We start from the raw sequence: 115,343 nt of genomic DNA, 5'->3' as shown, positions 1-115,343 counted from the left end.
CCTTAGAAAAAATAAATCGTGTTCCAGAAACTTATCAAGATCAATACACGGTGCTTAGTCAATTAGTATATTGGCCTGATTCACCGAAAGAAAAAGCACTGGGAACCCTAGGCAGCTCCGGTTCAAACAACGGCCCAACATCTAGTGATACCTCGCAAACACAACCACTCACACGCGCTTATATCCAGCTGAATCAAGCATTGTTAGATATTGAGCAAACTCGCTATGAACAAGCAGAAGCTTTACTCACCCCTTTAAAAACCAACCGTTGGCAAGCTATCGCACCAAGCTTTTGGCAAACGCTTTTTAATCCATTCAATAACTCTGGGATTGAGCTTGCCCCTAATCAAGCTGACTTCGACCAGTATCAAGCAGTACAAGATTACGCTCGCTTGTTACTTGCGCAGATGTACGTTAAGCAAAATGACTACACCGCGGCATACCATGAGCTGAAAGATTTCCCCAAAGCCAGTCCATACAGTGAGGCCGCACTGTTTCTCTTTGCCTACGCTGCGCAAAAATCAAAACAATTCGACACGTCACTAAAGCTGCTTGAAGTTGTGAAAAACACATACCCGCAATCTCATCTGGGATGGCAAGCCGCTTTACTCAAAGCGATGCAAATCGAAGATCAAATATCTTTTCAGCAAGCAATGTCCAGTTACCTGCAAGCCGAACTATTTTTTACCGAACAAGAACAGAGCTTGAAACACTTCCATGCCGAATTTAAAGCAGTTTCAAATCCTCTTGAATTTGCACCGCAGCCATCAATCGCAAAACCAAACGTACAAAGCCAATTTGCAGCATATGAACAGGAGCAAACGACAAGAGCATGGTCGGCAAATAACACTCCCCTAGTACTCGGTGAGCAAACTCGTTATCAAACCCAGTCACAGTGGTTGCGTAAAGCGCTCAATGATGCCAGTTTGCAAGAAAACTATAAAAATCTAGCCGAATTAGACGCCTTAGCGAAGCACCTTCAAACCCTGAAACAACAAAGTCAGTGGCTTAATCATACCATTGCGCTAAACCAACAAAGGCAAGCCCAAGTGCTTACTCGGCGCACACAAGTCGATTACCAACAGCAGTATATTCGCCTTCATAGCGATACCCAGGAATTAGCGAAGAAAATCGAAGAAGCAAAAAGGAATCAAAACGGACAAGCTTTTGCTACGTTGGATGAATTGCGTCAATTACAAAAAATTCAAATCAATGAACAGCGTCTCGAAAACCTCAAAAAACACAGAAATATAGAAGAGTATCAACATCGTTTATCCCGCTTAAAGTCGGTATTGCAGTGGAAAATGCAAACCGAGTTACCTCAGCGACTTTGGCAACATCAAAAGCAATTGAAGCAACTCAACGCCGTACTCAGTCAACTACAAGCCCAGAATTTACGCTTAGATGATATTGCAACTTCTCCAGAACGGCTTACACAATTTCAAGTGCGTCAGCAACATTCTGAGCAATCGATTGACGACACGCTCATGCGGATTGCAAAGCTAAGAGTTCAAACGGCTCAACAAATACACCAACAAGTCGCCAAATTTGTGCAAACAGAGCAAAGTACCCTCGCCCAGCTGTTACTCACAACCCGCCACAAGATGGCTTCTGCTTTAGAGCAAATGTCACTATCGCAAACCCAACCCGTTGGCCGCCTTGATGGAGGAACCTTGTAATGCTCTTTCATCGTGCAAGTCATTCATACTCTTCCTTACATAGCTTACTGCTTGCGCTTTGTATCGTATTAACCGGTTGTTTAAGCACCGGTAATCGCTCTGACACACCAAGTAAAAGGGCCACGTTGGCAGATTTTGCAGCGGAGCAGCAAGCTGTATCTGTTGCACAAGTAGAGCTATCAGAGTCACAACGGGCAGCGAAGCTTAAAGCCATTTATTTACAACTGTTATCACTTGAGCCTGATCCAGAAGTTCGAACAAAACTTGAATATAGATTGGTACAAATCAATTCTGAAGCCTATGAAGCGCAAGCGTTTGGCACAGATATCCCAGATAGCAATTCGGCACATAGTGAGCGCCTGGCGTTGGTAAAAATTAAAAATGATGAACAAGCACTTCAACAGCTTATTGACGATTATCACGCTCTTTTACAACGTTTTCCCAATCGCGCTGAAAATGAACATATTCGATATCAGCTAGCAAAAGCACTTGACTTGCAAGGCCAATTACAACCCAGCTTAAATCAGATGGAGCTATTGCTAAGTCGCTATCCTCAAACCAAATACTTTGTTGAATTAAACTTTAGGCGAGGAGAAATATACTACAACTTAGAAGACTACTCGGCAGCAATTCAAGCTTACCATCAAGTACTAAACGCTAGAAATAATGAAAAATACCGCGTCAATAGTCTTTATATGCAGGGATGGTCTCATTTTAAGCTTGGACGTTTTTATCATGCAGATCAGAGCTTTTTAAAGGTTTTTGATGCCATGTTAACTCTTGAAAATCTAGAACAATCCCGAGATAACTTCTCTTTTGAGCAACTCAGCAATCGTCACCAAAATTTAGCAATCGATACTCAGCGCGTCCTCAGTATATCTTTAAGTCAACAACAGCAATCTCTATCACTAGTTGAGCTGGTTAATCACAGTCAAACACAATACTTGCCACTTTATCAGCACCTACTATTTAAACACTTAGCGACATTCTTACTTCAAAAAGACCTTATATTCGATGCACAACAAACTTACCAAGCTTACATTGAACTCGCCAAAGACAACATCTGGGCTGCACGGTTTACGCTCCCACTACTCGACTTGTTAAAACAGCAAGGTAAATTTAACGAGGCGCAAACACTCAAAGGCGATTACATTCAGCAATTTGGCTTAACAAGTCGTTTTTGGCAGCAAGCGCCCCTGGCACAACAGCAGGAACTTTTGCCGAAACTCCTTGAATTTAGTGAAGAACATAGTCGGCGTTTATACGCTCATGCCCAATCACAATCTAATGGGACAGTGCGTATTCAGGCCTTCACTTCTGCAGCGAGTGCTTTAAAAGCGTATCTAGAAATTGCTCGATATGCATCTGTACACAGCCAAGCCTTGCTAAGTGGCAACTTACTCCCTGAAGAGTCCTTATATGCTGACGCCAACTTCGAAGCGCAAGATTATCCAAAGGCCTTGCAGCTATACAAATCGATTGCCTACGGCGACAAGCCTATAGCCCTGCAAACAAGCTCCGAGGCACAAGCACACCAACCTTCTCGTTCGGTTGCAGCGCAAGATAAAGAAATTAAACAAAATGCAGCTTATGCCGCAACAGTCACCATTAGGAAGATGACGCCATCCAATATCACCGCAAATTCAGTGCATACGGATGATTGGCGTTTGGAAAGAAATCAGCTCGACAAGCTTTTTATAGAACACTACCCGCAGGATAAACGTGCATTAGAATTAGCAACCCATGCCGCAAAATATGCTTTTGATGACAATGACCTGACTGCCTTAACTCAATTCAAAAATTTTGTTTTACAATCCCATGGGTTAGACACTCAACATTTAAGCACCAACCAAGCCTCCCTACAGGCAAGACAGCTTTCTCCAGTGGCCCTGCAACAAGCACAAGTTGTCAGCCAGCTTTTTGCACACAAGCAATACCAAGATAAACAATTTAAGCTAGCAGAAAACGCTTATGGGGTTGCGCTGGGGTTTGTCGATAAAAATATTGAGTCCAGAGCAAAAACACAAGATCGTCTAACAATCCGTAAAACTCGAAAAGAAATGCGGGAGCGTCTTGCATCCAGTATCTACTTGCAAGCCCAAGCCTACAAAAATTCTCAGCCACAATTGGCAGTTCAAACCTTGTTGAGAGTTGGACAAGTTGTTCCTGAATCTGAATATCGCAGTACCGCAGAATTTGATGCCGCAAACTTATTGTTAGAACAAAAAAATTGGCAACAAGCAGTCACAGTGCTCTTAGCTTTTGAACAAAATTATCCCAATCACAAATATAGTGCCTCAATTCCTGCGAAGCTAACCCAAAGCTATGAAGCCTTAGGGCAATGGCAACTTGCTGCAGCACAATTGTTAGTGATGGCGGAGCGGGCAGACACTCCAGAGTTGAAACGAGAAGCTCAATATACCGCGGCAGATTATTATGACAAGTCCGGCAACCATCAAAAGGCTTTACAAGCTTTTAGAACCTATGCAAACAGCTACCCTGAACCCTTCAACATCGCCCAAGAAGTTCGTTACAAAATGAGTGAGTTTTATCGAATCAGTCAGGAAACGGATAAACAATATTTTTGGTTCCGGAAAATCTTAAACTTCCATAGCAAAAAAAATAAAGTCGCGCCTCAACAGATAGGAGCCAGAGAGATTGAGCTCGCTTCTACGGCAGCTTTTGGACTCGCAACTGCACATCAAACAACATTTAATCAAGTACGCTTAAAAGCGCCTCTACAAACCAGCTTGAAACGTAAGCAAAAAGCAATGAAGCAGGCGATTCATTATTTTCAGCAGGTTCTGACGATGGAGTTAGCTCAATATGTCCCCCAGTCTACCTATCAATTGGCTGAAATGTACCGTCAATTGGCGGCAGATGTCATGCAGTCAGAACGTCCGAAGAATTTGGATGAGCTCGCGCTTGAAGAATACGAAATATTGCTAGAAGAATTAGCCTACCCATTTGAAGAAAAAGCGATTGAGATCCACGAAACCAATAGCCAGAGAGCATGGCAAGATATTTATGACCGCTGGATTGCCCAAAGCTTTAACAAGCTTGCCGAAATGTCTCCGGCACTCTATGACAAGAAGGAGCGTAGTCATGACGTTATTGATACCATGTACTAAACTCGCTCATCACAGCGGAAGAAACCTCAAACGACACCATAGAACTGTTGCGATAAGCTCGCAAAAGAAAGGTGTTGGACAGTACCAGTTAGGCATTTGCAATTCTGTGATGATAAAGCTGCTGTTAATCATAGCGCTATTGATACTGCTAGCAGGTTGTAGCAACTTGCCAAACTCTCAAACCAGCACCCAAGAAACAAACCAAGAAAGCATCGAGAGCATGGGTGAGCATATTGTTGCTATGATGGATACGGCCAACACAGCGTCAGAAGCAAGCGACCAATTGAATCGTTCAGATGCGAAAGACAGGGACAAAATCAATGGTAATGGGACTTCGACCGATACACCTAGCGTGCGCATGCCTTTCCTCGACAAAGCGAAACAAATGGATGCACAACTGCCACCTGTAATCATTGAAACGTTTAAAATTGCGAAACAACAAATGAACCAGCAACAATGGACTCAGGCAGAGGCTTCATTTGATCAAATAATTCAATCTCACCCACACCTCTCCGGAACTTATGTAAACAAGGCTATTATTGCGTTACAGCGAGCCAAACAAAAAAGCGGGCTTGCTTCATGGTCGCAGCTTTCTCCCGATGACCCTGCGTTTCATGTTGCTGAGCAACTACTCAAGCAAGCGATTACGTACAACTCGAGCAATGCTTACGCGCACCAAATTCGCGGGCAAGTCGCGCGACTCGCAGGGCAACTAACTTTGGCAGAACAAAGCTACCGCAAAGCACTTGTAATTTGGCCTGATTACCCTGAGGCACAACTCAATTTAGCCATCTTTTTAGAACTGTTTCGCGGGCAACTGATTGAGGCAAGAGGACTTTATCAAGCCTATTTGTCACAAAAACCCGATGATAGTCAGGCTCAGCGTTGGTTAGCCGCTATTGAGCTCAAAATTGACCGCGCCGGTTTAACACCATCGGCTGCAATACAAGGCGAATCTGCTCACAGCCTTCCAGCTCAGCCTAGAACAAGCCAAAACTTAATCCATGGGGGGGCATAAAATGATGCAAGCATGTAAGAGTTTCAATCCCTTTGACCGGTTAAGTGCTCGCAAGCAGCATAAAGCATGCACATCGGCTACTCCCCGCTGCAGCTCAAAAAACACAATTGCAACAGCGAAAATCCTAGCCATGACTTTAATGACGATGTCGTCGTTGACGCTCACGATATACGCACAAGCAAAAACGGACTCCAGTGGTCAATCAAAGAAACCCGTTGTCATTGAAAGCCAAGTAAAAGGTTCACAGGAGCAACCTAAAGTGCTGTACATCATGCCTTGGCAAGGCATCACGAACCCGATTGCACTGAGCGACAAAGAAATGCAGGTTCAATTACCTGATTTTCGCCCGATCCACCCAAAAAGCTTTCAACAACAAGTCTCAGAATTTAATGAACAACAAGCACAAGTAAAAGAGTAATTTTTTATCATCAACAATTTAAAGGTGTTGTTGTGGCAAAGCGGTAACACTAAAAAAACATAAGCGTATTGATCACCGGTTAAATCTCATAATGATTTGACAGGTAACAAATTTAAAAAGGAATACACCATGAGCTTCACCGACCATATCATTGCTTTTTTACAAAATGGCGGACCTTTCATTTACCCGATAGCACTGGTATTGGTCGTAGGTCTCGCGATTACTATTGAACGTTGGCTCTATCTTAGTGCTGCCCATAGAACCAACCTAAAGGCTTTTGATCTCATCAAGGATGCCTTAAAAACTGGTGATCTTGAGACGATTCTCAAGCATGCACAAACTCACAAAGCGCCGGTATTTGATGTCTTAAAATCTGGCATTGCCCGCACCCAACATGCCAACCGTCGCGAAGATATTGAATACGCAATGGAAGAAACCATTATGGAGTACATGTTGCGACTCGAGAAGAGAACGCCTTTTATTGCCACATTGGCAAACATAGCAACTTTACTCGGCCTACTCGGAACCATTATGGGACTTATCGCGGCATTCTCCGCAGTTGCTAGCGCAGATCCAGCAGAAAAAGCGAACCTGCTTTCCTCTAGTATCTCAGTGGCGATGAATACAACAGCATTTGGTTTGATTACCGCAATACCGCTCATTTTGTTTCACTCTGGGCTACAAACCAAAACAGCAACCATTGTAGACTCCATTGAAATGGTAGGTATTAAGCTGCTGAACTCCTTATCATTTAAGAAGAATTCGGACGTTAGCCGAGGCGAATAACTATGAGACGTCGTCGCTTATCTCCAAAACAAGACGCAGAGCTCGACATTACATCATTCATGAATTTGATGATCGTTTTGGTACCTGTGCTACTGCTTAGTTTGGTCTTCTCTCAAGTGCGAATTTTAAACTTGCAATTGCCAGTGCAAGCCGAAACTGAAAATGCCGAAACTGACGAAGAACCCAAAATTCTTGAACTTTTAATCACTAAAGATCGTTTTGAGCTCAATTATCCAGCAGGCATTCTCCTGAAACGTTTTGACATTGACGCACAGGGCTATGACTTTGCAGCCCTCTCTGTCTACTTGCAAGATCTGAAATTCACGTTTCAGCAGCAGTCTATAGAAAAGAATGACATCCTGTTATTGCTCGACGCTTCGGTCAATTACCAAACAATTGTGACAGCAATGGACACCGTTCGATCCTATAAAGCTGTGGTTGCAGCCAACCTTGTGGATGCAGAACTATTTCCGATCATCTCTTTGGGCGATGCGCCTGAAGATACACCACAAATAGACGACACGAAGCAAGCGGCTCCGCGACAAAAAGGCCAAGGAGCGCGGCAATGAAGCAATCATCTAGAGCAAAGCGCAGAGTTAAACATCATCAGCGGCTCAATGCTGGCGGCAAACTCAACTTAGTCGCATTAATGGATATTTTTACCATTTTGGTTTTCTTTTTAATTGTGAACCAATCGGAAGTTCGTGTTTTACAAAATATTGAGAAAATAAAACTTCCGGTATCTGTTGCCGATGAGCTGCCAGTGGAAAACCTTGTCATCACCGTTCTTGAACAAACGATTTTGGTTCAAGAAAGAGCCATATGGCAACAAAGTAAATCGGTAATGCTAGACGATGCTGCGCCATCCAAAAAAGTAGACGTAACAAACCGCAACGCCCCCGAGAGCGCACTTTTGTCCGCAGACTTCTTTCAAGCGCTCACGGCTGAACTGAACTATCAAGCCGGCAAACGCCCACAACTCACGGCAGCTGAACAGCTCAAAGGCCGAGGTGTGACGATTATTGGTGATGCATCGGTGCCCTACGCAGTGCTAAAGCAAATCATGGCCGCTTGCGCACAAACTGGATACCGAGATATGTCACTCGCAGTTGAAAAGCAAGCCTTGCCAAGCGATTCGGAGGGATAACAGATGAGCACTGTGACCCTTCCCAATACGAGGCAACACCATGGCTTTAGCCACATGGGAGAATTATTTAGGCCAAGTAAACAAGATAAACTGTTTAAGCGCATATTAATGCTTCTACTACTGATCTACCTTGGTTTTGCCATTCTCATTCCCTTACTTGAACAAGCTGTTATTCCTCGCGAGATAAAAGAACAAGTCCCACCTCAGCTTGCTAAAGTCATGCTGCAAGAAAAGCGGCTGCCTCCGCCAGAAAAGCCAAAAGAAGAACCGGTTCCTGAGCCTGAATTGAAAAAGGAACCAGAAATCGTCGAAGAGGTGAAACAAGAGCAACCAATCACGCCACCAAAAATGACGCGAGAAACTGCAAGAGAAGTAGCAAAAACATCAGGACTTGCTGCGATGAAAGACGAGTTGTTTTCAATGCGAGAAGCATTTGATATCAAACCGGCAGCCCAATCACAACTTAAACAAACACAGGCAAAGGAAGTAAAAGTAAAACGTAAATTAATCGCTGCTGCGGCCAATAAACAAAGTGACGGCATATCTCAGGCAAACGTGACACAAACCGTCACCTCAGACGCTCTTAGTACCAATAATACACAACAGGTACGTCTAGCCAAAGAGGAAGTCATTGCGAGCCAAGGTGCTATTGCAGAAAAGCGTAGTCTTGCCTCGTCTGCTGGTCAACGCTCTGAAGCCGCGATTCGCAGAACTTTAGAAGCCAACAAAGCACGTCTCTACGCACTCTATAATCGCGCTTTACGTAAAGACCCATTCTTGAAAGGAAAAGTTCTATTTGAAATTGAAATTCAGCCCAATGGCACAACAAGCCGAGTAAAAATTAAGTCCAGTGAACTCAATCACAAGAAATTGGAGCGACAACTGACACTGGTCTTAAGATCAATTCGCTTTCCCAAAGAAAAAGTGGCCACAATGACCACGATCTGGGCAATCGACTTCTTACCCAGCTAGATTGACCTGCGAAAGATAGCTCATGTGCTCCCAACCATCATAATATTGTTCAAGTGGGGGCACTGGGTTTCCATAGGTGCACGAGCCAAGATCCAACATCAACTCAACATCTTTGAGCAATCATCAATGTAGCAATGATTGCCTAGAAATGTCGTTGGACAACAAAGCCTTAAGCTATGACATTAAAGTCTTAAACGATGACATTAAAGATCGAAATTTATCGATGTCTTTTGTAGTGGCTTTTCGCACTGACAAATTTTTGTCCCAAAATGAGTTTGAAAACGCCACTTCAAAAGATATTTTTACTAATGAAAAGGTGCCAAGAAAATTAATGGCGATTCAACCTCAAGTGAACTTGTTCTTTGTAGCTTAATCACTTGTTACACCAGATAATTCCACCTATAATCCGATTACTCTTTAGCGTTTGGGTAGAATACCAATTCAACCTTGTCGGGCGATTCGCTAGACACTAACTTATTGAGTGTATTTAGGGTTGCGTTAGAACTTTTCTGACGATCCTTCGTACCTCAGGAGCGTCAGAGAAAGTTCTAACGCTAGCCTCTGAGTAAAGAGTAAACCGTGTATAGACGGGCACACTGTGCCCGTCTATAGCTTTTTTGAGGGAACAAACCGCAGTGAGCAAGAAGTTTGAAAATGCAGTTATTGAAGTATTCGAAGCTTTTGATGCCACAAAGTTCAAGGTCAATTACCCCGACCATCGAATTTTTGTATGCGGTGGACGAATCGACGTAAAGGAAGTCGTTCCCCCGAGCTTTCGTCAACGATTAATAGATAAATTAGCCTCTGAGCACCCAGACGTTGAAAGTGAAATTGTATTAGCTGAAAACTTTAAAGATTATTTTAGGGAGCATGCTTACAATGATTTACTTACATTCGAGGACGATATCGCTCAACTAGCTTCAGTTGTTGTTATATTCTTGGAAAGCCCTGGTTCACTAGTTGAGCTTGGCATGTTCTGCACTAAACCTAATTTTTACAAAAAACTTCTAGTCGTAGCACCAAGAGAAGAAACCGAACAGGAGGACTCGTTCATCTATCTTGGTCCTTTAGATCACATTCGGAGTAGAGAGCCATCTTCAGTAGCAATATACCCATGGCCAAATGATCAAACTCCAATTTACCCTGACATCCACTTGCAAGACTTATGCGGTACTTTGTTGGAAAAGCGAAATACACTTCCTAAACACCCGACATTTAGCAGAAAAAATTCAGGCCATGTTGCTTTATTACTATTAGAAATCGTCCGCCTCTCATATCCCGTATTGTTGACGGAAATTGAGCTTGCATTAGCATCACTTGAACTTGATGAAGACAAGGCTAAAATAACCAGACTATTGTACCTTCTTAACCGATTAAATTATTTAAATACATATGAATACGGCGGATACAAGTTTTACTACCCTTTAGATAGGAAAAATCCAAGGGTTAAGTTTGGAGTAACTAAACATTCAACTGCATTTGATGAAAAAAAATTGGTGATGGCTTTGAAAATGTCATACGTGAATGATGTACATGATGGATCTTCTCGAAAAAGAATAGCAGCAGCGGCTGAAATACAGAAGATTCTTAAGGGTGAAGAAAAATGAATCTATCTGAATTACTTGCAAGCCTAATTTTCATGGATGATGAAGAAATAATTTCTTTTGCAGCCAGCTCTCCTTATCGCTACAAGGTTTATTCCATTCCTAAACGTAATTCCGAAGAGCGTAGAATAATTGCACATCCATCAAAAGAGCTAAAATTCTTCCAAAGAGTTATTGTTAAACAACTATCTGAAAGATTACCTATCCATAGTGCAGCCAAAGCATACACTAAAGGTCTAAGCATAAAAGACAATGCTCTACCACATGCTAACTCTAAATACTTGCTCAAAATGGATTTGAAGGACTTTTTTCCTAGCATAAATCCTTCATTATTTTTCAAAGAATGCCGTCGACATGGTATTGATTTTTCGGATCTTGATATCGAATTGCTCGAAGGATTCCTTTTCTGGAAACGCCGAAGAGCAACAAAATTAGTTCTAAGTATAGGGGCACCGAGCTCACCACTTGTGTCGAATTTTATTCTCTACAAGTTTGATGAGGACATTAGCCGTTACTGTAATTCTATAGGTATCAACTATACCCGATATGCAGATGATCTTACTTTTTCGACCAATAAGAAAGATGTACTTTTGAAGTTCCCTACAAAAGTTAGGAATACACTCAATTCGCTATATGATGGCCAAATTAAAGTAAACCTTAGAAAGACCGTACTATCCTCTAAAGCGCACAATAGACATGTAACCGGGGTAACATTAACAAACGAAGGAAAATTAAGTGTAGGCAGAGAAGCAAAGCGTAATCTATCAGCTTCTATACATAGTTTTACCCTACAAAAGCTTTCCAATGAAGAGATATTTAAGCTCAAAGGCCATCTGGCTCATGCTGAGTTTATTGAGCCAGATTTTCTAGAGAGGATGGTTAAAAAATATGGTCAAGAGGCCATCTGGGAGTTGAAACATTACACTCATTCCAAAAACTAAAACCTCAAATCGCAGGATCGGTCATTTTTTATATGTACTATAGGATTGACTGAGGCAATCTACTTATTCAGATCACCCAACAGCACTATGAACTACCCATTTCTCAGTGATTTCTAAATCAGCCTTATAAGGATATTTATTGCGAATGATAATATGAATTGTGGCTGTAGATTCTTCATTCTAAAACGTTAATATCCAGCAGTGGGTTTCGAGCTTTGTTGTCACACTTTCTTTGGAAAGCCACGTTGATCTAGTCTAAGTTTCAATCTCTATTGTCATATGCGACCTCAAGTAGCCATGATAGAAACGAGCTTAGGAAGTAGAAAACTTTCAAACTTTAATGTCCGTCGACAGGAAATAGCACAACAATCGCTTTTCATCGCCCATCAAATAGCTTTTCAACAATCTCCGCACCACAACCCAAATCGGCATCAAGAGGTTCGTTTCCTGTTAGCGTTTTTCATCAAAAGTTGTACTTTTTCACTACAATTGTAACAGCCCCTCAACTTCATTTCGCACAAGACTGCATAAGCTGTTGTATTTAAACAATATGCGTGATTGGCATGTTTACTGCAAATACCGCTGCAATGAGAAAACAAAAAATAGGTACCAATCACATGGATTCCCTGCAAAAAGTAAAATTTATACTTCCTGTTCTGTTCGTTGCCGCTTTAACCGCCTGCGAGAATGAAGAAATAGCAAAAGAAGAAGAGAAATATGCAGTTCCCGTCGAAACCACACGCGTCATTCAGGGGGACGTATCTTCTTTTTATAGCACTACTGCAACCTTAGAGGCTCCGCAAGAAGCAAACGTTGTCTCTCGAATTTCAGGGCTCATCGAATCCATCCAAGTAGAAGAAGGCGATCGTGTAAAGCAAGGCCAACTTCTGGCAATTATTGATTCAAAGCGACAGCGCTATGATTTAGACCGCTCTCAAGCCGAAGTAAAAATAATTCAACAAGAACTTGAAAGACTGCAAAAGATGAATAACCGCGAGTTTATTAGTGCCGATGCAATGGCCAAGCTCGAGTTTAACTTGCAAGCTGCGACGGCAAAACGAGATTTAGCAGCGCTGCAAGTGCAAGAGAGCATGGTGCGCTCACCAATCGAAGGTATCGTTGCCATGCGTCACATCAAAACTGGCAATATGGCAAAAGAGTTTGAAGAACTGTTTTACATCGTCAACCAAGACCAATTGCATGGCATTGTTCACTTACCCGAGCAACAACTCAATAGCCTTAAACTTGGCCAGCAAGCGCATATATTCACCAACAGTCAATCGACACAAGACGCACCAGTTCAAGCGCACGTTGCTCGAATTAGCCCAATAGTCGATGCCCAAAGCGGCACATTTAAAGTTACGCTTGCGGTTCCCAATCAGCAAGCCAAGCTCAAAGCCGGTATGTTTACTCGAGTAGAGCTCAAATATGATACTCATAAAAATGTCATCACAGTGCCGTACAACGCAATTGTCAATCAAGACAACCATCATGCACTTTATGTCATCAACGGGAAAAATGCTGATCGTCGAGAAGTTCAGCTGGGATATCGTGAAGCGGATACCGTAGAAATTATTAGTGGCATCAGCTCCGGTGAGCAAATCGTTATCCGCGGTCACCAGAATCTTAAAGATCAATCACTTGTTGAAGTGATTGATGCCCTAGACGTTGCTTCTACAGTAAAGCAGTAGGAGCCAGATATGTCGATAATTCAGACTTCGGTCAAGCGACCGGTCACTGTATGGATGTTTATGTTTGCCATTATGTTATTTGGCATGGTTGGCTTCTCGCGTTTAGCAGTAAAACTACTGCCAGACCTAAGCTACCCAACAATGACGATCCGTACCCAATACATAGGCGCAGCACCGATAGAAGTAGAGCAATTGGTATCCAAACCCATTGAAGAAGCAGCGGGCATCGTCAAAGGTTTACGTCAAATCAGTTCGATTTCTCGTTCAGGGATGTCAGATGTCGTGCTTGAGTTTGAATGGGGCACAGACATGGATATGGCCAGCCTCGATGTCAGGGAAAAACTCGATACAATTGAGTTACCACTTGATGTGAAAAAGCCATTATTACTTCGATTTAACCCCAATCTTGATCCCATTGTCCGTATGGCACTTTCCATGCCCGAAGCAAGCAATGCAGATCTGAAACAGATGCGGACCTATGCAGAAGAAGAACTAAAGCGCCAGCTAGAATCATTGTCCGGAGTCGCTGCGGTTCGATTATCAGGTGGTCTTGAGCAAGAAGTTCACATTCAATTAGATCAAGAGAAGCTCGCCCAGCTAAATCTCAATGCGGAATTAATCAAAAATCGCATTGCAGCAGAAAACATTAATTTATCCGCGGGTAAAGTCATTCAAGGTGACAAAGAGTACCTCGTTAGAACCTTAAACCAATTCAATACATTAGAAGAGCTTGGCCAGCTGGTCGTCTACCGGGATGAACAAACCTTAGTACGCTTGTTTGAAGTCGCAGAAATCATTGACGCGCACAAAGAACGAAGTGATATCACCCGAATTGCCGGTCAGGAGTCGATTGAGCTCGCAATCTATAAAGAAGGCGATGCAAATACTGTAGCAGTCGCACGTAAGGTCAATGCTGAACTAGAGAAAATTTCGACACATCAAAAAGCGACAGCGCTCGCGGTCATCTATGACCAATCGGAATTTATTGAAAGTGCAGTTCATGAAGTAACCATAGCAGCGCTCATTGGTAGCTTACTTTCAATGCTAGTTATCTATTTGTTCCTGAAAGATATTATTCCCACTCTAATTATTTCTATTTCCATTCCTTTTTCAGTTATTGCAACGTTCAATATGATGTACTTTGCAAATATTAGCCTCAATATTATGTCGCTTGGTGGTATTGCCCTTGCGGTCGGACTATTGGTGGATAATGCCATTGTTGTGCTTGAGAATATTGACCGTTGTAAAGCGCTTGGAATGAGTAAAATGGAAGCGGCGGTTCAAGGCACCAAAGAAGTCTCTGGGGCAATATTTGCTTCAACACTAACGACCCTCGCGGTGTTTGTGCCTTTAGTTTTTGTTGATGGTATTGCTGGCGCATTGTTTTCAGATCAAGCGTTAACGGTCACTTTTGCCCTCATCGCATCCTTACTCGTTGCATTAACGAGCATCCCCATGCTCGCTTCTCGACAAGGGTTCCAATCTCTGCCTGAGATGGTCGACAAAATCAGTAAACCGAAGCCTGAAACTAAACTGCAAAAAATAAAGCATTATAGTGCCACTGTCTTTAGCTTTCCGTTTTTGCTGGTCTTCAATTATTTACCGAGTGCATTGCTCACTCTAACGATTACCCTCACCCGCTTTTTTTCTTGGTTGATTGGTCTCGTAATGCGTCCTGTCAGTAATGCTTTCAACTGGTGCTACCGCTTATTGGAGCGACTTTACCGTCGATTATTACATGTTGCCCTACAAGCAAAATTTGTCACGTTAGCGATTGCGCTGATAGTCACCACCGCCTCAGCAAGCCTCATTCCTCGCCTCGGTATGGAGTTAATTCCTCCAATGAACCAAGGAGAGTTTTATATGGAAGTGCTTTTGCCACCTGGAACTGAAGTTGCAACAACAGATAACACCTTACAGACACTTGCGCAGTCAATCGTTGGTCGTGAAGACGTCAAGCATGCGTACAGCCAAGCTGGTAGCGGAGGTCTGATGACGTCAGATACAGCTCGAGGCGGAGAAAACTGGGGGCGACTGCAAGTTGTACTTGCCGATCATCAAGCGTTTGAAGAGGTCACTCAAGTATTAAGGCAAACCGCTCGAAAAATTCCTGCCCTAGAAGCAAAAATACAACACCCTGAGTTATTTAGCTTTAAAACACCACTGGAAATAGAGCTTTCTGGTTATGAACTTGATCAACTGAAAACAACCGCAGATCGCTTTGTTACCGCACTTGGTACCTCAAGCCGCTTTGCAGATATTAATACGAGTCTACGTGACGGCCAGCCAGAGCTCAGCATTCGATTTGATCATGCTCGCCTTGCCGCACTAGGTATGGACGCGCCGACTGTTGCAAATCGCATTGCACAAAGAGTAGGCGGCACCGTAGCGAGCCAATTTACAGTTCGAGATCGTAAAGTAGACATTCTCGTCCGCAGTGAAGCCAGTGAGCGAGATCAAATCGCTGACATTGACGCAATGATCATCAACCCCAATAGCAGCCACCCCATACCTTTAAGCGCTGTCGCAACGGTGAGCCTTAAACTTGGGCCTTCGGCAATCAATCGAATTAGCCAGCAAAGAGTAGCGATTGTTTCGGCAAATCTCGCCTACGGTGACTTAAGCGAAGCCGTCGCTGAAGCGCAGGATATTTTATCTGCACAAACAATCCCAAGTTCAATTCAAACAAGATTTGGTGGTCAAAATGAAGAAATGGAACATTCATTTGAATCACTTCAAATCGCATTAGTATTGGCCGTATTCCTAGTTTATCTGGTAATGGCCAGTCAATTTGAATCGTTACTTCACCCACTCATCATATTAATCGCCGTACCAATGGCTGTCGGCGGTAGTGTTCTTGGGTTGTTTGTCACGCAAACCCATTTGAGTGTGGTGGTATTTATCGGCTTGATCATGCTTGCCGGTATTGTGGTTAATAATGCGATTGTGTTGGTTGACCGTATAAACCAACTTCGCTCCACCGGCAAACCCAAGCTTGAAGCTATCACACTGGCTGCCCACTCTCGTTTACGCCCTATTGTTATGACCACATTAACGACGACCATAGGCTTATTACCTATGGCTTTGGGCATGGGCGATGGCGCAGAAATTCGTGCGCCCATGGCAATCACAGTCATCTTTGGACTGAGCTTTGCCACTGTACTCACCCTCGTGGTCATTCCGGCACTCTACGCGATTTTTGACAAAAAACAGTTTCAACAAAATCAGGATAACGAGCTGAAAATCAACGACAGCCTGCAACAAGGAGAGCAAGGATGAATATAACAAAACTTGCAATCCAAAGGCCTGTCACCACCAGCATGTTTTTCTTCGCCATTTTACTATTTGGTTTAGTATCTACGCGCCTCTTACCACTTGAGATGTTTCCTGGCATTGATATCCCACAGGTCGTCGTTGAGGTGCCCTATAAAGGTTCAACACCAGCTGAGGTGGAACGAGACATCACCAAAGTTCTTGAAGAGTCTTTAGCAACGATGGGCGGAATTGAAGAGCTACGTTCACGCTCTTCGCAGGATGGGGCTGAAATTGAATTGAGAATGAAGTGGGGAGAAAACGTCGCCACTAAAAGTCTCGAAGCTCGCGAGAAAGTCGATGCAGTCAGTCACTTGCTCCCTCGTGATGTTGAGCGAATTTTTATTCGCCAATTCTCTACAGCTGATATGCCGGTGCTCACGGTACGAATTTCTAGTGAGCGTGAATTATCAGGTGCATTTGATTTACTCGATAAGCAATTAAAGCGGCCTTTAGAGCGTGTTGCTGGTGTATCACAAGTGCGTTTATATGGCGTTGAGCAAAAACAAATTGAAATCCGAATCAATGCCAACAAACTCTCGGCAAGTGGTGTGTCGCCTCAGCAATTACAAAGAAGACTACTACAGGAAAATTTCATTACCAGTGCAGGAATACTTCGAGCGGATAATCGGGTGCTTCAAATATCACCCAAAGGAGAGTTTAGGAATTTAACAGATATAGAGTCACTGGTTATCGCGCCTGGGGTTCATGTAGGAGACATCGCTAAGGTTCAATATGCACTGCCAGATCGCTTTGACGGTCGACATTTGGACCAAAATTATGCCGTGGGCTTAGATGTTTTTAAAGAGTCTGGTGCCAACCTTGTTGCGGTATCGGATCGTGTATTGAAAGTTATTGAACAAGCGAAACAAGACAAACAATTTAATGGCATCAAGCTGTTCGTCATGGAAGATCAAGCCTATGGCGTTAAATCGTCACTCACAGATCTGCTAACAGCAGGAAGTATTGGAGCCCTGCTCTCTTTCGTAGTGCTTTATCTATTTTTACGCAACATCAAGATGACCTTAGTGGTGGTATCTTCAGTGCCCATTTCGATTGGGATGACGCTTGCTGCAATGTATTTACTCGGATACAGCCTGAATATTCTCTCAATGATGGGGCTACTACTCGCCATCGGTATGTTGATTGACAATGCAGTGGTCGTGACGGAAAGCGTCATGCAACAAAAGCAAAAAGCACCACAACAATCGACCGAAGACGGCGATGCCGCCATTCTTCGTGGCGTGGACAAAGTCGCATTGGCTGTTGTCGCCGGAACCTTGACGACTGCAATTGTATTTTTACCCAATATATTTGGCGTAAAAGTAGAGTTAACGATTTTCCTTGAGCACGTGGCAATATCAATCTGTATCTCGTTGGCAGCTTCACTTTTAGTGGCAAAAACACTCATCCCGTTAATGCTGAGCAAAATGGATTTACAGCTCAAGCCTCAGGCGCAATCAAGCCGCTTGAAAGAGCGTTATCAAAAAAGTCTCAATTGGGTGCTGGCCCACCCCAAATGGTCTGGGTTTATCGCAGTGATTTTGCTGAGTTCGACGGCTTTACCTTTAAGTATGGTGACTCAAGATCAACAAGATAGCCAAAGCAAGGAGCGTATGTATATTAACTATCAAGTTGAAGGACGCCACACTTTGGCGGTTACTGAAGCGATGGTAAATCGAATGGAAGAATACCTTTATGCCAACAAGGCTGCATTTCATATTGATTCGGTTTATAGCTACTACGCTCCTGATCGTGCAACGTCGACCGTTATTCTCAAGCAAGACTTACCCATGCCGGTTGCCGAACTAAAGAAAACGATACGTGAAGGGTTTCCTAAACTTTCTATCGCTAAACCTCAATTTGGCTGGGGAAATGAAAATACGGGAATACGAATTACATTAACAGGGCGCTCGACAAGTAAATTAATTTCGTTGAGTGAACAGGTTATTCCGCAGCTCGCGGCGATTAAAGGGCTGCAAGATGTTCGTTCTGAGATTAGTGGGTCGCAACAAGAGGTATTGATCCAAATTGATCGCGAACTTGCAGCTAGACTCGATTTACCACTCAATGAAGTCGCTTCTAGTATTTCTATGGCCTTACGGGGCTCGCCATTACGCTCATTCAGACATGATCCTAACGGTGAATTACGTATTGAAATGATATTTGAGTCGTCTTGGCAAAATTCATTAGAAAAATTAAAACAATTGCCAGTGGTTCGCATCGATAACAAGGTCTACACGCTTGAAAGTCTAGCTCAAGTCATTATTCAACCCAGATTTGATACCATTAGGCATTACGACCGACAAACCGCCTTATCTATCGGTGCAAATCTCGAGGACATGACCACAGAAGAGGCTCAAGACGCTATCAAACAAGTCATGGAAACTGTCAACTTCCCTGCCGGGTATGACTACAGCTTACGCGGTGGCTTTCAGCGCCAAGATGAAGATCAAGCGATTATGGCAACCAATATGATTCTAGCTGTTGCGATGATTTACATCGTCATGGCAGCTCTATTTGAATCTCTTATTTTACCCAGCGCCATCATTACTTCGATCTTGTTTTCGATCACCGGCGTATTTTGGGCGCTTCTCTTTACTGGCACGCCAATGGGAGTAATGTCGATGATCGGCATTTTGATCCTGATGGGGATTGTCGTGAATAACGGCATTGTATTAGTGGATCAGATTAATCAGAAAACACCCGAACTAAGCGCCCTTCCTCAGGTGATTAGCCAAGTGTGTATTACACGCTTACGCCCCGTACTCATGACTGTTAGTACAACGGTTCTAGGGCTCATACCGCTGGCCTTAGGCGATACACAAATTGGCGGCGGTGGACCTCCATATGGCCCGATGGCAATTGCAATTATTGGCGGTCTTAGCTTTTCAACACTAACGAGTCTGTACTTAGTGCCGCTCTGCTATCAAGTTCTTTACCAAATGCGTCATCGCTCAGCGATACGACTAGGGCAAGCTAACCGCTTTGCCAGTCAAACGCTAAAATGGATTGATTAAAGGCAAGCAGTTTAAATGAGACCGCTTCGTCGTTGACCAAGGATTCCATAATTACAATATGTGTCCGCTATTGCCACAGTGCTCTTTATTGAGGCTGTGGCTTTTTATTTTCCATGATCTCAAGCTTCAATGACTACGGCTCATTCTGCCAAATGACACCGTGTCTTCATTTGTGGCAAGTGATCAATCTTTACCTATCTAACGTACAAGCTGCTCTTGCACGTGAGACCCTAGCTTTGGTCACATAAAAATGTCATCTTAGAGGTTTGAAGGTTAAGTATTTCAATTCAAATCCAATAAACAGAATAATGTGGGTACAGGATGAAAACACCAAAAATCTTACTAAGCGCAAGCTTGTTGTTATCGATTTGCTTTCAAAGCAATGCCGCTGATGATCGGTTTGCAAATGTAGAAATTAAGGCACAAAAACTCACAGAAACCACATATATGTTTGCTGGTGCAGGTGGGAATATCGGGGTGTCAGCAGGTGAAGATGGCATTCTAATTATTGATGACCAATTTGCGCCACTTGCGAATAAAATTGAAGCAGCACTTGCCGATATTCAACCCGGAATGCCTAAGTTCATAATCAACACCCATTACCATGGTGATCACACTGGGAGCAATGCACACTTCGGCAAACACGGTACGATTATGGCGCACCACAATGTGCTCAAACGTCTGAGCAACAATGAAAAGTCGACTGCATCTGCGCTGCCAGTTATCACCTATGAACAGGGTATTTCTGTTCACTTCAATCAAGATACCTTGCAGATCATTCACATGGGGCCAGGACATACAGATGGCGACAGTATAGTGCTGTGGAAGCAAACACCATTGGTCCACATGGGCGATCTGTTTTTTAAAGACCGCTTCCCTTACATTGACTTAAAAGGCGGAGGCTCAGTCACAGGTTATCGTGACAATGTTGCGAAAGCACTGGCAATGATGTCAGCACAAACACAAATCATTCCTGGCCACGGCAGCCTGGCAAATAAACAAGATTTACAGCGATTTAAAGCCATGTTGGACGAATCCATTGAGTGGATGCAGTCAATACAGAAGCAAGGCATCAGCTTAGAGCAAGCCAAACAACAAGGCGTACCGACGAAGTGGAAAGATTGGAGCTGGCGCTTTATTAGTGAAGATAGATGGATTGAAACACTATACCAAGGGCTGCAAAAATAACGGGGCTGGATGATACTGCTCTCTGATTATTTCGTGCGAACATTATGCAGGCTAAACGGGTGTTGGCCTGCAACTTCAGCGAAGTGTATAGTTTGTATAACATCCTCTCGAGAAAGACCAACCAATTCATAGATAATTCCCTTTGAGCAGACAGTATAGATTGATAAGCACGGGTGCCAATGTGCAACTTGCACCGGCTGACTCAAATTGTATTCTCTAATCCTGTCAATTTCCTTTCATGACAATCGATAACAATTCAAAAGCTCTAAAGGCACGTTTTCGACTAATTGCTCCCGCTGTTTGACGCAAAATGAAGGATTTTACAGTGGGTTTTACAAAAATATTATAAAAATGCGTTGTCTAATCATTAATCAATCTTTGCAAGGACAATTCAAGTTTTTAAGCGCTGGCCAAAGCGTCACGAAAAATGACTGGCACATAAAAACACCTGACTTCACCCGTCTGAGCAATTCAAGGAACAACTGTATTATTTCAATCACTTAAATGAACACCAAGTTGCATAACCAAACCAATATACGTTGCAACCGCAACCGATGATAGTGACTAAACTTGCTTGTTTTCGAGTGCTCAATATGATGCGGTTACGTACGGTCGCACCTAAAACGGCTTAAAAATCCATGCCAATTTTTAACTATTTTTGCCGATTTCAAGGATTTTAAGAAAAAACCGTAAAACTTTGCCAAAAGTATTGATATACTTCCCCCCGAATTTTTGAATGACATTCTTATAGAGTAGAGAAATGACTGATTTATCAAAGTACAGAAACATTGGTATCTTCGCTCATGTTGACGCTGGTAAAACCACGACAACCGAGCGTATCCTAAAGCTAACCGGTAAGATCCATAAGATCGGTGAAGTGCATGACGGTGAATCTACAACCGACTTCATGGAACAGGAAGCTGAGCGTGGTATTACTATTCAGTCTGCTGCTGTAAGTTGCTTTTGGAACGACCACCGCTTTAACGTAATTGACACTCCTGGTCACGTTGACTTCACCGTTGAAGTTTATCGTTCACTTAAAGTACTAGATGGTGGTATCGGTGTATTCTGTGGTTCTGGTGGTGTTGAGCCACAATCAGAAACCAACTGGCGTTATGCGAACGAATCTGAAGTTGCTCGTATCATCTTCGTGAACAAGTTAGACCGTATGGGTGCTGACTTCTTACGTGTTGTAAAGCAAACTCAAGACGTTCTAGCGGCTAACCCACTTGTTATGGTACTTCCAATTGGTATCGAAGATGAGTTCACTGGTGTTGTTGACCTATTAACCCGTAAAGCATGGGTATGGGACGAAACAGGACAAGCTGAAAACTACACCATCGAAGACATTCCAGCAGACATGGTTGACAAAGTTGAAGAATACCGTGAAATGCTAATCGAAACTGCTGTTGAGCAGGACGATGACCTCATGATGGCTTACATGGACGGCGAAGAGCCTTCTATCGAAGACATCAAGCGTTGTATCCGTCAAGGTACGCGTACTATGGCGTTCTTCCCAACATACTGTGGTTCTGCGTTCAAGAACAAAGGTATGCAGCTTCTACTTGACGCTGTAGTTGATTACCTACCAAACCCAGTTGAAGTTGATCCACAACCGCTTACTGATGAAGAAGGTAACGAAACTGGCGAACACGCTCTCGTTTCTACCGAAGAAACTTTCAAAGCACTCGCATTCAAAATTATGGATGACCGTTTCGGTGCATTGACCTTCGTACGTATCTACTCAGGTAAGATCAAGAAAGGTGATACCATTCTAAACAGCGCGACAGGTAAAACTGAACGTGTTGGTCGTATGGTTGAGATGCAAGCTGATGAGCGTAACGAACTTGATTCTGCGCAAGCCGGTGACATCATCGCTATCGTGGGTATGAAGAACGTTCAAACCGGTCACACGCTATGTGATGTGAAAGATCCTTGTACTCTTGAAGCCATGGTATTCCCAGAGCCTGTAATCTCTATCGCTGTAGCGCCAAAAGATAAAGGTGGCAGTGAGAAAATGGGTATCGCTATCGGTAAAATGATTGCAGAAGATCCATCTTTCCGCGTTGAAACTGACGAAGATTCAGGCGAAACCATCCTTAAAGGTATGGGTGAGCTTCACTTAGACATTAAAGTTGACATCCTTAAGCGTACTTACGGTGTTGACCTAATTGTTGGTGAGCCTCAAGTTGCTTACCGTGAAACTATCACTAAGGTAACTGAAGATAGCTACACGCATAAGAAGCAGTCTGGTGGTTCTGGTCAGTTCGGTAAAATTGACTATGTTATCCGTCCTGGCGAGCAAAACTCTGGCTTCACTTTCAGCTCTTCAGTTGTTGGTGGTAACGTACCGAAAGAATTCTGGCCTGCAGTTGAGAAAGGTTTCGCATCAATGATGCAAACTGGTACTGTTGCTGGTTTCCCAGTACTTGACGTTGAGCTTGAGCTTGTTGATGGTGCTTTCCACGCAGTTGACTCGTCAGCTATCGCGTTCGAAATCGCTGCAAAAGGCGCATTCCGTCAGTCTATGCCTAAAGCGGGTGCCCAACTTCTTGAGCCTATCATGAACGTTGACGTATTTAGCCCTGAAGACAACGTAGGTGACGTCATTGGTGACCTTAACCGTCGTCGTGGTATGATCAAAGACCAAATGGCTGGTGTGACTGGTGTTCGTATTAAAGCTGACGTACCGCTTTCAGAAATGTTCGGTTACATCGGTTCACTACGTACAATGACATCTGGTCGTGGCCAATTCTCTATGGAATTCGCTCACTACGCACCATGTCCTAACAGTGTTGCTGAAAAAGTAATTGCTGAAGTTAAAGAGCGTGAAGCTAACAAGTAATTGTTAAGCCTTAAGCACTAAGCTTTAATAAAAAACCGCTACCAAGGTAGCGGTTTTTTTATGGGCGTTGTTTGTAAACTAGGCTTAAAGAATTAGACCGAAATTATGCGCTCTACTTGACGTGGAGAGTAATGCTAACGCCTCAATCACCGGCTTGGTGAAGTTGGCGGATTTTTTGGAACAAAAAATGTGACAGCTTTAGCAAGTCCGAGTGCATTGACTTGTTAAGTTTCACTTGCAACTTCTAACTCGGAATCTTGCTCTTCATTGTTACTGCTAAATTTTTCTATCAAAAAGCTAATTGGTGCTTTAATAATTTTATGTATTTTTAGAGCCTTAGAAGCAAATGAGTCCATTTTATCAAGTAAGGTTCCTAACTTTGTTATTACCTCATCATTTTCGTTTTTAGCTTTTTTCAGTTCTTCCTGATTTGCAACAACGGCACCAATAGCCCCTTGTAATGCTTCTTTTAAGCCTTTAGCCCCTTTAATTTGATACAAACTTATAGCATTTCTAATACGCTGAACTTCTTCTAATAAAGTAAGCCTTAACACGGTTGGTAAAGTTGAGTTATACAATGAGTCGTAAAGTTCATCTGTTTTTTTGATAATATCGGCTAAATCTTCTTTGGTTAATGATTCTTCAGAGTAAAAACCTGATAGCTCTTGCGCACAAAACTGTAATCTAGTTAACGCTTCCTCTGTCAGGTGTTGTTTTGCACCTTGCCAAGTTGTGCCTAAATTTAACGGAAAAAATACTCGATCAATCCGATGAAATGATGATAAATAAAGGTCGTGGTTTAGGTTCTCATTCATTTTTATAAGAGATTGTATTTCTTGCGAAAGAGAATATAGCTCTATTACTGACTTCGTAACGACAATATCGTCTTCCTCAACTCCAAGAGTTTTACTCCAAGCAAATTTAACAGTTTTATTATCTGGTTGCGCTTTTGCCTGAGACAAAATTTTATGTAATCTCCCTGCGGGATTTGATTCATCTATCACTGAAATTTATCTCCATAGTATCCGTGAAACTTAACGCTTATTAGCGAGCAATCCGCCTATGTAAATCGGCATAATCTAATGCACGCATTGAGCAATATGTTTAATTGCTTGAATCTTATAACAATAATCTACACATTTAAGCAAGGGTTCTGTGATCATGGCTAAAGAAACCGAGCCCCGATTTATCGAGCCTGAACCTGCTTCCTATTAAATTAGTTTGAAGCTAAATTTAACCCTATATAAACAATAGGTTACGATAACACACATAAGGAGAAAGAGCCTCGTCAAATTACATAATAGGAAGCAAAAATTAGCCAATTTAGTACTTTTTCATTATACCTGTATAGAAATCCAGCCTTGAACATGAATGCCGATAGATGAACTGTTCACCATGACTTCAATCCAATCTATTGCCTGCAGCAGGCTTTTGTATCCATATCCCCAAGGTGACGCCGCAAGCACTTCCCTGTGGGCTTGGCGATGGCATCCTTGCCATCAACACACCTGGGTCTATGGATACGGTGAAATTTGTCTCTTCGATTACGCTTCATTCGGAATATCCAAATAAACCTTCGGGTTACAACGCTCCCCCATCGAAGTTGCCGCAGGGCGTTGAAGAAAATTGCGTAAGCTCAGCATGAATGCTGAGCTAATTTTCGGGGTATATGGACATACCATCGGAAATGTTAGCGATTTTCGAATAAGCACAAGGACAACAACTTCGCAATGGGGCGTTGAGGGTTTGCAAAGGGGTACAAACGCTTTACCCCTTTGCTCAGGTGTGGGCGAAGCGCCACGACTTTCTCGGCCGCAAGGCCGCATTCCAATTTAATTGGCAATTTGAAGGCCATGGTTTCAACCCAATCTATTGCCTGCAGCAGGCTTTTGTATCCATATCCCCAAGGTGACGCCGCAAGCACTTCCCTGTGGGCTTGGCGATGGCATCCTTGCCATCAACACACTTGGGTCTATGGGTACGGTGAAATTTGTCTCTTCGATTACGCTTCATTCGGAATATCCAAATAAACCTTCGGGTTACAACGCTCCCCCATCGAAGTTGCCGCAGGGCGTTGAAGAAAATTGCGTAAGCTCAGCATGGATGCTGAGCTAATTTTCGGGGTATATGGATTTGCCATCGGAAATGTTAGCGATTTTCGAATAAGCACAAGGAAAAACAACTTCGCAATGGGGCGTTGAGGGTTTGCAAAGGGGTACAAACGCTTTACCCCTTTGCTCAGGTGTGGGCGAAGCCCCACGACTTTCTCGGCCGCAAGGCCGCATTCTAATCAAGTTGGCAATTTGATGGCCATGGCTTCAATCCAATCTATTGCCTGCAGCAGGCTTTTGTATCCATATCCCCAAGGTGACGCCGCAAGCACTTCCCTGTGGGCTTGGCGATGGCATCCTTGCCATCAACACACTTGGGTCTATGGATACGGTGAAATTTGTCTCTTCGATTACGCTTCATTCGGAATATCCAAATAAACCTTCGGGTTACAACGCTCCCCCATCGAAGTTGCCGCAGGGCGTTGAAGAAAATTGCGTAAGCTCAGCATGGACGCTGAGCTAATTTTCGGGGGTATGGACATACCATCGGAAATGTTAGCTATTTTCAAATAAGCACAAGGAAAAACAACTTCGCAATGGGGGCGGCACGGTGATCCGAGAGGGGATTGCTGTTGATCCCCTCTGGTCGGGTGTGGGCGAAGCGCCACAACTTTCTCGGCCGCAAGGCCGCATTCCAATTTAATTGGCAATTTGAAGGCCATGGCTTCAATCCAATCTATTGCTTGCCGCAGGCTTGTGCACAAGCGCTTCTGTGGAACATTTCAAATGCGCCTTCGGGTTACAAAGGTTTCCCGTTGGAAATTTTTGCTTCTCAGAAAATTTCGCCGGGCGTCATGGAGAATCCAAGGAGGATAGGACGAGCAGTCCTCCTTGGTCGGGTGTGGGTGGAAGACCCACGACTTTGGTTGGCCGCAAGGCCAAAAGGAATTGAACTGGTCACCTGAAGACCATAACTTCAATCCAATTTATTGCCTGCAGCAGGCTTTAGTATCCAAATCCCCAAGGTGACGCCGCAAGCACAATCCATGTGGGCTTGGCGATGGCATCCTTGCCATCAACACACTTGGGTCTATGGATACGATGAAATTTATCTCTTCGATTACGCTTCATTCGGAATATCCAAATAAACCTTCGGATTACGATGACTCCCCATCGAAGTTGCCGCAGAGCGTTGGAATCAATCAGGTGATGCTGACATGGATGTCAGCATAGGTTCCGAGGTACAGGACGTACCATCGGAATCGTTACTGATTTATCCAAAAGCACAAGGAAAAACAACTTCGTAATGGGGCGTTGAGGGTTTGCAAAGGGGTACAAACGCTTTACCCCTTTGCTCGGGTGTGGGCGAAGCGCCACGACTTTCTCGGCCGCAAGGCCAAAAGCCCCCTATGTCAATAAATGGGGAGGAGTCAAAACGATTTGATGAAATCCATCATTGGGTATAACGGCCGTAAATCCTTTCCAGCAATAGGCTTGATTGGTCGCAGCAACATTTCGAGCCAAGAAAGGCGGCGCATTTTTGCCAGTGCATGTTGCCACACATCTTCGCCACCAGCCTCTCTATAGGCAGCCACTGCTTGATGAACCAATGTATGCCCTGCTTCTCCTAAATCGCGATAAAAACTATGGATCAGCACCAGTAAGTCGCGAGATTGCAGGCTGAGTATATCCATATCAGCACGATAAGCTTCAAAATCAATAAAAGTCACCTTGCCGTCACGCCAAGCAATATCCCTTAACGCGGGGCGACCATGGTTTAGCCCTTGTGCATGCAACTCAGCCAGTGCTTTACCTACCACTTGTACCACAGGTAGAGCCTGCTCAGTCGTCAGCTTCTGTTTTAAGAATAAGTGTTTAAGTGTGACACCGGCATCTTCAATCACAACAAAGTCTGTACCCGAGCATGCCACCACAGGAACAGGAGCCTTTAACTGGTTATAGCGCTTCAGCGTATCGATTTCAGTGGTTAACAATTGCTGCGGGTCAGACTTTAGCAGCTTCATCGCACCACGAACTTTTTCGACTTGCTTGAGCCAGTACTTCTTATGCTCATACTCAAATGAAAAAACGCGCTTGTTTGGCTGTTGCTGCCGCAAAGATTGCACGTGTTTTTCAAGTGATGATAGTTTCATGAGTGATTCCTTTAGCAATAACACTATAAGCCACTGCTATCTCGTCTCTAGAAAGATATAGACATCAAAGCTTAAACAACAAAAGGTGCCTAAGCACCTTTTAAAATACATTTTCCGGAGGCTTTTATTCAGCCAAAGAGATAGCTTTGTTCTCGAGCAACACTGGAATTCCATCATTAATCGGGTAAGCAAGACGATCAGTCTTACAGATCAATTGTTGTTGTTCCTTATTAAATTCTAGTTTTCCTTTGCATACTGGGCATGCAACGATATCAAGTAATTTTTTATCAAATGCCATTGGGGTATTTATCCTTTCTTTTCGTCTACAACGTGTTGCAGTCGCGTTAGCAATTTCTGATCAAATTCTGGTGTAAGCTTCGCATTTACTGCCAAATACCACCAGTTGTGTTTCGCAAATTCGCGACATTTAACCGCATCTTTTTCTGTCATTAACAACGGGAGTTCGTTGGCAAATTGGGTTAACTCTTCTAACTTAAATGCTTGATGGTCATCAAATGCTTTTGTTAATTCTACACGATATTTGAGGTGGTGAAGTGTGTCGAAAAAGCGCTGTGGATTGCCGATACCGGCCATGGCTGCAACTTTCATAAATGGGTCTGGTTTCTCAGCCCAAATAACATTAGCACTAATCGAATGCAAACCAGCGGGTTCAAGATCCATTTGCCACTCACCTTTCGCGGCATAGCCACCATTGTTAATTACAAAATCAACATCATCAAGCCTCAACTTTGGCTCTCTCAACGGCCCTGCTGGTAACAACATCCCATTCCCTAGCAAACGCTCTCCATCGAGGATCGCCAGTTCAATATCCCTCTGCAAAGCATAGTGCTGTAAGCCATCGTCACAAATAATGACATCAACATCGTAACCAGCCAACAAAGTAAAGGCGGCATCGACTCTCTTTCGTCCAACGACCATGGGCACTTTCGTTCTGGCTGCGATCATGGCCGGTTCATCACCAACATCTTCGGCACGACTATCTGGGTGCACTACTCGGCAACCTTCAAATTTAGCACCATAGCCGCGGCTAATGACACCGGGCTTATAGCCATGTTGACGAAGCAATTCTATCAAGTAAATCACCGTCGGGGTTTTGCCACTGCCACCAACGGTAATATTCCCAACAACGATCACGGGAACCGGTAGTTGCTGGCTTTTCTTTAACCCGAGTCGAAAAGCTTGTTTACGCAGCCAAATAACTCCCGCAAAAACGATGGTTAAAGGCCACAGCAACCATTTCAAAACACTGCGACCATACCAAATTTGATTCACTTTATCTTGCATGATGGAGTCCCGTTTGCCTAACTACCAAACTGCATTTGGTATAACTTGGCATACATACCATCTAGAGCCAATAATGACTCGTGTGTGCCTCGCTCAACGACTTCTCCTTGCTCAATAACAAGGATTAAATCTGCACTCTCAATTGTGGATAAGCGATGTGCAATCACAACCGACGTTCGATTTTGGCGCAAATTATCAAGACCCTGCTGAATCGCTTTTTCAGACTCAGTATCTAGTGCAGAGGTCGCCTCATCTAAAATGAGTAATGGTGTGTCTCTAAGCATTGCACGCGCAATCGCGATACGTTGGCGCTGACCGCCTGAAAGTAACACGCCGTTTTCACCCACTTGCGTATCGAGGCCTTCAGGCAGTTGCTCAATGAACTCCATGGCGTGGGCAAGTTTTGCGGCATGAATAATCTGTTCCCGTGATACATCACCAGGGTAAGCATAAGCAATATTATTCGCGATGGAGTCGTTAAATAGTGTCACTTGCTGCGAAACCAAAGCAACTTGGCTTCTTAATGAAGCAAGTTGATAATCATTAATATCGATATCATCAATGGTGATTTTGCCTTGGCTCAGCCCAGAATAAAAACGAGTAATCAAACTTGCGATCGTTGATTTTCCTGAGCCAGAACGCCCAACTAATGCTACAGTTTGCCCGGGATTGACCTCAAAACTAATGCCTTGCAACGCCAGCTTTTCTTGGCTCTGATAACCAAAGCTAACATCTTGAAAACTGAGCTTTCCTTGCGCTCTTTCAACCGTGTGTCGACCTTGATCAGATTCAGGTTCCACATCCAACAATTCAAATATGGTGCTACAAGCCGCTATACCACGCTGAAATTCGGCATTTACGCGTGTCAGGCTTTTAATTGGTTGCAACATACTTAACATCGCTGCTAATACGGTCGCAAAAGTACCTGCCGTTAACTCCGCTTTTAGGCTGTCAAAGCTAGCTGCATATAGAATAAATGCCAACGCAAACGAGCCGATGACCATGATTAAAGGCTGGCTGATGGCTTGCGCTACGGCAAGCTTCATGTTGCGTTTACGGTTATTTTCATTAACTTTGGCAAAGCGTTCAGCTTCTGTTTCTTGGCCACCAAATGCCAGTACATTTTTATGCCCTTTAATCATCTGCTCTGTCGCGGCAGTAACATCCCCCATCGCACTTTGGATCTGCTTCGATACCTTACGAAAACGGCGACTCACGATGGAGATAATCAAACCAATCAAGGGGCCAACAATAAAAATAACTAAAGATAATTTCCATGAGTAATAGAACATCAATGTCAGCATACCGATAACCGTTACCCCATCTCGGACAATGGTAATCAATGCACTGCCGGATGCTCTGGCAATTTGCTCAGTGTCATAGGTCACTCGCGAAATCAGGTTGCCGCTGTTTTCACGATCGATATAGCTAACCGGCAGCGTTAAATAGTGCTCAAATACTTGTTGGCGCATGCTTTTAATCAAACTCGCACTGATAAAAGAAATACCATAAGTTGAGGTGAAGTTTGCTAAGCCTCGTAACGAAAACAAGCCAATAACAAAAAACGGCGCTAACATCAGGACATCATTACTCGCGCTAAATCCTCCGCTATCTAAAGCATCAACACCAGCGCCAGCAGCAGAAGATAGTTCAGCGACTTGCCCACCGAATCCATTGTCAATAAACGGCTTCATAAATGCGATAAACGTGGCATCGACCACGCCATAAAGAACGAGCCCGAAAATGGACATTGCGAACATAGCTTTGAGAGGTTTTAAATAGACAAGTAATCGCTTAAAAACAGGGCCGATGTCATGAGAAGATTTGGTCATTGAAACACTTGAGTAATGGCAAAGGGCTTATTCTACTCTAGCTTGCCGCTTGGTACCAAATCCTAACAGGCGGTTATACCAAAAAGGCGCCATATTTCTGCGGTAAGTTAAACCTTGGATCCCCGAATTGCTTATGGTCAAGGTAATCTGACCTTGCTCACCTGTCACCAACCGGTTCGCAGAGTGATAACGCGCCACGACCTCTGGTTTAGGGAAGCCCCATCGATTATGAAAACCCGCAGGGAAAAGCACCCAATCGGGAGATACCGCATCAATAAAGTATGGAGTTGAAGAGCTTTTACTACCGTGATGCGGCGCAATGAGCACCTGACTACGCAGTTGATGAGGTGCTTCGTCAAAACTTGCGAGCAATCTTTTTTCGCCCGCCTTTTCAATATCGCCAGGTAACATGACTTTGTTCAAGCCATCACCAACCTGTACAACACATGAGCCATTGTTACCTTTTCGGGGCCAAGCAGGTGCGAGAATCGAAACAGATAATCCTTGCCAATTGAATGATTGGGGGCGGCAGCGAATGCCTTGATACTGCTCTATATCGGTCACAACTCGCGCTTGAGGAAATGCCTGACGTAAAACGGAAGCGCCGCCTGCATGGTCATTATCACCATGACTTAAAAATAGATAATCGAGTTGACGGATCCCTTGATAAGCAAAAAATGGCAATATCACGCGCTCTGCATAGCTAAATTTGGCTCCAAACGAGGCGCCGGTATCGTAAATCATTGCCCTACCTTGGCGTTCGACGACAACGCTTAGCCCCTGCCCAACATCAAGTAGATGCACTCGCCAAGGGATGACATAGGGCGCAAAACCATTGACTTGTGTCGAACTTGGTTTCAAGGGTAGTAGCGCTTGCGTTCCATCAAAGGCATGTTTTGCCGTCATCATTAGGGGAAACACCATACTGAACGATACCAGTCGCCACATCAGCCCTTTGTGAGCCTGCCAAAGAAGCACACCCACAATCAAAAATATTAGTTGTGCAACGATTTCGCTTGATACGGGTTGCCAGCCCCAAGGTAACATTTGACTCAAACGAAGGGTCCAGTCCAATGGCGTAATGCTTGCACTGGCGATTTGCATCACAAATGACCAATCGCTTCCGATACTTTGGCCTAAAGCCCATGTCCCACCACTCAACAGGCTGAGCGGGATCACCACAAAGCTAAACCAGGGCACCAACACAAAATTAGCCCATACACTGTGTATACTTAGGCCACCAAACAACACACCTTGCAATACGCCGAGCCCTACGCAAAGCCGCCACTGAATCCCCCAAAAGGTCTTAAGGTGTTCGCGTACTTTCAAAAAAATGTTGCGCTGAGATTTCTCATCACTCACTTCCTGCAGTGCGAGAGATTTCTCTTTCGAAGTTGAAATCGTAAAGAGAATAATCGCTAATGCCCCAAAAGATAGCCAAAACCCGGCACCAAGAATCGAAAACGGGCTGAGTAAGAATACGATAAATACAGCCCAAAGCAGCCGCTCCCACATTGATGAATAACGCTTAAACATCTGCACGACCATCAACACGATCACCATAATGAGAGCCCTTTGTGTTGAAACAGCTAAACCCGACAAGTACCCGTAGCCAATCACGTTCAAGGCGGACAATATCATTGCCACATCCAATTGACGTCCATCCGTCCGTAAAAAAATAGATTTTGACGCCGCGAAACAAAGCAGCAAGCTCCAAGCAGCAACAACGGACAAATGCAGCCCTGAAATCGCCACCAGATGCCCAGTTCCCGTCTGCCGTAATCCTTGCCAACGGGCTTCTTGGATCAACTGTTTATCTCCGGTGATTAAGGCCAACAAAATATCGCCGTTGGGCAAAGGGGTCAGTATCGGTTTAAGTTGATAAATCAGTTTTTGCCGCCAATTCTCATTGCGACCAACTTTCGACGCATCTAAGACACGCCCCCGTCCAACAATATGTTGACTAAGAAAGTATTTTTGCTGGTTAAAGCCGCCCTGATTCAATACTGATGTGATCGTTTTTGGTTTTATTACAAAATGCCATACATCTCCGACTCGAGGTTCCAGCTTCTGCACCTTGGGAAGCTTCCAATACAACTGCCACTTTGGAGCCACAAGAAATGGAATATTGCTTGCAGATGTTCGAATAACTACCCGAGCACTATCGCGGTTTTGGTGAACTAGTGATATGATTTCGCCGCTTAAGGAAACAGTGGCTTGTGATTGAGAAGGCTCTGGCGGAAGAAAGTAGTGGCTAAACACAATTAACCACCCGACGCCCACGCAGGATCCGCCCAACACCTGTGAATATCGATAAAGTAGTGCTCCTCCGAATATAACCAAAGGAAGAAACCAGATTGTCGGCATTTCAGGCCAAAGCAAACTGGAAAATATTGCGGCACAAAAGCCAAATATGAATCCATTCATACTGACTAAGTAAAGACACAAATTGCAGCTATGCCAAAAAAGATTATCGAAAGATTTATGCCAGACCCTGAATCACTGCAAAAACATAAACATTTGCAGATGTTCGGTCGCCTGCTCCATAAGCCAAACCTTTGGGCACTCAATCGAAAATCTGCACCGGGTGCTTTTGCTGTCGGGTTATTTGCAGCTTGGGTTCCTATTCCATTTCAAATGGTTCTAGCCGCGGCACTCGCCATCTTTTTTAACGTCAATATTCCAGTGGCAGTCGCGCTGGTTTGGATTACGAACCCGCTCACGATGCCGGTCATGTTCTATTGCGCATATATTCTTGGCGCAAAAGTTCTCGGTCAAACCACACAAGAGTTTGTGTTTGAAGCCTCTTGGCAGTGGTTTGAGGCTTCTTTAGCGACGATAGGACCTGCATTCTTGCTCGGCTGCTTCATTTTCGGCATTATTTTTTCGTTTTGTGGATTTTTTGGGATCAAGAGCCTATGGAAGTACTCGGTGCTATTTAAATGGCAAAAACGCAAGCAATAATCAGTCTATGCTTTAGCTAGACAAATCCCTTGCCTGCCCTAATAATTCGCGGGCATTCCCTCTAAAAAATTTAATAATTAAATCCAATAATTTTCAAGCGTCCCCATTAGTAACATACTAGAATTATTCAAATAAGGTACTTTCCATGCGGAAACCATTTGAAGCATTCAGTCGAACTTACATCAAAAACACCCCAGACCAATCGACCACGCCGAAACAGGATTTATTGGTTGTTCATTCTGTTGTTTCTCAGTTTCGGTTGTTTAGTTGCCGTGATCACCTCTGCTATCAATTACACCCTTCACTTTGCAGAAATAGAAAACGAAATTAGTACTGAATTTGAGCTAGAGAAAACCCTGAAACTGCAAATTATTCATGACTTCATCAACCACAACCAAGGTCTAATAACGGCAATCATTCACAACCCACTCACGCAAAACTATCTACTCGAGCAAACCCCAAAGAATTTAGATAATTTCACGCAACTATTGCTCGCCATAAGCCAAGCAGACAATCACTTTTATCAAGTCCGTTACATCGACAACCAAGGCGATGAGGTGGTGCGCTTACAGCAAAAACTCGACTCCGGTCAACTATATCGAACTGAACCAGAGCAACTTCAAAATAAGAAAAACCGCTACTATTTTGAAGCCGCGATGACCCTATCCAATAATCAATTTTGGTACTCTAACTTTGATTTAAATATTGAGCATGGCCAGATAGAACAACCCATTCGCCCAACACTTCGCGTAGCCAGCCCTGTTTTTCTCGGTGAAGAAAGGCGTGGCTTCATTATTGCCAATATCAACACGACCGAACTCTTTGAACAACTGATCCACTCTGACAATTTTTACATCCATATCATCGACAAACACGGGAATTACATTGCAAGTTCGACCGCAAACAATGTTTGGAATAAATATTTGCCTAACCGCACAAGTTTTACCAATGACTTTCCACAATATGAATTCGTTCTATCGCAAAAATTACCCGCGCAAGAAGAGATTTACCGCTTTAATTTACAGTCAATTTTACAAAATGAGGACGAGGTTCAAATACTCCTCATTCCAACGGGTCAATTAGTGCAATTGCATCAAAAAAATCATTTCCTTTCAGCTGGACTAACGGCCGTTACAGTGCTCGTCGTATCATTCATTTTGTCTTGGTTTGCCGCCATTATTCCCACTCGATTACAACAAGCGTTGCGGCAGGCTTATCACCAAATCAAGCGTTACGCTGACATTGTCGATAAATACGTGATCACTTCAACAACTGACGACAAGGGTCGAATTATCAGCGTTAGTAGTGCACTTGCCGAAGCCACTGAATTTAAAGCTAGTGAGCTCATCGGCCGCCGTCACAACCTAATCCGCCATCCTGATACTAGCGACAGCCTTTATCAAGATATTTGGTCGACCATTTCAAGTGGCAAGATTTGGACCGGTGAAATTAAGAATATGACAAAGTCAGGTGAAGCTTTTTGGCTACGTCATGTCATCACACCAGACATGAATGTCGATGGAAAAGTTATAAGCTACACCTCGGTAAGCCAAAATATTACCTTGAGAAAAAAACTCGAAGCACTGTCCTATGAAGATGCTTTAACCCAAGTCATGAACCGAAGAAAACTGGATATGGTTATTCAAAGCGAACTTGAGCGTTTTTTGAGATATGGCTGCCCATTTTGCATCATCATTTTGGACATCGACAACTTCAAAAGAGTTAACGACCAGTATGGTCACGAAATCGGTGACAGCGTTCTGATCGAACTCGCTAAATTACTGAAGAATAATTGTCGAAAAGTAGATTTTATTGGTCGTTGGGGTGGTGAAGAGTTTATGGTTATTTGCCCTGAAACGACACTTCAAGGCGTCCTAACCCTTGCAGAATCTTTACGGGCAAAAGTTGCAAACCATTTCTTTGAACCTTTAGGGAAAATAACCGCAAGCTTTGGTGTAACCATTGCCCTGCCAAATGATGATATTCACACTTTGTTTAGTCGAGCAGATACCGCGCTTTACCAAGTCAAAACCCATGGCAAAAACCGGGTTATTTTTTGTGATGAGAACCCACCAGCTAAGGCACAATAATATCACTACATTAAATCTCAGCTTCTAATTTTGCCTTCAGCATCCCCGCGCGTCCTTACTTGAAATCGACCGAGTGAAACTAGACTCGGCGGCATCACTCGTGCTGACTTCGTCTTTTTCTATGCACAATTTGCGTGTTACACTCGTCGTTCTTTTTCATTTGAGCTATCAATCACCCCATGAAACAACTGTTAGATTTTTTACCACTCGTCATCTTTTTCGTCGTCTACAAATATGTCGATATATACGTTGCGAGTGGCGCCTTGATTGTTGCAACAGCTTTGCAACTTATTGTGACCTATCTCCTGTACAAAAAACTGGAAAAAATGCACCTTATAACCTTTGCGATGGTGGCATTTTTTGGTTCTCTGACACTCATGTTCCAGGATGATACGTTTATCAAATGGAAAGTAACGGTTGTCTATGCCTTATTTGCCGCAGCACTTGCAATTAGTCACTTAATTAACAAGCCCATTTTGAAAGGCATGCTGGGTCAAGAACTCAAAGTTGCGGATCCAATATGGGCAAAGGTCACTTGGTATTGGGTGGCGTTTTTTATTGCTTGTGCACTACTTAATGTATACGTCGCATTTAGCCTGCCCCAAGCAACTTGGGTCAATTTTAAAGTCTTTGGTTTAACTGGCCTAACTCTAGTTAATACCTTTGCAACCGTAATATACCTTTTTAAACACATCCCAGAAGAACAACGTAAGGAATTCAAATAATGTGGTACATGATCTCCGCTCAAGATGTTGAAAACAGTTTAGAAAAACGCATGGCTGTTCGCCCTGCTCACGTCGACCGCCTTAAAGCACTAGCAGCTGAAGGTCGCCTATTAATTGCTGGACCTCACCCTGCTGTGGATAGTGAAACACCGGGGGATGCAGGATTCACAGGTTCTTTGGTTGTCGCAGATTTCGATTCGTTAGAAGATGCAAAAGCATGGGCAGCGGCAGATCCGTATATCGAAGGCGGCGTATACGAGAATGTTATTGTGAAGCCTTACCTAAAAGTGCTTCCATAAATGAAAATAGTTTCATTTAATATCAATGGACTGAGAGCCAGACTACATCAATTACAAGCTTTGATTGATGCCCACGCCCCCGATATTATTGGCCTCCAGGAAACCAAGGTGCATGATGAAGCCTTTCCTGTAGCAGATGTCGAAGCAATGGGATACAAAGTGCATTTTCACGGTGGCAAAGCACACTATGGTGTGGCCCTGCTGTCAAAAGTCGAACCAGAAGCCATACAGAAAGGTTTTCTCACTGACGAAGAAGATGCACAGCGGAGAATGATTATCGGGCGATTTAATCAGCCCAATGGTCGTCCTCTTACTGTATTCAATGGCTATTTCCCTCAGGGAGAAAATATTAGTCATGAAACTAAATATCCAGCGAAGCGAAAATTTTATCAAGATTTGATGCTGCATTTAGAGCAACATCATCAACCCGATGAAGATATCGCCATTATTGGTGACATCAATATTTCACCGGTAGATCTTGATATTGGTATTGGTGAGCCCAATGCTAAGCGCTGGCTAAAAACCGGAAAGTGCAGCTTCCAACCTGAAGAGCGCGAATGGCTAAAAAGGCTGTTAGATTGGGGCCTGTTCGATACATTTAGACAGTTGCACCCAACAAGAACTGAGCGCTATTCTTGGTTTGATTATCGCAGTAAAGGGTTTGTGGATAATCGCGGTCTAAGAATCGACGTGGTACTTGCTTCAGCTAGTTTAGCATCTAGACTTACTGAGTCGGATGTTGATTATGAACTCCGAGCCATTGAGAAACCTTCAGATCATGCACCTATTTGGAGCTGCTTCGACAATTAGTTGCTCTTCAAGCAATAAAAAAGCCTGCTCGTCGCAGGCTTTTTTATTGCTAATCAATGCTCACTGCTCAAGCTCTACAGAAACGCTTGGCTTATGTGCCTCCATCAAAGGCAAATCATCAGAGGAAGATTTTGAATGTCGCGATAAAAACTTCGATGATAAATGGATCAATACATCAGTAAACATCGCCATTGATAGACCAAGCAATGCTCCAAGCGCTAATGCAGGATAGACACTTTGAATATCCCCACCCGTTGCAAACATCGTGCAACAACCCACAAACGTTCCGGGAATAAACGCCAATTGTCGATAACTAGCTTGTAAACACATACCTGCAGTGGCGATAGCGGTACAAACATAACCCATCAGCGGGTTTGAAAAATATGCCCCCCCGATAAGAATAAGCCACGCCCAAAACACACCGGATAGATTGGTAAACCAACTCAGAAGAACGCCTTTCACTCCATCGAGAGGCTGCGCAAAGAAAGTGGTACACCCTAAGAAGCCGACCCATGTGATCAACTGAAAATAATCCGCTAATCCACTCCAAACCGCTGCGAGAATAGCTGCTGATATAGCAATTTGCCAGCGATGTTTCATACAAACCTCGATGTAATTTATTTACAGTTTTATTTATAAGCGACGAAATATACGCTTTATCACAACCGATTAATGAGATCTAACGCAAATAATCACAGACAAAAAGTTGCCTAGGAACACATATGTACCTTTTGCAGCAATAATTCAAAATTAAACAGCCTATTTCGATCTCACACCAAGTAATTTTTCCCAATAAAAAACCCAAGGCTATAAGCCTTGGGCATTCATTTTTTAGTCGACTGTAATGAGCAATTTCAGGTTATGGATTACTCAAACAATTGATCAGCAACAAACGGATTTGATTGTCGCTCAATACCAAAGGTAGATACTGGTCCATGACCGGGGACGAACTCAACGTCATTGCCAAGAGGCCAAAGGACTTTAGTAATGGATTGAATTAGATCTTGATGATTAGATTGAGGAAAATCTGTACGGCCTATCGACCCTCTAAATAGAACATCGCCTACCCATACGCGTTTATCTTTATCACTATAAAACACGACGTGACCCGGTGTATGACCAGGACAATGTAAGACCTGCAATGTTTGCTCGCCAACAGTGACCTTGTCACCAGCTTCAAGGTACTGCGTGGGTGTAAATGGCTCAACAGGTAAAAAACCAAAGTTTTTACTTTGACCAGATAAATTATCTAACCAAAACTGATCCGCCTTATGCGGACCAATAATTGGCAGGCCAGAGCTTTTCGCTAAAGTATCTGCAGCACCAACATGATCGATATGACCATGGGTAAGAAGGATTTTTTCTAGAGTTAAGCCTTCTTTTTTAATCACATTAAGGATGCGATCAATATCACCACCGGGATCAACCACAGCAGCCTTATTCGTCTCTTCACACCAAAGCACACTGCAATTTTGCTGAAATGGGGTAACGGGAACAATTTGATACTTCATTTTCTGGACCTAGAGTATTCTTATTGGAAGTTGGCGGACAACTATACTCAACTATCCTACCGAAAAAGAAATTGATCTTGACCATTAAATCGGCCAACTTCAAGATATTTCTTAACGAGAAAGAAACTCGTCACGGAAGGAATAAAAGTAAAAAGGCAATAAAAACATATTCATAAATCAAAATACAACTATCTATCTAAATGTTGCCAAATAGGAGTTAGGATTCACAATTTGCATTAATAATGAAAGAATTACTCCGATTTACGCCTATTCAGAGGCTTTCCTTTGGTTTGCCTACGTTTACTAAACTTTCGTTTTGGCGCATTTGATTTGATTCCAGATAAAGCATGGGGAAGCTGAGCACAGGCTTGTGAAATAAGCTCAACGAGCTGCAACGATAAAGGTGCCATAAATGACTGGTAACTGACTTCACGCCGACATATTTTCTCTAACTGTTGCTCCCATAATGCGGTCATATCCGGCGTTGTCGCACTTGTTGGTAGACAAGAAATGAGCCCCTTGCCAACCTCTGTGGCGGTGATTGATTTACCATGTCGCTGAAGAAAACCACGTTTAAATAACAACTCTATAATATTTGCTCTTGTCGCTTCAGTGCCAAGCCCATCAGTCTCTTTAAGAGTTTTGCGAATATCAGGATCGGTCACATATCTGCTAATCCCCGTCATTGCACTCAGAAGACTTGCATCATTAAATGGTTTCGGGGGCTGAGTGCTCTTTTCGATCACCTGAGCTTTACAACACAATAATGCTTGCTCGAGCGTAAGACGCGGTAGCTGTTGCGTGATTTGCATGCTTTCTTGTGTGTCTGAGGAGGAGCCGGCATTTGCTAAACTGTTTTCTGGTTGCGCCGATAACGTTTGGCTCGTGTGCTTATTCTTACCCACTTTCGGAAACAACTGTTTCCAGCCCTGCTCTTTTTCTTGGTTTGCTTTGGCAGTAAATAAGCCCCCTTCTATCGTCACTTCAACACTGGTTTGGGTGTATTGGTAAGCTGGGTAGAATTGGGCTAGATATTGGCGAGCAATTTGTAAATAAACCTGTTTTTCTTGAGTCGATAGCGCAGCTAGATTGGCCGGTTTTTCTGTTGGAACGATGGCATGATGCGCATCAACTTTACTATCATTCCACACCTTTGATTTCAGCTTTGGGTTTGGAGCATCGTGCCCCTCAACTAACATCGGCGCACCTTGCAGTAAAGCCGCAATAATATCTTTCACTAAAGCGAGCTGAGATTTGGGTAAATATCGACTATCGGAGCGTGGATAAGTAATGAGCTTATGTTTTTCATATAAGCTTTGACATACATCTAAAACAGCTTTCGCGCTCATCGCAAACCGTTTCGCCAAATCAATTTGCAAACTGCTTAGACTGTAAAGTAATGGCGGATTTTGCAGCTTATCCACAGTAGACAAGTTTGTAACCCGTGCTGGTTTGCCTTCAATTCGACGTTGTACATTCTGCGCCAGCTTTTTAGATAATACCCTTCCCTCTTCATCCATATAGGGTAGACAAGCATCACTGGGTTGCCATTTGGCAAAGAATATTTGATCTGAATCTGTCTTTAAATGTGCAAGTACTTCATAAAATGGCTTAGGCACAAAACCTTCAATATCTTGATCTCGCCGAACGACCAAGCCAAGCACAGGCGTTTGCACCCGCCCAACAGACAAAACGCCTTGATAACCAACTTTTCTTCCTTGCAAGGTATATGCGCGAGTCATGTTTAACCCAAAGAGCCAATCTGCTCGACTTCTTGCAAGAGCGGAAGTTGATAGTGGGACAAACTCAATATTGCTCCGCATCGACGCTAGTGCCCTTTTCACAGCGGCTTGATTCAGATCACTGATCAACAATCGCTGAGTCGTGCGAAGTTTTGTCCCAGTTACGCCAAGATGTGCAATGACTTCATCAACAAGCAATTGTCCTTCTCGATCAGGATCGCCAGCATTGACTAAATGAGTTGCCTGTTTGACTAGTTTGCGCAAAACACTCAGCTGTGACCGAGTTTTGGGCTTAGGTTTAAGCTGCCAATGCTCTGGTAAAATAGGTAAATGTTCTAACTGCCAGGTTTTATATTTAGAATCGTATGCTTCAGGCTCTGCTTGCTCTAACAAATGCCCAACACACCACGAAATTGCATCACCATTTGCAAGCTGTATATACCCCTCTTTTTTTTGTTGAGGCTTAGGTAATGCATCAGCAATAGCTCTCGCTAGACTAGGTTTTTCTGCGATATAAAGCTTCATTTAACCACCCTCAACACCAACTCACTGTTACCAAAATTAAAACGCTTGTGGAGAAAATAAGTACAGCCCTGAAAGCACTGTATGTATAGACAGTCAATTTACGCTGTGGCAATAAAACTAGCAAGTATTTGTTCGCAGGAGGACTTGTAAAAAACCATGGTGAAATTAGAGAACCAACGACATATTTCCAGTTCCTCAATAACATATTCAAAGGTTGGTTGTTGCGGGGTCATACAAAGGGAAAAATGCTGAGATAAGAAGCACAAAATAAGGCCTTACATGCACTATTTTACTTTTAAAAACAAATTGCGTGGTCACCTGAACCGCCAACTTGAAAACAAAGCCTGATAATCATGATTTGTGGCTCTAAACTTCCACTTTTCATGGATTAACGACCCATCACCATGACCAACGAATAATGACGAGCATTTACGCACTCATATTTAAGTACGTATGAATGTTAGCTCCCCCCTGCCAACGCACGAGCCGGAGCTGTGTGACTTGCTTTCCAAGCAGGATAGATTGTCGCGATGAGGCTCATGACAAATGCAAGACCAATCACCGCTACCACGTCGGTCAACTGAAGTTGTGACGGCAAAAAATCGATAAAATAGATATCACCTGACAATAGCTGAACACCAAATATGGACTCAATGCCCTTCGCAATTGCACTTAAATTTGCAGCAACAAGCGTTCCGATCAGTCCACCTAAACCACAACCAAGTAACCCATTAAATGCACCTTGAACCATAAAGATCATCATGATGCTGGCACGTTTCATTCCCATCGTCATCAAAATAGCAATTTCAGACTCTTTGTCTCGCACAGCCATGACGAGCGTCGAAACGATATTAAAGCAAGCTACGGCAATCACTAAAGCGAGAACGATGTACATGATCATTCGAACTAACTGTATATCTTGATAGAGATGCCCTTGGGTGCGAGTCCAGTCTGAAATATACATATACTGTTGCTGACTATAGCCAAGCTCTCGTATCAAACGTGGCGCATCAAACACATTATCGACCTTAATCCGGACTCCCGATACATTATCTTGCATATCAAGTAAATTCGAGGCATGGGCCAATGATATATATGCTGTTGTTTGCTCTATTTCGCCACCAACATCATAAAATCCAGCGATGACAAATTGATGGCTTTTAGGCTTTGCAAGCCCTTTTGATTTATGCGCTGGCGTGAACAGCGACAACTTATCGCCGATTTGCAAATTAAACTTTTTGGCTAAGCTGGCTCCCAACAAAATATTATTTTTTTCCGCTTGCTCAAGCGCCTGCCAAACGTCGGGTTTCACAAATTCAGGTAAGGTAGAAACTTTAGCTTCAAGCGCTGGGTCAATACCAAAAACGGTCAATCCATGAAAGCCACCTTGACGCTGCACTAGCCCCTGCATCGTAATAAACGGTGCCGCAGCTTCGATGCCCTTTATCTTTTGAGCGCTCGCTACGATTTTTTGCCAGTTTTCAAGTGGCGCTTCAACCCCGGTTAGTTCACCCTGCGCGACGATGCCTAATAAACGCTGCTGCAACTGTTGTTCGAAGCCATTCATAGCTGACAAGACGACAATTAAAACTGCAACACCAAGCGCGATGCCTGCCGTAGATGCAAAGGAAATAAAACTAATAAACCGATTTGACTGCCTTGCAACATAAAAGCGAAAGCCAATCCACAGGGAAACGAATTGGTTCATCATTTTGTGTCCTGAGCCAATAGCAAATGTCCATCGACCATTTGTAATTGTCGATCCATTCGTTGCGCTAATTTTGCATCGTGTGTCACGATCACAAACGAAGTTCCCAAAGACGCCGCAAGCTCTTTAATTAAGGTGTAAACTGAATCCCCAGATTTGGCGTCTAGATTGCCTGTGGGCTCATCAGCCAGCACCAGCTTAGGTTGGTTAATCAATGCCCGCGCAATGGCGACCCGCTGACGCTCTCCGCCTGAAAGTTCTGCCGGTGTATGCTCGATTCGGTGACCTAAGCCTACCCGTTCTAAGAGCGCTTTAGCTCGATGAGTGACGTCCCCTTTAGGCTGGCCAGCAATGAGCCCTGGCATCGCGACATTTTCTAATGCAGTAAACTCTGGCAACAGATGATGAAATTGATAGATAAACCCTAAATCTTGGTTTCTAATCTGGGCTTGGCGTTGATTTGAAATTTGATACAGATCTTCGCCGTCCAAAAAAACTGAACCTGAAGTAGGCTGATCAAGCGTCCCCATTATGTGTAGCAGTGTGCTTTTGCCTGAACCTGAACTACCAATAATTGCGAGTTGTTCACCTTTGTACACTTTTAACTCAACATCGCTTAACACTTGAGTCGCTACGCTGGCCTCGTGATAGGTCTTACTGACTTGATTGACCTGCAGCAGTATATCTGACATTTAACTCTCTCTTATTCGTAGCGTAGCGCATTTGCGGGCTGCACTTTTGCGGCCTTCAAAGCAGGATAAATGGTTGCCACTAAGCTTATCACCAGCGTACCGATGGAAATCATTGCTAATTGGCTGATTTGCAGCTGAATAGGCAAACTTTGACCGGCACCAAGAATGGAAACGCCTAGCACCTGAGTTATCGTGTTTAAATTTAAGGTGAGTAACACGCCAATCCCCATCCCCAAGGCCAAACCGATGACAGCATTCAAGGTTCCTTGAATAATAAAAATGCCCATAACGCCTCTTGTATCAAGCCCTTGTGTTTTTAATACGGCGACATCTGTCGTTTTATCAACGACCATCATGACCAGTGCCGACACGATATTAAACGCAGCAACTGCGACGATAAGACTCAACATGAGCGACATCATGTTTTTTTCCATCTTGACCGCAGCAAATAGATGTCCGTAACTCTTTCGCCAATCACTGGTTTGAGTTGATACTGGGTCTAAACCAACTTCAGCGGCCAAGGTTTCACCCATACCAATTGCAGCAAAAGGATCGTCTAAATACAGCCGTAATTGCTCTACGCTGTGTGCTGGTTGCCGCATTAAACGTTTCGCATCTTGATAATGGACATACGCAAGACTTGCATCAACCATTGAGCCCATTTCAAACAAAGCGATCACGCGAAATTTTCGCTGACTCGGAACTGGGCCGAGTGGAGTGTACACCACGCCATCACCACTCAACACTCTGATCTTATCACCGGGAGCAACACCAAGGTTTCGCGCGAGCTGCGCCCCCAAAATGATATTATATTTCCCTGGCTGTAAATGGTTAAAATCACCAGCATAAGTATGCTTAGCCACTTGAGAAAGCTGAGACTCAAGTTCTGGGTAAACCCCATAAACTTGGGCTGCGCCAATATTGGCAGAAGATTGCAACATGGCTTGAGTGGTTACACTAGGAGATGCTCCCAGGACATTTGGCAAAGCCGATAGGTTTCCTGAAACCGTTTTCCAATCTTGTATGGAGGGGCTTTGCGATAAAGTTAGTTGCGGAACAGCCCCTAATATCCGTTGCTTTAATTGCGACTCAAGGCCATTCATCACCGAGCTCACAACAATCAAAGCGGCAACACCAAGCACAATTCCTGTGACCGCAAATACAGTAATAAAGGAAGCAAAGGTGTTCGCCTTACGCGCACGCCAGTATCGATAGCCAACAAAAAAAGAAAATCTGGAAATCATAAAATGGGATACATATCCTTGGTACTGTGCTTGCTAAATCATGAAGATGCGCACGATAATAGGGGTAATAGCCATATAAATACAAGAGGCATCAACTTGCACAACGACGACAATTCATATTTTAGTGTGCCTCATCGCTTTAATGCATACCTATCACCCTTTGCCGAAGACGCAAAGATCCCCTCTGAAGACGAGCTCAAAGAAATGCAGTCGTTGGGTCTTAAGCTGATTAGCGAAGTAAAAACCCAGGAAGCCAGTTGCTTACTTCAGTTAAGACAGTTTGATAACGAAGCGAAAGCGGTAGTGGACTACCTTAAACTGCAATCTCGAAAAATTGATTTAGTTTTACAATATGTCATCGAAAGTGAGTCTCAGTCTGGTACCCGCTACCAGGGTACACAGTTTGGAGGGAGTGGCCTACGTATAGAAAGCCCTGCCCCCATTCCTGTAGGTCACCGATTCAAGCTCAGTTTATATATGCGTGAAGAGCTAGTGGCCATTTTATGTATCGTTGCAGTATATGATTGCCAGCAAACCGAGAATGGATATGCTGTCGATTTAAACTTTTTACAAATTCTCGATGCAGATGTTGAACTCCTTGTGAAAGCCAGTTTGAATGTCCAACAAAAACAATTAAAAGCGCGTAAACAGTCGAGAGCCGAATAAAGCTGAGCGAATTGTGCTGGCACCCTGTATCGCAAGCCTCTACAATGGCGGCACAAATTTTGTGACCCAGCATCAATAGATTTCCATGACAGCTTTTAGTGTACTGACTCCGCCTAAACCTTTTAAAGCCGGTAAAACCCAATATATATCTGCCTCAAATGGCGTGGCGCAATCCATTACGTTAGCAAATATTGCTAAAGCGCACCGGGGCGTCAGCCTCATCGTGACTCATGATACGCCGTCTGCCATTGCACTGGAGTTGGAGCTGCAGTACTTATTAGCCCCCCATGCAATAAGCGTTTGCTTGTTTCCAGATCGTGAAACGCTTCCCTATGATAGCTTTTCACCGCATCAAGATTTGATTTCTCAGCGCCTCGCATCACTGTCAACGATGGCTCACCTAGAGCACGGAATTGTCATTGTTCCGGTCACAACGCTGATGGTGAAGCTGCCGCCAAAGAGCTTTATGCGCTCCAATGTATTCGCATTAAAACAAGGCGACAGCTACAACCTCCAGCAAGTACGCCAGCAGCTCACCGATAGTGGCTACCATTTGGTAGAACAAGTCTATGAACATGGCGAGTTCGCCATACGTGGCTCGATTCTCGATATTTTCCCAAGCGGTAGCGCAAATCCGCTACGAATCGAGTTATTTGACGACGAGGTGGAGTCGATTCGTCATTTCGATGTTGAAACGCAACGCTCTAGCACCCCGGTGAACACCATTGAAATGCTTCCAGCAAAAGAGTTTCCCACCGACAGCGCAGCCATTGAAGGTTTTAGACAACGTTACCGTCGTCAATTCGATACCATCGTAAAGGAAGCGGAATCAATTTATCAGCAAGTGAGCCGTAACATCATGCCAGCCGGCATAGAAAACTACTTGCCGCTTTTCTTCGATGAAACCGCGACACTTTTCGACTACTTACCAGAAAACGCACAAATTATCAGTTTGGGTGATATAGAAAACGCGGTGAATCATCATCTCGTCGAAATCCATCAGCGGTACGAAGACCGCAGAGTTGACCCGCTTCGTCCATTACTTGAGCCAAAACAACTTTACTTGTTGACTGAACAACTTTTTGCACAGCTAAAAGTGAAACCAAGATTTCACTTTGCTGCTGGTACTCAAGCCAGCGCGAAACAAATAGATGCGTTAGCACTACCACAAATTTCTGCAAATCATAAGCTTAAACAGCCTTTGCACGCACTCGCAGAGTATGTGGAACAAAATAGTAAAGTTCGTATTCTATTCAGTGCTGAATCTGAAGGCCGCCGTGAGGCACTATTTGAACTGCTCGCAAAAATAGATATACGCCCAGAGCTATTTGAGCATTTTGACGACTTTTTTCAAAGCAAAGCCATGCTCGGTTTAGTGGTTTCACCGCTGGCACAAGGCTGCATTCTCAAAACCAGTAAAACTCGAGAACTGGCGGTCATTTGCGAAACGGAACTATTTGGCAACCGGATTTCACAAACCCGTCGTCGCGAAAAACAGAAGCAAATTAGTAGCGACGCACTGATTAAAGATCTGGCCGAGCTAAAAGTTGGGCAACCTGTCGTTCACCTTGACCATGGGGTTGCAAAGTACCAAGGCTTAGAAACCCTTGATGCAGGTGGCGTGGTCGCAGAATATCTCAAACTTGAATATGCAGGTGGAGACAAACTCTATGTGCCCGTTGCGGCATTGCATTTGATTAGTCGCTACAGCGTCGGTGCAGAAGAAGACGCATCATTAAATAAGTTGGGGAATGAAACTTGGGCTAAAGCGAAGAAAAAGGCAATTGAAAAAATCCGCGATGTTGCCGCTGAACTGCTCGATGTATATGCAAGGCGTCAAGCAAGACCCGGCTTCGCTTGCGACATTGAACCCGAAGAATATGCACAATTTGCTCAAGGGTTTCCATTTGAAGAAACCGTAGATCAAGAAACATCCATTGATGCCGTTTTAACTGACATGTGCTCTCCTATCTCCATGGATCGGCTTGTTTGTGGCGACGTTGGTTTTGGTAAAACAGAAGTGGCAATGCGTGCTGCCTTTGTCGCCGTCAATGCAGGGAAGCAAGTTGCAGTTCTCGTGCCAACCACATTGCTTGCCCAACAACATTATGAAAACTTCAAAGACCGCTTTGCTGACTGGCCCGTAACCATTGACGTCATGTCGCGCTTTAAAACAGCGAAAGAGCAAAATCATGCCATGAGCCAGCTTTTAGATGGCAAGTTAGATATTATTATTGGCACCCATAAACTCCTTCAATCAAACGCAAAATTTGAAAACCTCGGCCTATTGATTATTGACGAAGAACATCGATTTGGCGTGCGACAAAAAGAAAAAATCAAAGCACTTCGTGCGAATGTTGATATTCTTACACTGACCGCAACCCCAATCCCTAGAACACTCAATATGGCGATGTCTGGCATGCGTGACCTTTCCATCATTGCCACTCCACCAGCAAAACGACTGGCCGTAAAAACCTTTGTTCGAGAGTATGATATCGCCACCGTCCGTGAAGCAATTTTGCGAGAAATCTTACGTGGTGGACAAGTCTACTTGCTACATAACAGTGTTGAATCAATAGAAAAATGTGCTGAAGATATACGTGAACTATTACCGGAAGCTCGCGTGGCAACGGCACATGGGCAAATGCGCGAGCGTGAGCTTGAAAAAGTCATGTCTGATTTCTATCACCAGAAATACAATGTCTTGGTATGTACCACCATTATCGAAACTGGCATTGATGTTCCAAGTGCCAACACCATTATCATCGATAGAGCCGACAAATTTGGCCTAGCGCAACTGCACCAGTTGAGAGGCCGTGTCGGTCGTAGCCACCATCAAGCCTATGCGTACATGATGACGCCACATCCAAAGCGTTTAACCACAGATGCCAAAAAACGTTTGGAAGCAATTGACGCCCTAGAGGAGCTGGGGGCAGGCTTTATGCTTGCAACCCAAGATTTAGAGATCCGTGGCGCAGGCGAGCTGTTAGGTGATGAACAAAGTGGACATATTTCCAAAGTCGGTTTCAGTCTATATATGGAAATGCTTGAATCTGCGGTAAAAGCACTCAAAGAAGGTAAACAACCGTCGTTGGCTTATATGCAAAATCAGCACTGTGAGATGGACCTACGCATTCCAGCTCTCCTGCCAGATGATTATGTGACTGACGTCAATACCCGCCTTTCTCTGTATAAGCGAATCGCAAATTGTGACTCAGAAAAAGCACTCGATGAATTGAAAGTAGAATTGATTGATCGCTTTGGTTTACTCCCTGATGCGACGAGAAACTTGTTCGACATTAGTCATTTCAAACAAATTGCAAATCAGCTTGGGGCAAGTAAAATCGACCTTCATGCTAAAGGTGGTAGCATTGAATTTGGAGAAAATCACAAAATAAATCCAGAGTTTATTATTGGCTTATTGCAATCCCAACCACAAATTTATCGAATGGAAGGCCCGAATAAGTTAAAGTTCAACCTTGCCACAGAAACAAGTAAAGAAAAGCTCAACCTAGTGAAATTACTACTTGAGCAACTGGCTCAAAACTGTATTGGAGATAAATAGTGTTTGGTAGACTGGCAACACTCGCGACAGGACTCGTCATCTCAACTAGCATTCACGCTAGCGATGCACCATGGTACGAAGTAGAGGTTTATCTATTTTCTCACCCAACGACTAGCACTGAACAATGGCCTGATAGTGTCACCCCAATTGAGACACAAGGCAGCGTTGATTTTATTGCGCCTTTAATCAAAACGGATATCAATGCAGCCAGTCTTGATCAAGCAGGTTGTACAGCCAATGATTGGGCTTTTAATCCAAGTTACTGTCAGCAACAAATTAGCCAACCCAGTGGTTCCCATTTAAAACATGTTCCGGTGACGATTGCCGCAGATACTGAGCAAGTGGCTTCAACGCGATTGCCACATGTATTATTGGCGAAGTCGCAAAGCCAGTTCGCCAATTATATTGCCAGTATAGAACGCGAACCCGCACACCAGTCATTACTGCATATGACCTGGCAGCAACCTATGCTACCAAGACATAGCGCTAAAGCTGTGCGAATTATAGGTGGCAAAGACTTTAGTGAACAGTTTCAAATGGATGGACGTATAGTCAGCCACAGTGTTGACGTACAAGCTTTGTCTGAATATGGGGCACTGGTTGACGATATCGTGCCTGCATCACCAAAACAGGTGTGGCAACTTGATGGAAAAATCAATATCTACCTTAACCACTATCTCTACATAGAAACGGCACTGAACTATAGAGAAGCTGGACGCAAAGCACTTCCATTAACACACAATTTGCAAACTCTAGAAGATCAGCAATTCGAATCGGCACATGTAACAGATACCGAGTTTTTATATGCGACACCTATGATTCAAAATCGAAGAGTGAGAAGTGGCGAAGTGCATTATCTTGATCACCCCAAACTAGGAATGATCGTTCAAATTAGGAAAATGCCGCAACCTAAAGCCGAGGTAAGCGGTTCCATGAGCACTGCTCAGCCAATCGAACCTGTGCCTGAAGCCTCTAACTCGCAGCCAAAAACCACAAAGTAATACTCTTTGGCTTGAGGTTTTTAACACCAAACCAAATATAAGAAAGGTGACCCTACGGTCACCTTCATTTTGTTCTAATCAAAGCTACGCACTGTATCTCAGCCGACTTCCCAAACATTTTGGTGCGATATAAAACATAATTTAAAACTAGCTTTGAATTACAGAGAAATCTAAATAGATTTCATCTGCATCATCTTCTTCAACCAAAACACTGCTCACACTTGCCATTGGCGAGCCGTGTTCACACCAAGCAATCAGTTGATCAACTGCAGGGTAAGCGCCTTGCGCAAGAATTAACACGGAAAGATCATCTTGATTCGTCACATACCCTGTCAGCCCTAGCGCTTGAGCCTTGAGCTGCGCATAGCGCCTAAACCCAACACCTTGGACTTCACCGATGACTTTGATCAACACTCGCTTCATGTTAACCCCTCACACTATGAGACTGCAGCCTGCCTCATTTCTTGGCCTTTAAAACGACTTATCATTTGCAAATGAGCAGCTAAGATAGGAAATTTGTGTGGTTGTTTATCATCCCAAACGACGTCATAGTACGGCGCTAATGTCTCAGCAATTAAAGCCGTGTCATGAACATCATTCTGGCGTGAAAGAATACAAACCGATCGCCCTTTATTCTTTAATCTAAATTGCGAAACACACTTCGCTGCAATATCTTCATATTCCTCGGGTCGATCAATACGCCCAAGCATATTGTCTTGAGGCTTTAAATTGGGATTAATGATGACCGACCTTAATCCGGTCAAAAATGCAACCCGTTCAGCCCAGAACCCGCCTAGGCCAACACCAACAATGATCGCGTTCGGATCATCGCTATACTCGAGCTGCTTTTTTACCTCATTCAGTAAATGAGTCATATCACTTCTTGGATGAAGTGTGCTGTAACTAATCAGGCGAACATCGTCATCAATAAATTGAAGCTGACGTACTTTTTCATGATTCCCTGGGCTCGTTGCATCAAACCCATGAAAATATAAAATCATCTTCGTTCTCCTCTATTACATGACTTGAAACGCCTAGTTACCTAAGCTAAACGCGAAAACGGTCACGTTTTTTGTGCTACATCAATATTTATTCATTCCTATCGATAAAGCTATCGTTTTGGCTTGTTGCCATCGACTTTCATCTTCTAACGCTACCGCAACTCGATTTCTGTTCAGTCTAAGCGCTTGACTCACATGCTCAGTCACATTTGGTAATGGCCAATCCAAGCCTTGAATAACTTCGTCAACACCTTGGCTGTCGTTGCACAATAAAATCATGTCGCATCCGGCTGTTAACGCTGCTTTAGCCCTTTCACAATAGCTGCCCGCAACGCTTGCACCTTTCATTCCCAAATCATCTGAAAAAATAACCCCATCAAATTTGAGTTGACCTCGCAGTATGTCTTGCAGCCAGTACTTAGAGAAACCTGCAGTATTGCTATCTACTTTAGAATAGACTACATGTGCAGGCATCACACCTTCTAACAGTCCATTTGAAATTAATTCAGCAAAGGGAAGTATATCTGAAGCGGCAATCTGTGCCATTGGGCGATCGTCTACCGGTAAGTCAATATGGGAGTCGGCGACAACACTACCGTGACCAGGAAAATGCTTTCCAACGGACTGCATGCCAGCTTGATGCATTCCATGAACAAAACGAGAGGCAATTTCAATCACTTGTTGAGGATGCCCAGCAAAGCTTCTTGATCCAATAACCTTTGAAACTCCATTCAAATCCAACACAGGCGCAAAGCTCAAATCAATATCACAAGCCATCAGTTCAATAGCCATTAAAAATCCAAGCTCTTCAGCCCATGCTGAGGCGGTCTTCGAGTCACCTTTGGCTGCCAGTAAAATATCACCCATGGCAGGAATTTTCGTAAAGCCTTCAATAAATCGCTGTACTCGACCGCCCTCTTGATCAACGGCAATCAAGATCTCAGGCTTAACGGCTCGAATTGATTGCACTAATTCAATAAGCTGCTGCCTGTTTTGATAATTTCGGCTAAACAATATCAAGCCACCCACCATAGGGTGAGCAATTCGCTTCCTTTCTTCTTGGGTCAATATCACCCCATCCACGTCTAGCATTAAATAACTCACACACACTCCAACATCAATGATTGCAGGCTAAGATTTTTGTCATTGTACCGCAGAATGATATCCGGCCAAGCCTGTAATCCGCGAAGCCTGCGACCTTCTTCTAATCGGAATTGCCATTGATGAGAATCGACTATATTTACGGCAAGCTTTACTTTGACTAATCCGATCTCAATCGGATAGAAATAACTAATGGGATGTATCGTCCAGTTCTGTGTGATACTAAGCGGCACGATACGAGAAATTAACAAGATCTGTTCCTCAATGTTCTTCATCCCAAGGCATAAGGCAAACAGACGAATAACTAATATTTATAGGATGCCAGCTATGATCAGTGTGTTCGACATGTTCAAAATAGGTATCGGGCCATCTAGTTCCCATACGGTTGGCCCCATGAAAGCGGGTTGTGCTTTCATCGAACGGCTCAGACAAAAGAATTTATTGCAAAATGTGGATGAACTCAGAGCGGAACTGTTTGGTTCTTTAGGGCAAACCGGCAAAGGCCATGGAACAGGCAAAGCAGTCATTCTGGGCTTAATGGGAGAAACGCCTGAAGCGGTAAATACCCATACCATTGAGCAGACTTTACTCGCGGTAGAGCAGAGCCAGTCTTTGACACTCTCCTGCGGGAAAACAATGCGATTTAGTCGAGAATCAGGTCTAACCTTCCATAGAAGGAAAACATTGCCCGCCCATGCCAATGCCATGACCCTATTTGCACTTCGCGACAACAGGACTATCTATGAACGCACCTACTATTCTGTTGGCGGTGGATTTGTTCTCGATGAAGAAGAAATTGAAAACTCAAATCCTGATATTGCCTCGCCTTTAGCTTGCGCGCCATATGAATTTGATAGCGCAAGCCAATTATTGAAACTATGCACAGAGCATGGACTCAGCATTTCATCGCTAATGCTAGCAAATGAAGTCTCAGTGATTGCAGAAACAGAAGTTCGCAAACAGTTGTGGCAGATATGGCAGACGATGAAATCTTGTGTTGAACAAGGTTATTTAAAAGAAGGCATTTTACCTGGCGGGCTCAAACTACGACGTAGGGCACCAGCGCTATACCGTAAGCTCAAAGCTGAAGGTCGACACAATGTCGACCCACTCAATGCAATGGATTGGGTGGATCTATTTGCACTTTCTGTCAATGAGCAAAATGCGGCAGGAGATCGAGTTGTAACCGCACCAACCAATGGTGCGGCAGGCATCATTCCTGCGGTACTGTGTTATTACGATCGCTTTGTACAGGAAGTCGATGAAGATGTGTGCTGTCGTTACTTATTAACCGCTGCTGCTATCGGCATACTTTACAAAAAGAATGCCTCCATTTCTGGTGCCGAAGTCGGCTGTCAGGGTGAAGTCGGTGTCGCCTGCTCTATGGCCGCCGCAGCTTTAACTGAAATTATGGGCGGGACCGTTGAGCATGTCGAGAATGCGGCAGAAATTGGTATGGAGCACAATTTGGGGCTCACCTGCGACCCTGTCGGTGGACTCGTTCAAGTCCCGTGCATCGAACGCAATGCCATGGGCGCAGTAAAAGCAATTAACGCCTCTAGAATGGCGTTAAGAGGCGATGGCAACCACAAAGTCTCGCTCGACAAAGTCATCAAAACGATGATGGATACAGGCAAAGACATGCGCAGTAAATACAAGGAAACTGCAAAAGGTGGTTTAGCGGTTAATATCGTAGAATGTTAAAGACCACCCATACGAGCACTATTTGCCGACATATTGATGTGAGCCGTATGCGTTGAAAATTGCGTGTATATAAGGGTGATGTGTTTAAATGACTCTATAGCAATCGCGAATAAAAAAGCCCCTGAGCTTACATCATGGGCTTTTTTTCAATGCTATCATTAATTCATAACGCTTAAATGATGCTTGATTTAGCGTACAGGTAACTCAATATTGTTAAACATCGCTTCAATCATTTGCGGATCGCGTAAGCTAATCGCTTGTTCAACCACGGGACGGGTCAAATGCGGCGCAAACAATTCAATAAATTCATACATATAACTTCTTAAAAAGCTTCCCTTTCTAAAGCCAATCTTTGTCGTGCTATGTGCGAACAAATGACTCGCATCAATCGCGACTAAATCTTTGTCTAAGACTGGGTCAATGGCCATTGAAGCAATCACCCCAACACCTAGCCCCAATCGCACATAAGCTTTTAAAACATCGGCACTGGTTGCACTAAATACCACTCGCGGCTCGAGCCCTGCACGATTAAACGACTTCTCAATCTCAGAAGCTCTATCAAAACCAAATACATAGGTAACCAGCGGGAAACGAGCTAAATCTTGAATACTAATATTTCCCCGTGCTGCAAGAGGATGGTCTTTCGTGACAACAATGGAACGATTCCAGTGGTAGCAAGGAAGCATGATGAGGTCTGAATATAAATGCATGGCCTCTGTTGCAATAGCAAAATCCGCATCGCCTCTCGCCGCTTGTTCGCTAATTTGCGATGGTGTACCTTGATGCATATGCAGGTTAACTTTAGGATATCTCTCAATAAAGTTCTTAATGATATGGGGCAGCGCGTACCGAGCCTGCGTATCGGTTGTTGCGATATTTAGCTCGCCTTGATCTGGCTTTGTATATTCTTCAGCAACTTTTTTAATACTTTCAACTTTACCTAAAATATCATTCGCAATGTCAATAACTTGCTGACCAGCTGGTGTCACATGAGTGAGATGTTTACCACTACGCCCAAAGATCTGAATTCCTAGCTCATCTTCAAGCATACGAACTTGCTTACTTATCCCGGGTTGAGATGTATACAGGTTCTCTGCGGTTGCGGACACATTCAGGTTATGGTTAACCACCTCCGCAATATATCTGAGCTGTTGCAGCTTCATGTTTCATCCCTTTCGATAAAATTCCTAAATTGCGACTACAATCAGGTTTGTTTAGCCATTGTTAACTATAATGATTGGTTATAGTACATCGTGCAAATTAAATCAATTCGGTATATAGAGGAGATTCGACATAATTCATGTTGAATTGCAGCTAATCTTAGCATTTGAGAACTATGCTAGCTTGTTGATTTATTGTAGCATTGGCCTAATGATAGAAATGACGGAACAGTTATGACATTTACTTTGGTTTTGCTTCTCATTGGTGCGCTGTTGTTAATGGTTATTGGCATCAATGTCATCCAGCAACAAAAGGAACGCGCTGAAGCAGAAAAACGTATAGAAATGGCGAAGCAAAGAGCAATCATTGAAGAAACCGAAGAAGTACTGTCTAATTTTGGGCTTATCCTCCCCACGCCAAACACCTCACTGATTTTATATCGCCGCGTTTTTGAAGCACTTAAAACAGCAGCGGCACTCTCAACAAGTCAGCAGGCAGATTATCAAAGACGAATTGCGGATATTTCAGGGTTAATTGAAAAGCTCAATCAAACACCACCGACGGCACCGAGCGTCGAAAGCTTTCGATTGCCAGATGATGATAAAAAAGTACTTTCAATTGTAAAAACTCTAAAAAAGCTCAAGGCTATTCTTCGTGCAGAGCACAATAAAGGGAAAGTAGAGCCAAACATTTTTGCTGAAGAAGAAAGTCGCATAGACAGCCTACAATTAAGAATCAATGTTGAGTCGATGATTTCTAGAGCGCGCTCTGCATGTTATTTAAAGCAATATGGCTCAGCAAAACAAATGGTCACTAAGGCACTTGGAACGCTACAAGCAATTAAAGCCCAAAGCCCAAATGACCCTTTTATTGGCAAAAAAGTTGATGAAGCCAAACAGTTATTAAATGAGATTATGGGTGCCCAAGATACGAATGCACCAATCGTGCAGAAACCCAAGGACGAAGAAGACGATATTGATATGTTATTCCAACCGAAGAAGAAATGGTAAAAGCTTTCTTTAAGGTTATCGTCAAAAGTTAACGTCTACAAAGCTAATAAAAAAACCGCCCTAAAGGCGGTTTTTTGTTTTGAGGAGTGAGCCAAAGCGAAAACACTTTAACTCAGCCATACGTTTATTTCGCTTTAGTCTTGCGTTTTTTGGTCCACTCAGCAACCCATTTGCCATCGATATATTTAGCAACCCACCCAGTGGCTTTACCATCAATATCACTCGCAACGTATTGCTCTTTCGTCTTCCGGCTAAATTTAACGGCAGCTTTATTACCGTCATCATCAGCTACTGGCGCATCGGCCAAATACTGATATTTTGGCCACAGCAGCTCACGATACTTCACCAGCTCTTCAACTAGCGGAGCACGAGTCTCTCTTGATTTAGGGAACGTGCTTGCTGCTAAGAATATACCCGCAGCACCATCTCGTAATACAAAATGAGCATCTGACTTTGTACACTTAAGCTCAGGTAAGAAGATAGGATCTTCTTTTGGCGGTGCAGCTTCACCACTCTTCAGGAGTTTACGTGTGTTTTTACAATCTTCATTGGTACAGCCAAAGTATTTGCCAAATCGACCATTCTTTAACTCCATATCATGGCCGCAGCGGTCACATTCAAGCACAGGGCCTTCGTAACCTTTGATCTTAAACTGTCCGAGTTCGACCTCATAGCCTTCACATAGCGGGTTGTTACCGCAAACGTGCAACTTACGCGTTTCGTCAATGAGATAGCTGTCCATTGCTGTACCACACTTCTCACAGCGGTGTTTCGCTCTAAGCGCATCAGTTTCAGCGTCTTCACTATTCTCACTAATTGCTTCTTCACCCGGAGTCAGGTTCATTGTGGTTTTGCAGCGTTCTTTAGGCGGCAATGCGTAACCGGAGCAGCCTAAGAATACTCCTGTTGTTCCTGTTCGAATCCCCATTGGGCGCTCACAGGTTGGACACTTGATACTGTCGGTAAGCACCATTTGATTCGGGCGCATTCCACCTTCTTCCGGTGGAAGGTCAGCTTTCGCTAATTGTTTAGTGAAATCTGCGTAGAAGCCGTCAAGCACTTTCTGCCAGTCAAGCTCACCTTGGGCAACATCATCTAAGGTTTGTTCCATACCCGCGGTGAAATCATAGTTCATTAAATCACTAAAACTATTCACCAGACGGTCACTAACAATTTCACCCATCTTTTCTGCGTAGAAACGCTTATTGTCCACACGAACATAACCACGATCTTGAATGGTTGAAATAATCGTTGCATAAGTCGATGGGCGACCAATACCACGCTTTTCTAGCTCTTTAACCAGTGATGCTTCACTGTAGCGTGCAGGTGGCTTGGTAAAATGCTGCTTTGGCAGTAGCTCTTGCAACGCCAAATCTTCACCTTTTTCAACAACTGGTAATGTGTTGTCTTCTTCATTTTTCTTTTTCAAAGCAGGCTGAACTCGTGTCCAACCATCAAAACGAAGCGTGCGGCCATTGGCTTTCAACTCGTAATCACCCGCTGCGACGATGAGCTTTGTTGCATCATACTGTGCCGGTGTCATTTGACAGGATACAAACTGACGCCAAATTAATTCGTACAAACGCTGAGCGTCTCGCTCCATTGCCGTTAAAGAAGCGGACTGAACATTGACATCAGAAGGACGAATCGCTTCGTGCGCCTCTTGTGCGCCTTCTTTACTTCCGTAACGAATTGGCGATTCTGGCAAATATTTATCACCAAAAGAATCCGAAATCATCGCACGAACACTATCAAGCGCTTCTTGGCTTAAGTTTGTCGAGTCTGTACGCATATAAGTAATATGCCCAGCTTCGTACAACCTTTGCGCCATCATCATGGTCTTTTTCACACCAAAGCCCAAGCGCGTACTCGCGGCTTGCTGAAGTGTAGACGTGATGTAGGGAGCTGATGGTTTGCTCTTGGTCGCTTTATCTTCACGAGACAAAACACGATAACTCGCAGCAGATAGTGCTGAAACCGCATTCTGAGCTTGCTGCTCGTTTACAGGATTAAATGCTTTACCGGCATAACGATGCACTTGCATTTTTAGCGGTTCAGCCTGCTGTGTATGAAGCGATGCGTGAATATCCCAAAACTCTTCGGGCACAAATGCCTTGATTTCGGCTTCTCTTTCAACGACTAGTCGAGTTGCTACCGATTGAACACGCCCTGCGGACAAGCCTCTAGCAACTTTCTTCCATAACAGCGGCGATGCCATAAACCCAACCACGCGGTCGAGAAATCGACGTGCCTGCTGAGCATTAACCATATTAATGTCTAGCTCTGATGGTTGGCTAAATGCATCTTGAATGGCTGACTTTGTAATTTCATTAAATACAACACGTTGATAGCGAGACTCATCGCCACCAATAATTTGCTGCAAATGCCAGGCAATGGCTTCCCCTTCGCGGTCCAAATCGGTCGCGAGATAGATTTTATCAGCATTCTCAGCCAAAGCCTTGAGGTCTTTAACCACCTTTTCTTTGCCCGGCAACACTTGATACTTGGCTGCCCAGCCTTTCTCTGGATTGACGCCCATTCGCGCAACGAGAGCCTTTTTCTCCTTCATTTTTTTATAGCGGGCTTTTTCATCCGGCGACATTTTTTTCAACTCAGCAGCAGTTTTAGCTTTAACTGAGCTGTCTGCAGTTGAAGATGTCGGCAGATCCCTTACGTGGCCCACACTCGATTTCACAATGAATTCTTTGCCAAGATATTTATTAATAGTCTTAGCTTTGGCCGGCGATTCGACAATAACTAACGATTTTCCCATAGTTTGATATGCGCCAAAAAATCTCAGAAAGGTGGAAATTGGCACCATATATAGAGGGTTGTTGCACGACTTTCAAGTCAATCCCTCTTTTATGTGTGCTAGCGAGTCACTTTTTAAACAATTTGCTAAAAAGTGCAAAAAATAAAATTTCGTTATTAAAAACTAATATTTCATTATTCACGATGACGCAAGTAATAGTTATGCAATTATTAGTAAAACCACAAATATTCTCGATAAAGCACCACTTGTGAAGCCGAGTAGCTTACGTATACTTGTGCCATTCTGAGCCTACATTTTTATAAAAATCAGATCCAAATCACCTTATAGGAGCACCAATGAAGCATTTTGAAGCGAATTTCGATGGATTAGTCGGGCCAACACACAATTATGCTGGACTTTCTTTTGGCAATGTCGCCTCTTTTAGCAATGCTGAATCGGTATCAAACCCCAAAGCAGCTGCCAAACAAGGTCTCAGGAAAGCAAAAGCGCTCGCTGATCTGGGAATGACACAAGGGCTATTGGCTCCACAAGAGCGCCCAGATGTCCATACACTGCGTCGAATTGGTTTTTCTGGTACAGATGCGGAAGTTTTACAAAAAGCGGCTCAAGACGCCCCTGCGCTGCTTCAGGCTTGTTGTAGTGCTTCAAGTATGTGGACTGCAAATGCCGCGACCGTTTCTCCAAGCGCTGATACGCGAGATGGTAAAATCCACTTCACACCTGCAAACCTTGTCGATAAATTACACCGAAGCATTGAGCCGTCTACGACTGGACGGATTTTACAAGCAACCTTTGCTGACCCGAAGTTCTTTCATCATCATTCGCATTTACCAGAACATGCAAGTTTTGGTGATGAAGGCGCGGCCAACCATACGCGCCTGTGCGCGGAGTATGGACATGCTGGTGTCGAACTATTTGTGTATGGACAAGAAGCGACAAACCCATCAGCGTTAAAGCCGAAAAACTTTCCGGCAAGACAAACCAAAGAAGCCTCAAGCGCTGTTGCGCGACTCCACCAGCTTGATGACGAAAGCTGCGTGTTTATGCAACAAAACCCAGACGTAATTGATCAAGGAGTGTTCCATAACGACGTTATCGCTGTGGGTAACCAAAATGTACTTTTTTATCATGAACAAGCGTTTCTAGAAACTGATACGAAATTTGCAGAAATCCAAGCCAAGATAAATGCTGAAATGCACTTTATTGAAGTACCAACGCACAAAGTAAGTATTCAAGACGCTGTAGCAAGTTACTTATTCAATACCCAAGTGATAACGTTACCAAATGGTGAAATGGCAATTATCGCACCGACTAACTGCCAAGAAAATCAAGCAGTTTCTCGCTATCTAGAGGAATTAGTTACCCTAGGCACACCGATCAAACAAGTAAAGTACTTTGATGTCAAACAAAGTATGCAAAATGGCGGTGGTCCAGCCTGTTTGCGATTACGTGTCGCAATGAATGAAATAGAAAAAGCAGCTGTAAACCAGAACACCTTACTAGATGACGCGCTGTTTACCCGTCTCAATCAATGGGTGGATAAACACTATCGGGACCGCCTCACTGCCAAAGAATTAGCTGATCCACAGCTATTAATTGAATCAAGAACAGCGCTTGATGAGCTCACACAAATCATGCACCTAGGCAGTGTGTATCAGTTTCAGCGTTAATCAGCGTTAATCAGCGTTAAAAAGTGTCGAGCAATCAACCTTCTTCGGTCACATAAAGAACTGTTGAAAACAAAACACGACAAGCCCCAATTTGGGGCTTTTTATTGAACTGGTTTCTATGGAAGGCACAAGTATCAATTTACAGTCCATATTTGTCCCCCTTAAACAACGGTCGACCAGCACGTCAGATTGCTAGTACCACCAGCTAAACGATAAGCAACTTTGCTGCTACCACAGCGCAATTCACCAATTAACTATCGAATGACAAAAGTCGGTTCAATAAAAAAAAGCCTGCATCAGCAGGCTTTCTAAAAACGATTGACACCCGCAATTAACCTGCGTCAATTACCGTTACAGAAACAGAAACTGGGTCGCCTTTTGGCGTTTTCACTGTAATTGTTAACGTGCCGGTTGTTTTTTGGTTTGGCGACGATTCCGTTCCAACCGTAAAAGCATAAACAAGCGGCTTATTAGAACTATTACTACCAACTGTATACGAAGTGGTTGCTGAAGAAAGTACACCATTATCGGTCACAGCAGAAATTTCTGTGCCATAAGGCAAGGTATTATTATTCACGTCTGACGTAAACAAATATACTGTTTGTGGCGCTTCAATAATCAAGTTAATCGGCGCTACTGGCGAGATTGCGCCTGCCGAAATATTTGTCAATTTAAGCTGAGGCGAACTACCGGCCATAACAAGAGTCAGGTTACGGAACACGTTCAGCTCAGCTCTAAAGTTACCGCTACCGGTATCAGTACAAGCCGCTTCAGAACCCGCAGCACACAACAGCCCTGTATATAACCCGTCTTCTGCATCAAACGAGCCGTTGGTGTTGTAATCAACAAACTCTTCGTTAACTGCACCAGCTGGTGTAACACCTGGCGTTGCAGCATCACGATAACGACCATCCTCATTGTGATCGGTAAACGCTTCGGTTATATCACCGAATGGCTCACCTGAATCATATAAGCCATTACCGTTCAAATCGACAAAGCTCTCTTCACCAATCGCATAAGCCGTCACGGTAGCACGGCCAGGACGCGGCTCAGCAATGACAGAGTTGGTACCATCAGTAAATCCGGCAACGGTTGTACCAATACATGGCGGAGACATACTGCCAAATCCATCAATTACCGGACATGTCACACTTGTTCCTTCAAATGGGCGAGGGTCTTGGCTACGCCATTCAACAGTACACCCACCATCTGGAGAAACACCATCGGCTTTCGTCCCAGTGGAACACGTAGAGTCAATTGCTCCGCCTTCGGTTCTAAACGCCATTACAGTCCCACTGGGGACAAGGTTATTGAAATGATCCGCTGCCAGCACAGTTACATCCACCGTTTCATTGTCAAAATTCCAACCTTCGGGGTTTAAAATTGATGCAGCTTGAGAAAAGCTATCGTTGTCTGCAATTCCGGTCGTCACGACTAACTCAGCAGATACATTTGAAATAATGTCATTATGCCCACTCGTTGTACTACCAGACCATTGAGCAAATACTTTGACAGGCGTTGGCACATCACCAGCTTTAACAATGACAGAAACTTCCCCCGTTGCCGTTGTAAAGCCAACGGCATACTTATTGGGTGCGTCTAAATCAGTAGGGTATTCCGGCTCACCGACTTGAGGCATATTCGAACAATCGGCAAAGTCTTCTGCTCGCGGTGACGGGCTGAGAGACATCCCCCCCAATTCATTACTCAGCTCAAAACAAACTTTTTCGCCGGGTGCTGGTTGAGCCGTTTCATCTAAGAGTTTGAACGTCACGACAGATGTTTCATCTCGCTCGCCAGCACCAGCTAAACCGCCTGTACCGCGCAGCGCTAACAAGGTCGGGGTCGCTGAGACATATTGCAGTGACCCAACGCTGACAGCACCAACAGTAACATCAGTCGTTGCATTGACGGCTCCGCCACCAGTCACAGCTGAAACGGTAATGGTATCAGCACCTTCACAACCCGCGGCACGATATGTAGTAAACCCTCGACCAGCATTGGTCACGACTGGCGAATCAATAAATGCTGTACCCGCTGCGACACATTGTGAAGTAAACTCTAGCGTAAATGGTTGGCTTGTTTCGACAAAACCATCTGGATCCAATACCGTCACATTCACAATCGTCGAACCACCTGCTGGCAGTGTTTCAGTACCAACCTCTGTAGAAATATCTAAAGAGATATTAACTCGGCCAATTTCAAACGCTTTTGTACTGGTAACCTCTTGAACTTGCAGTGTAACTTCACCTGCTCCGACATCACCATCAGCGTATAAATCTAATACAGCTTTACCGTCATCATTGGTAATCGCTGTGCCTGAAGCTGGACTAATTGCCCCAAGAGTTGTCGCTGCCGAAACAAGTACTTGCTGCAGTGGCTGGGTGCTACCAGAGCGAGTCACTGTTGCGCCAATAATACCAGGGCGTTCATTAGTAATATTGTCTGTGGCAGTACAAACTTCAAAGTTCTTTAACGATTTGTCAAAACCTGGCGCATCATTACAATCATAAATATCGAAACTGATTTCCGGGCTCGCTTCAACCGGATCAATCTCATCACCAGCGGTTACAAAACCAACGATAGCTTGAGTCGAACCATAGCTTGCCGTAATTTCACCAGCACCTTCTATACTGCCCGCAGTAATAACAATACTGGCTTGACCAAGCACGTCGGTTAATGCCGTACCTTGCGCTGGCAAGAAAGAACCTAGCGTACTTGAAAAGCTAACAACTTTACCTTCTAGCGCAACATCATCTTTATCTAGCAGGGTTACCGTCACTTTTCCAGGCTCTGCCGAAGTAACGGTTGTGGTTGGCGCACCTGTCACATTGTTTGTCAACGCAATATTTAGCTTATTTGCCTCACCGTCACCACCAGGCGCATCGCCTGCGACTTCGTAATTGAATGTATCCGATATTTGGTCTTCGCCAAGTGTAAAGGTAGCGGTTACCGTACCAGCACCTGCAATTGTATCCGTAACCAAAGTCACTTTAGCTTCACCGATAGTGTTCGTAAGTGCAGAGCCAGAGCTTGGGTTGATGTTACCTTCACCATTGACACTAAATGAAACTGTTTGAAATGATGCCGCAATACCATTTTGAGTTAAGGTTGCAACAACTGAACCGGGTTCAGCTTGTGTGATATCACGAAGTACAGCACCTGCAGAATCAACTATCGTCAACTCAATGTTATAGTCATCAATCGGCTTGGGTTCGATGTAATCCCCTAGCGTTGTAAATCCGATTGTTACCTCATTGCCTTCGACACTCGCCGTAATCGTTGAAGCGCCAGCTGTGGTACCCGCGGTTAAGTCTATCGATGCGACACCGTTCGTGTTGGTCAAAGCAGTACCAGAAGTGGGGTTAAATGCCCCTAAATCAGATGAAAATGAAATCACTTCATTCGCAAGAGGCTCATTTAAAGAGTTGGTATAAGTGGCTCGAACAACGCCTGGGACCGCATTACTTATTTGAGTAATCGCTTGTCCTGCTGAATTAACCAATTCGACAGAGAGCAAGTTTCCTGTGACAGGGGTTGTGCCACCATCTCCTCGAGAGCTAAACGACAAACTATTCGAAACTGTATCACCACTAACAACATACTCTGCGGTCACAGTGCCGGAGCCAGCTTCAGTTCCAGGGAGAATTGAAATCTGTGCAATACCGCTGGCATTGGTTAAAGCGCTCGCTGCCGGTGGATTTAAAACACCTTGGCCATCAATGCTATAGGTTATTCGAGCACTGGGAACTGGGTCTCCATTTAGAGTCAGTGATGCAAAGAGTACACCTGGTGTTGCTTCGGAAACCTCTGTTATCGCCGAACCATTAGCATCTTGTAGAGCTAGGTTGAGCGCGTAAGTATCTTGATCCGGTGTGGTTCCACCACTGCCGTCGTCAGAAATATTACCACCGCCACCACAGGCAACAATGAAGAGAGAACATAGTACCGCACTTAAAAACTTGTAAGCTGACTTCATTGTCAGGCTCCCTGTTATTCTAAAAAAACCAAAGCTTTCTGCTTATAACTTATAGATTAACATTACACAAATATCATGCAACATATTCATCAATAGAAGCTTTTATTTGAGACGCTTTTCAAAAAACCTTGTTTATGCGCACTTTCATTTGTTCAACTATTCTTGGTAGGCTTAAGGGTTAGAAGCAAATATAAAATTAAAAATCATTAGAAAAGGGTGTCATTTTGATCACTAAAAACAAATTGGGCCTCACCGCCAAAATACTTTTGGGTATGTTGCTGGGTGTCATACTTGGCCTACTACTTAGAAATCTGTTTCCTGGAAGTGAATGGGTTGAAACTTATTTAACCAAAGGATTGCTTCATGTCATTGGAACCATCTTTATTTCAAGCTTGAAAATGCTTGTTGTGCCTTTGGTTTTCGTTTCGCTTGTTTGCGGAACCTGCTCTCTTTCGGAGCCTTCAAAACTAGGTCGGCTTGGTGGAAAAACACTATTGTTCTATTTATTTACCACGGCTATCGCACTATCTGTGGCTATCTTAGCGGCAATTGTTATCCATCCTGGAAATGCTTCAATGGTCACTGAGAACATGAGCTTTTCGGCCAAGATAGCGCCGAGCCTAGCAGATGTGATCATCAATATTGTGCCAACCAACCCGCTCAAGGCAATGAGTCAGGGCAATATGTTGCAGATCATCATTTTTGCCGTAATCTTTGGTTTCGCAATTGCACATATTGGAGAGCGAGGTAGACGAGTCGCACGCCTTTTTGATGACTTAAATGAAGTAATCATGCGCGTTGTTACGCTCGTGATGCAGCTCGCTCCTTATGGTGTGTTTGCTCTCATGGCAAAACTGTCATTAACTCTCGGTGTTGAAACATTTGGCAGCGTCGTGAAGTACTTCTTTGTCGTCTTAGGGGTGTTGTTGATCCATGCTTTTGTGGTCTACCCCACATTATTGAAAACATTTTCAGGATTAAGCCCAATTACTTTTATGAGGAAAATGCGCGATGTCCAACTGTTTGCTTTTAGCACCGCAAGTTCTAATGCGACCTTACCCGTTACCATTGAAACCGCTGAGCACCGTTTAGGCGTTGACAATAAAATCGCATCATTTACTTTACCGCTTGGGGCAACAATCAACATGGATGGCACCGCGATAATGCAAGGTGTCGCGACCGTGTTTATCGCTCAGGTCTTTGGTATTGAATTGACCATTACCGACTATATCACCGTTGTAGTTACCGCTACACTCGCCTCTATTGGTACTGCTGGTGTTCCTGGGGTTGGACTCATAATGTTGGCTATGGTCCTAAACCAGGTTGGTTTACCTGTAGAAGGTATCGCACTGATTATTGGTGTAGATCGTTTACTAGATATGGTTAGAACAGCCGTAAACGTCACTGGAGATACTGTCGCAACACTGGTCATTGCAAAATCTGAGGAAGGATTTAACCAAGATACATTCCACAACCCAGATGCTGGTCGAGTTGCACCAACTTTTGATGAACAAGTTCACCTGAACGAATAGACGAACTTACACCCAATGAAAAGGCGCCAATATTGGCGCCTTTTTTATTCTCGATTTATAGCCTCAAGCGAGGCTTAAGTGCAGAATTCTACATACAGTTATCTTTCCCAATATGCCTCTTCGAGACTATCCTCTCTTTCCGGTAACCCTCTTGATAAACGTGGGCTATGTTGCGCCAAAACTTGATAAGCCACTCGGTTGGCATATTTACATATTTGAGAAAAAGAAGAGTAACAAAGGCCGTCACGAATATGTTTACTCGAGCCTGGTACATTCGCTTTATGAAAGGTGTTAGCGGATAGATCATGTAGCAATGCAGCTAACGCACCGTCACCTGCACCATTGGTATTTCGAATACGTTCTGGCCCACCCATGTAAGGTGAAATATGTGCATAAACTTTAATGGGCGTTTGGCAATCACGTTTTAACTTAGGTCGCGAGAACTCGAAGCGGTTAAAATCAGGAATAGCTCCTGGTAACAATGTATGGCTTGTTTCTCTTTTTTCTGATTCTTCTGTATAGCCCGCTGTATACAATCCTAGGGGGCCAGCTGTCGTCAGCACCATATCGCATAACTCAAGTGCCGCTTCGCTTGCTAAAAGAGGATCGCTTTCCCCCGTCAGCGCTTCCCCTTCATCTTCATTCATTGCAAGTATTGTGACATGCTCACGAATGAAGTCCTGCCACCACTTTGGGTCTTCCTCAATTAAAAAACGCGTACCAAGTGTAAGCACGACAGGTACTTGCGCTGCTTTAGCAAGTTCAATCGCCTTCATTGCTGCTTGCGTAATTTGATCTTCACCACTCGCCCGCATTAGGTAAGCAGTTAACACTAAGGCAGAACTATTTTCGATAACTCGCTCATTGATATGAGCTGGCGTTAATTTATCCATTGCTCCTTTGCTAATCGCAAAGGTTCGCTCACCGCAGTCTGAAATTAATGTAAAACAACGGCCAATCGGACCATCAACAGGTTGAAGGTAGTTCAAGTCGACCTTCGATGATGTATTGCATAAATAGCGATAAGCATAACTTCCCACTTCAATATGCTTACTCATCACACCAAATAAAACCGATTTATCATCTGCAAGAACCGAGTAATTATGAACCGTATTTCCAATCGTCCCACCAGCAAACTCATCGCTAATTAGGTCATTTTGCTTCAGTTCAATATAAAGTGCGTGAGCCTTATCATCATCAATAAGGGTCGAATTTCCTGTGGGCAATCCATAACGCACGAGTAATTCATCGGCCACTTTCGCTTCAATGTCGACCAGTGTTTGATCAATACCGCAAACATAAGTCGACTTTGGCTTTGGGTTATGAGTCAACTGCTCTAAAAGGGGGTCTCGTGCTTTGACTGGAAAATAGTGCTTTGACTTACGCTGTCCGGGAAACTTCATAGCAAACTCTCTTTACTTAGCGTCCTTGCCGATTCAATCCCCTGTTGCGGGGCCTTGATTGACGAATTGAGATCACATATTTGACGGTTTTCGACGATGCATCTCAGTTAAGTGGGCGCAGATTCTAACACATATAGCTATTGATTCTAGTCGAGCAACCGTCGAATTCACAGACTATTTAAGCTTTGTGAACAGCAGTTCATTTCTGAGGAAAATTGAATGATTAGATTAACAACCCACAATAATTTTACTAACAAAATCATTACAACAACCCTCATGGCCGAAGTTCTTTGTAAACTGTATTTTTCCAGCAAAACCCAAAATACAAAAAAGCCTGCATCAGCAGGCTTTCATTAATCATCTTAGCAAATCATTAAGCCTATGGCTTATGACTCAAGAGCGTTGACCAGTAGTTCGCTCACCTGCGCAACAGGTTGAGTACCATCAAATTTACTGTAACTGGTCTCACCTTTCGCAGCGACAGCGCCATAGTAGTTGACTAATGGCTCTGTTTGCTCGTGGTAAATCGCTAGACGTTTACGAACCGTGCTTTCTTCATCATCAGGGCGAATAGAAAGATCTTCACCTGTGACATCATCTTTACCTTCCACTTTCGGTGGATTGTATACGATGTGGTACACACGACCAGAGCCAGAGTGAACTCGACGACCACTCATGCGATTAACAATTTGCTCATCAGGCACGTCGATTTCAATGACGTGGTCGATAACAATACCATTGGCGGCCATTGCATCAGCTTGTGGAATTGTGCGCGGGAAACCATCTAATAGGTAACCTTTCTCACAATCTGCTTGTGCTATACGCTCTTTAACAAGTCCGATAATCAATTCATCAGAAACCAGTTGCCCAGCATCCATCACTTTTTTCGCTTCCAGGCCTAGCTCTGTACCAGCTTTTACAGCTGCACGTAACATATCACCTGTAGAAATTTGCGGAATGCCGTATTTTTCCATGATGAACTGAGCTTGGGTACCTTTACCGGCACCAGGGGCGCCCAATAGGATAATGCGCATCTAAAGTGTCCTCTGTTTCGCATTGATATTGTTTTTAGGGCGCCGATTTTCGCATACTTCGGTAGTATTGAGAAGGGCTAAGCATTTCGACTTTAGCCTGATATACCTAAGCGGCATTGATCAGGCAGCCGCTAATAAAGCAAACTATACAGTTTACGGCGGTACTGGCTGGCTAAACTGTGCCCCTGACCTAGCGCGGTCAATATCTCCATAAAAGCTTGTTTTACCGCTCCATTCTCGGCATTTAAGTCAGCAGAAAGAACCGCGAATAATGGGGTCAACGCCTCTTCATCACGCCCTGCTTGATGGAGTGCTTTGCTCAATTGAATAAGTACTGAAAAATCTTCAGGGTTACTCTCAAACTGAGTTTGTAACTCTCTGATCTCTGGTGTATCTGCAGCTTCTTTCGCCAGTTCCAGCTTCGCCTTTAAATTTTGATAGTAGCCGTCTTGATCTTCTAGCTTGATATCATCGAGTAATGCTTCTGCAGTCGTCAGCTCATTTATCATTAGATATGCGTCAACAAGCGCAAGCGCAACATCTCCACGTTGCAGGCTTTCCGAATATGCAGACTTAAGCAACGGTAGTGCGGCTTCTGCATTTTTCTCAACTAAAAGCTCTTTGCCTTGCTGGAAATCTAACTCCCAAAGTGCAGGCAAATGTTTGTCCAACATCGTGCCTATTTGCTCAGGGTTTTGCATTCCAGCAAAACCATCCACTGGCTGACCTTGCTTCAAAACCATGCAAGTCGGCACACTTTGGATCCGAAAATAACCAGCAATCTCTTGCTCAAGTTCACAATCAACCTTTGCGAAGATAAAACGGCCTGGCTGTTGCCTTGTCATATTTTCGAGTGTTGAACCAAGCTCAACACTCTCAGGGCTTTGCTGTGCCCAAAACAGTAACACTATGGCTTGCTGATTAGAGGCTTCTACCACCTCTTGGATATTCTCTTTCGTCAGGTTTATTACTTGTTCCATAGGAACCTCAAATTCTTAGCGCATCGCATCAGATTATCAAACTTACATACAAATAAGGCGGGTTTTACCCCGCCTTTGCATTAATCAACTTCAGTACACTTATACTTTGCCAACTAACATCTGATTCATCAATTTAATAAATGCAGATGGGTCATTCAGGCTGCCTTTTTCAGAAAGCTGAGCCTGTTGGAGCATTAAGTTTGACCAATCGGCAAACGCTTGCTCATCTTGGATTTGATCCATATGCGCAATCAGTGGGTGCTCGGGGTTAACTTCAAATGTTGGCTTAACATCTGGAACAGGTTGACCAGCAGCTTCCATCAACTTAATCATCTGGCTTGACATCTCGCCGTCAGCTACCACGACACACGCCGGCGTATCAGTCAGGCGACTCGTCACTTTCACTTCTTTCACTTGATCACTAAGTACTTCAGAAATCCGTTTCACTAATGCTTCAGAGCTAGATGCCAGCTTCTCAGCCGCTTCCTTCTCTTCTTTATCTTCTAGATCACCAAGCTCTAAATCACCGCGGGTAACCGAGTGCAGCTTCTTGTCTTTGTACTCAGTGAGATGATTAATTAACCACTCGTCAATACGTTCAGACATCAATAGCACTTCAATGCCTTTTTTACGCAATAACTCTAGATGCGGGCTATTGGCAGCAGCTTCATGGCTATCGGCAACAATATAGTAGATCTTATCTTGACCTTCTTGCATACGTTCAATATATGCATCAAGTGCGACGGTTGGTGCTGCTGTTCCCGTGTGCGTTGACGCGAAGCGCAGTAGGCCTGCAACACGTTCCTTATTGGCAAAGTCTTCAGCTGGCCCCTCTTTTAGTGCTTGACCAAACTCAGCCCAAAACTGTTGATATTTCTCTTCGTCATTTTTAGCAAGCTTCTCAAGCATTCCAAGAACACGCTTAGTGATGCCGGTGCGCATCGCTTTTGTCACTTTGTTATCTTGCAAAATCTCACGAGAAACGTTCAAAGGGAGGTCATTTGAATCGACTAAACCTTGCACAAAACGTAAATAAGACGGCATAAACTGCTCTGCGTCATCCATAATAAAGACGCGCTGTACAAACAATTTTAAACCGTGGCTTTTATCGCGGTTCCACATATCCCAAGGTGCCTTGGCAGGAATATAAAGCAAGCTTGTATATTCTTGATTACCTTCAACACGGTTATGACTCCATAGCATTGCATCGCTATAATCGTGAGAGATGTGCTTATAAAACTCTTGATACTCATCATCAGAAATATCTGATTTACTCCGAGTCCAAAGTGCCGTGGCTTTATTCATCACCTGCCACTTGCCTTCGACCGCCTCAACTTTTTCACCTTCAGGGCCTTCGGTCTCTGGCGTTCCTTCCTGCCACATTTCAACCGGTACCGAGATGTGATCTGAATACTTGGTGATAATCGAGCGAAGACGGAAGTCGTCAGCGAATTCTTTTTCTTCCTCACGAAGATAAAGTGTAATTTCGGTTCCACGATTCGCCTTCTCAATCGTATCAACGGTAAAGTCGCCCTCACCTTCTGAAACCCACTGTACACCCTCGTCTGCGCCATGTCCGGCAGCACGGGTTTTCACAACGACTTTTTCTGCAACGATAAACGCCGAATAAAAACCGACACCAAACTGGCCTATGAGTTGAGAATCTTTTGACTCATCGCCAGAAAGGTTTTTAAAGAATTCAGCGGTCCCAGATTTGGCAATCGTCCCCAGATGCTCTATCACACCATCTCGAGTCATACCGACACCATTATCTTCAATGGTGACCGTATTCTTTTCTTTGTCTGTGCTGACACGTACACGAAGCTCACCATCACCCTCGTATAAAGCATCATCCGTTAGCGCCATATAACGTAGTTTGTCAGCAGCGTCGGCTGCATTTGAAACAAGCTCACGTAAGAAAATTTCTTTGTTGGAGTACAAAGAATGAATCATCAAATGCAATAGCTGTTTAACTTCAGTTTGAAAACCATGAGTTTCTTGATGTGACATGAAATTTCCCTTGTAAATACGTGTTACTCATGCACGGAACCGTGCGTATAAATCTTTAGTAATCAAGAAATGGGGTTGGAATATAACTTTTCAAGGGAAATGGGATCGATAAAAACTAAATGTTTAAAAAAAAAGCAAAAGGCCCATGATGGGCCTTTATTTTATCATACGGAATTCATCATGAAGCCGTGCCATGAAGAGCGCAACGGCTACAACTCAACTCGCCCATTAAATGACAAAGCTAGAGTCGTACTATCTACATACTCTAACTCTCCACCTACAGGAACGCCATGGGCAATACGACTAACCGTCACATGATGACGCTTTGCCATATCGGCAATAAAATGCGCTGTCGCATCTCCTTCCACCGTTGGGTTGGTGGCAAGAATCACCTCTTTGACATCGTCACTAGCGAGTTGCTGCTCAAGAAGCGCAAGCCCTAACTCTTCAGGGCCAATACCGTCAAGTGGAGATAAGTGGCCAAGCAACACAAAGTAACGGCCAAGGAAGTGACCTCCGGCTTCGATTGCCAATACATCTGCTGCCGTTTCAACGACACAAATGGTTCCTTGCTGACTACGTTTCGCACTAGCACATATTGGGCATTGCTTTTCTTCGGTAAAAGTTCGACACGTTTGGCAATGACCGACATCACTCATTGATTGCGCCAAAACATCTGCCAGCTTCCGGCCTGCGACCCGATCTCGTTCAAGCAGTTGAAATGCCATGCGCTGGGCAGACTTAGGGCCGACACCCGGCAGACACTTGAGCGCTTGGATCAGTTCATCAACTAAAGGGCTAAATCTCATTCAATTCATTGCCTAAAATGGCATTTTCATGCCCGGAGGCAATTGCATTCCACCGGTGACTTCAGCCATTTTCTTCTTTTGATCTTCTTCGAGGCGACGCGCTGCATCGTTACAAGCTGCTGCGACCAAATCTTCAAGCATTTCTTTATCATCTTCCATCAGACTTGGGTCAATTTCTACCTTACGTACACTATGAGCTCCCGTCATGGTTACTTTGACAAGGCCTGCACCTGATTCACCAGTCATTTCAGTGCGAGCAATCTCTTCTTGTACCTTTGCCATTTTGTCTTGCATCTGCTGGGCTTGCTTCATTAAGTTGCCCATGCCACCTTTTCCAAACATAGTGTACTCTCTTCTCATTCGATTGATTATTTATGCCGAAGCTGGCTTATGTTACTCATAACAGAGTGATTAGCAATATCCCGCATAAATTTGGTGTTTAATTTCGTTAGCTATCACTAAATTTTAGTCGAAACCGCTTAGTGACGGCTTCTTTAATTAGTTTTGCTTATCCCCGTTGGGTAACAAGCTGTGAATCGATTGGCTCCGCAGGCTCAGTAGCTCCGGAGGATAAGACAAGCTGTCATCCTCTAACTGTGCCGTAAATTGCTGCATAAGCCATTGCACGTGTTCATCATTCAGCAGGGATGATTTGGTTTTCCCCAATAATTCTCGATGAAATCGCTTACGGATTTCAAGCGGAGTCTCACGCTGTCCATCTAACCCAACCTCAATTTCAAGACTGCATGGTTCACCCAATACTGTCGACAAAGCTTGTGTTAGTTGCTCAATCGCCAACTCAGCGGCTAAGTGCTTTTGATCGGGCTTTAAAAGCAACTGCAAAGGCATGGTTAAAGTTCTACAAATTGAGTTCACAGCCAATTGACGAACCCGCCCACCGATGTCAAGCTCGCCCATCAATTTGTACCAATGCAAATCCATTGGGTCACCGTGTATTTCGGCAGCAGTGTCGCTACAACCTGTTGCGATATCATTTTTATGCGCCGCTTCGCCATTCCCAGTTGACGCGCCAATTCCACTGTTGTGATCCGTTTCTCGGGATGCGGTTTCAATCAAAGTCGTCGATTGACTCGGAGTGATTTTTTGCTCATCTGCGGTCGCATGAGGCGCCTCCCAAGGTGGGCGACTCTCTGTAGAACTGACGTGCGCTAACGGCTCTAACCTGCTGTCACTTTGGGTTGAGGATTGATGTTCCTCGTGATTGTGAACCGGCCCTGAAACAACACTTGCGCCTTGGGTGTCCTCATGAGCAGCCTCTGACGCAGGACGTTCATAATCTATAGAAAGACTTTGCGCCGGCTCGATATTCGTCGGCACTGAGTCAGCAACCGGCTGCTTTTTCTTGCCCAAATTTCTGGACTTACTTAAAGCATCAGTTGTCGGCTTTTTTGCGGCACCATCCTTAGCATCCTGCTGCTCTAGATCCGACATTAAATGCTCTCGTGTTGCAAGCACTGCGTCAAGTAAGTCATCCCCAAGCTCAAGCGTTGGCTGCTGGATCGTCGCGTCTAAAGATAATTCATTTGTTTCTGTTGGCTGCTGATGCGCTTGCGGAGTAATGGCGAGAGTATCGGCAACGGAATTTGACCCATGATCAACTGAGTGAATGGTAGGGTTGGCACCATCTGGCTTCCCTTGTGGATCGACAATATGTTGTTCTTGAGCAGCAAATTCAGATTGCACTTGCACGTATTCTTGAGCTTGAAGCGGCTCCTGTTCAACGACTTGAGCTTGAGAGGTATGCCCAAAACCTTGACTTTGAGCTTGACTTAAAATCACCTCTTGTTCGGCAATGAGCGCTTCATTTTCGTCGGTATCTCTAGCTTCTTCAGTTTCTTGTATACTCTGCGGCTCAGTCTCACCAACCTGTTCTTGCTGAGACTGAACTGCTTTTACTCGTTGCGATAGCTCAGGCTGATTCGTACGCTCTGAAACAGGTTTGTTTTCTACTGCGTCTGAACGCGTCGAGGAGACTTGCTGAGGCGACCACTGGTTTGCAGCTGATTGTGGACGGAATGCAACCACACGCAACAACGCCATTTCCAGCCCAGATTTAGGATCTGGGGCATGAGGCAATTCCTTTTTACCAGTAAGTAAAATTTGATAGTAAAGTTGAACCTGTTCAGGAGCAATGGTGTTAGCAAAATGCTGAATTTGTTCTTCAAACAATGACATCTGTGCGGCACTGGGGGCAAATTGAGTCAAAGTAATTTGGTGTAGTAACTCTAAAAGACTACGTAAAACCTCGGCAGCATCGGCACCAAAAGAAAGCACTTCGGCAACCTTTTGCAATAACGGTGGGATATCACCTTGCAGTAACGACTCCAGTAAGGCTAAAACATGGCGTTCATCCACACTGCCTAACATAGTTTGCACCTGTTGATGCATCACCTGCCCTGCACCAAACGCAATGGCCTGATCCGTCAAACTCAAACCATCACGCATACTGCCATTTGCGGACTTCGCCAATAACGTTAACGCCTGGGGCTCAAATTCAATATGTTCTTCAGTCAATACATACTGCAGCTGTCTTGAGATTTCATCTTGAGACAGGCTTTTTAAATTGAACTGCAAACAACGGGACAAAACCGTAATCGGAAGCTTCTGCGGATCGGTTGTGGCCAGTAGAAATTTAACGTGCTCTGGTGGCTCTTCTAAAGTTTTTAATAAAGCATTAAAGCTGCTTTTTGAGAGCATATGCACTTCATCAATCAGGTAAACTTTAAAGCGGCCTCTGGTTGGTCGATACTGAACGTTATCCAACAATTCACGTGTATCATCAACTTTCGTCCTCGAGGCAGCATCAACCTCAATTAAATCGACAAAACGACCTTCTGCTATTTCTATACAGCTGTGGCATTGGCCACAAGGGCTTGCTGTTACACCAGTTTCGCAGTTCAAGCCTTTGGCAAATAAACGGGCAATACTGGTTTTACCAACACCGCGAGTGCCAGTAAATAAATAAGCATGATGAAGGCGTTGTTGGCTAAGTGCGTTTGTTAATGCATGGAGAACATGCGATTGGCCAACCATTTGTTCAAATGCGGCAGGGCGCCATTTTCTGGCTAACACCTGATAGGACATGGAACTCCCCAAAGAATCACAGAATTGAGTATCGGGAGCAAGCTCCTCTTGTGGCCTAAACCATACCATGCCAAGTGATGACATGCTATATTCGACCGCTGAGGAGCTATTAAGATTTGCGGTTAATCACCCTCAAATTCGCACAGCGTAACTAACTCAAGATCAAGCGCTTGCAATCGTTTCTCACCACCGAGATCCGGTAGAGAGATAACAAACGCAGCATGACCTACTTCACCACCTAATTTGCGAATTAACTTTACAGTCGCTTCAATGGTTCCGCCAGTTGCCAACAAATCATCAACGACCAACACTTTATCTTCTGCGGTGATCGCATCCGTGTGAATTTCTAAAGTGTCATGGCCGTATTCCAGCTCATAGTTTTCAGAAATTGTTTCACGAGGAAGCTTACCAGGCTTACGTACTGGAATGAATCCAATACCTAATTCTAAAGCAAGCGGCGCACCGAATAAGAAACCACGCGCTTCGGTACCGACGACTTTAGTAAAGCCTTGAGATTTGTACTGCTCAACAAACAAAGCGATGGTAGCCTGATATGCTTCAGGATTTTCCATCAGGCTGGTCACATCACGAAACATGATGCCAGCTTTGGGATAGTCAGGGATTGTTTTAATGCTTTGTTTGATAAGCGTTAAGCTTTCTGTATTCATAGCCATAATTATTTACTTCGTTCGCCAGCAAATTTGCTGGGCTTTAAACAATAAAAAAGTCCACACGAATGTGGACTACTTTACAATATCCGGCACAAGCTTAAGCCGCTTTATCGTCAGTTGCAACTGCCAGTGTCGATAAGTGATCTACAAGTTGACGCTTTGTGTCACAATTTAGCGGTTTTCTTAAATATAAAGATAACAGCTGAAAATCAACCTGAGCTTCAACTTCTTTTTGTTCTTGAGTACTCAGCATAATAACCGGTAATTGGGCCAACTCTTCCATTTCCTTCAACATCCGAAGAAAATGCGGGCCATCAACAACTGGCATGTAAAACCCTGTAATAACAGCATTAAACTTTTTATCTTTGCATTTTTGAAGGGCTTGAATACCGTTTTCCGCGGTTGCGACTTGCCAACCCTTATCTGTGAGCAAATCAATCAAAACTTGACGGCAAATGGGATTATCATCAACTACTAAAATTTTTAAGCTCATAAACTTATCCAAGATAAATTCAACCGTTCACATAAAATACTAGTACATACCTGCGCCAACTTATACTTCGAAAGAGGTAAAGTGTGCTCTGCAAGTGATTATTAAAAATAATGTAATCGGCTCGAAAGATTACTCTAAAGTGAGGTCATTCTTCGATAATTTCAGGAATGCTACGTAAATATAGAAGGAGTGCAACAGCAAAGCAAAAAAGGAGTATCTTTACCCATATCAGTGGCACGATATAAATACTGAGTGCAAAACTAGCGCTACTGACCCAATACGCTTTCTTTTTCAAACCAGTACGAATCGCACCTTGTTTTTGCCAATTTTGAAGCGCTTCACTAAACCAAGGATGTTGCATCAGCCACGTATGCAAGCGTTCGCTGGATCGCGCAAAACAAAAAGCAGCCAATAGAATAAAGGGAACGGTTGGTAAAACGGGGAGCACAATACCAATCAAACCTAACGCAAGGCTAGAAAGTCCGCTAAAAAGATAAAAACCACGCTTAATTGCCATACAACTCCAAATGTCATTTGAATCGGTCGTTATTATAAAGCGTTTTTCATATCAACTCATCATTAGCGTAGAGTTAATGGTGCAAAGAAAAATTTGCACCAAATATCATAATGATGCGACTTTAAAGTAGTCCGGTATGCATTAACCAAGAGAGGCTAGCGGGTAATGTAGGAAGAAGAAGTACAAGAATAAAACCAAGAAAATACATTGCATTAAATGGCTCTTTAAAGGGCTGGCTCATGAATCGACTCCAAAATAGATGCGCACAAAAAAACGTGATAGAAATCACAACAGGCCCGCATTCTACTTTCTTCAACATCATTTATAAACCAAGTGAAAGTAGGGTTATTTTATATACTCTGCTTAAGGATCCCTTTCTGAGCCATTTGATGCAGCAGTGTCACACAACCTTGCTCCAAAACATGAGATTCAAACGTTGGATAACTCTCAATAAGCCATTGCATAATGGCTTCAAAGTTTGTAACTTGCAGCTCTTCAATCAGTGCCAACACTTGCGCGCTCAATGGATTTAATTGTAAAAACTTTACATCTTCATCCGAATCTAGGTAGATACAAAAAAACTGGGGCGAATCTGTTGGTTCAACTGGCTGATAATCAGCACGAATATGCTGCACTTCATAGCTGTATTGCGCAATTTTGGCATTTTGGCTTAAGCACAAAGCAACAGAAGTGACTTCCATCGGAGCAACAGGCGCGTGATGTGGGTTTGTTTGCGCAACTGAAACCACTAACTCCAGCCACTCATAATGGGCCAACTCCAACATAAATACCGGATCTACATCCGTAGGTTGATATTCGTTTTGCAAAAACTGAAGAAACTCTTCTGCAATTTCAATGAATACCGGCGTCTTACAGTCATGCTCAACAAAAAACTTACGCACTAATACTAACCAGTCTTCTTGGCGATAAAGACTTTTTAAAACTGGAAAGCCGCTCGAAATAAAGCCATCGATATTATTAAAAAATAGATCTCGATATATTTGCATTCGCCTTGACTCAACACCTTCGGGCATCGGCTTATTCGGGTCGCGTATATGTTCCATAAAGGACTGCTGAACCTGCTTAAACTCCATTAGGCACTCCTTTTCGCTACCGCTTCTGTTGCACGGGCTTGATAACGATGGATCTTATCAATCTCTTCAAGTAACACTTCGGTTTCTGGAATATTAAAATCTCGTTCCAACAACGTTGGATGTACGCCATGAATTTGATAACAATCTGCTAATAGCTTCCAAACTGGATCGTTAACATCTGCCCCGTGAGTATCTACAATTAAGTCTTCAGCCTCTTTGTAATGACCTGCTATATGCAAATATTCAATACGCTCAGTAGGCATCCCCTTTAAAAACTCATTGGCATCGTACTGATGATTAATAGAATTGACATAAATATTATTCACATCGAGCAATAACTTGCAGTCAGCCTCATTGACAACAGCATTTACAAAATCAAGCTCGCTCATTTTGGAACCTGAATCCGCATAGAATGAAACATTTTCTAAAATAAGGGGCCTCTCGATAATGTCTTCAACTTGCTTTACTCGAGCCGCAACATAATGAACCGCTTCTTCAGTAAAAGGGATCGGCATCAAGTCATACATATGGCCAGTTCCCGAACAATAACTCAAATGCTCTGAATAGATATCAATGTGATGCCGATCCATAAATCGTTTGACATTTTTTACAAAATCAATATCAAGTGCTTCAGGGCTGCCAATAGATAGGGATAATCCATGAAGAAAAACTTCATGTTGCTCTGCGATTTGGCTAAACTGGCGGCCAAACTTACCACCGAGTGTCATCCAGTTTTCTGGTGCAACTTCAAAGAAATTTATCTGCTCGGGCACTTGCTCACAAAACTCATCAAGCATTTCACGTCGCAAGCCTAAACCTACCTTGGATTCAACCGCCATTCTTGCACCCTCGATCATTACTTAAAAACAAACTAGGCCAGCAAGTGCTGACCTAATTTAACTGTCAGTCGTTCACTAGCATGTTTTTAGCACACTAGCGAAGTCGTTCCAATTCAAGATGGTATTATTTGTTACCACCACATTTACCTTCACCACATTTACCTTCTTTGGCTTTCTTCATGTCGCCGCCACACTTGCCTTCGCCACATTTACCTTCTTTGGCTTTCTTCATGTCACCGCCACATTTGCCTTCGCCACATTTACCTTCTTTGGCTTTTTTCATGTCGCCGCCACATTTGCCTTCGCCACATTTACCTTCTTTGGCTTTCTTCATGTCGCCGCCACATTTGCCTTCGCCACACTTACCTTCTTTGGCTTTTTTCATGTCGCCGCCACACTTACCTTCGCCACATTTGCCTTCTTTACCGTCAAGCTGGTAACCGGCGGTCATCTCTTCAAAGCCAAACGGGTTTGCTTGTGCTTCTGCTGCAAATGCAGAGCTCGCTACCACAGCACCTAAAGTTACAGCTAGAGCAGTCTTTTTGATATTGTTCATAATATTTTCCTTCCTAAATACATATTGAATGATTAACTGGTTCAGACACTGTTGCAGTGGCGTCTTGCTTAAAAAGACCTTACTAGTTTTAGATTTATTTCAAAAAAAACCACATTCATCACACTTTTATTTCAAAATGATTGCTAGGAGCCACATAGCAGAATAAATAACCCTTTTTTATCAAACAATTACACTGACTGTATCGCCTATTAAAATTTGTTCTTTTTTAGTAAAAATACATTCAAGGTCGGTCAATATGAGTTGATTCATTCATTTTCCATCACTGTATTACTCACAAACCCTAGCCCCCGCCGCTAAATATCTCGCCAAAAATTGGCTGTCATTAAGCTTCGCGACGAAAACAGCTACAAGTCGTTACACAATCCGTATAAAATGCCTCCCCCCAAAACTATGTTCGAGGAAACCACAGTTGAGAGTAATACTGGCACCGATGGAAGGCGTCGTTGATGATTTAATGAGAGAAATGCTATCTGCAATAAACCCTTATGACTTGATGGTCACTGAGTTTATACGCGTCGTTGACCAGCTACTTCCAGAAAAAGTTTACTATCGATTGTGCCCAGAGTTACTTCACGGTGGAACAACCGCTTCAGGAACTCCTGTCAGAGTCCAACTATTAGGGCAAGATCCAAATTGGATGGCTGAAAATGCCCTTCGCGCCATTGAACTGGGTTCAAAAGGTGTCGATGCAAACTTTGGCTGCCCTGCGAAAATGGTTAACCGTAGCCATGGCGGTGCGGTTTTGTTGAAGAACCCAGAAAAAATCCATGAAATAGTTAAAGCGATGCGCAATGCTGTTGACCAATCACAGCCTGTGACAGCGAAAATTCGGCTCGGGTTTGAAGATAAGTCTTTGTTTATGGAAAATGCTTTAGCTATATATGAAGCCGGCGCTTCTGAAATCGCTATTCATGCGCGCAGCAAGGTTGACGGATATAAGCCTCCAGCCTACTGGGAGTACATCACCGCAATCCGCAAAAAGCTACCGATCCCTGTTATTGCCAATGGTGAAATCTGGAGCGCTGAAGATGCAAGTCGTTGTATGGAAGTTACTGGTTGTGATTCCATAATGGTTGGTCGAGGCGCGATTAGTTTACCGAATCTTGCTGCAACGATTAAAATCAGTGCACCAGCTTATGACTGGCAACAAGTTCTCAAATTAATGCTCATTTATTCAGAAAAAGAACTATCAGGTCGAAAAAGTAGCTACTACCCATCGAGGATCAAGCAGTGGTTTGGCTATCTGAACCGTCAATACCCTGAAGCGGAGCAGTTATTTAGACAGCTTAGAATTTACAAAACAGCAGACGAAATTATTCGACAGCTTGAACAAGCCTACGCAGAATTAATGGAAATTGAGAAGCAACAACCGTGACTAGATCATGCCAACGTTCGTTTCAACACATAATTTCACTGAGTTTTGATCTTTATCATAGTTAAGCCTTTGTAGCGGGATAGACTAATCCCTAGAAGCACAAAGACAAAGGCAAACCCAGGTGAGTAGATCCCACATTAGACTTGAGCTGGCGGAACAAGAAACAATTTTAAGAAAAGAAGTCAACGCGCTGAGCCAATCCAAATCATTATCGATTAATGTTGGAGAAAGCTCTTTGTCAGACCTGATTGATGCATTCACCGCCCATAAACTTAATGCGCATCCACTGTTTCATAGGTTAATGAAGCTCGATGCAGCAAACTGTCAGCTCGACCTCGGCCTATATGGACTATGTGCTGATTGCGAAGCAGAAATTGATTTAAGGCGTTTACAAGCAGATCCCACAGAGCAACGCTGTTCAACTTGTGCTGAACAATACAAACACGAACACGGCGTGGAATTAAGATTAAACCACTGATCAATTTACACTGATACAATAAGCACAAAAAAACGGGAATGAGTTAACCTCACTCCCGTTTTTGTTCTTTAATTTATTTTTACACGTGAAAAGCTTTATAGCCTAGCGTGTACGAGCACAAAGCTCTTCTTTACTAAAGAAGTATGCAATCTCACGCTCCGCAGAAGCTACAGCGTCTGAACCATGTACGGCATTTTCGTCGATACTTGCTGCATAATCACTGCGAAGCGTGCCACGAGCAGCTTCTGCAGGATTGGTCGCTCCCATGATTTCACGATTCGCGAGTACAGCATTTTCGCCTTCAAGCACTTGAACCATGATAGGACCAGAGGTCATAAACTCAACCAATGCAGCAAAGAACGGACGCTCACTATGCTCAGCGTAAAAGCCTTCGGCTTGCTCCTTAGTCAAATGAACCATTTTCGAAGCGATGATTTTAAGACCAGCGCTTTCAAAACGATTATAGATAGCACCAATGTGATTTTTGGCTACTGCGTCAGGTTTGATAATTGAAAAAGTGCGTTCGATCGCCATTACTTGCTTCCTTTGTCAGCGAGTTTGATAAATTCGCGCGGATTATACGAAATAAATCGCATAAAGCCTATCTTTATCACAAAATTAACGAGAGGTAGATCACAATGTACTAGAAGGAGGTTTGATGGGATTCAAATTTCCTTCGAAACATGTCGCTTCGAAGGAACAATTTGTCACTGAGCATCATTGACTAAGCAGTAAATGAAGTTCAACTATCGCTATTGCAAGCGATAGTTATTAGCACAGATTACTTACGGTTTTTAGCCCAAACAACGCCATAGCCAACAAGTGCTACAAGCGTTAAAGCAGGTGCCATATCTACGAGGTGATGAAATAAACCGATGCCACCATGACCAGTGTGTGCCATTGCCACGCCAGGTACTAATAAAGTAGCCATTAAAAGATGCTTCATTGTTACGTCCCTTATAATAGGTTATTTGAGTGCCCGAGAACTGGAGTCCCCGCGCAAATATATAGTTAATGTACGATAACTAATAAAGGAGAGTTTGACTGTGATCAAAGGTCAGTATCAAAGCTTTGAAGCAAATATAAAGACATGAACAGGATCACAAGAAATCACCAGTCATTTCACAAACCACACCAAATTGTCGCACATCATAATCATCACTTTTCATCTATCCAGCATTGCTGAACGGCCTCTAAGATGCGTTCGTTACAATGATTGGGATCATCATCAAACTCATCTAAAGCCATAATCCAAGCATACAACTCAGGAAAATGTAATGTCACTGGATCGACATCAGGATATTGCTCTAATAAAGCTAAAGCGATCTCCAAAGAATCTATCCATTTTAGAACCATAAACTACTCCCGTACAAGTTGGTATTTAACATGACTAGAATGTGAAGCAGATTAGATAAACGTTAACAAAATTTGAACTCTATGCCAGTTCAAATCTGTGTAATTGCTATCCACTCACATCAAGCTAATTATCTGTAAAAAAGTCACTATTTTTCTGCTCTTTACGCCTGTTTAACACCGCAAAAATTGTTTATTTCAGCAAATAGAAGCGGATTTAAATCGATCTCTCTATATTATAAAACCACAGTATGGTTCAGATCACAGCCTCTCGCGAGAGACAAATTCCACATCTATCCATAAAGAGCCATACAACAATGTTCATCACCGCTAGCATTTCAAGTTTCAACGCTGAAAAATCATTGGTGGTTAGACCCTGCATAGTAGAACCTAGAAACAACGAATGCTGAATCCACGCGCCAATAGTCGAATTGCCTACATTAAAATATGCGCCATCTGTAGGCTGGTGTCGGCCAGCGCAGGGAAGCGAATAGAGTTCTTGCGTAGCAATAGCGCGCACCGCTAATGATTCACGCGACGGCATTACAGCTCATTCAAGTGATCGCTTAGTAAAGCCAGATTAAAAATTTGTTCTAGTGCCGGCGAGGAGTATTGCAAAATTGAGAAAGAATTTAGGAGATATACACCATAAAGACTGTCAACAGATAAGAGGGAGCCTTCTTTAAACTCAGTAAAACAAAAAAACCGGCAAGAAGCCGGCTTTTTTAAAGAGTGATTATTTATCCTTCACTGACCATATTAATCGTGTACTTAGGTATATCAACCACTAAGTCACAATCAACAACCTTAGCTTGGCATGATAGGCGACTCTCTGGTTCTAGCCCCCACGCTTTATCAAGCATGTCATCTTCTAATTCGTCACTTTCTTCTAACTCATCAAAACCTTCACGAACAACGCAATGGCACGTTGTACACGCACAAGATTTTTCACAAGCATGTTCGATGTGAATCCCATTCTTAAGGGCAACGTCGAGAATCGTCTCACCAACTTCAGCTTCTGCAACGACACCCTCTGGACACAACTCTTCGTTGGGTAAAAAAACTATTTGCGGCATATATTCACCTATATATTTTCAACCGACTGCCCTTTCAACGCAGTTCGAATTGAATTATCCATACGTCTAGACGCAAAATCCTGTGTATTTGCATCTAGCACTTCAATCGCATTTTGAATCGCGTCTGCATCTTCGGTTTTGGCAACCTGTGCTAATGACGCCATTGCTTGATCAATAACCTGACGCTCTTCGGTCGTCAGTAACGATCCATCTTTGCCTAAGGCAGCGTTCAGTGTCTCGAGCACTCGTGCGGCTTCGACTTGCTGCTCGGCAATCATTCGACGAGAAATATCGTCCGCAGCGTGTGTCATTGAATCCTTGAGCATGGTCGCAATTTCAGTATCAGACAAACCAAAAGACGGCTTCACCTGAATACTGGATTTCACTTCCGTTGATTTTTCCATCGCCGTCACATTCAGAAGACCGTCAGCATCAACCTGGAATGTCACCCGAATATGCGCAGCGCCAGCAGCCAACGCAGGAATACCCTGCAACGTAAATCGAGCTAATGAACGACAATCATCAACGAGCTCGCGTTCGCCTTGCACCACATGGAATGCCATGGCCGTTTGCCCATCTTTAAAGGTCGTGAACTCTTGCGCTCTTGCCACTGGAATCGTGGTGTTACGCGATACAATCTTCTCCACGAGGCCACCCATGGTTTCGATCCCAAGGGATAGAGGGATGACATCTAGCAGCAATAGATCTGAATCCGCTTTATTACCGACCAAGATCTCTGCTTGAATCGCTGCACCTATCGCAACGACCCGATCTGGATCAATAGACGTAAGCGCTGGCTTTCCAAAAAACTGGCTCACAGACTCTCGAACTAAAGGCACGCGAGTAGAACCACCAACCATTACCGTTTCAATGACTTCATCTGTCGTCACGCCAGCATCCCGCATCGCTCGGCGACAACTAGACACAGTTTTCTTCACCAATTTTTCAATCAGTTTTTCAAAAGTAGCCTTAGTCACCACATGCGTCTGCTTGGTACCATCGGCGAGATAGATTTTAGCAGTCACTTCATCTTCATGAGTCAGCTTTTCTTTAATCTCTCTGGCTTGTATAAGCAGCTTTCTATCCGCTTTTGGATTGAGCTCTTCAACACCCCATACCTGCATCAAATGATCTTTAATTAAATGGTCAAAATCATCTCCGCCTAGTGCTGAATCACCACCGGTAGCCAGTACCTCAAATACGCCTTTATTGAGGCGCAGAATAGAGATGTCAAAGGTACCACCACCGAGGTCATAAACCGCAATAACCCCTTCTTGGCCTGAATCTAACCCATAAGCTATGGCGGCCGCAGTCGGCTCATTTAACAGTCTTAATACGTTGACCCCTAATAGGTTTGCCGCATCTTTAGTGCCTTGACGCTGAGCATCATCAAAATAAGCAGGAACTGTAATCACAGCGCCTTCCAGCTCACCACCTAAGGTTGCTTCTGCTCGAGCAATTAGAGGACGAAGGATTTCAGCGGACACCTGAATAGGGTTAACTAAGCCTTGCGCGGTGGAAAATAATGGCAGACCATTTTCACTAGCTTTGAAGTCATAATGAAAAGTGTGTGAACCTGACAATACATCTTCAAGGCTTCGGCCTAGAAAACGCTTTACCGAAACAATGGTATTTTTAGGATCTTTTGCTGACTCAGCCTCAGCTTCATAACCAACGTTAACACCATCTTCGGTATAGCGAACAATAGAAGGAATCGCGTGTCGTTGCTGTTCGTCAGGTAAAGTCGAGATCTCACCACTTCGAATTGCCGCAACAAGAGAATTTGTTGTACCAAGATCGATACCAACAGCGAGTTTATGCTGATGTGGGGCGGCAGTCTGTCCCGGTTCAGCGATTTGCAGTAGGGCCATATAAATCCAACTCTATAAAAAATATGGCTCAATATAGATTGAGCCAAAGCTTTAAATACGGGTTTAATCAATTAACCAAATTGAGCATCTTCAATTTTAGCTAATTCATCTTTTAACTTTGCCATAAACTTTAACTTACGAACTTGATCCGCGGCTAATAACCAATCGTTTTCCTGCTCACTATTTAATAGAGCGATCAAACGTTTCGTCATTTCATTCTCATAGTTTGAAAACGAGCGATAGAGTTCATCAATCATCTCATCAGGATCTTCTGCGTGATTAATGTCTTCTAAAGCTTCACGCCACTCCATTTGCTGCATAAGAAACTGACCATCTTTTAAGGTCTTGGTTTCATGACTAATATCAATATTACGCAAGGAGAGCATGTGTTCTGCTCGACGAATAGGATTCTTAAGCGTTTGAAAACCATCGTTGATCTGAGCGGCACGATGGATAGATAAGAGTTTTTGCTGTTCGGTATCGTTAGCAAAATTGTCAGGATGCACCGCCCGCTGCAGTTCGCGGTAACGTTCTGCAAGCGTTGCGGTATCAAGATCAAATGAAGCGGTAAAATTAAACAGCTCGAAATAATTCATACTTCAACTTATGGTTTATACGGTAAAACTTTCACCGCAACCACATTCACCTTTGGCATTAGGGTTATTAAATTTAAAGCCTTCGTTTAAGCCTTCTTTAACGAAATCCAGCTCAATTCCTTGTAGATAAATGAAGCTTTTTGCGTCAATCACAATATTCACGCCTTCGATTTCATAAACTTCATCATCGTCATTCAGCTCATCAACAAACTCAATAACATACGCCATACCGGAACAACCTGAGGTTTTCAGGCCGATTCTAAGACCAAGTCCTTTGTTCCGGTTTGCTAGAAATGATTTTACTCGCTCTGCAGCAGATTGAGTCATCGTAATTGCCATGCTTACTCCAGACCTATTCGTCAGACTTTGATTTGTACTCGTCCAGAGCGGCTTTAATGGCATCTTCAGCCAAGATAGAACAATGAATTTTTACCGGCGGCAAAGCTAGTTCTTCAGCAATATCCGTATTTTTAATCGCAGCAGCTTCTTCAATCGTTTTGCCTTTCACCCACTCGGTTACCAGCGAGCTGGAGGCAATTGCACTACCACAACCATATGTCTTGAATTTTGCATCTTCAATGACACCCGCGTCATCAATCTTCAGCTGCAACTTCATGACGTCACCACATGCTGGTGCGCCAACCATGCCAGTAACGACGGATGGATCATCTTTTTCAAATGAACCCACGTTCTTTGGGTTCTCATAATGTTCAATTACTTTTTCACTATAAGCCATGGTCTTACTCCAAATTCTCTAACAATAAATTAAGTTAATTAGTGATGGGTCCATTGAACTTTTTCAAGGTCGATACCATCTTTGAACATCTCCCACAAAGGAGACATCTCTCTCAATTTACCGATAGACTTAGTAATCGTTTCGATAGCGTGGTCAATCTCTTCTTCAGTCGTAAAGCGACCAATGGAGAAGCGAATCGAGCTGTGAGCCATTTCGTCGTTCAAGCCAAGCGCGCGTAACACGTAACTAGGCTCTAAGCTCGCAGAAGTACAAGCTGAACCCGAAGATACGGCCAGATCTTTTAATGCCATCATCAAAGACTCACCTTCAACGAAGTTAAAACTTACGTTGAGGCTGCCACAGTAACGCTGTTCAGCATCACCATTAATATAAGTTTCTTCTATGTGTTTTACACCGGCCCACAGTTTGTCTCGTAAACTTCTAATACGCTCGTTATCACTTTGCATATCAGCTTTTGCAATCGCTGCGGCTTCACCCATGCCTACAATTTGATGTGTTGCCAGTGTGCCACTACGCATACCCCGTTCGTGGCCACCACCATGTGTCTGTGCTTCTAGGCGAATACGAGGCTTACGGCGAACATATAGCGCTCCGATGCCTTTGGGTCCATACATTTTGTGCGCTGAAATCGACAACAAATCAATCTTCATCGTTTGCATATCAATTGGCAGCTTGCCCGCGCTTTGTGCAGCATCAACATGAAAAATGATTTTCTTGCTGCGACATAGTTCGCCGATGGCTTCAACGTTATGGATAACACCAATTTCATTGTTCACATGCATAATGCTCACAAGAACGGTATCTTCACGCATTGCGCCTTCTAGGACATCCATTGGGATGATGCCATTTGCAGCAGGCTCGAGATATGTCACTTCATAGCCTTCTCGCTCAAGTTGGCGACAGGTATCAAGCACAGCTTTATGTTCAGTCTTGCTGGTGATGATGTGCTTACCTTTTTTATGATAAAAGTGAGCAACACCTTTAATGGCAAGGTTATTTGATTCGGTCGCGCCCGACGTGAAAACAATTTCTCTTGGGTCCGCGTTAATCAGTTCAGCAACTTGATTACGAGCAACATCAACAGCTTCTTCAGCTTGCCAACCATAACGATGAGAACGAGATGCTGGGTTACCAAACACGCCGTCCATTGTCATGAACTTGACCATCTTATCTGCGACACGTGGGTCAACAGGTGTTGTTGCTGCATAATCTAAATAAATAGGAAGCTTCATCACACACTCCGTACTGGGTAGCTGTTTCTCGCTACATACAACGTACAAAAAATAGTTATTATCATCGTACTCAATGTATTAACAATGGCACCTCACCAGGCTGACAATTCAACCCCAAGATGTCCTTTCAAGTCACTTACCTGAGAAATGTCTTCTACAAAGGTACAGTTCAAAAGTTGATTGCGTATTAAGCGATCACCCTTTGTTCCATTTGAATCTTGTCTTGCTTTACTGAGATAAACTGGACATCTCTCTTTTGCATCAAGCCTGCGAGGCTAATGCCATCCAGAAAATCTGAAATTTGTTTACTCAAGTCGCCCCAGAGCGAATGAGTGAGGCAACGGCTGCCACTTTGGCAATTCCCTTGACCTTGGCAACGCGTCGCATCAACAGATTCATCAACTGCATGAACGACCATACCCACTGAAATATCTGCGGCCTCAAGACCCAGTCGGTATCCTCCACCAGGCCCACGAACACTTGAGACTAAGCCATTCTTTCTTAACTTGGCGAACAACTGCTCTAAGTATGAAAGTGAAATTCCCTGACGCTCCGAAATATCAGCAAGAGGAACCGGCCCTGTAGCGGAATGTATCGCAACATCCAGCATAGCTGTAACGGCGTAGCGACCTTTCGATGTAAGTTTCATAACTACCACTGCTCCAAATAAACAGATATGTGGGAATTTCAACATACCCGAGTCAATCAGTCAAGTATTTAACCAACTAAACTGCTCGGATATTCTTGGAGGCCAGAATATATGATTTGGAATACCCTGCTAAGTTGCTGGGGTATTTAACCTGTTTCCTCGAAAAGATTCAATCCTAAAGCCGGATTAATCATGAGTTAGGTTCATATAATGGGATCAAACTCATCAATTGCGTTTTGACGCTTCTCAGCTGCTGCCATTTCAACATCGCTAAACTCTTCCACTTCCAGCTCTGGTAACTTATCAGTACAGACATCGCCGCCGACGGACTGTAACGCCTGACAAATTTCTTGAACTTTTGAATCCATTAAATGCATATGGTCTAACATTTGCCCAATTGCGTTTGCGACAGGGTCAGGGTTATCTGGCGAAACGGCATACGCATCAAAGCCATATTTTTTGGCCATGGCGTTTCGTCTTTCATTCTCTTCTTCTGTTTGTGTAGTCGGTGTAGCGACAACCCGCCCCGGAATACCCACAACAGTAGTATCTTTGGGCACATCTTTAACAATCACTGAGTTTGAGCCAACTCGCGCACCATCATGCATTGTAATTGGCCCCAAAATTTTAGCGCCGGCTCCAACGACCACGTTATTTCGAAGGGTCGGGTGACGTTTTCCCGCTTGCCAGCTCGTACCGCCTAATGTCACCGAATGATATAAGGTACAGTCGTCACCAATTTCAGCGGTTTCACCAATCACAACGCCCATGCCGTGATCGATAAAGAAGCGATCACCAATGGTCGCGCCAGGATGGATCTCTACGCCTGTGAGCCAACGAGAAAATGTCGATAGCAATCGGGCGAATTGACGCCACTCTGCAACCCACAAACGGTGACTAATACGATGAAACCAAATCGCATGCATACCAGGATAATTGAGCACAATCTCAAATGCATTTCGTGCAGCGGGATCTCTGTGATAGATAGATGCGATATCTTCTTTAACTCTGGCAATAACACCCATGTTGGTACCTTTATTTACTTCACCAATAAATCACAATTCAAGTGATTCAGTTCGATTACGTATGCCTACACACACAAATTGGCGTTTCCAGCCTTGTTTGCCACGACATCACTCGTTGGTCTTATCTTTTGCAGCAATTTTTTTATCAATCGAGGTTAAAATGCCTCGTAAAATATTCATCTCTGCCGCTTCAACTTGCGCTCGACTATATAATCTCCGCAGTTTAACCATCACCTGACCAGGGTGATTCTTGACGATAAACCCAGTCTCACTAAGCGTTTTTTCTAAATGCTCAAAAAATCGCTGTAAATCCGCAGATAGTGGATACTCAATGACCTCAACAGGCTTCTCATTCAACGCGAGATGCGCAATTCGTGTTTCATAACAAATTATCTGTACAGCTTGTGCCAAATTTAAAGAGCTATATTCAGGATTTGCTGGAATCGCTACATGATAATTACACCGTTGCAGCTCTTCATTGTTTAAGCCATGGTTTTCTCGACCAAAGACTATCGCCACAGGCCCAGTTGTCGCTTGAGCCGCTAACTTCTCGCCGCTTTGCCGTGGATCGAGCATTGGCCAATCCAATGTTCGGCTACGCGCACTCGTACCAATCACGAGGCTACAATCAGCAATGGCTTCTTCTAATGAATCCGTCGTGACAAGGTTTTTAAGGATATCCGAAGCGCCAGCTGCTAAAGCAATGGAGTGACCGTCGGGCTCAGTTCTCGGCTCAGCCAAATAAAGATTTGATAATCCCATGGTTTTCATTGCTCTAGCAACAGAACCAATATTTCCTGGATGAGAGGTACCGACCAATACAACACGGATATTACTTAACATTAAATACACTTACATTTATCTAAAACTAGGACGCAGAATACTAACATAGGCGACCTGATTTGCTTATATGAAAATCTACATTTGATAATATATTTAGTTTCTGTATAATTCGCGACCGCTATTTAACGTTCTTTCACATCCAGGGGATTATCCATGCATGCAATGCAGACTATTGCCGTGCGCGCCGCTCGCGCAGCGGGGCAAACGATTATACGTGCTTTTTCTGAGCTCGACCGAGTAGAAGTGAGCACCAAAGGTGTAAACGACTTTGTTACCAATGTAGACAAAGAAGCAGAAGCAGCGATTATCTACCAAATCCGTAAATCTTACCCTGATCATACGATCGTTGGTGAAGAAAATGGCGAAAATCGCGGTGAAGATAGCGATTACATGTGGATTATTGATCCCCTAGATGGTACCAATAACTTTGTTAATGGTATTCCCCACTTTGCAGTTTCAATTGCACTACAATACAAAGGCCAAACCCAAGTCGGTGTGGTTTATGACCCAATCCGTGACGAGCTATTTAGCGCGATTCGCGGTAAAGGTGCCAAGCTGAATGATTTCCGAGTTCGCGTAAAGAGCGTTAACGATATGAGCGGCTCAATCATTGCCACTGGATTCCCTTTCAAAGCACGCCAACATTCTGAAACCTATATGAAGATCTTTGGTGAAGTGTTTAACCAATGTGCTGATTTACGTCGTGCCGGATCTGCCGCACTTGATTTAGCATACGTTGCTGCAGGTCGTATGGAAGGCTTTTTTGAAATTGGCCTAAAACCTTGGGATATCGCAGCAGGCGATCTGATTTGCCGTGAAGCTGGCGGCACCGTAACTGACTTTATCGGTGGTCACGACTACATGAAGTCTGGAAACATTGTGGCAGGCTCTCCAAAAGTAACTACAAAACTAGTAAAAACAATGCGTCCTTTATTAAGTGACGCCTTGAAACGCTAAATAGCCAAATTATATGTAGAAAAACCGCCAAGTTAAGGCGGTTTTTTTATGTCTGTCATCATCAAGTCATATCAATGCAGCAAGCTAAACTGCTCTATTCGCCGCACAAACACTGCAAAGAAGTTTTTGCCATCCATACTTTTAATCAATAACAGTAATATGAGTTTAGAATGACTTGTCCCTACATCTTGATTTGAAATATGATAGTTGCTAGGGACAACATTAGGTATAGCAATGAATTTATACAAAAAATACGGTCACTCGAGTTTACGAGCTGTAGAACACTTTGTGCTCATCATCATCGCTTTAGCGACTATCGTAGCTATAGGGCAAGAAATTGTTCATATTATTGATGCAAAGAAAGTCGCGCTAGCCGATTTACTTTTACTCTTCATTTTCTTAGAAGTACTTGCCATGGTCGGGAACTATGCAGAATCTGGCAAACTCCCCATACGGATGCCGATCTACATCGCCATTGTGGCGCTTGCCCGGTATCTGATTCTGGATATGAAATCCATGGATGATTGGCGAATTTTAACCATAGCAATTTCAACACTCGTACTTGCATCTACAGTTATAATTATTCGCTGGGGACAACTGAAACTCCCTTATCCACGGCCAAAAAATTCAGATGAGTAGCAAAAAATAGATTTAGCAATGCTTTCGCTCTGAGAATTATGCTAGATTTAAAAGAATTACCAAACAATAGCTTAAGGGATCGGGTTATGGATGACGTTCAAAAAGAATATGTTGAAAAACGTGCTTCTTTACGGGTTGATATGGAAGCCGAGCGTGTACTGCTAACTTGGCAAGACAGTTCAGGCCAAGTCACATCAGATGACGCGATTTGTATTGACTTTGCCCGTAAAGGGGCCTTACTTGAATACAAAACGAATTTCGCTCTGGGTAGCCTGCTGGAAGTCACTTTCCATCCAAACTCTGAAAATGAGAACACGGTTAAGGGCCAAGTTTGCAGGTGCACAAAGTGCAACGATTTAAGCTTTCATGTTGCCGTCCAGCTCGTATAAAAGCTCGCAAACGAAACGATACAAAACGTTCTCAATGAGAAACTATATTACGACTCAATTGCTTAGATCCATTAGGCCGAGCACTTTTTAGTCACTGTTCTATAATTTAATGATTAATGCGTACCCACAGGAGATGGATCTATGATTTTGCTAGTAGGTGGAGAAAAAGGCGGTAGTGGTAAAAGCTGCTTGGCTCAAAACTTAGCGGTCTATATCCAACAAAAATTCGAAGCAAATGTGTTAATGGTTGATTGCGATCCGCAACGAACCACTTCAGATTGGATACAAGCACGAAATGAAGAGCCCGATCTGCCACCAATTAACTGTATTCAGCTCTACGGCAAAATTCGCAATGACTTACTCAGCCTGAATGAACGTTATGATTACGTTATTGTTGATTGTGGCGGCCAAGACAACCTCGCCATGCGTGCGAGTATGTCTGTCGCAACGTATGTCGTCATTCCACTACGTCCTAAACGCCGTGATTTAAAAACTCTACCCCATATGGAAGACATGTTGAGTACATGTAAAATGGTTAACCCTAAAATGGTTTCAACCATCGTTCTAACACAGTGCCCAGCCCTTCCCACGCAGTTCAAACGCATTTTAGAAGCCAAAGATGTCGTGAAATCATTTGGTTTGCGCGTACTAAACTCTGTCACATTCAGTCGTAATATCTATGATGATAGCGAAGAGAAAGGTTCTTCAGTGGTTGAGTTGGATCCCGATGGCAAAGCAGCCATTGAAATCAGAGCCATTGCCGATGAGCTCCTTGCTATAGAGCCAGAAAACTCCTATGAGCTTAATTGATCTCAAGCGTAAAAAGCGCAAAGTGCGCAACACTAAAGTCGATGTCGATGACTTTATTGAAGATGCGGTCAATTATGCGACCGGTCAACCAAGCAAATTCCCTGATGCACAAGATGTGGCTGATGAGACCGTTGGTCTTGACAAAAAAACCACTAAGATTTTTCGCCACGCAACTTTTACACTCACAGAAACTAGTATTGAACAGCTGAATAACGCATCGCTGCAAACCAATATTGCAAAATCTCGATTAATTCGCATTTTAGTTCAAGACTTTGTCAATAAAACAGAAGAAGAGCAACAAGCCCTACTCGACAGAATCAGTCAATAAAAAAGGCAGCAAAAGCTGCCTTTTCAATATTGATGGTACCAAGTTTTTAAATACGAGTTAAAAAATTAGTGATTGCAGATTTTGTCTGCTGCAGTGACAACACCACCATCTTTAGGAATAAACTTTCCTTTATTCTCAAGAAATGCGATCAAAGCATCGGCATCCATTTCATGAGCAGAACAGGTGTGAAAACGTGCATCTGCGCCGAAACGCTCATGCATTTTCGCTTTCAACTCTTCTTTTGTCATTGGAGCTGCGATCTCCAACATCATTTGCATAACTTCGTGGCCGTGAACTGAACCCGACATAAAACTCTCCGATAAGATGTAATTTCGATACCTCTTTATAGCTTATTTTTTTAAAACAAACACTGATCTTGTGCACAAGGTCTGGCAAAATGCTTTAAAAATAAAACGACAAATTGGCGATATGGCATTAATTTTACTTCTTACCCAACAAATGTGCCTGTATTTGGTCATTGTTTATTTATTTAGCAAAACCCCTTTATTCAAGCTTTTTGCCGAAACGGCTTCACGCTTACCGCATAAAGTCTTTATCTACCTAGTGTTCTCTAGCTTTTGCATTATGGCCACCTATTTTGGTGAGCAAACTAACGATGCTATTGCAAACACTCGGGCCATGGGCGCAGTGCTTGGTGGATTGCTAGGGGGGCCTGTCACCGGATTTTTAGTCGGCTTAACCGGTGGATTACATCGATATAGTCTTGGTGGGTTCACGGATTTAGCTTGTGCGATTTCTACAACGCTAGAAGGCTTATCCGCCGGTCTTTTTAGCTACTATTTAAGATCAAGTGGCCGCTACGAGAAAATATACGACCCACTGATCGTCTTTGGGCTGACATTTGTCGTTGAACTCATGCAGATGACAACCATTTTAATCGTAGCGAAGCCTTGGGAAGATTCCCTCGTCCTAGTCAAAGAAATTGCACCATCCATGTTACTGGTCAATTCTATCGGAACCGCACTGTTCATGAGTATGATCCGCGATCAGAAAACGATGGCAGACAAACTCTCTTCGGCGTTCTCCGCCAAAGCACTGAAAATTGCCGAGCGAAGTGTCGGAATCCTTTCCCAAGGTTTTGACCAAAAATCAAGCGCGACAATTGCCCAAATTGTTCTGGAAGAAACAAATGTTGGTGCCGTTGCTATTACCGATCGGAACCGCTTACTTGCATTTATAGGATTAGGCGCCGACCACCATTTACCCGGTACCCCAATCTCTTCCAATATGACTGAAGCGGCCATCAGAGAGAACAAAGTAATGTTCGCAGACGGTGTTGAATCTGCGTACGCCTGTTCATTGTCACCTCAATGTAAGTTAGGCTCGTGCTTAGTGATCCCCCTGCGAAATGATACAGAGGTCATCGGCACCATTAAGTTATATGAAGCCAAAAACAAACTCTTTTTGAATATCAATAAAACACTAGGTGAAGGTATCGGCCGCCTACTCTCGAACCAAATTCTACACAATCGAGTCACACAACAACAAAATTTACTGACCCAAACCGAGCTGAAACTATTACAGGCTCAGGTCAATCCTCACTTCCTTTTCAACGCACTGAATACGATTAGCGCAATTATCAAACGCGATCCGGATCAGTCAAAACAGCTCCTGCAGCAGCTCTCGCAATTTCTCAGAATAAACCTGAAACGAACCACGAGCTTAATCTCTTTGGGCGACGAACTTGAACACATCAACTCATATCTGGCAATTGAGAAGGCGCGTTTCATCGATAGCTTACATATCGAAATCAATATTTCACCAGAGCTTTATGAGCTGAAAATGCCCGCGTTTACCTTGCAGCCCATTATTGAAAATGCAGTGAAGCACGGCACCTCACAAATGCTTGAAACAGGAAAGATACGCATCGAAGCTCAATTGATTGAGAACGATACTTTGGAAATGATTGTTGAAGATAATGCCGGCCTCTACCACAATTCAGGTTTAGTAGAGAATGGTTCCATGAAATCAGAAGGCTTAGGGATGAACTTAGTTCATAAGCGCATTCAGAATATTTTTGGCAGTAAATTCGGCGTAACCGTTGATTGTTGCACCGACCAATATACCCGCGTGATAATCCGCATACCTGTAGCAGGGGTAACTGAATGATAACTTGTATTCTCGTTGACGATGAACCGCTCGCTCGCGAAGAGCTTGCCAGCATGTTGACTGCTTATCAGGATATTCAAATCATTGCTCAATGCGGCAATGCCATTGAAGCTATTCAACTGATTATTAAACACAAGCCTGATTTGATCTTTCTTGATATTCAAATGCCTAAAATTTCAGGTATGGAACTCATTGGGATGCTCGATCCTGAGCAAATGCCAAAAGTCATCTTCATTACAGCGTTTGATGAGTTTGCGATTAAAGCATTCGACAATCATGCATTTGATTACCTTTTAAAACCCATTGAAGAAAGCCGCTTACAACAAAGTATCGCGCGGCTTAGAAAAGACCTTACCCCGCAAGCGGTCCACTCCATCGCACCAACCCAGCTCAACCATTTGCCTTGTTACACAGGTAATAAATTAAAAGTCATCCTCGTCGATGAGGTTGAGTTTGTATGTAGTGATGTTGGCGGAATACATGTCACTACGGCCAAAGAAACTGTACACACTCAAATGACACTAAAAATGTTAGAGGAAAAAACAGGATTGGTTCGTTGCCACCGCCAATATTTAATCACCCCCAAGGCGATTGCAGAAATCGAATTGCTTGACTCTGGTGCAGAAGTCACCACACATTCAGGGGCTAAAGTTCCCGTTTCTAGGCGCTATTTAAAAACACTGAAGCAACTATTTGGCTTCCAATAATGTCTGCCAGTTCACATTTGTAAACAGATGTTGCAAATTCGTAACCGCTTAAGCATCAATATTGCCGCTTACCTAACGAATCTGACCGCTCACTGAGTCCTTTAAGACACCTCTAACGTCATCTTTTAAAATTCTCACAACTCAAAATGGGGAGATAAATAAGATGACGTGGTTCCTACTCTGTATCGGCCTGCTAATTGGCGGCTACTTTATTTACGGTGCTTTTGTTGAAAAAGTGTTCGGCATTAATGCCGAAAAAACAACACCAGCATTTACAAAAACTGATGGCGTTGATTATGTACCAATGTCTAAAGGCAAAGTGTATTTAATCCAACTGCTAAATATCGCTGGGGTGGGTCCAATTTTTGGCCCAATTCTTGGTGCACTATATGGCCCAGCTGCAATGCTGTGGATTGTCGTGGGTTGTATTTTTGCAGGTGCGGTACATGACTACTTTTCAGGGATGCTCTCTGTACGCAATAATGGTCAATCCGTCCCTAACCTAGCAGGTAAGTATCTTGGTAAAGGCGCCAAGCACTTTATGAATGTATTTGCCATCGTTTTGCTACTGCTTGTGGGTGTAGTCTTCATTAAAGCACCAGCGGGTCTACTTGCGAAACTAACCGGGTTTGATGTAACTGTGTTTTTAGGGTTCATTTTCCTCTACTACCTCATTGCAACCATCGTTCCCGTTGATAAGATTATTGGTCGCTTATACCCATTCTTTGGCGCATTGCTGCTATTTATGTCGATTGGTCTAACCATCGCATTGGCGTTCTCAAGTGAACACACGATGCTTCCAGGTTTCCAAATGGGCGATTTCTTCCAAAACTTAAACCCGAATGATATGCCACTGTGGCCTGCACTATTTATTACGATTGCCTGTGGTGCAGTCTCTGGCTTCCACGCGACTCAATCACCTCTTATGGCTCGCTGTATTGAAAATGAAAATAACGGCCGTTTCGTGTTTTACGGTGCAATGATTGGTGAAGGTATTATCGCCCTCATATGGTGTGCGATTGCCCTTTCATTCTTCGGCGGTATCGATGGTTTAAATGCAGGTATGGCGGGTAACCCTGCGAATGTTGTCTATGAGTCTTCAACAGGCCTTCTAGGCGCAGTTGGTGGGTTTATGGCTATCTTAGGTGTCATTGTGTTGCCTATCACTTCTGGAGATACTGCATTCCGCTCGGCTCGTCTAATCCTTGCTGAATTCTTTGAAATGAAGCAAATCCAACTCCCAAAACGTCTTATGCTCGCTATCCCTCTATTCATCTTGGGTGCGGCACTCACACAGATTGATTTTGGGATTATCTGGCGCTACTTCGGTGTTGCAAACCAATCCACAGCAGCACTGATGCTTTGGACAGCTTCTGCTTACCTACTGCGTCACAATAAATTCCATTGGATTTGTACAGTACCCGCGATGTTTATGACAACTGTTGTGATTAGCTTCTTGCTCAGCTCAGCCAAGCTTGGTGCAGGACTACCAATTGATGTGGCAACAGGTGGTGGCATCGTGACTACATTAGTCATCGCTGCGTTAGTTATCTTTAAAACCAAAGGCAAAGGTGAAGAGGCCCTTGCTGAAGAAGCCTAAATAAAGAATGATTCAGTTGCTAGTCCAAGTCGGAGGCTTTGTCCTCCGGCTTTTTTTATGTTGCTGACTTCCTGCAGGGCTCCAATGCCCTTTTATATAGAGCAGTGATATAATTAGGCAAGAACCTCAAAGAATTCAAACTGGCTACTTCATCCATGACTCAAAAGAACAACCCCTTACATGGGATTACACTGCAAACAATTGTGACAGATCTTGTCGACCACTATGGTTGGGAAGAGTTAGGGGCTCGCATTAATATTCGCTGTTTTACCCATGACCCAAGTATCAAGTCTAGTCTTAAGTTTTTACGCAAGACTCAATGGGCAAGGGAAAAAGTTGAATACTTATATCTAAAGACCAATAAACTGCCTCTGCCGAAGCCAAAACCAGTCAATGATAGTGACCACCAGCCATGTGACGATACGGATCTCAATGCTCATATTTGGGGAAAATAACCACGAAGAGTCTTTGCTAACCATCAAAAGTTTCAGTGCAAAAACAGATCAAAAAAGCCGCAATCAATTGCGGCTTTTTTAACTTTAGAGATTAATCTTTACCGTCAGTAAAATGATGCTCGGACATCATGTGGCCTAACTTAGTCGACTTCGTTTTCAAATAGCTTTCATTGTATCGATTCTTGCCAACTTGCAATGGGACACGCTCAACCACTTCAATCCCAAATCCTTGCATTGCTTTTACCTTTCTCGGGTTATTGGTCATCAGTTTCACTTTATCGACGCCAATTTTTTCTAGCATAGGAATAATCATGTCGTATTGCCGCATATCAGCGGGAAAACCTAATTTCTCATTCGCTTCAACCGTATTTGCACCTTTATCTTGCAACTCATACGCTTTTATTTTATTCAGAAGTCCGATGCCACGACCTTCTTGACGAAGATATAAAATAAAACCCTGGCCCGCTTCAGCAATATTTTGCATTGCGGTTTGTAACTGGAACCCACAATCACAACGCAAACTAAATAGCGCATCACCGGTTAAGCACTCGGAGTGGATTCGTCCCAAAACGGCTTGATTTGGTTCAAACTCTCCGTAGGTTAATGCAACGTGCTCTTTACCTGTATTCAGATCTTCAAAACCATGCATATTAAATACGCCCCACGGTGTAGGTAATGTTGAAGACGCTATGTATTTTATCGACATTTATCTACCTTAACGACGATGTTCAATCTGAAGAACATCAATCTGTACTTCTTTTTCGGTAACTAACTTCCAGTGATTTCACGCTCTATTGAGGTCGACTAGAAACCAAGCCATAACCTAAGGTTGTGTTGGCGAGGCGAAGATCAAATGCTAATGCGAATGGTCGGCCAAGGATTAAATTGCGTGTTTTAGAATGATTTGGGGGCGAAGCCGGTGACTTGAGTTACACCCATTTCACGACCCAGAGCTGTCATTGGATGAACAACGACCAAACCTTTCACTGACTTCTTGAGCTTGCCCATATCAGCCTGTTCAGCTTTTGTGAGCACACGTTTAAACGAAAGCTGTTTAATATCAGTTCCTTTTTTAGATAACTGACGGGTCTGTTGACCCTTAATACTTTCAATGCGTTTTGTAACCGTGGCGATTTCACGTTTGAACTGCTGGATTATGGCTTGGTCTCCACGCTTTTCAGCTGCTGCGAGCTTACGACGAAACTTATCGAGTTTATCGTTTAGATCGTGAAGTTCTTGCTTTAGATTCATCAATAACACCTTAATAAGACTTTGCGCAACTCACACAAATAGTTCAAAGAACAACACGTAAGTCACATAAGGCCAGTATTATACCAGCATGTTCGCCAAGACCGTAGCGTCTTTTACGCTTTCCTTGTATAGAAATGATGCAGCAATTGCCTTACTGGGCAATGAGGTCAAGCGTTTCACGCATAACGGCGTGATGGGGGACGCCAGTTCCAATGAATAAAACTGACAATCTCATATCAAGATGAGCGTTTAATATTGCACAATCAATATTTTCCATATTGAATTTCAGGACAAAGTAAGCACGTTGCCGGCCGCGAACTTCTATAAATTATTCATCTATTTCTAAAATTTGAATTTGATTTTTATCGGAAAGATCTCTGACAATTTGATTTGAACTACCGCGCCAGCGCAATGATGGATCGGCCAAACTTTGTTCAAACTTACCATCAATCAATATATCAACATATTCAGCCACCGCTTGCTGCGGTGCGCTCAGCTCGCCATACATATACCCTGTCCACAACCAGATATCTTTGTCTGGACATTCATTTTTAACCCGTTTAACCAGTTCCAAAATAGAATTGAGGTTTTGCGGATGGAGCGGATCTCCTCCGGATAAAGATAAACCACGACGTTTAATTCGAGTATCTTTCAAGTCGGCAATCACTTGATCCTGCATTTGTTGATCAAATAAATGCCCTGCTCGAGGATCCCAAGTGGTTTGGTTATAACACCCTTTACACAAGTGTTCACAACCCGAGACAAATAACGTCACTCGAGTTCCAGGACCATTGATAACGTCTGTTGGATAATATTTGTGGTAATTCATGATGTTCCTCAAAACAAAACGGCGCCTTGTAGGGCGCCGTTATTCGTCACTCGACGCAAACTACAAATGCTTCACACGACGTTTTACTTCTTCTTGCTTTCCGTGGTTGAACGGACGCGCATCAGGACTTCCTAGGTAGCCACATACACGACGTGTAACAGAGACTCGACTTGGCTCATGGTTACCACATTTTGGACAAGTAAAGCCTTTACTCGTGCAGCTAAACTCTCCGGTAAACCCACAGTCATAGCACTCATCAATGGGTGTATTGGTCCCGTAATAAGGTACGCGGCTATAGCTGTAGTCCCACACATTTTCTAATGCTTCAATATTATGTTGAATATTTGGATATTCGCCATAACAGATGAAACCGCCACTCGCTAATTCTGGATAAGGCTGTTCAAAATCGATCTTATCGTATGGATTAACATTCTTCTCGACATCCAAATGGAAGCTATTTGTGTAGTAACCTTTATCGGTCACACCTTCTACAACACCAAAGGTTTTTGCATCAAGCTTACAGAAACGACTACACAGGTTTTCACTTGGTGTACTGTATAAACTAAAGCCGTAGCCCGTTTCGTTCTTCCACTCTTCGGTTGCATCTTTAAGGCGCTTCACTATTGCAATTGCTTTTTCGCGCAATGTTTCACTCTCATAAACATGCTCTTGATGACCGTAGAGTGCATTAATGGTTTCATGGATGCCGATATATCCCATAGAAATTGAAGCACGACCATTCTTGAAAATGCTTGAAATATCATCATCAGCACGAAGACGAACGCCACATGCACCTTCCATGTATAGGATTGGTGCGACACGAGCTTTCACTCCAGCCAAGCGCTCAATTCGCGTATCTAATGCTCGACGAACGACTTTCAATCGCTGCTCTAAAATTTCAAAGAATCGCGCTTCATCATTGTCCGCTTCGAGTGCGATACGAGGTAAGTTCAAACTCACCACACCCAGATTATTGCGGCCTTCATGTTGGAGCTCTCCATCCACTTCATAAGTGCCCAAAAAGCTTCGACATCCCATGGGTGTTTTGAAAGATCCAGTAACGCGTTCGACTTGTTCGTAATTTAAGATATCTGGATACATGCGCATGGAGGCGCATTTCAAAGCCATTTTCTTAATATCGTAGTTACAATCGCCATCTTTATGATTAATACCATCACGAATTGCGAAAACTAACTTCGGAAACACCGCTGTCTTACGGTTCTTACCTAGGCCGGCAATACGAACTTTCATCATTGACTGCTGAATGAGTCGTGATTCCCACGATGTGCCGAGACCAAAACCAAACGTCACGAAAGGCGTTTGCCCATTGGCAGTATGGAGCGTATTCACTTCATACTCTAATGACTGAAATGCATCGTGACACTCTTTCTCCGTTTGCGCCGTAGCAAAGGCTTTGGCATCGGTGATGCCCCACTGCAATGCGACACCATAATGTTTGTCGTAACTCTTGGCCACAAATGGCGCGAGCACTTCATCAATACGGTTAATCGTGGTGCCACCATAAATATGAGAAGCAACTTGGGCAATAATTTGTGCCGTTACAGCTGTCGCAGTTGAAATCGATTTAGGCGTCTCGATTTCTGCATTGCCCATCTTAAAGCCATTGGTCAACATGCCACGTAGATCAATCAGCATGCAGTTAAACATTGGGAAGAACGGTGCATAATCTAAGTCATGGAAATGGATTTCGCCAGCTTCATGAGCGGACACAACATCTTTTGGCAAAATGTGGCGCTTGGCATAATGCTTCGCCACAATACCTGCAAGTAGGTCACGTTGGGTTGGGATTACTTTTGAGTCTTTATTCGCATTTTCATTGAGCAACGCTGCATTACTCTGCTCAACAAGGCCTTTAATTTCTAGATTCAAACGGCTACTTGCTTCACGGCAGGTATCTCGATCATGGCGATACTCAATATACTCTCTAGCCAGCCCTTTATAAGGACCTTCCATCAGTAAATTTTCAACCACATCTTGGATATGATGAATTTCAACTTCTTCTAAGTCAGAGATCTGCTTGGCAGCCATATGCGCAACGGTTGCTGCGTAATCGTCATCTTTTACATCTGCTGAATCAGCAGCCGCTATTACTGCATCCCGTATCCTTGTTTCGTCAAAAGGCGTGCGGTAACCATCCCGCTTTATAACTACAGGCATTGAACAATTCCTCTCCATACTTAGCTTAAAAAGACACCATATATAGTGCAATGTTGCGCTCACGACACAATATGTAGCGTATTAGGCAATAAAGACAGATGGGTTACTTTGATCTAGATCATTAATTAGCAGATGTGACTAAAGAACGATAAGAATGGATTTTTTAGCTGAATTTGATTTAAATTTTGACTTGACTTCACCATAATTCAGACAACCGAAACTGTGTACTCATCGGTAGGAAATGTTGAACACCAGACTCCGTCTAGGCTCATAGAAAACCATCTCTTTGTAGGGAGAATTTCGAACATCGCGTTACAAATTGATCAATTCAAAACAAAACGCCAATCGCAACAACTAATGGCGAAATCTTCACCAATTAACAATGAACAATTAGAATCAAACGCACTTAGCCTTTAACGCATGCGGAATAAACCAATGCAGAATGAATTTACCGTCAATCATAGTAAGCACACCCAACAATTAATTTAAATTCATATTCTCTCCTTATTGCCAAGTTTTAACACTTGGCAATAAGGAATCTCAATTTAGGCAGTGACCTTTAACAAATATTGCGTATCGACAATACCCAATACATTTGTGCTAGGCTGATGGCTCAAAAAACGACCAACTCAGGAACCTCCCGAGCGCGTGACCAAGGGAAATCTATATGACGCTTAATTGGCGATGTTTTATAACGCAGCTTCAATTAAATGTGCCACTTGCTCAACGGCTTTTTCACCAGCATATATTGCTTCTTTAGCCCGATGAAACTCCATCGTTCCTATATCCACAACGTCTGGCACAATACAAACATCTGGCGGGTCGCCCATTAAGCGAGCACGTTTATGCCGCTGCTCTAATATTTCCATGGATTGCGACATGACAGCGAGCATCCCCGGGGCGGCTCTTTCATCATTAGAGAACTTGTCCGTTAAGCCACTTATATACTCTTTTCCTCTTGCTAATAAATCCATAAAGTCCGATTCATCATGAGGGTCTGACTCTTGATGGGATAAGGATGAGACCGCATTTGCATCCATTTCAACAGGTAAGGTCGGCATTTTACTGCGACGGTGGCCATTCACATCAACAGCAATAACAACATCAGCACCTAAAGCACGTGTGATCGAAACTGGAATGGGGTTTACCACGGCACCATCTACCAACCAACGTCCCCCATGCTTTATTGGCTGCAGAATCCCTGGCATTGAACAAGATGCACGAACCGCTCTCCTTAACTCTCCCTGTTTAAACCATATTTCTTGCCCAGAATATAAATCAGTCGCGACGGCTGCAAATGGACGTTTCAAATTTTCTATGGATAAATCACCAATTCGAGATTCAAGGGCGTCAAACACTTTTTCGCCCCCAATTAAGCCACCACGGCGCCAGCTTAAATCCATCAATCCCAAGACATCCCAACTTGAAAACCCAAGTACCCACTCTTCTAACTCTTGATGCATGTCATTTGCATACGCAGCACCGACCACAGCACCAATTGAGCAACCTGCAACTTTATCAGGATGAACTCCTAAATTCGCTAAGCCACGTAGCACACCAAGGTGCGCCCACCCTTTTGCAGCCCCACTACCTAATGCTAAGCCAACAATTGGTTTGCTAGGCGCTATTGTTTGTTCATGTTCCATATTGCTCAATCCAATGTTTAACAAAAGTAATACTTAAATTCAGCCTGCCTGGGTACACCTTGTACACGCAATGCTGAATATCTCTTTTTCATGAACAGACGTCAGTTGCCGATTTGTCGAAAACCAAAGACCCCGTTGTTCATCACACTCAATACAACCCATTTTGTTATAAGCATTATCATACCGCCTTTAAAAGTCACGGGGCTAACTTGTCATACAATGTAACGCTTTTTAGAGACTTAACTTTGCGCTTGCACCGCTAACTGCGCTAAATCTCGATTGGCCCTCCCATTTCTAACCCTTACTTACACCCAAATAGCGAAAACATCACACTTCTTCCACAGCAGGCATATAAGTACCCACTCCGATTTCATTTTGTCTCCACTCCCTTCAAAGGTTGCTCAATGCCGCCGCCATAGAGATAGCTCTTCATATTAAAAACACGTTATAATGTTCGGTCGCATAATAAGTTGGAGTTCCCCTTTGCAATTTTCAGATTTTTCCCTAGATAAACGATTACTACAGAGCCTAGAGCATATGGGCTTTACTGCGCCAACAGAGATCCAAGCGCAAGCAATGCCAGTAGCACTCGCGGGAAAAGATCTCATGGCGTCGTCAAAAACAGGATCCGGCAAAACGCTTGCATTTTTGTTACCAGCGCTGCAAAGAATGATCCGAACCAAAGCCCTCAGTAAAAAAGATCCGAGAGCGCTAATCCTATTGCCGACTCGCGAACTCGCGAATCAAGTTTATGGTCAGCTTAGATTATTGGTCGCCAATACACAGTTTAAGTCCATTAGCATTTTAGGTGGTGAGAACTTCAATGATCAGGCAAAAGCCCTCGCTCGCGATCCACACTTTGTTGTGGCAACACCGGGGAGACTTGCTGATCACTTAACCCACAATCACTTGTACCTAAATGGTCTAGAGTTGTTGGTCCTCGATGAAGCTGATCGCATGCTAGATTTAGGGTTTGCTGAACAATTAAAAGCGATACATAAAGCGGCAGACCATAAGCGTCGACAAACACTAATGTTTTCAGCAACACTTGATCATCAGGAAATCAACGATATCGCCGCAGAGCTTCTCAACTCGCCAGAACATGTGGCAATTGGGGCGGCTAACACCGAACATAAAGATATTAGCCAACGCATTTACTTATGTGATCACCTTGACCACAAAGAAGCCATTTTAGAAAAACTGCTGGAAACCGAATCACAGAAACAGGTTATCATTTTTACGGCGACCCGCGGGGATACGGAGCGTCTTGCAGAAAAGCTAACGACCCTTGGCTATAGTGCTGCAGCGCTCAGTGGCGACCTAAAACAAAGTGCTCGCAATAAAATTATGGACGAATTTGCCCGTGGTCAGCAGCAAATCCTAGTAACAACTGACGTGGCCTCCCGTGGACTCGATTTGGTGAACGTATCATTAGTTGTTAACTTTGATATGCCCAAATTTGCTGAAGAATATGTTCACCGTATTGGACGTACTGGTCGAGCCGGAGCAAAAGGCGATGCTATTTCTCTTGTCGGCCCAAAGGATTGGGAAAGCTTCAAGAAAATTCAACTCTTCTTACGTAAAACCTTTGAGCTCAGTACGCTAGAAGGCCTTGTCGGAAAATTTTCTGGTTTGAAAGATAAACCAAAGAAATCGGTGAAGTCGAATAAGAAAAAACAGCAAACCTCTAAGCCTGCACGTAAGAAGCAAACCGCCCAGCCCAAAGCGAAAAGAGACAAACGCTTCGTCACTGGGATTGATGTGGGCGATGCGCCAATGCGCCGCAAACCAAAACCAATAATGGATGAATCTGAAAACTAATATGCTGCAATATACGCTGCTCCAATCCGCGAGCAGCGTGCACATTCAGACCGTTATGCGTCTGCAATGGTTAGGCATCAAATTTCAATGCTTTCGTATCGCTGCGACATGATTGCGCAACTCTCAGCAATGATTTGACCAAGCACTTCTAGATCAACGTCTTGCAATTTATTGATATACAAACACGAACTGCCAGTTTTATGTTTTCCCAGCTTTTGCAATAGGGGCTGTAACGATTCGAAGCCGGGCATTATATATATTGAAAGCCTCGCTCTAGCTGGTGCAAAACCGGTCACAAACCAATCACCTTCCCGCCCACTATCATAACGATAATGATATTGCCCAAACCCTATCATTTTCCCGCCCCAGACCTTAGGTGGTACTTGAGTATATTGTGCAAATAGCTCTAGCAATATCCGGCTTTCATGGGCACGTTTTTCTATGAGTGAGCCCAAAAATTCATCCAGACTCTCCGCACTTGCTTTGGTTTTTAGTTCTGCCAAAGTGACCTCCTTCATTTACGCTCATCCATAACCACCTTCCAATTAAATCGTCTTTCAACAGCCATAAAACACTAAATTCCTTCTCAAAGCAGATAAAAGCAGATCGCATTGAGTTTTCCCGCTACAATAGCGCCATTCAAGTTAGATTATAGGTATATCATGAGAGTTTGCGGTGTAGAATTAAAGGGCGGCGAAGCCGTTATCTGTTTATTAAGTTATGAAGGCGAGACCTTTAATGTACCTGATTGTCGTCAGCGTTCATTTACTGTGACTCATTCAGCCAAAGCAGAGTCTATTCGTGAATTTCATTTTGCGTTTCATAAGCTACTACAAGATTATAAAGTCGATGAAGTGGTCATCATTGAGCGTGAGCAAAAAGGTAAACTTGCTGGCAGTGCAACAAGCTTCAAGTTAGAGGCGGCCATTCAAATATCAGAGCTACCCGTACACAGTATGTCGCCACTTGCAATTAAAGAGCAGTTAAAACGTAACCCACCTCAAGTTGATTTTGATGGACTAGATCTGAAACGTTTCCAGCAACCCGCTTTTGAAGTCGCCTTTGCTTATCAAAACACCTTGATTTACCAAAAAGACTAATTGTGTAAGTTTTTACGCTTTCTTCCCTAAAATTTATGGGGGCACTTCATGGTAAGTTGGCCTCCATAAGTACACTTTAAGCCATGCTAAAATATCTCAACGGCTATCCCACAGAATTACAAAGTCAAGTCAAGCAGCTGCTCGCTGACGGAAAGCTTGGCGCGCTTTTATTGAAAAAATACCCTTCAAAACATCAATTCAGTTCAAACAAAGCCTTGTATGATCTCACCATAGCCTTAAAAAATAAGTGCATGCGCCAATCGGCTTCATTGGCAAAAGTGACTTACGATGACAAAATTCAATTGAGCCATCATGCGTTGGGACTACACAGTTATGTCAGCCGTATTCAGGGGAAAAAAGTTAAAAGCAAGAATGAAATTAGAATTGCATCTTCTCTAAAGCAAGCACCAGAATCACTGTTAAAAATGGTAATTGTACATGAGTTAGCGCACTTGAAAGAAAAGCAACATAATAAGGCATTTTATCAGTTATGTTGCCATATGGAGTCCGACTATCATCAGCTTGAGTTTGATCTTCGCTTGCTGCTTATTTTGATGGATTTAGGCCAAAATCCATACGCAGATAAATGACTTTAATTCGCTGGTAAATCTTTCCAAAACGTTCATTGTATATTCCCTGAAGCACCGCTCAAGCTCCGTTTGATTTATCGCTGAGTGACTTTCAGGTGCAAATAATCTGCAATCCCGCTTAAATTCGTCCACCTATAGGATCTTCAACAATTCCATCACCCAGCGACAGCTTATCCATACGAAAGCGATTCAAGAGAAACAGAAGCTATAAAATCATTTGAAATAACTTTGGGTGAAAAAAGTTTTGCGTCCCCTAATAAAAAGCTCGCCATGACGGCGAGCGATTCTTCAAATGTTGACTTGCAGACACAGTTACAGCCTTAGCTAAGCCCCATGATCATTTTTCGTTTACCGACCAATGCAGAAAAACGCTGCATTGCTTTGTTTGGCAATTGCTTAGCCATAGGGATTTTCGCTTTCATTGGGTTTACAGGGCGACCATTGATATGAAACTCATAATGTAAATGAGCCCCGGTAATTCTGCCGGTTTTTCCTGATAGCGCAATAACCTGGCCACGAGTCACGCGTTGGCCTTTTCGAACGAGCGCTTTAGACAAATGTAAATAGCGCGTTTTGTATTTATTTCCGTGTTGTATCACGACATATTTACCAGCATATCTGTGATTGGTCACCAAAGTGACAACACCATCTCCAGGGGCAACGATTTTGGTCCCTACTGGAGTCGCAAAATCAGTGCCATTATGGGGGGCTACACGTCCGGTCACAGGGTGTTTACGTTTTGGATTATAGTGAGATGTTAAGCGGTAGCGCCTTTGCAAAGGCGTTCGCTGGAAAGCTCGCGCTAAACTTTGGCCTTTTTCATCGTAATAATTGCCATCCTCATGCTGGTACGCACTAATGGTTTTACGACCGCGTTGTATATTTAAACCTAGAATTTGGTTTTGACCACTCGCTTCACCATCCACATATTGCTCGCTGAGCAGGATAGAAAACTCATCTCCGGCACGAAGGTCTCGAGCAAAGTTAAGTTTTTCCTTTAATAAGCCTTCAATCTGTTGGATTTGCCCTGCCGTAACACCAGCTCTTTTAGCTGAGAGGTAGAAAGAGCCATTGATTTGGCCTGACAAGTGACGATTTTGCCAAATGCCTTCAACATTCACCTCATCGACACGATAACTGCCATCATCGTAACGACTAAATACAACTTGTCGCGCTAAGTTAAAATATAACTCTAATTTATCAAGTTGACCGTCATTGCTTAGCCAAAAGCGAATCTCATTGCCTGGCTGTAATGTATCAAGGGCCAATATATTTAAATCAGCTTCAAGAACTCGATACATGGTTTGTTGATCTATCTGTGCTCGCATAAACAGTTCGCTCAGGGTATCCCCTTTTGCAACCGTAAAGCTTGCATCCGCCGACGGCGTGGTTAAGCGAAAATCGTTTGGTTGAGGGAGCTTTGACACAATAGAAGCTATATCAAGCTCTATTGGGATCCTCTGGGTTGGAGAAGAATGTACTTCTATCCCTTGACGATCTTTTGGCAATAACAAAGCGGCACCTATCATCAAGACACCGGTCAGCAATATTTTGCGATAACTAAATTTGAACAACCCGAACTTGTGCAGCAAGTGCTGTGGGAAACGGCTGTCCTCGGACCACATTTTGACTCGACCTTTCAACTATAACCTCTAACATATTCGTACTTTTGCAAAGCCTAGAATCCGTTCCGTTTACGATGAATGCATGTTTCTTCAATATGAGCACAAACTAGCAACTTATCTCAAAATGTTGGTCTGAATCAAACCCAAGATAACAAAAGTATTGCAAAGCTCCATGTTTCTATGGCAAAACGTGCCTGATTTCACTCCCTGTTGAAGATTTTAGAATATCCAAACGTGTCGTCAGTTGCTCCTTCATTTCCGAAACATGGGAAATAACACCAATCATTCTGCCTGACGACTGTAAATCCATTAAAGTTCGAATCGCTAATTCCAAAGAGTCCTGATCTAAACTGCCAAAACCTTCATCGATAAACAGTGTATCTAACTTAATTCCGCCCGCATAAGCTTGTACAACTTCCGATAGCCCAAGCGCCATTGCTAACGCGGCCATAAAACTTTCACCACCGCTTAAAGTCGCTACAGGTCTGACTTTAGATGTGTACGCATCCTCAACTTCTAGCTCGAGTCCGGATGCTTTATTGCCCTTGGCACGCTCTTCCTTCCTTAACAGGCGGTAACGTCCCTTACTCATCATTTGTAAACGCTGACTTGCTTCAATAAGTACATCATCTAACAACACACTTAGTACAAAGCGCTGAAGGCTCACTTTGTTGGCCGTCACCCCGTTAGCCACATCTGATAGTGTTCCTATCACACTATATTCTTGTTCTAGTTTAATGAGCTCGCCATCCAGCATGTCTAGTTGTTTAAGGGTTTGCTGCAGGTGCGTGAGACGACCAGAACGCTCTTGCCAGCACTGCAAGATATCCTGCTGTTGCACTTCATAGGACGAAATGTGTTCTTTTAAGGTGGCTAATTTCGGGCTCTCCCGATTTTCTAGCCTTTGTGCTAAAGGTTCAATTTGGGCACTTAAAGACAGTTTTTGTTGCTGATATACATCAACTTTCTGTCGCAATTGCGACATTTGCTCTTCTTTTAAATATGCCGCTGTCAATTGGAGTTCATCCTCAAATGCTGACTTCAGAAGGTGCTCAGTCAACAGTGCCGCTGCTTTTGTCAAAGCATCGTTTGCCTGCACCAGTGAAACTTGCGTCACTGCAACTGATGCTTTAGCGGCTTCGGCAGACTTCTCTGCATCTAAATGGCTTTGCCGCATTTTCTGCAACTTATCATTGAGCTTTACTAGGTGTTGCTGAATACCTTGAGTGCGTTGGTTAAATGCGTCAACGCTCGCCAGATCTGACGGCAATGCTTGATGAAGCTGCTGAAGTTGGCCTTGCAAATGATTCACTTGTTCTTTCTCGGCATGAAGCTGAGCACGTTGAGTTTCAAGGTTGTTTTGCAGTGTCTGTTCTTGAGAGAGCCACTGCTCTATTTGAGAATTTACCTGCTCCCATTGCTGCTGCGCGTCCTTTGCTTTGGTAAATTCTAACGCTAAATGTTGCTGCTCTTGTTGTATTTGTTCAAGTGAGCTTTCAGCGTAGTGACCGATTAAATCTCGCTGCTGCTCACATTGCACCAGAGCTTCTTCCGCCCGTTGACGAATGTTTCTGTAGTCAGATTGCGCTTGTGTATAACGCTCCTGGTTTTGAGTCAGTTTTGCCTGCGCAGCCTCTAATTCTTGTTCAGTGGGTATTTGCAACTCAGCGATTGCGGGAGCGGGATGCTCAAGGCTGCCACATACTGCACAGGGTTCACCATGCTTCAGTTCTGCCGCCAGCTTTGCGGCTTGTCCGGCATGCCAACGGAATTGCACCTGATGCAAAAACTGCTGAGAATCAGCTCTTTGCTGTTTAATTTTAATCCCTTGTTCTTTCAATTCACTCAACTGCTTTCGATGTTCACTGACCTCAATGGATTTAGCACGCCACTGCTGGAACTGCTCAGAAATGCGCTGAAGTTCAGATTGCCGCTGCTGGATATCCAGCAATGCACTTGCCTGTTGCTTTAACTCTATAAGCTGGCCTTGGCCTGCTTGCCGATTCGACAGCACACGCTTTAATTCTGAAGAGAGTTGATCAATCTCAATTTGCTTCTCATGCAGCTGCTTGTTGACCCCTTTTAGCTTCTCCTGCTGTCGCTGCACTATTAAAAACTGGGGTTTCAAACCTTCCAGTTGCTCTAATTGTACTGCACATTGTGCCTGTTCAACTTCAGCTTCAGCCATTTGTGGTTGACGTGAATGGCTTTGCTCAAGAGATTTCAGTGCTTTTTCTAGCTGAGTTTGTGCTTGCTGCGACACTTGTTGAGCAGCTAAACACTCTTGCTCCCGTTGTTGCTTTGACACGAGCAGTGGCGCTAACGTTGCGGCTTGCTGCCCTAAAGAAACCTGTTGCTGAAGTAGCTCAATATGCTGTTCTTGCTCATACAAGACCTTGAATTCAAGTTTTAGCGCTGCTAGTTTTTTAAAGTCGGTATCAAGTTGTTGGGCTTGCTCAAACTCTTGGTGCAGCTTAACAAGACACGATGCCACGTTATCTTTTTGCTGTTCTATTTCATCGACTTGTTTAGAGAGTTGCTGCAATTCTGCAGTTAATACTTCATCGGATGCCAACTCAGTACTCTGTAATACGCCTGCACGCCTGTTGCGTTTTTCTTCTACTAATTTTCGAATCTGGCTGGACTGCTGTTTAAGCTTATCTTCAATTCTTCGATAAATATGGGTTTGAAACAATTGACTAAATATTTTTTCGCGCTCTTTCGAGTCCGCCATCAACAATTGTCTAAATTTTCCCTGAGGCAATACCATGACTTGCCGAAATTGATCGACATCAAGCCCAGTAAGAGATTCGATTTCTGCAGTTGCCTCAGAAACTTTTGCCGCAACCAAAAGAGACTCTTGACCTTGTATATTACCGCAATACAGTTGCGCTTCTGGCTTTTGAACTGTATATCCTTCACCGCTTTTCTTGGCACGCGGCTGCTCTGGCACTCGACGAATTCTATAAATATTGCCAGATAAGATAAAACTAAACTCAATTTCGGTAAGCAAAGCGTCATCAGCCATGTCACAACGCATTTGACTGCCTTCGCGCTCATCACCCGTGGTTTTGCCATAGAGTGCAAAGCAAATTGCATCCAAAAGGGTCGTTTTTCCCGCTCCAGTAGGACCATTGATTAAAAATAATGGGTTCTCGCCTAGCTTTGTGAAATCGACTGTTTGTTTGGCTGCAAAAGGACCAAACGCGCTCATGGTCAGTGACAGAGGCTTCATCCGTTACGCTCTCCCTGATGCAATGAGTCAATGATATTTGTGATGACTTTATTCTGCTCTGGCGTTAACGACTCCCCATAAACTTGCGAAAAAAAGTCTTCAAACATCGACATTTCTCCTTTTTTAATATGATCTTTAGCCCGCTGTAATTGTGTATTGCTATTCATCAACCCAGTTCGCTCAAGATGCAGTACATGGGGAAAAACGGCTCTTAACTTACCCATAGCGTCAAGAATTGCATGCTTATCCAACAAGCGAACCATTAAGTAATCGTTGGCATTTTCATCCGCTTTACCTGCTACCAATAAATCGGCTAAATAGCCTTCTACTATTCTCACATCCCGTAGAGCGGGCAAAGGTAATAGTTCAGTTATAAGTTGACCTTCATGGTCAAGTTCTACCAAAGTAACGGATTTATTTTGGTGCTGTTCACTAAATGAATACTTAAGAATTGAACCAGAATAACGAACATATTCCTGCCCTTTATATTGCGGCCCATGAAGATGACCTAAAGCAACATAATCAAAGGGCTCAAATAGTTGAGGGCTTATTTTATCCGCACCACCAATGCTCAGTGGCCTTTCTGAATCTGACTCCGCTCCACCATCAATAAAACAATGGGCTACAACAACTTTAGGTAAGCCTTGACTATCATGTGCTTTAATGGGTTCTACGAGCACAGACATCGCTTCTTGGTGGGTTGATACAGGACAGTCATAAAGGTGACGGATGGTTGCAGGTTCAACATAAGGAATCGGATAAAACCAAGCGTTTGCATTTTTACCGGTGAGCTTGATGGCTTGGAATTCGCGTTGCAAGGGGCCAGTAATATAAAGGCCACTATTTAGCATTTGCCGAGCACCAAAACCAAGTCGCTCATGACTATCATGGTTTCCTGCTATCATCACGACAGGTACTTCGAGCTCGACAACAATTCGATGTAGAACATCATCAAGCAAGTTCACGGCAGCCGCAGGGGGGATTGCGCGATCATAAACATCACCCGCAATCACAACGGCATCAACTTGATGCTCCTTTACCATATCGACGAGCGCATCTAATACAAACGCTTGGTCCTCTAGCAATGATTGATTGTGTAACTGGCGCCCTAAGTGCCAATCTGAGGTATGAATGAACTTCATCTTTTTCCTTGTCGATACAAAAGATTTAAGCCGCGTCCGACCATTTCGGGAGCTCGTACGGAAGCTGGGTGTATTAGAACACCAATAACCCATATTGTTCTGAAAGTAGTTTAATACTCATCAACATTGACACGATGACAACCAATGGACGAATAAACTTACTCCCTTGACTTACAACCATTTTCGCCCCCAACGTTGCCCCGATCACTTGCCCTACAAGCATCATGGCTCCTAGCATCCAAAACACTTTGCCACCGATAGCAAAAAATAGTAAGGACGCAATATTAGTGGAAAAATTAAGTAACTTGGCATGAGCCGTAGCCTTTGCTAAGCCAAAACCAGACAAAGTGACAAAAGCCAATGCATAAAAGCTACCGGTACCAGGCCCAAAAAAACCATCATAAAACCCAACGCCAAGCGCAGCCGTAAATGCAAATAACGTCGGTGAAATCAATTGCCGTTTGTCATGTGCCGATATTCTTTTTGAAACCAAAAAATATAAGCCAATCGTCAATGTAAGAAAAGGTAAAACAAGCTTTAATACTTCGGTATCAACCT

At 43.6% G+C, this 115,343-nt stretch carries 100 protein-coding genes (1 of these 100 running past the window's edge); 43 read left to right on the top strand and 57 right to left on the bottom strand.

All coding sequences use genetic code 11. From position 1 onward, the window contains the following. From IEY18_RS06260 to fusA, 16 genes are all read left to right on the top strand, one after another. A protein-coding gene (locus tag IEY18_RS06260) for a coiled-coil domain-containing protein (RefSeq protein WP_188918888.1) crosses the window boundary here: on the top strand, positions 1 to 1,679 show its 3' portion. 412 nt of this gene lie to the left of the window's left edge; only the last 1,679 of its 2,091 coding nucleotides appear in the window; its start codon lies beyond the left edge, outside the window; it ends in the stop codon at positions 1,677 to 1,679. Next, a complete protein-coding gene (locus IEY18_RS06255; protein WP_188918886.1) occupies positions 1,679 to 4,810 on the top strand; it encodes a tetratricopeptide repeat protein in 3,132 nt (1,043 codons plus the stop codon). Before IEY18_RS06260 ends, IEY18_RS06255 begins: the two co-directional genes overlap by 1 nt. Continuing rightward, positions 4,785 to 5,828, top strand: coding sequence for a tetratricopeptide repeat protein (locus IEY18_RS06250; RefSeq protein ID WP_188918884.1), 1,044 nt, complete (start codon positions 4,785 to 4,787; stop codon positions 5,826 to 5,828). The genes IEY18_RS06255 and IEY18_RS06250 overlap by 26 nt, the downstream gene beginning before the upstream one ends. Before the next feature lie 130 nt (positions 5,829 to 5,958). Beyond that, positions 5,959 to 6,246: a hypothetical protein gene (locus IEY18_RS06245; RefSeq protein ID WP_188918883.1), complete on the top strand. Its 288-nt coding sequence runs from the start codon at positions 5,959 to 5,961 to the stop codon at positions 6,244 to 6,246. A gap of 129 nt (positions 6,247 to 6,375) precedes the next feature. Further along, positions 6,376 to 7,032: a MotA/TolQ/ExbB proton channel family protein gene (locus tag IEY18_RS06240; RefSeq protein ID WP_188918881.1), complete on the top strand. Its 657-nt coding sequence runs from the start codon at positions 6,376 to 6,378 to the stop codon at positions 7,030 to 7,032. 2 nt (positions 7,033 to 7,034) lie between these two features. Continuing rightward, the gene (locus IEY18_RS06235; protein ID WP_188918879.1) at positions 7,035 to 7,601 is read left to right on the top strand and encodes a biopolymer transporter ExbD; all 567 of its coding nucleotides are present in this window, start codon (positions 7,035 to 7,037) and stop codon (positions 7,599 to 7,601) included. Beyond that, a complete protein-coding gene (locus IEY18_RS06230; protein ID WP_188918877.1) occupies positions 7,598 to 8,179 on the top strand; it encodes an ExbD/TolR family protein in 582 nt (193 codons plus the stop codon). The genes IEY18_RS06235 and IEY18_RS06230 overlap by 4 nt, the downstream gene beginning before the upstream one ends. A gap of 3 nt (positions 8,180 to 8,182) precedes the next feature. Beyond that, positions 8,183 to 9,151, top strand: a complete 969-nt coding sequence (locus tag IEY18_RS06225) for an AgmX/PglI C-terminal domain-containing protein (protein ID WP_188918876.1) — start codon at positions 8,183 to 8,185, stop codon at positions 9,149 to 9,151. A 154-nt stretch (positions 9,152 to 9,305) separates the two neighbouring features. Beyond that, complete coding sequence (locus IEY18_RS06220) at positions 9,306 to 9,524, top strand: hypothetical protein (RefSeq protein ID WP_188918874.1); 219 nt, start codon at positions 9,306 to 9,308, stop codon at positions 9,522 to 9,524. A gap of 262 nt (positions 9,525 to 9,786) precedes the next feature. Further along, positions 9,787 to 10,758, top strand: a complete 972-nt coding sequence (locus tag IEY18_RS06215; RefSeq protein ID WP_188918872.1) for a retron St85 family effector protein — start codon at positions 9,787 to 9,789, stop codon at positions 10,756 to 10,758. Then, entirely contained in the window at positions 10,755 to 11,696 is a 942-nt protein-coding gene (locus IEY18_RS06210) for a retron St85 family RNA-directed DNA polymerase (RefSeq protein WP_188918870.1), read from the top strand. The genes IEY18_RS06215 and IEY18_RS06210 overlap by 4 nt, the downstream gene beginning before the upstream one ends. Before the next feature lie 617 nt (positions 11,697 to 12,313). Further along, positions 12,314 to 13,387 carry an efflux RND transporter periplasmic adaptor subunit gene (locus tag IEY18_RS06205; RefSeq protein WP_188918869.1) on the top strand — a complete coding sequence of 358 codons (1,074 nt, stop codon included), beginning with the start codon at positions 12,314 to 12,316 and terminating at the stop codon, positions 13,385 to 13,387. 9 nt (positions 13,388 to 13,396) lie between these two features. Next, positions 13,397 to 16,666 carry an efflux RND transporter permease subunit gene (locus IEY18_RS06200; RefSeq protein ID WP_188918867.1) on the top strand — a complete coding sequence of 1,090 codons (3,270 nt, stop codon included), beginning with the start codon at positions 13,397 to 13,399 and terminating at the stop codon, positions 16,664 to 16,666. Continuing rightward, positions 16,663 to 19,719, top strand: a complete 3,057-nt coding sequence (locus tag IEY18_RS06195; RefSeq protein ID WP_188918865.1) for an efflux RND transporter permease subunit — start codon at positions 16,663 to 16,665, stop codon at positions 19,717 to 19,719. The genes IEY18_RS06200 and IEY18_RS06195 overlap by 4 nt, the downstream gene beginning before the upstream one ends. Positions 19,720 to 20,040: 321 nt before the next feature. Beyond that, positions 20,041 to 20,907, top strand: coding sequence for an MBL fold metallo-hydrolase (locus tag IEY18_RS06190; protein ID WP_188918863.1), 867 nt, complete (start codon positions 20,041 to 20,043; stop codon positions 20,905 to 20,907). A gap of 760 nt (positions 20,908 to 21,667) precedes the next feature. After that, a complete protein-coding gene (fusA, locus tag IEY18_RS06185; protein ID WP_188918861.1) occupies positions 21,668 to 23,752 on the top strand; it encodes an elongation factor G in 2,085 nt (694 codons plus the stop codon). Positions 23,753 to 23,976: 224 nt separating this feature from the next. Here the strand turns inward: fusA and IEY18_RS06180 are convergent, their stop codons facing one another. Both IEY18_RS06180 and IEY18_RS06175 read right to left on the bottom strand, forming a co-directional pair. Further along, a complete protein-coding gene (locus IEY18_RS06180; RefSeq protein ID WP_188918859.1) occupies positions 23,977 to 24,756 on the bottom strand; it encodes a hypothetical protein in 780 nt (259 codons plus the stop codon). A 998-nt stretch (positions 24,757 to 25,754) separates the two neighbouring features. Next, positions 25,755 to 25,973: a hypothetical protein gene (locus IEY18_RS06175; protein WP_188918857.1), complete on the bottom strand. Its 219-nt coding sequence runs from the start codon at positions 25,971 to 25,973 to the stop codon at positions 25,755 to 25,757. Positions 25,974 to 26,435: 462 nt separating this feature from the next. On the opposite strand from IEY18_RS06175, the gene IEY18_RS06170 reads away from it, so the two are divergent. Further along, on the top strand, positions 26,436 to 26,768 hold the full coding sequence (locus tag IEY18_RS06170) for a hypothetical protein (RefSeq protein ID WP_188918855.1): 333 nt from the start codon (positions 26,436 to 26,438) through the stop codon (positions 26,766 to 26,768). Positions 26,769 to 26,808: 40 nt separating this feature from the next. Here the strand turns inward: IEY18_RS06170 and IEY18_RS17460 are convergent, their stop codons facing one another. From IEY18_RS17460 to IEY18_RS06145, 6 genes are all read right to left on the bottom strand, one after another. Then, on the bottom strand, positions 26,809 to 26,934 hold the full coding sequence (locus IEY18_RS17460) for a hypothetical protein (protein WP_268244245.1): 126 nt from the start codon (positions 26,932 to 26,934) through the stop codon (positions 26,809 to 26,811). A 299-nt stretch (positions 26,935 to 27,233) separates the two neighbouring features. Further along, on the bottom strand, positions 27,234 to 27,956 hold the full coding sequence (locus tag IEY18_RS06165) for a BUD32 family EKC/KEOPS complex subunit (RefSeq protein WP_188918853.1): 723 nt from the start codon (positions 27,954 to 27,956) through the stop codon (positions 27,234 to 27,236). Positions 27,957 to 28,080: 124 nt separating this feature from the next. Then, positions 28,081 to 28,254: a Trm112 family protein gene (locus IEY18_RS06160; RefSeq protein ID WP_188918851.1), complete on the bottom strand. Its 174-nt coding sequence runs from the start codon at positions 28,252 to 28,254 to the stop codon at positions 28,081 to 28,083. Between the two features lie 8 nt (positions 28,255 to 28,262). After that, positions 28,263 to 29,261, bottom strand: a complete 999-nt coding sequence (lpxK, locus tag IEY18_RS06155) for a tetraacyldisaccharide 4'-kinase (RefSeq protein ID WP_188918849.1) — start codon at positions 29,259 to 29,261, stop codon at positions 28,263 to 28,265. Between the two features lie 17 nt (positions 29,262 to 29,278). Next, positions 29,279 to 31,093: a lipid A export permease/ATP-binding protein MsbA gene (msbA, locus tag IEY18_RS06150; RefSeq protein ID WP_188918847.1), complete on the bottom strand. Its 1,815-nt coding sequence runs from the start codon at positions 31,091 to 31,093 to the stop codon at positions 29,279 to 29,281. A gap of 27 nt (positions 31,094 to 31,120) precedes the next feature. Further along, positions 31,121 to 33,460 carry a DNA internalization-related competence protein ComEC/Rec2 gene (locus IEY18_RS06145; RefSeq protein WP_188918845.1) on the bottom strand — a complete coding sequence of 780 codons (2,340 nt, stop codon included), beginning with the start codon at positions 33,458 to 33,460 and terminating at the stop codon, positions 31,121 to 31,123. A 90-nt stretch (positions 33,461 to 33,550) separates the two neighbouring features. Between IEY18_RS06145 and IEY18_RS06140 the strand changes: the two genes are divergently transcribed. From IEY18_RS06140 to xthA, 5 genes are all read left to right on the top strand, one after another. Beyond that, positions 33,551 to 34,057: a DUF2062 domain-containing protein gene (locus IEY18_RS06140; protein ID WP_188918843.1), complete on the top strand. Its 507-nt coding sequence runs from the start codon at positions 33,551 to 33,553 to the stop codon at positions 34,055 to 34,057. A 230-nt stretch (positions 34,058 to 34,287) separates the two neighbouring features. Then, positions 34,288 to 36,147: a sensor domain-containing diguanylate cyclase gene (locus tag IEY18_RS06135; protein WP_188918841.1), complete on the top strand. Its 1,860-nt coding sequence runs from the start codon at positions 34,288 to 34,290 to the stop codon at positions 36,145 to 36,147. A gap of 179 nt (positions 36,148 to 36,326) precedes the next feature. Further along, positions 36,327 to 36,872, top strand: a complete 546-nt coding sequence (locus tag IEY18_RS06130) for a septation protein A (RefSeq protein ID WP_188918839.1) — start codon at positions 36,327 to 36,329, stop codon at positions 36,870 to 36,872. Beyond that, entirely contained in the window at positions 36,872 to 37,171 is a 300-nt protein-coding gene (locus IEY18_RS06125) for a YciI family protein (RefSeq protein WP_188918837.1), read from the top strand. Before IEY18_RS06130 ends, IEY18_RS06125 begins: the two co-directional genes overlap by 1 nt. Beyond that, the gene (gene xthA / locus IEY18_RS06120) at positions 37,172 to 37,981 is read left to right on the top strand and encodes an exodeoxyribonuclease III (protein WP_188918835.1); all 810 of its coding nucleotides are present in this window, start codon (positions 37,172 to 37,174) and stop codon (positions 37,979 to 37,981) included. It begins immediately after the preceding gene. 60 nt (positions 37,982 to 38,041) lie between these two features. Here the strand turns inward: xthA and IEY18_RS06115 are convergent, their stop codons facing one another. The 6 genes from IEY18_RS06115 to IEY18_RS06090 all read right to left on the bottom strand — a co-directional run bounded on the left by IEY18_RS06115 (position 38,042) and on the right by IEY18_RS06090 (position 45,403). Beyond that, positions 38,042 to 38,581, bottom strand: coding sequence for a DUF1097 domain-containing protein (locus IEY18_RS06115; protein WP_188918833.1), 540 nt, complete (start codon positions 38,579 to 38,581; stop codon positions 38,042 to 38,044). A 266-nt stretch (positions 38,582 to 38,847) separates the two neighbouring features. Then, positions 38,848 to 39,492 (bottom strand): MBL fold metallo-hydrolase, encoded by a 645-nt coding sequence (locus tag IEY18_RS06110; protein ID WP_188918831.1) that lies wholly within the window; start codon positions 39,490 to 39,492, stop codon positions 38,848 to 38,850. 251 nt (positions 39,493 to 39,743) lie between these two features. After that, positions 39,744 to 41,759 carry a DNA topoisomerase III gene (locus tag IEY18_RS06105; protein WP_188918829.1) on the bottom strand — a complete coding sequence of 672 codons (2,016 nt, stop codon included), beginning with the start codon at positions 41,757 to 41,759 and terminating at the stop codon, positions 39,744 to 39,746. Between the two features lie 460 nt (positions 41,760 to 42,219). Beyond that, positions 42,220 to 43,467: a lipoprotein-releasing ABC transporter permease subunit LolE gene (gene lolE, locus IEY18_RS06100; protein WP_188919188.1), complete on the bottom strand. Its 1,248-nt coding sequence runs from the start codon at positions 43,465 to 43,467 to the stop codon at positions 42,220 to 42,222. Next, on the bottom strand, positions 43,467 to 44,159 hold the full coding sequence (gene lolD, locus IEY18_RS06095; RefSeq protein ID WP_188918827.1) for a lipoprotein-releasing ABC transporter ATP-binding protein LolD: 693 nt from the start codon (positions 44,157 to 44,159) through the stop codon (positions 43,467 to 43,469). The genes lolE and lolD overlap by 1 nt, the downstream gene beginning before the upstream one ends. A gap of 11 nt (positions 44,160 to 44,170) precedes the next feature. Further along, a complete protein-coding gene (locus IEY18_RS06090; protein ID WP_188918825.1) occupies positions 44,171 to 45,403 on the bottom strand; it encodes a lipoprotein-releasing ABC transporter permease subunit in 1,233 nt (410 codons plus the stop codon). Positions 45,404 to 45,499: 96 nt separating this feature from the next. Here IEY18_RS06090 and IEY18_RS06085 point away from each other — a divergent pair, with 96 nt between their 5' ends. From IEY18_RS06085 to IEY18_RS06075, 3 genes are all read left to right on the top strand, one after another. After that, complete coding sequence (locus tag IEY18_RS06085) at positions 45,500 to 46,069, top strand: hypothetical protein (protein ID WP_188918823.1); 570 nt, start codon at positions 45,500 to 45,502, stop codon at positions 46,067 to 46,069. A gap of 85 nt (positions 46,070 to 46,154) precedes the next feature. Beyond that, positions 46,155 to 49,634 carry a transcription-repair coupling factor gene (gene mfd / locus IEY18_RS06080; protein ID WP_188918821.1) on the top strand — a complete coding sequence of 1,160 codons (3,480 nt, stop codon included), beginning with the start codon at positions 46,155 to 46,157 and terminating at the stop codon, positions 49,632 to 49,634. Then, complete coding sequence (locus IEY18_RS06075; protein WP_188918819.1) at positions 49,634 to 50,635, top strand: peptidoglycan binding protein CsiV; 1,002 nt, start codon at positions 49,634 to 49,636, stop codon at positions 50,633 to 50,635. The genes mfd and IEY18_RS06075 overlap by 1 nt, the downstream gene beginning before the upstream one ends. Positions 50,636 to 50,782: 147 nt before the next feature. Here IEY18_RS06075 and IEY18_RS06070 read toward each other — a convergent pair whose 3' ends face one another. The 4 genes from IEY18_RS06070 to IEY18_RS06055 all read right to left on the bottom strand — a co-directional run bounded on the left by IEY18_RS06070 (position 50,783) and on the right by IEY18_RS06055 (position 52,988). Next, a complete protein-coding gene (locus IEY18_RS06070) occupies positions 50,783 to 51,058 on the bottom strand; it encodes an acylphosphatase (RefSeq protein WP_188918817.1) in 276 nt (91 codons plus the stop codon). A 14-nt stretch (positions 51,059 to 51,072) separates the two neighbouring features. Then, positions 51,073 to 51,636: an alpha/beta hydrolase YcfP gene (gene ycfP / locus IEY18_RS06065; protein WP_188918815.1), complete on the bottom strand. Its 564-nt coding sequence runs from the start codon at positions 51,634 to 51,636 to the stop codon at positions 51,073 to 51,075. 81 nt (positions 51,637 to 51,717) lie between these two features. Beyond that, a complete protein-coding gene (gene nagZ / locus IEY18_RS06060) occupies positions 51,718 to 52,740 on the bottom strand; it encodes a beta-N-acetylhexosaminidase (protein ID WP_188918814.1) in 1,023 nt (340 codons plus the stop codon). Further along, on the bottom strand, positions 52,737 to 52,988 hold the full coding sequence (locus IEY18_RS06055; protein ID WP_188918813.1) for a hypothetical protein: 252 nt from the start codon (positions 52,986 to 52,988) through the stop codon (positions 52,737 to 52,739). Before IEY18_RS06055 ends, nagZ begins: the two co-directional genes overlap by 4 nt. Positions 52,989 to 53,064: 76 nt before the next feature. Here IEY18_RS06055 and IEY18_RS06050 point away from each other — a divergent pair, with 76 nt between their 5' ends. After that, complete coding sequence (locus IEY18_RS06050) at positions 53,065 to 54,441, top strand: L-serine ammonia-lyase (protein ID WP_188918812.1); 1,377 nt, start codon at positions 53,065 to 53,067, stop codon at positions 54,439 to 54,441. Positions 54,442 to 54,629: 188 nt separating this feature from the next. On the opposite strand, the gene cysB is transcribed toward IEY18_RS06050, so the two are convergent. Next, entirely contained in the window at positions 54,630 to 55,604 is a 975-nt protein-coding gene (cysB, locus tag IEY18_RS06045) for an HTH-type transcriptional regulator CysB (protein ID WP_188918811.1), read from the bottom strand. A gap of 231 nt (positions 55,605 to 55,835) precedes the next feature. On the opposite strand from cysB, the gene IEY18_RS06040 reads away from it, so the two are divergent. Further along, on the top strand, positions 55,836 to 56,612 hold the full coding sequence (locus IEY18_RS06040) for a hypothetical protein (RefSeq protein ID WP_188918810.1): 777 nt from the start codon (positions 55,836 to 55,838) through the stop codon (positions 56,610 to 56,612). 124 nt (positions 56,613 to 56,736) lie between these two features. On the opposite strand, the gene topA is transcribed toward IEY18_RS06040, so the two are convergent. After that, entirely contained in the window at positions 56,737 to 59,385 is a 2,649-nt protein-coding gene (topA, locus tag IEY18_RS06035; RefSeq protein ID WP_188918809.1) for a type I DNA topoisomerase, read from the bottom strand. Positions 59,386 to 59,720: 335 nt separating this feature from the next. Between topA and astB the strand changes: the two genes are divergently transcribed. Further along, the gene (gene astB, locus IEY18_RS06030) at positions 59,721 to 61,055 is read left to right on the top strand and encodes an N-succinylarginine dihydrolase (RefSeq protein WP_188918807.1); all 1,335 of its coding nucleotides are present in this window, start codon (positions 59,721 to 59,723) and stop codon (positions 61,053 to 61,055) included. Between the two features lie 331 nt (positions 61,056 to 61,386). Here the strand turns inward: astB and IEY18_RS06025 are convergent, their stop codons facing one another. Next, positions 61,387 to 65,034, bottom strand: a complete 3,648-nt coding sequence (locus tag IEY18_RS06025) for a beta strand repeat-containing protein (RefSeq protein ID WP_188918806.1) — start codon at positions 65,032 to 65,034, stop codon at positions 61,387 to 61,389. Positions 65,035 to 65,258: 224 nt separating this feature from the next. On the opposite strand from IEY18_RS06025, the gene IEY18_RS06020 reads away from it, so the two are divergent. Continuing rightward, positions 65,259 to 66,566 carry a dicarboxylate/amino acid:cation symporter gene (locus IEY18_RS06020; protein ID WP_283103702.1) on the top strand — a complete coding sequence of 436 codons (1,308 nt, stop codon included), beginning with the start codon at positions 65,259 to 65,261 and terminating at the stop codon, positions 66,564 to 66,566. Positions 66,567 to 66,664: 98 nt separating this feature from the next. Here IEY18_RS06020 and IEY18_RS06015 read toward each other — a convergent pair whose 3' ends face one another. From IEY18_RS06015 to IEY18_RS05955, 13 genes are all read right to left on the bottom strand, one after another. Next, positions 66,665 to 67,969: an inosine/guanosine kinase gene (locus tag IEY18_RS06015; protein WP_188918804.1), complete on the bottom strand. Its 1,305-nt coding sequence runs from the start codon at positions 67,967 to 67,969 to the stop codon at positions 66,665 to 66,667. Positions 67,970 to 68,355: 386 nt separating this feature from the next. Beyond that, positions 68,356 to 69,003 carry an adenylate kinase gene (gene adk / locus IEY18_RS06010; RefSeq protein ID WP_188918802.1) on the bottom strand — a complete coding sequence of 216 codons (648 nt, stop codon included), beginning with the start codon at positions 69,001 to 69,003 and terminating at the stop codon, positions 68,356 to 68,358. Between the two features lie 131 nt (positions 69,004 to 69,134). After that, complete coding sequence (locus tag IEY18_RS06005; protein ID WP_188918800.1) at positions 69,135 to 69,983, bottom strand: co-chaperone YbbN; 849 nt, start codon at positions 69,981 to 69,983, stop codon at positions 69,135 to 69,137. Positions 69,984 to 70,082: 99 nt separating this feature from the next. Continuing rightward, positions 70,083 to 71,993: a molecular chaperone HtpG gene (gene htpG / locus IEY18_RS06000; protein ID WP_188918798.1), complete on the bottom strand. Its 1,911-nt coding sequence runs from the start codon at positions 71,991 to 71,993 to the stop codon at positions 70,083 to 70,085. Between the two features lie 209 nt (positions 71,994 to 72,202). Beyond that, positions 72,203 to 72,802: a recombination mediator RecR gene (gene recR, locus IEY18_RS05995; RefSeq protein ID WP_188918796.1), complete on the bottom strand. Its 600-nt coding sequence runs from the start codon at positions 72,800 to 72,802 to the stop codon at positions 72,203 to 72,205. Between the two features lie 12 nt (positions 72,803 to 72,814). After that, positions 72,815 to 73,144: a YbaB/EbfC family nucleoid-associated protein gene (locus tag IEY18_RS05990; RefSeq protein WP_188918794.1), complete on the bottom strand. Its 330-nt coding sequence runs from the start codon at positions 73,142 to 73,144 to the stop codon at positions 72,815 to 72,817. A 156-nt stretch (positions 73,145 to 73,300) separates the two neighbouring features. Beyond that, positions 73,301 to 75,907, bottom strand: a complete 2,607-nt coding sequence (gene dnaX / locus IEY18_RS05985) for a DNA polymerase III subunit gamma/tau (protein WP_188919184.1) — start codon at positions 75,905 to 75,907, stop codon at positions 73,301 to 73,303. A 122-nt stretch (positions 75,908 to 76,029) separates the two neighbouring features. After that, complete coding sequence (gene apt, locus IEY18_RS05980; protein ID WP_188918792.1) at positions 76,030 to 76,581, bottom strand: adenine phosphoribosyltransferase; 552 nt, start codon at positions 76,579 to 76,581, stop codon at positions 76,030 to 76,032. 94 nt (positions 76,582 to 76,675) lie between these two features. Next, positions 76,676 to 77,083: a response regulator gene (locus IEY18_RS05975; RefSeq protein WP_188918790.1), complete on the bottom strand. Its 408-nt coding sequence runs from the start codon at positions 77,081 to 77,083 to the stop codon at positions 76,676 to 76,678. A 133-nt stretch (positions 77,084 to 77,216) separates the two neighbouring features. After that, entirely contained in the window at positions 77,217 to 77,588 is a 372-nt protein-coding gene (locus IEY18_RS05970) for a YbaN family protein (RefSeq protein WP_188918788.1), read from the bottom strand. Between the two features lie 350 nt (positions 77,589 to 77,938). Beyond that, positions 77,939 to 78,682 carry an HvfC family RiPP maturation protein gene (locus IEY18_RS05965; protein WP_188918786.1) on the bottom strand — a complete coding sequence of 248 codons (744 nt, stop codon included), beginning with the start codon at positions 78,680 to 78,682 and terminating at the stop codon, positions 77,939 to 77,941. Continuing rightward, on the bottom strand, positions 78,682 to 79,521 hold the full coding sequence (locus IEY18_RS05960; RefSeq protein ID WP_188918784.1) for an HvfB family MNIO-type RiPP peptide maturase: 840 nt from the start codon (positions 79,519 to 79,521) through the stop codon (positions 78,682 to 78,684). The genes IEY18_RS05965 and IEY18_RS05960 overlap by 1 nt, the downstream gene beginning before the upstream one ends. 124 nt (positions 79,522 to 79,645) lie before the next feature. Next, the gene (locus IEY18_RS05955; protein WP_188918782.1) at positions 79,646 to 80,077 is read right to left on the bottom strand and encodes an HvfA family oxazolone/thioamide-modified RiPP metallophore; all 432 of its coding nucleotides are present in this window, start codon (positions 80,075 to 80,077) and stop codon (positions 79,646 to 79,648) included. Positions 80,078 to 80,507: 430 nt separating this feature from the next. Here IEY18_RS05955 and IEY18_RS05950 point away from each other — a divergent pair, with 430 nt between their 5' ends. Together IEY18_RS05950 and IEY18_RS05945 are read left to right on the top strand one after the other, a co-directional pair. Beyond that, on the top strand, positions 80,508 to 81,473 hold the full coding sequence (locus IEY18_RS05950) for a tRNA-dihydrouridine synthase (RefSeq protein WP_188918780.1): 966 nt from the start codon (positions 80,508 to 80,510) through the stop codon (positions 81,471 to 81,473). A 121-nt stretch (positions 81,474 to 81,594) separates the two neighbouring features. Further along, positions 81,595 to 81,951: a TraR/DksA family transcriptional regulator gene (locus IEY18_RS05945; RefSeq protein ID WP_188918779.1), complete on the top strand. Its 357-nt coding sequence runs from the start codon at positions 81,595 to 81,597 to the stop codon at positions 81,949 to 81,951. Between the two features lie 102 nt (positions 81,952 to 82,053). Here IEY18_RS05945 and ndk read toward each other — a convergent pair whose 3' ends face one another. The 12 genes from ndk to trmJ all read right to left on the bottom strand — a co-directional run bounded on the left by ndk (position 82,054) and on the right by trmJ (position 91,353). Next, entirely contained in the window at positions 82,054 to 82,485 is a 432-nt protein-coding gene (gene ndk / locus IEY18_RS05940) for a nucleoside-diphosphate kinase (RefSeq protein ID WP_188918777.1), read from the bottom strand. Between the two features lie 247 nt (positions 82,486 to 82,732). Then, on the bottom strand, positions 82,733 to 82,897 hold the full coding sequence (locus IEY18_RS05935) for a hypothetical protein (protein ID WP_188918775.1): 165 nt from the start codon (positions 82,895 to 82,897) through the stop codon (positions 82,733 to 82,735). A gap of 212 nt (positions 82,898 to 83,109) precedes the next feature. Beyond that, positions 83,110 to 83,307: a Fe-S cluster assembly protein IscX gene (iscX, locus tag IEY18_RS05930; protein WP_188918773.1), complete on the bottom strand. Its 198-nt coding sequence runs from the start codon at positions 83,305 to 83,307 to the stop codon at positions 83,110 to 83,112. A 737-nt stretch (positions 83,308 to 84,044) separates the two neighbouring features. After that, positions 84,045 to 84,380: an ISC system 2Fe-2S type ferredoxin gene (gene fdx, locus IEY18_RS05925; RefSeq protein WP_188918771.1), complete on the bottom strand. Its 336-nt coding sequence runs from the start codon at positions 84,378 to 84,380 to the stop codon at positions 84,045 to 84,047. An 8-nt stretch (positions 84,381 to 84,388) separates the two neighbouring features. Next, on the bottom strand, positions 84,389 to 86,251 hold the full coding sequence (gene hscA / locus IEY18_RS05920; protein WP_188918769.1) for a Fe-S protein assembly chaperone HscA: 1,863 nt from the start codon (positions 86,249 to 86,251) through the stop codon (positions 84,389 to 84,391). 71 nt (positions 86,252 to 86,322) lie between these two features. Then, positions 86,323 to 86,847: a co-chaperone HscB gene (hscB, locus tag IEY18_RS05915; RefSeq protein ID WP_188918767.1), complete on the bottom strand. Its 525-nt coding sequence runs from the start codon at positions 86,845 to 86,847 to the stop codon at positions 86,323 to 86,325. Between the two features lie 15 nt (positions 86,848 to 86,862). Beyond that, the gene (gene iscA, locus IEY18_RS05910) at positions 86,863 to 87,186 is read right to left on the bottom strand and encodes an iron-sulfur cluster assembly protein IscA (protein WP_188918765.1); all 324 of its coding nucleotides are present in this window, start codon (positions 87,184 to 87,186) and stop codon (positions 86,863 to 86,865) included. A gap of 13 nt (positions 87,187 to 87,199) precedes the next feature. Next, positions 87,200 to 87,583: a Fe-S cluster assembly scaffold IscU gene (gene iscU, locus IEY18_RS05905; protein WP_188918763.1), complete on the bottom strand. Its 384-nt coding sequence runs from the start codon at positions 87,581 to 87,583 to the stop codon at positions 87,200 to 87,202. Positions 87,584 to 87,621: 38 nt separating this feature from the next. Then, positions 87,622 to 88,836: an IscS subfamily cysteine desulfurase gene (locus IEY18_RS05900; RefSeq protein WP_188918762.1), complete on the bottom strand. Its 1,215-nt coding sequence runs from the start codon at positions 88,834 to 88,836 to the stop codon at positions 87,622 to 87,624. A 187-nt stretch (positions 88,837 to 89,023) separates the two neighbouring features. Further along, complete coding sequence (iscR, locus tag IEY18_RS05895; protein ID WP_188918760.1) at positions 89,024 to 89,485, bottom strand: Fe-S cluster assembly transcriptional regulator IscR; 462 nt, start codon at positions 89,483 to 89,485, stop codon at positions 89,024 to 89,026. A 203-nt stretch (positions 89,486 to 89,688) separates the two neighbouring features. Beyond that, positions 89,689 to 90,510, bottom strand: coding sequence for a serine O-acetyltransferase (gene cysE / locus IEY18_RS05890; RefSeq protein WP_188918758.1), 822 nt, complete (start codon positions 90,508 to 90,510; stop codon positions 89,689 to 89,691). A 108-nt stretch (positions 90,511 to 90,618) separates the two neighbouring features. Further along, positions 90,619 to 91,353, bottom strand: a complete 735-nt coding sequence (trmJ, locus tag IEY18_RS05885; protein ID WP_188918756.1) for a tRNA (cytosine(32)/uridine(32)-2'-O)-methyltransferase TrmJ — start codon at positions 91,351 to 91,353, stop codon at positions 90,619 to 90,621. Between the two features lie 153 nt (positions 91,354 to 91,506). Between trmJ and suhB the strand changes: the two genes are divergently transcribed. From suhB to IEY18_RS05860, 5 genes are all read left to right on the top strand, one after another. Continuing rightward, positions 91,507 to 92,310 carry an inositol-1-monophosphatase gene (gene suhB / locus IEY18_RS05880; RefSeq protein WP_188918754.1) on the top strand — a complete coding sequence of 268 codons (804 nt, stop codon included), beginning with the start codon at positions 91,507 to 91,509 and terminating at the stop codon, positions 92,308 to 92,310. A gap of 234 nt (positions 92,311 to 92,544) precedes the next feature. Continuing rightward, positions 92,545 to 92,949 (top strand): phosphate-starvation-inducible protein PsiE, encoded by a 405-nt coding sequence (locus IEY18_RS05875; protein WP_188918752.1) that lies wholly within the window; start codon positions 92,545 to 92,547, stop codon positions 92,947 to 92,949. 86 nt (positions 92,950 to 93,035) lie between these two features. Then, on the top strand, positions 93,036 to 93,338 hold the full coding sequence (locus IEY18_RS05870; RefSeq protein WP_188918750.1) for a PilZ domain-containing protein: 303 nt from the start codon (positions 93,036 to 93,038) through the stop codon (positions 93,336 to 93,338). A gap of 141 nt (positions 93,339 to 93,479) precedes the next feature. Next, positions 93,480 to 94,148, top strand: a complete 669-nt coding sequence (locus IEY18_RS05865; RefSeq protein WP_188918748.1) for an AAA family ATPase — start codon at positions 93,480 to 93,482, stop codon at positions 94,146 to 94,148. Then, a complete protein-coding gene (locus IEY18_RS05860) occupies positions 94,135 to 94,476 on the top strand; it encodes a replication protein RepA (RefSeq protein ID WP_188918746.1) in 342 nt (113 codons plus the stop codon). The genes IEY18_RS05865 and IEY18_RS05860 overlap by 14 nt, the downstream gene beginning before the upstream one ends. Before the next feature lie 65 nt (positions 94,477 to 94,541). Here IEY18_RS05860 and IEY18_RS05855 read toward each other — a convergent pair whose 3' ends face one another. Further along, positions 94,542 to 94,784, bottom strand: a complete 243-nt coding sequence (locus IEY18_RS05855) for a YecH family metal-binding protein (RefSeq protein WP_188918745.1) — start codon at positions 94,782 to 94,784, stop codon at positions 94,542 to 94,544. 121 nt (positions 94,785 to 94,905) lie between these two features. Between IEY18_RS05855 and IEY18_RS05850 the strand changes: the two genes are divergently transcribed. The 4 genes from IEY18_RS05850 to IEY18_RS05835 all read left to right on the top strand — a co-directional run bounded on the left by IEY18_RS05850 (position 94,906) and on the right by IEY18_RS05835 (position 99,368). Then, positions 94,906 to 96,606, top strand: coding sequence for a sensor histidine kinase (locus IEY18_RS05850; RefSeq protein ID WP_188918744.1), 1,701 nt, complete (start codon positions 94,906 to 94,908; stop codon positions 96,604 to 96,606). Further along, a complete protein-coding gene (btsR, locus tag IEY18_RS05845; protein WP_188918743.1) occupies positions 96,603 to 97,313 on the top strand; it encodes a two-component system response regulator BtsR in 711 nt (236 codons plus the stop codon). The genes IEY18_RS05850 and btsR overlap by 4 nt, the downstream gene beginning before the upstream one ends. 163 nt (positions 97,314 to 97,476) lie before the next feature. Next, entirely contained in the window at positions 97,477 to 98,913 is a 1,437-nt protein-coding gene (locus tag IEY18_RS05840) for a carbon starvation CstA family protein (RefSeq protein WP_188918742.1), read from the top strand. A 155-nt stretch (positions 98,914 to 99,068) separates the two neighbouring features. Further along, positions 99,069 to 99,368, top strand: coding sequence for a VF530 family protein (locus IEY18_RS05835; RefSeq protein WP_188918741.1), 300 nt, complete (start codon positions 99,069 to 99,071; stop codon positions 99,366 to 99,368). Between the two features lie 91 nt (positions 99,369 to 99,459). On the opposite strand, the gene ribA is transcribed toward IEY18_RS05835, so the two are convergent. The 5 genes from ribA to rssA all read right to left on the bottom strand — a co-directional run bounded on the left by ribA (position 99,460) and on the right by rssA (position 105,272). Then, positions 99,460 to 100,074 carry a GTP cyclohydrolase II gene (gene ribA / locus IEY18_RS05830; protein WP_188918740.1) on the bottom strand — a complete coding sequence of 205 codons (615 nt, stop codon included), beginning with the start codon at positions 100,072 to 100,074 and terminating at the stop codon, positions 99,460 to 99,462. A gap of 188 nt (positions 100,075 to 100,262) precedes the next feature. Beyond that, on the bottom strand, positions 100,263 to 100,619 hold the full coding sequence (locus IEY18_RS05825; RefSeq protein ID WP_188918739.1) for a YibL family ribosome-associated protein: 357 nt from the start codon (positions 100,617 to 100,619) through the stop codon (positions 100,263 to 100,265). Positions 100,620 to 100,947: 328 nt separating this feature from the next. Beyond that, entirely contained in the window at positions 100,948 to 101,448 is a 501-nt protein-coding gene (nrdG, locus tag IEY18_RS05820) for an anaerobic ribonucleoside-triphosphate reductase-activating protein (RefSeq protein ID WP_188918738.1), read from the bottom strand. Positions 101,449 to 101,508: 60 nt separating this feature from the next. Beyond that, a complete protein-coding gene (gene nrdD / locus IEY18_RS05815) occupies positions 101,509 to 103,626 on the bottom strand; it encodes an anaerobic ribonucleoside-triphosphate reductase (RefSeq protein WP_188918737.1) in 2,118 nt (705 codons plus the stop codon). Between the two features lie 689 nt (positions 103,627 to 104,315). Further along, positions 104,316 to 105,272 carry a patatin-like phospholipase RssA gene (rssA, locus tag IEY18_RS05810; RefSeq protein ID WP_188918736.1) on the bottom strand — a complete coding sequence of 319 codons (957 nt, stop codon included), beginning with the start codon at positions 105,270 to 105,272 and terminating at the stop codon, positions 104,316 to 104,318. 483 nt (positions 105,273 to 105,755) lie between these two features. On the opposite strand from rssA, the gene IEY18_RS05805 reads away from it, so the two are divergent. Beyond that, positions 105,756 to 107,093, top strand: coding sequence for a DEAD/DEAH box helicase (locus tag IEY18_RS05805; protein WP_188918735.1), 1,338 nt, complete (start codon positions 105,756 to 105,758; stop codon positions 107,091 to 107,093). A 77-nt stretch (positions 107,094 to 107,170) separates the two neighbouring features. Here the strand turns inward: IEY18_RS05805 and IEY18_RS05800 are convergent, their stop codons facing one another. After that, positions 107,171 to 107,596 (bottom strand): DUF1801 domain-containing protein, encoded by a 426-nt coding sequence (locus IEY18_RS05800; protein ID WP_229779747.1) that lies wholly within the window; start codon positions 107,594 to 107,596, stop codon positions 107,171 to 107,173. 159 nt (positions 107,597 to 107,755) lie between these two features. Here IEY18_RS05800 and IEY18_RS05795 point away from each other — a divergent pair, with 159 nt between their 5' ends. Together IEY18_RS05795 and IEY18_RS05790 are read left to right on the top strand one after the other, a co-directional pair. Further along, positions 107,756 to 108,193, top strand: a complete 438-nt coding sequence (locus tag IEY18_RS05795; protein ID WP_188918733.1) for a DUF3010 family protein — start codon at positions 107,756 to 107,758, stop codon at positions 108,191 to 108,193. 83 nt (positions 108,194 to 108,276) lie between these two features. Next, positions 108,277 to 108,783, top strand: coding sequence for a M48 metallopeptidase family protein (locus IEY18_RS05790; RefSeq protein ID WP_188918732.1), 507 nt, complete (start codon positions 108,277 to 108,279; stop codon positions 108,781 to 108,783). A 320-nt stretch (positions 108,784 to 109,103) separates the two neighbouring features. Here IEY18_RS05790 and IEY18_RS05785 read toward each other — a convergent pair whose 3' ends face one another. From IEY18_RS05785 to IEY18_RS05770, 4 genes are all read right to left on the bottom strand, one after another. Further along, on the bottom strand, positions 109,104 to 110,312 hold the full coding sequence (locus IEY18_RS05785; protein WP_229779767.1) for a peptidoglycan DD-metalloendopeptidase family protein: 1,209 nt from the start codon (positions 110,310 to 110,312) through the stop codon (positions 109,104 to 109,106). Between the two features lie 274 nt (positions 110,313 to 110,586). After that, positions 110,587 to 113,643 carry an AAA family ATPase gene (locus IEY18_RS05780; RefSeq protein ID WP_188918730.1) on the bottom strand — a complete coding sequence of 1,019 codons (3,057 nt, stop codon included), beginning with the start codon at positions 113,641 to 113,643 and terminating at the stop codon, positions 110,587 to 110,589. Then, positions 113,640 to 114,785: an exonuclease SbcCD subunit D gene (locus IEY18_RS05775; RefSeq protein ID WP_188918729.1), complete on the bottom strand. Its 1,146-nt coding sequence runs from the start codon at positions 114,783 to 114,785 to the stop codon at positions 113,640 to 113,642. The genes IEY18_RS05780 and IEY18_RS05775 overlap by 4 nt, the downstream gene beginning before the upstream one ends. A gap of 73 nt (positions 114,786 to 114,858) precedes the next feature. Next, positions 114,859 to 115,343, bottom strand: a 485-nt coding sequence (locus IEY18_RS05770) for a TSUP family transporter (protein WP_188919182.1), incomplete at its 5' end; no start/stop codon positions are given.

This window comes from Shewanella gelidii, from assembly GCF_014647855.1.
GTDB classification, from domain to species: domain Bacteria; phylum Pseudomonadota; class Gammaproteobacteria; order Enterobacterales; family Shewanellaceae; genus Shewanella; species Shewanella gelidii.
The sequence above is the reverse complement of the archived record's forward strand: the minus strand, read 5'-3'. Positions and strand labels throughout refer to the sequence as shown.

What these genes read in the sequence shown, in the direction of transcription:
- IEY18_RS06255 (WP_188918886.1), top strand. Translation starts at nt 1,679, where the DNA reads ATGCTCTTTCATCGTGCAAGTCATTCATACTCTTCCTTACATAGCTTA.
- IEY18_RS06250 (WP_188918884.1), top strand. Translation starts at nt 4,785, where the DNA reads ATGACGTTATTGATACCATGTACTAAACTCGCTCATCACAGCGGAAGA.
- IEY18_RS06245 (WP_188918883.1), top strand. Translation starts at nt 5,959, where the DNA reads ATGACTTTAATGACGATGTCGTCGTTGACGCTCACGATATACGCACAA.
- IEY18_RS06240 (WP_188918881.1), top strand. Translation starts at nt 6,376, where the DNA reads ATGAGCTTCACCGACCATATCATTGCTTTTTTACAAAATGGCGGACCT.
- IEY18_RS06235 (WP_188918879.1), top strand. Translation starts at nt 7,035, where the DNA reads ATGAGACGTCGTCGCTTATCTCCAAAACAAGACGCAGAGCTCGACATT.
- IEY18_RS06230 (WP_188918877.1), top strand. Translation starts at nt 7,598, where the DNA reads ATGAAGCAATCATCTAGAGCAAAGCGCAGAGTTAAACATCATCAGCGG.
- IEY18_RS06225 (WP_188918876.1), top strand. Translation starts at nt 8,183, where the DNA reads ATGAGCACTGTGACCCTTCCCAATACGAGGCAACACCATGGCTTTAGC.
- IEY18_RS06210 (WP_188918870.1), top strand. Translation starts at nt 10,755, where the DNA reads ATGAATCTATCTGAATTACTTGCAAGCCTAATTTTCATGGATGATGAA.
- IEY18_RS06205 (WP_188918869.1), top strand. Translation starts at nt 12,314, where the DNA reads ATGGATTCCCTGCAAAAAGTAAAATTTATACTTCCTGTTCTGTTCGTT.
- IEY18_RS06200 (WP_188918867.1), top strand. Translation starts at nt 13,397, where the DNA reads ATGTCGATAATTCAGACTTCGGTCAAGCGACCGGTCACTGTATGGATG.
- IEY18_RS06195 (WP_188918865.1), top strand. Translation starts at nt 16,663, where the DNA reads ATGAATATAACAAAACTTGCAATCCAAAGGCCTGTCACCACCAGCATG.
- IEY18_RS06190 (WP_188918863.1), top strand. Translation starts at nt 20,041, where the DNA reads ATGAAAACACCAAAAATCTTACTAAGCGCAAGCTTGTTGTTATCGATT.
- fusA (WP_188918861.1), top strand. Translation starts at nt 21,668, where the DNA reads ATGACTGATTTATCAAAGTACAGAAACATTGGTATCTTCGCTCATGTT.
- IEY18_RS17460 (WP_268244245.1), bottom strand. Translation starts at nt 26,934, where the DNA reads ATGAAGCGTAATCGAAGAGATAAATTTCATCGTATCCATAGACCCAAG.
- IEY18_RS06165 (WP_188918853.1), bottom strand. Translation starts at nt 27,956, where the DNA reads ATGAAACTATCATCACTTGAAAAACACGTGCAATCTTTGCGGCAGCAA.
- IEY18_RS06160 (WP_188918851.1), bottom strand. Translation starts at nt 28,254, where the DNA reads ATGGCATTTGATAAAAAATTACTTGATATCGTTGCATGCCCAGTATGC.
- lpxK (WP_188918849.1), bottom strand. Translation starts at nt 29,261, where the DNA reads ATGCAAGATAAAGTGAATCAAATTTGGTATGGTCGCAGTGTTTTGAAA.
- msbA (WP_188918847.1), bottom strand. Translation starts at nt 31,093, where the DNA reads ATGACCAAATCTTCTCATGACATCGGCCCTGTTTTTAAGCGATTACTT.
- IEY18_RS06145 (WP_188918845.1), bottom strand. Translation starts at nt 33,460, where the DNA reads ATGCCGACAATCTGGTTTCTTCCTTTGGTTATATTCGGAGGAGCACTA.
- IEY18_RS06140 (WP_188918843.1), top strand. Translation starts at nt 33,551, where the DNA reads ATGCCAAAAAAGATTATCGAAAGATTTATGCCAGACCCTGAATCACTG.
- IEY18_RS06130 (WP_188918839.1), top strand. Translation starts at nt 36,327, where the DNA reads ATGAAACAACTGTTAGATTTTTTACCACTCGTCATCTTTTTCGTCGTC.
- IEY18_RS06125 (WP_188918837.1), top strand. Translation starts at nt 36,872, where the DNA reads ATGTGGTACATGATCTCCGCTCAAGATGTTGAAAACAGTTTAGAAAAA.
- xthA (WP_188918835.1), top strand. Translation starts at nt 37,172, where the DNA reads ATGAAAATAGTTTCATTTAATATCAATGGACTGAGAGCCAGACTACAT.
- IEY18_RS06115 (WP_188918833.1), bottom strand. Translation starts at nt 38,581, where the DNA reads ATGAAACATCGCTGGCAAATTGCTATATCAGCAGCTATTCTCGCAGCG.
- IEY18_RS06110 (WP_188918831.1), bottom strand. Translation starts at nt 39,492, where the DNA reads ATGAAGTATCAAATTGTTCCCGTTACCCCATTTCAGCAAAATTGCAGT.
- IEY18_RS06105 (WP_188918829.1), bottom strand. Translation starts at nt 41,759, where the DNA reads ATGAAGCTTTATATCGCAGAAAAACCTAGTCTAGCGAGAGCTATTGCT.
- lolE (WP_188919188.1), bottom strand. Translation starts at nt 43,467, where the DNA reads ATGAACCAATTCGTTTCCCTGTGGATTGGCTTTCGCTTTTATGTTGCA.
- lolD (WP_188918827.1), bottom strand. Translation starts at nt 44,159, where the DNA reads ATGTCAGATATACTGCTGCAGGTCAATCAAGTCAGTAAGACCTATCAC.
- IEY18_RS06090 (WP_188918825.1), bottom strand. Translation starts at nt 45,403, where the DNA reads ATGATTTCCAGATTTTCTTTTTTTGTTGGCTATCGATACTGGCGTGCG.
- mfd (WP_188918821.1), top strand. Translation starts at nt 46,155, where the DNA reads ATGACAGCTTTTAGTGTACTGACTCCGCCTAAACCTTTTAAAGCCGGT.
- IEY18_RS06070 (WP_188918817.1), bottom strand. Translation starts at nt 51,058, where the DNA reads ATGAAGCGAGTGTTGATCAAAGTCATCGGTGAAGTCCAAGGTGTTGGG.
- ycfP (WP_188918815.1), bottom strand. Translation starts at nt 51,636, where the DNA reads ATGATTTTATATTTTCATGGGTTTGATGCAACGAGCCCAGGGAATCAT.
- IEY18_RS06050 (WP_188918812.1), top strand. Translation starts at nt 53,065, where the DNA reads ATGATCAGTGTGTTCGACATGTTCAAAATAGGTATCGGGCCATCTAGT.
- cysB (WP_188918811.1), bottom strand. Translation starts at nt 55,604, where the DNA reads ATGAAGCTGCAACAGCTCAGATATATTGCGGAGGTGGTTAACCATAAC.
- IEY18_RS06040 (WP_188918810.1), top strand. Translation starts at nt 55,836, where the DNA reads ATGACATTTACTTTGGTTTTGCTTCTCATTGGTGCGCTGTTGTTAATG.
- topA (WP_188918809.1), bottom strand. Translation starts at nt 59,385, where the DNA reads ATGGGAAAATCGTTAGTTATTGTCGAATCGCCGGCCAAAGCTAAGACT.
- astB (WP_188918807.1), top strand. Translation starts at nt 59,721, where the DNA reads ATGAAGCATTTTGAAGCGAATTTCGATGGATTAGTCGGGCCAACACAC.
- IEY18_RS06025 (WP_188918806.1), bottom strand. Translation starts at nt 65,034, where the DNA reads ATGAAGTCAGCTTACAAGTTTTTAAGTGCGGTACTATGTTCTCTCTTC.
- IEY18_RS06015 (WP_188918804.1), bottom strand. Translation starts at nt 67,969, where the DNA reads ATGAAGTTTCCCGGACAGCGTAAGTCAAAGCACTATTTTCCAGTCAAA.
- adk (WP_188918802.1), bottom strand. Translation starts at nt 69,003, where the DNA reads ATGCGCATTATCCTATTGGGCGCCCCTGGTGCCGGTAAAGGTACCCAA.
- IEY18_RS06005 (WP_188918800.1), bottom strand. Translation starts at nt 69,983, where the DNA reads ATGGAACAAGTAATAAACCTGACGAAAGAGAATATCCAAGAGGTGGTA.
- htpG (WP_188918798.1), bottom strand. Translation starts at nt 71,993, where the DNA reads ATGTCACATCAAGAAACTCATGGTTTTCAAACTGAAGTTAAACAGCTA.
- recR (WP_188918796.1), bottom strand. Translation starts at nt 72,802, where the DNA reads ATGAGATTTAGCCCTTTAGTTGATGAACTGATCCAAGCGCTCAAGTGT.
- IEY18_RS05990 (WP_188918794.1), bottom strand. Translation starts at nt 73,144, where the DNA reads ATGTTTGGAAAAGGTGGCATGGGCAACTTAATGAAGCAAGCCCAGCAG.
- dnaX (WP_188919184.1), bottom strand. Translation starts at nt 75,907, where the DNA reads ATGTCCTATCAGGTGTTAGCCAGAAAATGGCGCCCTGCCGCATTTGAA.
- apt (WP_188918792.1), bottom strand. Translation starts at nt 76,581, where the DNA reads ATGGCTATGAATACAGAAAGCTTAACGCTTATCAAACAAAGCATTAAA.
- IEY18_RS05970 (WP_188918788.1), bottom strand. Translation starts at nt 77,588, where the DNA reads ATGGCAATTAAGCGTGGTTTTTATCTTTTTAGCGGACTTTCTAGCCTT.
- IEY18_RS05965 (WP_188918786.1), bottom strand. Translation starts at nt 78,682, where the DNA reads ATGGAGTTTAAGCAGGTTCAGCAGTCCTTTATGGAACATATACGCGAC.
- IEY18_RS05960 (WP_188918784.1), bottom strand. Translation starts at nt 79,521, where the DNA reads ATGGCGGTTGAATCCAAGGTAGGTTTAGGCTTGCGACGTGAAATGCTT.
- IEY18_RS05955 (WP_188918782.1), bottom strand. Translation starts at nt 80,077, where the DNA reads ATGAACAATATCAAAAAGACTGCTCTAGCTGTAACTTTAGGTGCTGTG.
- ndk (WP_188918777.1), bottom strand. Translation starts at nt 82,485, where the DNA reads ATGGCGATCGAACGCACTTTTTCAATTATCAAACCTGACGCAGTAGCC.
- IEY18_RS05935 (WP_188918775.1), bottom strand. Translation starts at nt 82,897, where the DNA reads ATGAAGCATCTTTTAATGGCTACTTTATTAGTACCTGGCGTGGCAATG.
- iscX (WP_188918773.1), bottom strand. Translation starts at nt 83,307, where the DNA reads ATGGTTCTAAAATGGATAGATTCTTTGGAGATCGCTTTAGCTTTATTA.
- fdx (WP_188918771.1), bottom strand. Translation starts at nt 84,380, where the DNA reads ATGCCGCAAATAGTTTTTTTACCCAACGAAGAGTTGTGTCCAGAGGGT.
- hscA (WP_188918769.1), bottom strand. Translation starts at nt 86,251, where the DNA reads ATGGCCCTACTGCAAATCGCTGAACCGGGACAGACTGCCGCCCCACAT.
- hscB (WP_188918767.1), bottom strand. Translation starts at nt 86,847, where the DNA reads ATGAATTATTTCGAGCTGTTTAATTTTACCGCTTCATTTGATCTTGAT.
- iscA (WP_188918765.1), bottom strand. Translation starts at nt 87,186, where the DNA reads ATGGCAATTACGATGACTCAATCTGCTGCAGAGCGAGTAAAATCATTT.
- iscU (WP_188918763.1), bottom strand. Translation starts at nt 87,583, where the DNA reads ATGGCTTATAGTGAAAAAGTAATTGAACATTATGAGAACCCAAAGAAC.
- IEY18_RS05900 (WP_188918762.1), bottom strand. Translation starts at nt 88,836, where the DNA reads ATGAAGCTTCCTATTTATTTAGATTATGCAGCAACAACACCTGTTGAC.
- iscR (WP_188918760.1), bottom strand. Translation starts at nt 89,485, where the DNA reads ATGAAACTTACATCGAAAGGTCGCTACGCCGTTACAGCTATGCTGGAT.
- cysE (WP_188918758.1), bottom strand. Translation starts at nt 90,510, where the DNA reads ATGGGTGTTATTGCCAGAGTTAAAGAAGATATCGCATCTATCTATCAC.
- trmJ (WP_188918756.1), bottom strand. Translation starts at nt 91,353, where the DNA reads ATGTTAAGTAATATCCGTGTTGTATTGGTCGGTACCTCTCATCCAGGA.
- suhB (WP_188918754.1), top strand. Translation starts at nt 91,507, where the DNA reads ATGCATGCAATGCAGACTATTGCCGTGCGCGCCGCTCGCGCAGCGGGG.
- IEY18_RS05875 (WP_188918752.1), top strand. Translation starts at nt 92,545, where the DNA reads ATGAATTTATACAAAAAATACGGTCACTCGAGTTTACGAGCTGTAGAA.
- IEY18_RS05870 (WP_188918750.1), top strand. Translation starts at nt 93,036, where the DNA reads ATGGATGACGTTCAAAAAGAATATGTTGAAAAACGTGCTTCTTTACGG.
- IEY18_RS05865 (WP_188918748.1), top strand. Translation starts at nt 93,480, where the DNA reads ATGATTTTGCTAGTAGGTGGAGAAAAAGGCGGTAGTGGTAAAAGCTGC.
- IEY18_RS05860 (WP_188918746.1), top strand. Translation starts at nt 94,135, where the DNA reads ATGAGCTTAATTGATCTCAAGCGTAAAAAGCGCAAAGTGCGCAACACT.
- IEY18_RS05855 (WP_188918745.1), bottom strand. Translation starts at nt 94,784, where the DNA reads ATGTCGGGTTCAGTTCACGGCCACGAAGTTATGCAAATGATGTTGGAG.
- IEY18_RS05850 (WP_188918744.1), top strand. Translation starts at nt 94,906, where the DNA reads ATGGCATTAATTTTACTTCTTACCCAACAAATGTGCCTGTATTTGGTC.
- btsR (WP_188918743.1), top strand. Translation starts at nt 96,603, where the DNA reads ATGATAACTTGTATTCTCGTTGACGATGAACCGCTCGCTCGCGAAGAG.
- IEY18_RS05840 (WP_188918742.1), top strand. Translation starts at nt 97,477, where the DNA reads ATGACGTGGTTCCTACTCTGTATCGGCCTGCTAATTGGCGGCTACTTT.
- IEY18_RS05835 (WP_188918741.1), top strand. Translation starts at nt 99,069, where the DNA reads ATGACTCAAAAGAACAACCCCTTACATGGGATTACACTGCAAACAATT.
- ribA (WP_188918740.1), bottom strand. Translation starts at nt 100,074, where the DNA reads ATGTCGATAAAATACATAGCGTCTTCAACATTACCTACACCGTGGGGC.
- IEY18_RS05825 (WP_188918739.1), bottom strand. Translation starts at nt 100,619, where the DNA reads ATGAATCTAAAGCAAGAACTTCACGATCTAAACGATAAACTCGATAAG.
- nrdG (WP_188918738.1), bottom strand. Translation starts at nt 101,448, where the DNA reads ATGAATTACCACAAATATTATCCAACAGACGTTATCAATGGTCCTGGA.
- nrdD (WP_188918737.1), bottom strand. Translation starts at nt 103,626, where the DNA reads ATGCCTGTAGTTATAAAGCGGGATGGTTACCGCACGCCTTTTGACGAA.
- rssA (WP_188918736.1), bottom strand. Translation starts at nt 105,272, where the DNA reads ATGGAACATGAACAAACAATAGCGCCTAGCAAACCAATTGTTGGCTTA.
- IEY18_RS05795 (WP_188918733.1), top strand. Translation starts at nt 107,756, where the DNA reads ATGAGAGTTTGCGGTGTAGAATTAAAGGGCGGCGAAGCCGTTATCTGT.
- IEY18_RS05790 (WP_188918732.1), top strand. Translation starts at nt 108,277, where the DNA reads ATGCTAAAATATCTCAACGGCTATCCCACAGAATTACAAAGTCAAGTC.
- IEY18_RS05785 (WP_229779767.1), bottom strand. Translation starts at nt 110,312, where the DNA reads ATGATAGGTGCCGCTTTGTTATTGCCAAAAGATCGTCAAGGGATAGAA.
- IEY18_RS05780 (WP_188918730.1), bottom strand. Translation starts at nt 113,643, where the DNA reads ATGAAGCCTCTGTCACTGACCATGAGCGCGTTTGGTCCTTTTGCAGCC.
- IEY18_RS05775 (WP_188918729.1), bottom strand. Translation starts at nt 114,785, where the DNA reads ATGAAGTTCATTCATACCTCAGATTGGCACTTAGGGCGCCAGTTACAC.